Origin of the sequence: Paraburkholderia caledonica NBRC 102488, assembly GCF_000685095.1 — a bacterium.
Classification (GTDB): Bacteria; Pseudomonadota; Gammaproteobacteria; order Burkholderiales; family Burkholderiaceae; genus Paraburkholderia; species Paraburkholderia caledonica.
In genome coordinates this window covers 1-113401 of the sequence record NZ_BAYE01000014.1, presented here as the reverse complement: position 1 = coordinate 113401, position 113401 = coordinate 1, and the positions used below count along the sequence as shown (strand labels likewise).

Below are 113401 nucleotides of genomic sequence, written 5' to 3'. Positions count from 1 at the left end.
CACGCCCATCCCCGCCGCCGTTGAGACGATATAAATCTGTCCGCTCGTCACCGACCCGTACTTGCTTGCATCAATTGCTACCGCGTTGTTGCCGATCGCAGTCGCTGTATTGGCCGCCCCATTGGATGTCGTGCCATAGTTCGTACCCGACGCATCCGTGGTCGTTGGAGTTACGAGCTGATTGCCCGCAATAAGATTGATGCGTTGGTCGGCGCGTAACGGCGCATTCAGACTGATGGTCTGCGCGATTACATCGATGTTGCCAACGGTGCCCTCGATGCCTGCTCCAGGTCCGTTGACGCCTGCCGGCCCGCTGATAGAAACGTTGCCCGACCTGACATCGTAGGCCAAGGAACCCGCGTTGGCGAAGTCTGTCGGTGTCCCGCCAACGCCGGTCAAAAATTGCGGTGTCCCCGTGGTTAGGACGAGACCTGTCGCGTTGGTCAGGGAAAGTCCATTAACCGACACGCCATTTGGATTGCTGATAATGACCGACGCCGGACTCCCAAACACTTCGAGCGGACCGAGCAGGGTCGATGCGGGCCCTGTAGTCGTTACCTGATTGACAATCACACTCGCTGTACGACCAGCGAGATTCGGGTTGGCGGCAAGAGAACCGCCAAGAAGAGGTGTCCCCGACGTCAGGCTGTTGTTCAGCACCAGTCCGTTGCTATCTACATTGAACGACTGGTAACTGTTGACGCTAATGCCATTGGCATTGGGCGCAGCGATATTGACCGCCGGCACACCAGTTGTGGTCTGGGTGATCGTCGGTTGAAACGGAATCGGGGCGCGCGGATCGACAATCGGCGCAGCATGGGCGACCTCATCGAGGATGAGCACACCAGGCAGCAAGTAGGTCACCGCCGCCATGATGCAAGCGATGAATTTCATCCATAGCGGTCGAGTCTTCTCCGCTATGCCGCTTGCCGCCTTGAATGAATTTGCCTGCCGCGCCGCCTCTCTCTGGACGAGTCGCAGCATGCTCTTACGAGCACCCCGTAGCATGGGCTGTATATCCGAATATTATTTTCGGATCGAATATTACCGAAACTTCCGCGAGAACAATGTCATAAAATGATGCAATGTCTGATTAACGACACAGATTCGCGTATGTTAATTCGAGGCGCATAACCTTACCGTTAGATTCACGAGGCCACCATTTAGTACGGCGCTGACCACTCGGGCAATGGGGCAATGGGCTGTATTGCTCGATTACTGGATACCCCGAAGGAGGCGCAACCTTGCTCGAGGGCGTTGGCAGTCCCTTGGTTCCTCCTTTCTCAGGCTGCGGCATTTATTCAGTGCTTCAATCCGGCATTGCTTCTACTTTCGTAATCCGACCGCGTGGGTCAGCTTTTGCTTATTTAGAAGTGTTCTAGGGATATTTGGGACGACATCCTTTTGCGGGCGAAGTTCGGCTCGACGGAGCCGGCGCGAACGCGCCTCGTCCAGGATTGGGAGTTCGCCGAATGCCTGGCCATCGACTCCGGGTGCAAGGTTGGCCGCGTGCGCGCCATGCCGGCGTACATGCGCATCTAGTTTTTGATAGGCATGCGCCGCGACGACCTTCTTCGCCTGAACATGTCGAACCTGCAAGAGGACGGCTTCCAAATCACGCCGGGCAAGACTGAAGACACGACCGGGAAGATGCTGATTCATTTAGGGAACGACAAACTGCGCGGATACGTCGCTATGGCAGAGGCGGTTCGACCAGTGTCTATTTCGCCTTGGCTTTTTTGCAACCGCCGCGGCGAATGCTATTTCCGCGAGTAGACCGGCCGCGCCGGCGGTGGGACACGATGTGGCGCAATTTCATGACCTGTGTGCTGAAGGAAACCAAGGTGAAAGAGCCCTTCACCGAGCACGACATGTGAGCCAAATGTGTAAGCGATGCGGAGACACTCGAGCACGCGCTATTCGCGCATGCGGACAACAAGATCACGGAACAAGTTTATCGACGCAAACCGGGGCGTGTCATGCCGCTTCGATAGGTCCGCCAAGGGTACAAGTGGCTTTTAAGGGTACAGCGGCAGTTTCTGACCGGCCGCAAAGCCGTACTGAAATTCTGGCGGAGAGACGGGGATTCGAACCCCGGATAGGCTATTAACCTATACACGCTTTCCAGGCGTGCGACTTAAACCGCTCATCCATCTCTCCGGCGGGGAGCCGAATTATAGCAAACTTCGAGCCGTCCGCTACACCCTCGCGCAAACCGCTCTACGGATGACGGATATAGTCCACCAGCGCCGTCGTATACGCATCCGGTTTGCGGTCGAAAAGGCTCACGCCGATCGCCACCAGAAAGCCCGCCGGCACGCCGAACACGCCCGAGCTGATCGGTTCGATGCCGAACCACCGCGGCCCCGCAAAGCCCGTCATCTGCGCGAAGAAGGGATAGGTCGAAACAATGTAGTAGATGCACACGAGGAGTCCCGCCAGCATGCCGGCCACTGCGCCGAGGCGCGTCGTGCGCTTCCAGAACACACCCAGCACCAGCACCGGAAACAGGCTCGACGCCGCCAGTGAAAATGCCGCGCCGACCAGAAAGAGAATGTTGCCCGTGTTGAGCGAGGCCACATACGACGCAAACAGCGCCACTCCGAGCAGCAGAATCTTCGAAATCGTCACGCGACGCTGACTCGACGCGCCCGGGTCGACCATGTGGTAGTACACGTCGTGCGATAAAGCGTTCGCAATCGTGAGCAGCAAACCGTCGGCCGTCGAAAGCGCCGCGGCCAATGCGCCCGCCGCGATCAGGCCAGACATCACATACGGCAATCCCGCGATCTCCGGAGCGGCAAGCACCACCATGTCGGGCTGCATCTGAATCTCGCTCCATCGCACGATGCCGTCGCCATTGGTGTCCGCGAGAGTGATCAGGCTCGGCTCCACCTTGCGCCATTGCGTGAGCCATTGCGGCAGATCGGAAAAGTGATGACCGACGAGGTTCGTCAACATCTCGTACTTGATCAGTACCGCAAGCACCGGCACGGTCACATAAAACAGCGCGACGAAAAAGAGCGTCCAGCCAACCGAGCGTCGCGCGGACGCTACCGACGTCGTCGTGTTATAGCGCGTCAGAATATGCGGCAAACTCGCCGTGCCGAGCGACAGGCACAGCAGAAGCGAAAGAAAGTTGCGCTCGTGCATGCGCCGGTCGTCGTCGCTCGCCGCGGGGAACGGCTCGTGCATCGGCAGTGGCGCGGCGGCACGCATCAGCATCTCGTCTCGCTGCTGGCTCCAAACGATCTGCGCGGCGGCGGCATCGCGCGGAAACTGCTCGAGCGCCTTCTCGCGCTCCTTGATCTCGCGCAGCGGACCATTGCGGCGGCGCAGATCCGCCACCTCCTGTGTGAGTTTCAGCTTCTGCGCGACGAATGAATGCGGCAGCATGTCGAGCCGCTGCTGCATCAGCGCGGCCCGGCGGCGATAATCGTCGCGCACGGTCTGCTCGAGCGGCTCGTCGCGCACCTGCTTCTCGAGGCTCTCCATACGCTCCATCAAACGGCCGTAACTCAATTGCGGCACCCAGCCGAGCCCGTCCTTATGCGCGATCATCGACACAGGAATCAGGATCGCCGAAATCAGGATGATGTATTGCGCAACCTGTGTCCACGTCACCGCGCGCATGCCGCCGAGAAACGAACACACGAGAATCCCCGCGAGTCCGCAGAAAATGCCCACGGCAAAGTCGACACCAATGAAGCGTGTCGCAATCAGGCCGACGCCCTGAATCTGCGCGACCAGATAAACGAACGAACAAAGAATCGCCGACAACGCCGCGAGGCTGCGCACGGCGTTGCTCGAAAAACGCGTGCCGAGGAAATCGGGAATCGTGTAGCGGGCGAGCTTGCGCACGTACGGCGCGAGCAAAAACGCGACGAGACAATAGCCGCCGGTCCAGCCCATCAGATAGGCCAGGCCGTCATAGCCGGTCGCGTAGATCGAACCGGCGAGGCCGATGAACGAAGCCGCCGAAAGCCAGTCCGCCGCCGTCGCCATGCCGTTGAACGCGGACGGCACGCGCCGTCCCGCTACGTAGTATTCGACGAGATCCGACGTGCGCGACAGCAAGCCGATCACCGCGTACACGGCAATCGGCACGAACAGGAACACATAGCCGATCCACATGCCCGGCCCGGTCGTGCGCTCGATGCGCCACATCACATAGATGAACAGCAGGAAGCCAAGCGTGTAAAACGCATATGAGCGAACCAGCCTGTTCGTCAGCTTCATCGGATCAGGTTCCCGCGCATGCCGGCATCGGCGGCGGTCGGGCCTGAAGGCACACCTGCGCCTGAAGCGGCACCGGTGTCGGCAGCTGTATGAGCGTCGGCCTCGAACGCGCGCTGCAAGTGGCGGTCGGCGCGCTGCATGGACACGATGTACACCACGATCAGCGCGAGATACATCAGGATCGCGCCTTGTGCGCCGAAGTAAAACGGCAATCTGAAGCCGGCAAAACGCAGATGCGCGAGAGCGGGTGCCGCGAGCGGTAACAGGAACGATACGGCGAAGCCCACCGACATCAACGCCGCGATGAGCGCGAGATTGAAGCGCCAGTACTTCTGATGTGCGCGAGCAAGCGCCGCCGACACCGCCGGCGGTTCGGGCGCGGGGTTCTGCGTAGCGTGAGAGGAGTGGTGAGGCGCGGCCATGCGCCTATGTATCAAAAAGGCACCGCTCAGGCAATCGGGATTGTCCGCCCGAGGGCTGAATCTGGCGTTCGGCGAGGAGCGCATCGTCCGATACGCTCCTGCCTTTTCACCCGCAACGTGCAGGCAGACGCATGCTTTTTAAAGCGACTCGCCAAGTTGATCCAGGATCGCCGGGTTCTCCAGCGTCGATACGTCTTGCGTGATCTCCTCGCCCTTTGCAAGCGAACGCAACAGACGGCGCATGATCTTGCCTGAACGCGTCTTCGGCAAATTCTCGCCGAAGCGGATGTCCTTCGGCTTCGCGATCGGACCGATTTCCTTGCCGACCCAGTTGCGCAATTCGTTGGCGAGCTTGACCGCCTCCTCGCCTTCCGGACGCGCGCGCTTCAACACGACGAACGCGCATACCGCCTCGCCGGTCGTTGCGTCTGGCCGACCGACCACGGCGGCCTCCGCGACGATCGGATTCGACACCAGCGCCGATTCGATCTCCATCGTGCCGAGACGGTGACCCGACACATTGAGCACATCGTCGATACGGCCCATGATCGTGAAGTAGCCGGTGTCCTTGTCGCGCACCGCGCCGTCGCCGGCGAGATACAGTTTGCCGCCGAGTTCCTCGGGGAAATAGCTCTTCTTGTAACGGTCGGGATCGCCCCACACGTTACGCAACATGGAAGGCCAAGGCCGCTTCACCACCAGAATGCCGCCCTGCCCGTTCGGCACGTCCTGGCCGGTTTCGTCGACGACCGCCGCCATGATGCCCGGCAAAGGCAGCGTGCAGGAGCCCGGCACGAGCGGCGTTGCGCCCGGTAGCGGCGTGATCATGTGGCCACCGGTTTCCGTTTGCCACCACGTATCGACAATCGGGCAGCGTCCGCCGCCGACGTTCTCGTAATACCACACCCACGCTTCCGGATTGATCGGCTCGCCGACCGTACCGATGATGCGCAGCGTCGACAGGTCGTAGCTCTTGGGATGCACTTTCGCATCGGCTTCCGCGGCCTTGATCAGCGAGCGGATCGCGGTCGGCGCGGTATAGAACAGCGTGACCTTGTGCTTCGCGATCATGTCCCAGAAGCGGCCGGCGTTCGGATAGGTCGGCACACCTTCGAACACGACCTGGGTGCCGCCGAGCGTGAGCGGACCATAGGTGATGTAGCTGTGACCCGTGATCCAGCCGATGTCGGCGGTACACCAGAACACGTCGCTGGACTTCCAGTCGAAGGTCCACTTCATGGTCTGCGCGGCCCACAACAGATAGCCGCCCGTGCTGTGCTGAACGCCCTTCGGCTTGCCCGTCGAACCCGATGTATAGAGAATGAAAAGCGGATGCTCGGCACCGACCCACTCGGGCGCGCATTGATCCGACTCGGCTTGTGAGATTTCATGCATCCACAGATCGCGGCTTTCGTTCCACGCAATCTTGCCGCCGGTGCGCTGGTAGACGATCACGCTCTTGACGGCGTCGCAGCCGCCCATTGCAAGCGCTTCGTCGGCGATGTTCTTCAACGGCAGCGCCTTGCCGCCGCGCATCTGTTCGTCCGACGTGACGAGGGCGACCGCGCCCACGTCGACGAGCCGCTCATTCAGCGACTTCGACGAGAAGCCGCCGAACACCACCGAGTGCGTCGCACCGATCCGCGCGCATGCCTGCATCGCGACAATGCCTTCAATCGACATCGGCATATAGATCACCACGCGGTCGCCCTTCTTCACGCCGCGCGTTTTCAGCGCGTTCGCAAAGCGCGACACACGTTGCAGCAGATCCTGATACGTAACGTTGGCGACGGTGCCGTCGTCGGCTTCGAAAACGATCGCGACGCGCTCGCCGTTGCCCGCTTCCACGTGACGGTCGATGCTGTTGTACGACGCATTCAGCTGGCCGTCCTCGAACCACGTGTAGAACGGCGCTGTCGATTCGTCGAGCACCTTCGTGAAGGGCTTGTTCCAGCTTAGCGTCTCGCGAGCGAGGCGCCCCCAGAAGCCTTCGTAGTCTCGTTCCGCCTCGGCGGTCAGCGCATGGTAAGCGTCCATGCCGGAGATCGTGGCACCGGCCGCTGCTTCGGCGGAGGGCGGGAAAACACGGCGTTCCTGAAGAACCGATTCAATCGCAGACATCGACAACCCCTTGGTGAAGATGAAACGTAAAACCTGTGCCGGCGCACCGCTCGCGCGCCGTGTCATGTAGACGCCGCAATCAGACGCGATTGCTGGCGCGTGTCTCCCGCCTCACGCACCGACCGTGTGAGGTCGCTGCGCCGCGGACCGTTTCCGTCAGCCTGCGTCATGCCGCAACGCAACATAAACGCAGGCGGGACAACGTCCGCTCTCATGTTCAACCATAAGCGGTGCAACTTACCGGCCACTTACGCGAGCGGCATCGGCTTGCCCGCACAAACCCTAACGCGATTCGTACGACGCTTTCAACGAGCCTCGCATGCTGCGCCATTCGCGCACGCCATGCAGGTTACCTTCGTTAAGCCTGCTTCCCTTACGCTGCGTTGCGGGCCCTAATACAATGCTAACTGAACTAGCTGCCCGGATTCCAGTTTGAATCGCTACGCCCTGCTCCTTATCAGTTCGATGCTGCTCGTCGGCAGCAATGTCGGCATCGGTAAATCGATTGTCGAATTCGTCCCCGTTCCGCTGTTCGCGCTGCTGCGCTTCGTGATTGCTATGGCCGTGCTGTGGCCGCTTCTGCGCATCGCGAAACTGCGTCACGTGAAGCGCGACGAATGGCTCAATCTGTTCCTGCAGGCGCTCTTCGGCACCTTCGGGTTTACTCTACTCATGCTCAACGGCGTGCAGCGCACGAGTGCGGTGGCCGCGGGCGTCATCACGAGCACCATTCCGGCCGTCGTCGCGCTGCTGTCGTGGCTCATTCTCAAGGAGCGTCCCAATGGACGTGCGCTTGCGTCGATTGCATTGGCCATTGCGGGCGTGGTGGTCATCAATATCGCGCATGTCGATACGGGCGCGCACGGCGAGACTTCGTTCACGGGCAACCTGATGGTGCTCAGCGCAGTGTGTTGCGAGTCGCTCTACATCATCCTGTCGCGGCGCCTCACGCAAACGCTCGCACCTATCGACATCTGTGCATACACGCATCTGTTTGGCCTGCTGTTGATGCTGCCGCTGGGCGCGACAGCGCTCGTCGATTTCGACTATCGCGCGGTGCCGCCGGGCGTGTGGACGTTGGTGCTGTGGTACGGACTGTCCGCAAGCATCTTTTCCTTCTGGCTCTGGATGAAAGGCATCCGGCATGTGCCCGGCAGTCTTGCGGGTGTATTCAGCGCCGTTCTGCCGGTTGCCGCGGCCATCTACGGCATTGCGTTTCTCGGCGAGCGCCCGACGCTTGCGCACGGCGTCGCGCTTGCGTGCGTGATTGCGGGCATTGGACTCGCGAGTCTGAAAGTGAAGCGCGTACCGCCGGTTGCATCGTAAGCGTTGGGCCTCGACCATGCCCGCCGCGCCGCAGCAAATCCGCCCAACGCTGTACAATAGCGCGCGCTGATGCCAGCGTTGCCGGGCCGTTGCCGGGCCGTTGCCGGCCCAGAACGGGGTCGCCTCGCGCCTGTGCCGCGCCTTGCGCACTTCGCTTCGCGTGCCGATCCGCGCGCGTGATTCGCACGCTGTCCGGCGCATTTGCTCCACGTTCCGTCACCTGCGTTCGATCCGATTTCTGTCTATGTCCGCTTCGCGAATCAATTCCCCGCGCCAACGTCGTCCCATGCGCCCGCTGCCCGTCGTCATCTTCATGAGCCGCTGGCTGCAGGTGCCGCTGTATCTCGGGTTGATCGTCGCGCAGGCCGTATACGTCGTGCTGTTCCTGAAGGAAGTCTGGCATCTCGTCACAGCGTCGATGACGCTCGACGAAACCAACATCATGCTGGTCGTGCTCGGTCTGATCGACGTGGTCATGATCTCGAACCTGCTGATCATGGTGATCATCGGCGGATACGAAACGTTCGTGTCGCGCCTCGGGGTGGAAGGCCATCCCGACGAGCCGGAATGGCTCGACCACGTGAACGCCGGCGTGCTGAAAGTGAAGCTCGCCATGGCGCTCATCAGCATCTCGTCGATCCATCTGCTGAAAACGTTTATCAGCCCGGACCAGAACTCGACGCACACCATCATGTGGCAGGTCATCATCCACGTCGCGTTCCTCGTCTCGGCACTGATCATGGCCTTGGTCGACCGGCTGACCACGCACACGCATCCAACTCATTTTCAGGAACCCGCGGATCTGCAGCCGCTGGGTTCCAGCGGTTCCACTCCCCTGAAAGCGCACGACTGACCGCACAGCCTGCGAACAGAAAAAAGCGCAACCGTCCCCACCGAGCTTAGCCATGACCGTCATCAAACAGGAAGATCTGATTCAGAGCATTGCTGATTCGTTGCAATACATCAGCTATTACCATCCGCTCGACTACATCCAGGCCCTGGGCCGCGCGTACGAACTCGAACAGAGCCCGGCCGCGAAAGATGCGATTGCGCAGATTCTCACCAACAGCCGCATGTGCGCCGAAGGCAAGCGTCCGATCTGTCAGGACACGGGCATCGTTACAGTGTTCGTGAAGGTCGGCATGGACGTGCGTTGGGACGGTGCGACGATGGGCGTCACCGACATGATCAACGAAGGCGTGCGCCGCGGTTACCTGAACCCGGACAATGTGCTGCGCGCGTCGATCGTGAGCCCGCCCGAAGGTGCGCGCAAGAACACGAAAGACAACACGCCGGCCGTGATTCACTACGAGATCGTGCCGGGCGATAAGGTCGACGTGCAAGTTGCGGCCAAGGGCGGCGGCTCGGAAAACAAGTCGAAGTTCGCGATGCTGAATCCGTCGGACTCCATCGTCGACTGGATTCTGAAGACGGTGCCGACCATGGGCGCGGGTTGGTGCCCGCCGGGCATGCTCGGCATCGGCATCGGCGGCACGGCTGAGAAAGCGATGGTGATGGCGAAAGAATCGCTGATGGACCCGATCGACATTCAGGACGTGATCGCACGCGGCCCGAAAGACTGGATCGAGGAACTGCGCGTCGAACTGCACGAGAAGGTCAATGCGCTCGGCATCGGCGCCCAAGGCCTGGGCGGCCTTGCCACGGTGCTCGACGTGAAGATCATGGCCGCCCCGACGCACGCCGCGTCCAAGCCGGTTGCGATCATCCCGAACTGCGCGGCCACGCGTCACGCGCACTTCACGCTCGACGGCTCGGGCGTCGCCAAGCTCGAAGCGCCGTCGCTCGACGCATGGCCGAAGGTGCAATGGGAAGCGAACACGGAGACCAGCAAGCGTGTCGATCTGAACACCCTGACGCCGGAAGAAGTCGCTTCGTGGAAGCCGGGCCAGACGCTGCTGCTGTCGGGCAAGATGTTGACGGGCCGCGACGCCGCGCACAAGCGCATCGCGGACATGCTGGCCAAGGGGGAGAAGCTGCCGGTGGACTTCACGAACCGCGTGATCTACTACGTCGGCCCGGTCGATCCAGTGCGCGACGAAGCTGTCGGCCCCGCAGGCCCGACCACGGCAACCCGCATGGACAAGTTCACCGAGACCATGCTGTCACAAACGGGTCTCATCTCGATGATCGGCAAGGCCGAACGCGGACCGGTCGCGATCGAGGCAATCAGGAAGCACAAGGCCGCGTATCTGATGGCCGTGGGCGGCGCAGCTTACCTCGTGTCGAAGGCGATTCGCAGCGCAAAGGTGCTGGCATTCGAAGACCTCGGCATGGAAGCGATCTACGAGTTCGACGTGCAGGACATGCCGGTAACAGTGGCAGTCGATTCGAGCGGCACCTCGGTGCACCAGACCGGCCCGAAGGAATGGCAGGCAAAGATCGGCAAGATTCCGGTCGCGACCGTCTGATTCGCCGCCGACGCGCATAGCGTGTCTTGAGAAGCCGGGGCCACGGTCCCGGCTTTTTTCATGGATGGCACGCATTACGCGCATGCCGGAACCGACGTCGAAAGATGTTCTGTTCTCTTGGCTTTTTAAGGCATGGCGTTTATTGTTGTTGGAAAATTGAAGTTCCCCGAAAAAGGAAAGATCATGCAAGGCGACAAGAAAGTTATCGAGTATCTCAACGCGCAGTTGAAAAACGAGCTGACCGCGATCAACCAGTATTTCCTGCACGCGCGGATGTATAAGCATTGGGGCCTCGAGAAACTCGGCAAGCATGAATACGATGAATCGATCGGCGAAATGAAGCATGCCGACTGGCTGATCGAACGCGTTTTCATGCTCGACGGTCTGCCGAACTTGCAAGATCTGCACAAACTGCTGATCGGCGAGGAAACGAAAGAAATTCTCAAATGCGATTTGAAGCTCGAGCAGATCTCGCAGAGCACCTGCAAGGAAGCCATTGCCTATTGCGAATCGGTTCGCGATTTCATCTCGCGTGAAATCTTCGTGAAGATTCTCGACGACACAGAAGAGCACATCGACTGGCTCGAAACGCAACTCGACCTGATCGACAAGGTCGGCATTCAGAACTACCAGCAAACCGCCATGGGCTCGGTGGAGTCCTGAGCGGATCGCGCGGTTCCGCTGGGTACTACGCTCAAGCGCTGGCGCAGGTGCCGGCTCATTCGGGATAGCATGCGCCGCGTTGGCGATATACTTGCTCGCTTCGCTGTCCCCTGCTTTTCCTGAACGCCGCGCCGCCCGCCCCGATCGCTTATGCCCGAACAATCGTCGTCTCCGAACGCATCAATTGGCTCCCTGAGCGCGGATTCGCGGGCGCCCGTCGGCATTTTCGACTCGGGCCTCGGCGGGCTGTCGGTATTGCGAGCGGTTCGGACGCAGTTGCCTGACGAAACGTTGCTCTACGTTGCCGATTCGCTTTATGCGCCGTATGGCGAGCGCGACGACGACTTCATCGCCGACCGCACGCTCGCTATCGGCGAGTGGCTCGTCAAACGGGGCGCGAAAGCGCTTGTCGTGGCCTGCAATACGGCGACCGCGCAGTCCATCGCGTTGGTTCGCGAGAAACTGTCCATTCCGCTCGTCGGCGTCGAGCCGGGCATCAAGCCCGCCGCGCTGCAATCGAAAACGCGAGTCGCCGGCGTGCTCGCCACGCAAGTTACGCTACGCAGCGCGCGCTTTCAGGCGCTGCTGGAACGCTACGCCGCGGATTGCCGCTTTCTATGCCAGCCCGGCCACGGGCTCGTGCAGGCCGTCGAGCGCTGCGACGTCGGTTCAGCGGAGTTGCGCGCGCTGTTGCGCGACTATCTTCAGCCGATGCTGGACGCGGGCGCCGACACGCTGGTGCTTGGCTGCACGCACTATCCATTCTTCGACGCCGCCATTCGCGACATCGTCGGCGACCGGCTCGCCCTTATCGACACCAGCGTGGCTATTGCACGCCAGTTGGAGCGCGTGCTCGAACAACACGGCGTGCGCGCAGCGCCGCAAACGGCGGACGCCGTGCCGCCCCGCTTCTATTCCACCGGCGACGGCACCCATCTGCGGCAACTTGTCGCAACCCTGCTGCAAATCGACGCGCAGGTCGAGCGCGTGCTCATTCCTTCGCGCCGCACTGCGCCGTCCTCGCAGCCTGCCTGACAGTCTCCTCGGGCGCCCGTTCCAGGGACTTTCTGGCGCTTGTATGCGCAGCTTCGATGCGCGCTGGCGCGGCCGGACGCGCCTCAGCAGCAGCCGCTCGCATGGCCGAAACCCTTCTAAGAGTCTGGTTTTGTTACAAAAAACCGCGGAGGACGCTTGCCAAACGGCTCAAACATAATGATAATAATTCGCATTAACGTTAGCTATGACGCCCTGCCATGATTGTCTGTGTCTGCAAGTCTGTTTCTGACCGAAAGATCCGTGCCTCGATCGCGGAAGGCGTCGATTCGTTCGACGAGCTGCAATTCGAGCTTGGCGTTGCGTCCTGCTGCGGCAAGTGCGCGGATTCGGTGCGCGACGTGATGATGCAAAGCGGCGTGTGCGCAAGCCGCTGCGGCTTCGAGCATCAACCGCAAGCTGTGCCCATGATGTTTTACGAGCGCAAGGCGGCGTAACGTACCGTTCGAAACCTGGCACGAGGACGTGAGGCACGTATGAGTGCCTGCTCCGTATCGTTAGCCGATGCTCCCTGTTTCCTGGTGCCGATTCAGCGCTTTCAGCTAATCGCACTGCCGTCAGCAAGCCAGTATCCCTGCCAGCCAGCGACCCGCTCACCCATTAATGGAGTTCGAGATGGAATTGCTGATCGGTTTCGTGACCACAATGTGTATTTCGCTGGTGATCTTCCGAACATGACGATGTTTTGTCAGCCGCGCTCCCTCGACAGCGCGCCGCCACGCTAACATGCAGGCTTCGCATACCGCTTCAGCCGGTGCCGCGCCGGCTTCGTCCCCCCGAATGAATTCCCGTGTCCTGACGGCGACCGCCATGGTTGCGGCGGTTCACGTCGCGCTGCTGGCCGTCGTCCTGACGCTGCGTCACGAGCCGGTCGAGGCAACCATCGAGTCGCGCGTAATGACCGCGCAGTTGCTGCCGCCGGCGCCGGTTGCCGCGCCGGTCGCCATGCAATCCGTCGCGCCGCCCCCGCCCACGCCAGCGCCGTCGCTTCGCACCAGGCCGAAGGTGCAGCCCAAGCCGACGCCCGCCCCGAAGCCCACGCCAACGCCGCTGCACGAGTCGCCCGCGCCGTCGCCAACGCCCGTGGCGGCCGCCGAACCGACGCCGGCCGCGCCGCCCGCTCCGGTGGCGCCGCCGACACCGGCCGCGCCAGCAATCGGCCGTCAGACCATGGAAATCACCGCGCCGAAAAATGTCTCGCACCTCGACTGCAACATTGCCAAGCCGGACTACCCGGCCCTCTCGCGCCGTCGCGGCGAAAGCGGCACCGCGTATGTCAAGTTCGTGGTGGGCCTGACCGGCAAGCTCGAGAACATCGAGTTGAAGAAAAGCAGCGGCTTCAGCCGGCTCGACGACGCCGCTCTAGCGGCCGCGCATTCGAGCGCGTGCAAACCCTATCTCGAGGACGGCCAACCCGTTCGAGCCGCGTACACCCAGCCATACAACTTCAATCTCGAAGATTGAAGCGGATTTCAAAAAAAGGAATTGCAATGCAAAACTACGGATTGGCGCACGTGTGGGCGCAAGGGGATTTCGTCACGCGCGGCATCGCGCTCGCGCTGCTGGTGATGTCGGTGATGTCGTGGAGCGTGATCGTCATCAAAGGCTGGAACGTGATGCGGTTGAACCGCCTCACGAAGAACGCCGAGCAGGCGTTCTGGCATTCCGACGATCTCGCTGACGGCGTGAAAAAGCTCGGCGCCGGATCGTCGACGCCGCATGACAATCCGTTCCTCGCGCTCGCGCTGTCGGGCCAGGAAGCGGCCGATCATCATCACCAGACGCAGCCCCATCTGCACGACCGCATGGACGTGTCTGATTGGGTCACGCGCTGTTTGAAGGACACGATGGACGAAAGCGTTGCGCGCATGCAGAGCGGACTCGCAATTCTGGCGTCGATCGGCAGCACGGCGCCGTTCGTGGGTCTCTTCGGCACGGTGTGGGGCATTTATCATGCGCTGCTGGCCATCGGCGCAAGCGGCCAGTCGTCGATCGACCAGGTGGCGGGCCCGGTCGGCGAAGCGCTGATCATGACCGCATTCGGTCTCTTCGTTGCAATTCCGGCCGTGCTGGGCTACAACGCACTGACGCGTGCCAACAAGGCGATCGTCGCCAAGCTGAGCCGTTTCGCGCATGGCTTGCACGCATTCTTCGTGACGGGCGCACGCCTGTCGTCGTCCAAGCGCGGCGACGGCCTGCGTCTCGCGACTCGCGCCAACTGAAGCGCCAACTGAACGACGAGGCATACAGATGGCAATGAGCCCCTTCGCCGGCGACGATGACGACGGCCTGATGAACGAAATCAACATGACGCCGCTCGTCGACGTGATGTTGGTTCTCCTGATCGTTTTCATGGTCACGATTCCGGTGATCCGTCATGCGGTGAAAATCGATCTGCCGCATGCAAGCAGTCAGAAGGAAGACACCAAGCCTGCGCAGGTCACGGTCGCAGTCGACGCTGACGGTAACGTGTTGTGGAACGACAAGAAAGTGGACGAGGCCGAACTGAGCGCGAAAATTGCAGAGGCCGCGCAGGCGAATCCGCAACCCGAATTGCATCTCGATGCAGATCGTAAAGTGCCTTACGAAAAGGTCGCGCAGGTGATGTCCGCAGCGCAGGCCGGTGGCCTGACGAAAATCGGTTTTGTCACGCAGCCTAAAGGCAAGTGACCTTGCCGGGCCCGGTTGTGGGCAATACCCGGAAGCGAAGAAAAGCCCATGAAACAAGGGCTGAAAAGTAAAAGGCCTTCATCGTTTGATGAAGGCCTTTTTTTGTGCGCGCTCGGCGCCTTCGGGCGGCGGGATCATTTGCCATCAGTCGAAGACTGTTGACTCGAATCACCGCATGCGACAGCCGTGCTCGACACGGACAGCGCGGTCAGCCCTATCAGGCCGGCTATGATAGCGGCCATGAGTTTTCGCATAAGAGACTCCTTAGCGAAGGGATTTCAATATAGCCCCATGAGCTTGCGCACACAAGCAAACGGCCATTGAAAGTACTCATGACAGCCCGCGCTTCAATGCTAAAAGCGATGCCGCGAAGCTTGCGATCTGCTAGGACGCTACAGCGGCCGTCGCGCGCACGGGTACAGGCTGCTGGCGCGTTTCGGACGCCGGACATTCGCCCATGATGTGCCTGCCTTCATCGGGATCGAGCATCTCGACCAGATAGTCGACGAAAGCGCGTACGGCCGGCACCATTCCCTGGCGCGACAGGAAGACGGCGTACAACTGCGGCATCGGAAAAGTCCAGCCAGGCATCACCGGCGACAACTGGCCCGCGCGCAACGCGGCGCCGTACATCATCTCGGGCAACGCGGCGATACCCACACCGCGGAGCACGGCTTCGCGAATCGTCAACAGATCGGCGGTCACGAGACGCGGCTCGTGTTCATGTGCGTGACGCGTGCCGTCCGGCGCGATCAGGTTATAGACGTGTCGCCCGTCGCCCGTCGGTACGTCGAGCGTTTCGAAGCGCGACAGATCTCCCGGTTGCAGCGGCGGCGCGTTCTGCTGCAACAGACTCGGCGCGCCGACCAGCATCTGCTGCGTGCGCCACAGAGGACGCACGACGATATTGGCGTTTTCCGGAGGATCGGAACGCACGCGCAATGCGACGTCAATCGAATCTTCGAACAGATCGACCACGCGGTTGGTCACGCGCATGACCACGCGCACTTCCGGATAGCGATGCATGAATTCCGGCAGGATGGTCGACAGTATCGTCTGCGAAACGGTGACCGGCACGCTGACGCGCACCGTGCCGCGCGGCGACGAACGCAGTTGCTGCACGACGTTCACGGCCGCCTGCGCCTCGCTCAACATCGCCTGACAATGCTGGTAGAAAAGTTGGCCCGCCTCTGTGAGCGCGAGCTTGCGTGTCGAGCGCTGCAACAGCCTCACGCCGAGCGATGCTTCGAGTTCCGTCAAGCGGCGCGACAGCCGCGACTTGGAGATACCCAGCACGCGTTCGGCGGCGGAAAAACCGCCATGTTCGACGACCTGCGAGAAATACATCAGGTCATTCAGATTGTGTGAATCGATCTTCATCTCATCGTTCCAGTAATAGAACAATCCATTGCGTGACGGCGGCTGGCACCCGAAAAAACGGTCCCTATAATAGCTCCATGTTTCAAAAATCACGCTATTCCCCATTTTTCGAGGTGACATTGATGACCGCGACACGCACGATCGAACGCACGTATCCTGCCGTTCGCACGACCGAAGGTGGCGGTTTCGTCGTCCACCGCCCGTTTCCCACGCGCATGCTGATGGACTTCGATCCGTTCCTGCTGCTCGACGAAATGGGACCGGTCGATTACGCGCCCGGCGAGGCCAGGGGCGCGCCCGACCATCCACATCGCGGATTTGAAACGGTCACCTATGTGCTCGAAGGCCAGTTCGGCCACAAGGATTCGGCGGGCCACTCCGGCACCCTGCATGCCGGCGACGTGCAATGGATGACCGCGGGCGCGGGCGTCGTGCATAGCGAGATGCCCGACCCGTCGTTCGTGCGTACAGGCGGACGCGTGCATGGCTTGCAGCTGTGGGTGAATCTGCCGCGCCGCGACAAGATGATCGCGCCGCGCTATCAGGAGATGCCGTCGTCGGAAATTCCTGTGGCGACCTCGGCCGACGGCAAGGTCCGCGTGAAGGTGATCGCCGGCGAGGCGCTCGGCGTGAAAGCCGCAGTCGAAACACGCACGCCGATTCTGTACCAGCACTTTTCGTTGCAGCCAGGCGCGACGATCCGGCAGCCGGTGCCGGCTGACTATCGCGTATTTGCATACGGCCTGTCGGGCAAAGGCTTTTACGGCGAAGGCGACGCACGCCAGGAAGTCGATCCGCGCAAGATGGTCGTGTTCAAGAACGACGGCGACTCGGTGACGCTCACGGCCGGCGCCGAGCCGCTCGAGGTACTGCTGCTCGGCGGCGTGCCGTTGAAGGAACCCGTCGTGCGCTACGGTCCGTTCGTCATGAATACAGAAGACGAAATCCGCCAGGCGGTCGTCGATTATCAGGCCGGCCGCATGGGTTCGATCACCCACTGAGCAACTTGCCGAGCGCGCGGGCGTGGTGCCAGACAGCTGCTAACCCGCGCGCGATCCCAGCTTGCCGCCTCCCGCGAACCCGCGCGCACTCGCGGCGCAAATGCCGCCGACTTCGTTCACAATAGCAATTCCTGCCGCGCCCTCGTCTTGACGCCGTCGAGCCGCCGCGCGCGGCGATTTCCGTCCTGCTCAGGAGCCCGCATGGCAGAAGCCACCGTCACCGCGCATATCGGTTCGACAAATTACCAGGTCCGTCTCGACGACGGCAAGCACACGTGGCTCGCCGACGAACCCGAATCGCTCGGCGGCGGCGATCGCGGCCCCACTCCAGTTTCGCTGCTGCTGTCCAGCCTCGGCGCATGCACGTCGGTCACGCTCAAGATGTACGCGCAGCGCAAGGACTGGCCGCTCGAAGAGGTGCATGTGACCTTGGGTATCGAACAGGGCGACGAGGCCTCGACCATCGACCGCAAAATCACGCTGCTCGGCGAGTTGTCCGATGAACAGCGGGAACGGCTCTTGCAAATTGCTAATGCATGCCCAGTTCACAAGATCCTCACGCGCTCCATCACGATCCGCTCGGGTCTGACCGTCGCGTGACGCGGGGAACGGCCCGGCACGCGCGCGAAGCTGTCCGGGCCGCGTTACTGCAACGCTTGCAACGCTTTCATAGGATGCCGTCGTCTTGAATTTCGAACACCTTATCCAGATCAACGACCCGTTGAATCCGTTTGTCGACTCCATGACCCGCGAGCAGTTATGGGAAGGTCTCGTGCTGCGCGCCGAACAGCCGCAACTGTTCGTGATTGGACTGGACAGCTGCACGATCCTCTCGCGCGAAGGCAATACGATCGAGCGGGAATTGCACTATGGCCAAGCCACCGTGCGCGATCGCGTGACGCTTCACGAGAGCCAGGCCGTGCGCTACGACATCCTGCCGACAGCGGATTATGTCGGCGGCTCGCTGACGATGACCATCGAACAGCCGGATGAATTGCAACTGTTCCTGCGCTTCGAATACGCGACCACGCTGCCCGTTTCCGACGACCAGGACGCCGTGCAGACGCAGGAGATCGTCAAGTCGGCTTACCGCGAGAACGACATCGATACGGTGCGGCTGATTCGTCAATATGTGCAGGCTAAACAGGAGCCGGGCTCGTTGCATTGAGGAACCTGCCTCGGGTCTATCATTCCACCGCCCCGCCGCCGGGGTAATTCATTACCGGACGGCGCCGGAGGGCGCTGCGCAACACGCAGCGCCCTCCGCCACCCCTCGCTACGCGTGCCGCCTCGATTCCGCCTGCGCCTATCGAAAGTATCAATCGATGAATTTCTACCTCTTGTAAATAGGAATAGTTATCATTTAGAATTCATCCATCGAATCGAACAACAGCAAAGACGAATGACCGATACCACTCGCACCTCCACGCTCAGCCTGCGCCGCCCGGCCGCCGCGTTGACCAGCCGCCCGAAGCCTTCGGCAGCGACGGCATCGGCAACGGCCGCCGCCAAGCCTGCTGCCGAGCGTGCGAACGGCGCCGGCGAAACGGCCGAACGGGTGGTGCGCAGCGACGCTTTGCTACAAGGACATAGTCACATCAGCATTTTGCATAACGGGGAAACGTATCAACTGCGCGCCACCCGTTTGGGCAAGCTGATCCTGACCAAGTAACGACGAACGAGATTTCAGTACCGGGTATTGTGGGGACCACCTCCCAGAGAGGTGTTGGGCATTAGCCAGCCACGACGGCTTGCACGTGAGAACTAGACCCCTTCGTGCAGACACCAAGCCAGCCGTCGCAGCCAGCCAGGCCGCTTTTTTGGTTCCCGCCCATGCAGACACGAAATACTGTGTACCGTCATGCCAATGAAAAAGCCGTGTAGACGACGTCGTCTACACGGCTTCTGTTTTTGTGTCGGGCGGTTCGGGCACGCGAGTGCCCAGCAGAGTAGTCGCCCAATTCCAGCCTACTTCGAGGCCCAGCCCCAGAACATCAGCCACCAGGCGCTGTCGACGACGGCGAGCGCAGCGGCAAACCACAGCATGGCGAGGCCGCGTTGAACGAAGCGCTCGCTGTAGCGCCGCGTGACGAGCCACGCGAGCCATGCGCTCCAGAGATTGGCAATCGCCAGAATCGCGATGCGCAGGTCCGAAGCCCACCACAGCGGCACATGCTCGGCACGCAACAGCGACAGCGTGGTGGCCGACAAACCAAGGAACACGCCCGCGCCTGCAATCGGAATCAGCCCTTGCGTCAGGTGATGCAGACGCACGGCGCTAAAGCGCCCGAGCATGCGCGTCGCGCCCGTCATCAGAACGAGCAGCGCAGTGCCGTAGACGAGCGCCGTCGCGAGGATATAGCCGATCACCATCGTGCCGTCGAGCCACGAGAACACGTCGTTCTGTTCCGGGTAATGCGTGAACAGGAACCACGGCGCGTTCGTATCGAGCGGCCAGGTAATGTCGTGATCGACGAGCCACGTGGCGAAGAACATCTTCAGGTCGATGAACCAGCGCGAAGCCGTCCAGTGGAATGCGCCAATTGCGATACCGAGCAGGCCGTACAGGATCAGCGCGGTGTCCCACACATTCGCCTGCTTGTCGCCGAGCTGCACGACTTCGGACGACGGCACGCGCCACGTGAGCGCAATGGCGTCGCGGTGGCCGCTGCAACGGCCGCACATATGGCAGTCGGACGCGCCCTTCATATTGCGCAACGGCACGAGCGGTGCGCAATTGATCGGAATTACCCGATGCCCGTGTTCGCCGTTCTTGTACGAGCGGCGCCATGCGTCTTCATCGACCTTGTAGTGGAACGGCGCGAGGCGCGCCAGAAGCGAAAAGACCCCGTTGACCGGGCACAGGTATTTGCACCAGACGCGCTTCTCTCGCCCGTACAGCAGGCCGATGACAATAGCCGCCAACGTCGAGCCGCCGAGCACCAGCAGCACCGCTTTCGGGTACTGGTAGACGCTCACCATCTGACCGTAGATGGTCGTGATGCCGAACGCGACGAAAGGCCAGCCGCCCCAGCGCATCCAGTGCGGAATCGCTTTGCCGCGACCATGCTTGCTGGCGAATTCCGCGAGCGCGCCTTCGGGACACAGCACGCCGCACCAGACGCGGCCGAGCATGACCATCGACAGCAGAACGAACGGCCACCAGATACCCCAGAACACGAATTGGGCCGCAAGCGTCAGGTTGTTCCACAAATGCGCGCTGTCGTCCGGCAATGGCATCACAGCCGGAACGAGGATCAGCAACGCGTACACCGTCACCACGACCCACTGGATGCCGCGAATTGCGGAACCGTGACGCTGCATCCACTGCCCGGCCGCGGCGAGACGCCCCGGGCGGGTCATGACCGTACTCATGCTGCACGCCCTGCCGTTTGTTGCGCCGGCTTGCGGTTGGCACGGCGCAGCAGCAGATAGACGACCGCCCAGTACACCGCGTACGCAATCAGATTCATCAGCGCGGGATGCGCGCGATAACCGGTGAGCGTCGCGACGAGCGAGCCGAAGGTGCTCGAATCATCGAGCACAGCCGACGTGTTCCACATCTGGTCGACGATGGTCGGCAGGAATTCCTTGTCGATCAGCTTATCGACGCCCGTTTGAAAGAGCCCCGCGCCGAGGAACAGCAGCATGATTTCCGTCACGCGGAAAAAGAGCCGCCACGAGAAGAACTTGCCGCCCAGTTGCAAAACGTAGAACGTGAGCAATGCGAGAGCGAGGCCGATCACGACCGCGAGCATCTGGTTGGTATCCACGTGACCGGACTGACCGAAGCCGAGGCCGTACAGGAAAATCACGGTCTCGCTGCCTTCGCGGGCGATCGCGAGCGCCACGAGCACCGCCACGCCCCACCAGTTGGAGTCGCGCTGGCTCTGTTGCAGCGAGCGTTCCATGTCGCGTTTCAGCGAGCGGCCATGCTGCTTCATCCACAGAACCATTTGCACGATCAGCACGCAGGCAACCAGCACCATCGCGGTCTGGAAATAGTCCTGCGCGTCGCCGGAGAGCACCTCGGTGAAGCCGACGAGCGCCGCGCCGAGCGCCACCGCTGCAATCAGGCCCGCCACGACGCCGCCCCACAGGTACGGCAGACCGCGGCGCGCATCGTCGTCGCCATTTTTCAGCCACGCGTACAGGATGCCGACGACCAGCAATGCCTCGACACTTTCCCGCCACACGATGAATAGAATCTGACCCATCAAGGACTCCCTTCTGCTCTGCAACTGCTCTTGCGAGCGCGAGCGGCCCGAGGCCTTCGCGCCCGCCTCAAAAACCACTGCTACTTCGCGACGATCACGCCCTGCGCCTGCTGGTGGAAATCGTCGAAAAACTTGTACTCGCCGGGTTCCAGCGGAGCGATCACGACGAAAGAGTCCGCGCCCGGCGCGAGGACTTTTTCCTTGCGCAACTGGACGCTTTCGAACTCAGCGGCGCCCTTGCCGGTATTGCGCACCTCGATCTTGATACGCTGCCCCGCCGGCACTTCGATGCGGGCCGGATTCAGCTTGCCGTCGTTCATTTCGAGCTTGAACGTGAGCAGATCGGCTGCATGGGCCGCGCCCGCCAGCAAAATCGACGAGGCAAGCACAGCGATCTTTCGGTTGATTCTCATTGGCGTTTCCAGAAAACGCGGCGCGAGGCGTGGAGTCCGCGCGCCGCCTGCTGCATTCATTCACCTGTCACAGCTTGCTCGCATACTGCCAGGTGACGAGTTGCGACGATCGTGGAGATCAGTACCCGCCCTTCTTGCCGATGCCGGCGAACGTAAAGTCGTATTCAAGCGTGATCGGCTTGAACCACGGACCCACGCCGGTTTCCTTGTCGACGTGGCGACCAAACGCCATGTGGCCGGTTTGCATCGGCGCTTCGACGATCATCTTCAGGTGATACTTGCCAGGGCCTTGCAGCTTCACATTGTCGCCGTAGTGCGGGCCGTCGTTGGCGACCATCGCCATCATGTCGCCCTTCTGCGTCTCTTTTGAACCGGCTTTCGTCAGTTCGTAGCGCACCTGCAGATACGGCATCCAGTCGCCTTCCGCGAAGCCTGTCGGATTGTTCTTGACTGCGTGGATGTCCGCTTCGAGGTGGATGTCCGAGTCCGACGCCTTGCGCATCATGCCTTCCGGCTCCATCGTGATCGGCTGCAGATACACTGCGCCAATTTCCATGCCGCCCTGAATCTGCTGCTTGCCGATCGGATATTCGGCGGCCGTTGCCGAAAGAGCCGCCACCGCTGCGGCCGTGGCAACGCCGCCACGCACAAATGAAGAAATCCGCATTGAAACTCCTTGTTTTTATCAGACTCGATTTGATCTCATTGGAACAGTGCGTCGGGCGAAGAACCGAAGCAGATCGCATAGATGAACGTTAATGCGAACCATTCTCACTATTGGTCGAGTTTATCATCTCTCGCTTGCTGGAACAAATACGGACGCACGCCGAGCCTTGTGACAGCAGGGGCTTAAGGATGTCTTAAGAAAGAGGGTGTGGGCTTGAAGCGGCGGGCGCCTGCGGGCAATTCCCTTTATGGTCTTGTGCGCGCATCGGCAAAAAGAAGCGCGGCACATTGCCGCGCCCTTTGCGCTGGAACCTCACTGCTTCTTCGCTGCATGGTCCTGCCGATTAATCGACGCCTGATACGTGGTCGCCGACATTCGCCCCGAACACGCGCTGACGCAGCAACGCGAGCTGATCGCGCGTTTGCGCGGCCTTCTCGAACTCGAGGTTTTTCGCGTGCTCCATCATCTGTTTTTCGAGGCGCTTGAGTTCCTTGGCCAGCTGCTTCTCGGACATGTCCTCGAATTTGGCGCGCGTCTGCTGTTCCTTCAGCTCGGCGCGGGCGTCGTCGACGTTGTACACGCCGTCGATAATGTCGCGGATACGCTTCACCACGCCGCGCGGCGTAATACCGCGTTCGAGGTTGAACGCAATCTGCTTGGCGCGCCGCCGCTCGGTCTCGTCAATGGCGCGGCGCATTGAATCCGTCACCTTGTCCGCGTACAGAATGGCCTTGCCGTTCACGTTGCGCGCCGCCCGGCCGATGGTCTGAATCAGCGAGCGCTCGGCGCGCAGAAAGCCTTCCTTGTCCGCGTCGAGAATCGCGACGAGCGACACTTCGGGAATATCCAGACCTTCACGCAGCAGGTTGATACCGACTAGCACGTCGAAAGTGCCGAGCCGCAGGTCGCGGATGATCTCGACGCGCTCCACGGTGTCGATGTCGCTATGCAGATAGCGCACCTTGACGCCATGGTCGCTGAGAAACTCCGTCAATTGTTCGGCCATACGCTTGGTCAGTACGGTCACCAGCACGCGATCGCCCGCCTTGACGCGCTCGTTGATCTCGGCGAGCACGTCGTCGACCTGGCTGCGCGCGGGGCGCACCTCTATTTCCGGATCGACGAGTCCGGTTGGACGCACGAGCTGCTCCGCAACCTGGCCGGAGGTCTTTTTTTCGTAATCTGCCGGCGTGGCCGACACGAACACGACCTGGCGCATCTTGCGCTCGAACTCGTTGAATTTCAGCGGCCGGTTGTCGAGCGCGGAAGGCAGACGGAAACCGTAATCCACCAGGTTTTCCTTGCGCGCCCGGTCGCCGTTGTACATGCCGTTCAGCTGGCCGATCAGCACGTGCGATTCGTCGAGCAGCATGATTGCGTCCGACGGCAGGTAATCGACCAGAGTGGGCGGCGGCTCGCCGGGCGCCGCGCCCGAAAAGTGTCGCGAATAATTTTCGATGCCCTTGCAGAAACCGAGCTCCTGCAGCATCTCCAGGTCGAAGCGGGTGCGCTGTTCGAGCCGTTGTGCTTCGACCAGCTTGCCTTCGCTATAGAAGAATTCCAGCCGCTCGCGCAGCTCGGCCTTGATCGTTTCGACCGCGCGCACGACGGTGTCGCGCGGCGTCACGTAATGCGACGACGGATAGACGGTGAAACGCGGAATTTTCTGACGCACCCGTCCGGTGAGCGGGTCGAAGAGTTGTAGCGTTTCGACTTCGTCGTCGAACAATTCCACGCGCACCGCCATTTCCGCATGTTCGGCCGGGAAGATGTCGATGGTATCGCCTCGGACGCGGAACGAGCCGCGCTGGAAGTCCGCCTCGTTGCGGTTGTACTGCATCGCGATGAGCCGCGCGATGATGTCGCGCTGGCCGAGCTTGTCGCCCGTGCGCAGCGTAAGAATCATCTGGTGGTATTCGGACGGATTACCAATGCCGTAAATGGCCGACACGGTCGCGACAATCACCACATCGCGCCGCTCCATCAGGCTTTTCGTGGCCGACAGGCGCATCTGCTCGATGTGTTCGTTGATCGACGAGTCTTTCTCGATGAACAGGTCGCGCTGCGGCACGTAGGCTTCCGGCTGATAGTAGTCGTAGTACGAAACGAAGTACTCGACCGCATTGCGCGGAAAGAACTCGCGGAACTCCGAGTAAAGCTGCGCGGCGAGCGTCTTGTTCGGCGCGAACACGATGGCCGGACGGCCGAGCCGCGCGATCGTGTTGGCCATTGTGAAGGTCTTGCCCGACCCCGTCACGCCGAGCAGCGTCTGGAACGAGAGGCCGTCCTCGACGCCTTCGACGAGCGTCTCGATCGCCGTTGGCTGGTCGCCGGCGGGCGGATAGGGCTGATAAAGCTGGAACGGCGAGCCTTCGAAGCGGACGAATCGGGATTCGTCGAGCGCGTCGTCGACTTCGGTCAAATGTTGTTCGGACATGGGGGCGGCAGCGGCCTTGGGCAAAAAACTATTCTAACGGGTTGCATCGAGATGGACCGGCGACGGACCAAGCGGATCTGCGTAGGCTGGCAGCGCTGAGTGATGCGGTCGGTTTTAGACATTTAGCGACGGCCTGCCCGTTTTTCAAGCGAATAAGTCCGCCAAGGGGCGTTCTCGTCCGAAAAACGTTCGTAGATTCGTTACAATGCGAAGTTGCGCTCGCTTGCGGCTGTCCGCGTTCTGCATCATCCGGCGTTTGCGTTTTGCATGAAACGCAGTCGGCACGGTCGCGCATGCTCGTAGCTGCCCTCTTTTCACTACTGCTGCCCACCCACCATGTCTCTGTTCTCCGCCGTCGAACTTGCTCCCCGCGACCCGATTCTGGGCCTGAACGAAGCCTTCAACGCCGACACGCGTCCCACCAAAGTCAACCTCGGCGTTGGCGTGTATTTCAACGAAGAAGGCAAGATCCCGCTGCTGCGCGCCGTGCGCGAAGCGGAAAAGGCACGTGTCGAAGCCGCGTTGCCGCGCGGCTATCTGCCTATCGAAGGCATTGCCGCCTATGACGCAGCCGTGCAAAAGCTGCTGCTCGGCAACGATTCGCCGCTGATCGCCGCGGGCCGCGTCGTGACGGCGCAAGCACTGGGCGGCACGGGCGCGCTGAAGATCGGCGCGGACTTCCTGAAGCGCCTGAATCCGGGCGCCAAGGTCGCGATCAGCGACCCGAGCTGGGAAAACCACCGCGCATTGTTCGAAGCCGCGGGCTTCGAAGTCGTGTCGTATCCGTATTACGACGCGCACACTCACGGCGTCAATTTCGACGGCATGCTGAGCGCGCTGAACAGCTACGCAGCGGGCACCGTCGTCGTGTTGCACGCCTGCTGCCATAACCCGACGGGCGTGGATCTGACCGTCGATCAATGGAAACAGATCGTCGAGGTCGTCAAGGCGCGCAATCTGGTGCCGTTCCTCGACATCGCCTATCAGGGCTTTGGCGACAACATCGAAGCCGACGCAGCGGCCGTGCGACTCTTCGCGGCCTCCGAACTGAACGTGTTCGTCTCGTCGTCGTTCTCCAAGTCGTTCTCGCTGTACGGGGAGCGTATCGGCGCGCTGTCCATCATCACCGGCAGCAAGGAAGAAGCTACTCGCGTGTTGTCGCAACTCAAGCGCGTGATTCGAACGAACTACTCGAACCCGCCGACGCATGGCGGTTCGGTGGTCGCCGCGGTGCTCGCGTCGCCGGAACTGCGCGCCACGTGGGAAACGGAACTGGCGGGGATGCGTGATCGGATTCGCGCAATGCGCAATGGCCTCGTCGAACGCCTGAAGGCAAGCGGCGTGGATCGCGACTTCAGCTTCGTGAATGCGCAGCGCGGCATGTTCTCGTACTCAGGCCTGACCGCGCCGCAAGTGGACCGTCTGCGCGAGGAGTTCGGCATTTACGCCGTCAGCACGGGCCGCATTTGCGTCGCTGCATTGAATACGCGCAACCTCGACGTGGTGGCCAACGCGATTGCTCACGTGTTGAAGTAAAGCCTTTTCCAAGGCGCGCGATGCCGCGCGCTCTGGTTGATTCGGTTGAAGCCGAATGTGAGAACGGCGCCCCTTTGAGGGTGCCGTTCTCGTTTGTGGACTCCGTGTTGGCGGATGATGTCAGCGCGAGTCGCGATGAATGTCGTGCGTGACGAAGCCCGCGTCGTTATCCGGCATGGCGAGCCAATCCGGCTGCGAAAGCGAATGGCGGATGTCTGCCAGTCCGCTTTCCCAGTGCTCCCGCATGGTCGAGAGGCCAAACTGGAAGTCCTTGTAGTGCCCTTCGTATTCCTTCTGCCGGTAGATGAGATGAATCACGTTGTAGCGCTTCGAGCACGACAGGTCTTCAGCCAGCTTGCACCATGGATCGTCGCGCTGGTCCGGCGAGACCCGGTCCAGCACCTCACGCAGCACGTGCCGGAAACGCTGTGAGCGTTGCAGCATGTCGGTCACAAGACGCGTGCGGCTCGAATACTGAATATCTTTCATGCGCCCTTGCACGTCGGTGATGTTGTCGGGCACAGGCCCGATCGCGCTCCACAGATCGACCTGGAACGCCAGCGTGTCGCGCCGCGGCGTGGTTTGAATCACCTCATAGAGCGGCGTGTTCGACATCAAGCCACCGTCCCAGTAATACTGGCCGTCGATTTCCACAGCAGCGAAGCCGGGCGGCAAAGCACCGGATGCCATGAAGTGCTCAGCCCTCAGCGTGGTCTGCGTGTTGTCGAAGTAGGCAAAATTCCCCGTGCCGCAATTGACGGCGCCCACGGACACACGCATTTCCCGTGAGTTGATGCGGTCGAAGTCGCACAGACTTTCCAACGTCGCCTTGAGCGGCGCGGTGTCGTAGTAGCTGGCCGCTTGAGGCGGTCCCGACACCGTCGGCAAAGGCGGCGGGAAGCGCGGCACAAAGAAGCCCTTCTGCCCTTCCACGAGCGCGCCAATGGCCTGCGTTGCCGTGAAAGCCTTACGCACCGCGTCGCTCGAATTGAAAAACGCGTGCTCAATGAACGCGGGCAGCGGCAAACCGAATGCCGGCTGGCAGATGGTTTCCCAGAATTGCAGCAGCCGTTCGACCCGCTTTTCCGGCGGATTGCCGGCGATGATCGCCGTATTCAACGCGCCGATAGAAATGCCTGCCAGCCAGTTCGGCTCGACGCCTGCTTCATGAAGCCCCTGAAAAACGCCGGCCTGATATGCGCCCAGCGCGCCGCCACCTTGCAGTGTGAGCGCAACGGTTTCATAGGGCGGCAATTGGACGCGCTTGCCGCGGGCCGACGCGGACGCCGCGCTGGCGCCTGCGCCTTCCTCATTACCGGCCGCGCCGAGGCGCGCCCGTTTGAGATTGCGTTGCGCCATGCGCACCTCCTTATTGCATGTACCAGCCGTGACTTACGATAAACGATTGGCCCGTCAGTGCAGCCGTGGGGAAAGTGGACAGGAACAGGACGGTTTGCGCGACGTCTTCCACCGTGGTGAAAATGCCGTCGACCGTACCGCCCAGCATGACGCGCTTGACCACTTCTTCTTCGCTGATGTTCAGTTCCTTGGCCTGCTCCGGAATCTGCTTGTCGACGAGCGGCGTACGCACGAAACCCGGACACACGACATGCGAGCGTACATTGTGTTTTGCGCCTTCCTTGGCGAGCACGCGAGCGAGACCGAGCAGCGCATGCTTGGCCGTCACGTAAGCGGACTTGAGCGGCGACGCCTCATGCGAGTGAACCGAACCCATGTAGATCACGATGCCGCCGCGATCGTCCTTGTACATGTGCTTGAGAGCCGCCTTGGTGGTGAGGAACGCCCCGTCCACGTGAATGGCTTGCATCTTCTTCCAGTCGGAAAACGAGTAGTTTTCGATCGGATTGACGATCTGAATGCCGGCATTGGAAATGAGGATGTCGACCGAACCCAGCTCTGCCGCCACTTTGTCGATGCCCTGGTTCACCGCGTCTTCGTTAGTGACATCCATTGCGATGCCGATTGCCTTGCCCCCGCCCTTCGTGATTTCTTCAGCAACGGCATTCGCGCCGTCCTGGTTGAGGTCGGCAATTGCGACAGCCGCGCCCGCAGCCGAAAGGGTCAACGCAATCTGCTTGCCGATGCCGCTCGCCGCGCCAGTGACGACCGCGACCTTGCCATTCAGATTTGTGTTCAGTGACGACATCCAGAACCTCCATGCAGTTGATGAGCAATGAGACCACGAGCCGCGCGCAGCGAGAAGTAGACCGAATGGCATAGGCGCGCATAGGCGCTGTCCTATACCGTTCGGCCGATGTTGCACTGCGGCCAATGCTGCTATTGTGCATGAACCGTGTGGAATCGATCGGTAAAAAGCACGCCCCGGCTTATCTATTTAAACTAGGCGTTCTGGCAGGATTCCGGTCGCTTCACTATCGAGGAGAATTGCATGAATTATCGGCGTCTAGGCCGCTCGGGGCTGCAGGTCAGCGAGTTGTCCATCGGCTCGTGGGTTACGTACGGCAATCAGGTCGACCATCGCGCGGCACGTGAATCGCTCGCTGCCGCGCGCGATGCGGGGGTCAATTTCTTCGACAACGCGGAGGTGTACGCGGGCGGCAAGTCGGAAGAAATCATGGGCCAGGCGCTCAAGGAACTGGCATGGCCACGTGTTAGCTACGTCGTGTCGACGAAATTCTTCTGGGGCCTGGAAGAAGCGCCTAATCAGTACCACACGCTGAACCGCAAATATCTGCTGAACGCAATCGACTCGTCGCTCAAGCGTCTGCAACTCGACTATGTCGATCTGGTCTTCTGCCATCGGCCGGACCCGAACACGCCGGTCGAGGAAACCGTATGGGCAATGAGCGACATGATCACGCGCGGCAAAGCCTTGTACTGGGGCACCTCCGAGTGGAGCGCCGACGAAATCCGCGCCGCTTATGACATCGCGGAGCGGCACCATCTGCACAAGCCGGTCATGGAACAGCCGCAGTACAACCTGTTTCACCGCAAGCGCGTCGAACAGGAATACAAGCGTCTCTACGAAGATATCGGTCTGGGGCTGACTACCTGGAGCCCGCTCGCGTCAGGCCTCCTCACCGGCAAGTATCGCAACGGCGTGCCGGCGGACAGCCGCGCGCAGTTGCAGGGCTACGACTGGCTGCGCAAACAGGTTACCGACGCAGGCAAAAACAATGTGGTCGGCAAGCTGGGCGAAGTGGCCGACGAACTGGGCTGCACCGTCGGCCAGCTTGCGATTGCATGGATTCTCAAGAATCCGCATGTCAGCACCGTGATTACAGGCGCATCGCGCGTCGAGCAGATTAGCGAGAATATGAAATCGGCTGAGGTCGCCCAGCAGATCACGCCGGAGATCAAAGAGAGAATCGAAGGTATTTTCGGAGACGTGCACGACTAACGCCGCTCTGTCGGACGTCTGGGTACGGCCGCGGCAAGGTCGCGGTCGCGGTCGCGGTCGTGGTCGCGATCGTGGTTGCGGTCGTGGTTGTGCACGGAACAGCGCAATCCGACAACGCGCACGGTAACGCCGCCGCAACTCACTGCGACGCGCGCGGCGTCGCGTACAATACGCGACCGCGCGGCACATCGGCGTTCTGTGCCGGCGTGCCGCCGCAATGCATCCGCATCGCCGACTCCAGCCGGGAACGGCGCGCCCTCTTTCTGCATCTCCTCATCATGCTCAGCTATCGCCACGCCTTTCATGCAGGCAACCACGCCGACGTTCTCAAACACGCGGTCTTGTTGCAGCTATTGCGCTATCTCGGTCAGAAGGACAAAGCCTACTGGTATATCGACACGCATGCCGGCGCGGGCGTCTATTCGCTGCAGGAAGGCTATGCGGTCAAGACCGGCGAGTTTCAGACAGGCATCGCCAGGCTGTGGGAGCGCAACGATCTCCCGTCGCTCTTCTCCGACTATGTCGATGAAGTCGCCGCGCTCAATCCCGACGGCCAGCTGCGCTTCTACCCCGGCTCGCCGTATATCGCCTGGCGCCAGATGCGCGAGCAGGACCGTATGCGTTTATTCGAGTTGCACACCACTGAGATCGACGTGCTGCGTCACAATTTCCGCGATGCGGGCCGGCGCGCGATGCTATACGCGGGCGACGGCTTCGACGGCATTCTCGCGCTGCTGCCCCCGGCCCCGCGCCGTGCGCTAATACTGCTCGATCCTTCCTATGAGGACAAGCGCGACTACACGCGCACGCTGCGGTGCGTGGAAGAGAGCCTGAAGCGCTTCCCCACCGGCACCTACGCTGTCTGGTATCCGCAAGTGAAGCGCCCCGAATCGCAACGCTTTCCCGACCAGCTGAAAAAGCTGCAGGAGCGCAACTGGCTGCACGTCAGCCTCACGGTGAGCAATCCGCCCACGGACGGATTCGGGCTTTTCGGCAGCGGCATGTTTATCCTGAATCCGCCGTACACGCTGCCGAAGATGCTGAAGGATCAGATGCCCTGGCTGGTGAAAACGCTCGGTGAGGACAAGGCCGCGCAGTTCAAGGTCGAATACCGCGGCGATTGACGCCAGGCGAGGTTGCGCATAGTCGAATGGCGCGCCCTCGCCACGCTGTTACTTGAGTTGTGCCGCGGCCCTGCGGGCGAAGTCGTTGGTATAGGTCGCGTTCAGGTCGATCTTTTTCGGATCGAGCCGGTTATCGAACGACGCCAGTGCGCGCAACGAAGTCTCCGGGCCGTCGGCGGGCATCAGGCCGTCTGGCGAATAAGCGTCCCGCACATTGTGGAACGCCTCGACATAGAGCGAGGAATCGTTTAACAGATAGGCCGGCGGCACCATCTTCAGCAGATCGGCATCGCTCGCGGTCTGCAGCCAGTGATCCGCGCGCACGATGGCATTGGCGAGCGCCTGCGTCGTCTTTGGGTATTTCTGAATGAAACTCTCCGGCGCATACAGTGTGGCCGCCGGCATCGTTCCGCCGAACACCTCCTGCGTTCCTTTCACGGTGCGCGTATCCACCAGCACCTTGATTGCGCCGCTGCGTGTGAGCTTCGTCATCATCGGATCGACGTTGGATAGCGCGTCGATCTGACCGTTGCTCACCGCCGCGAGCACGGTTGCGCCGCTGCCTACACCGATCGCCGCAATGTCGCTCCTCTGCACGCCGGCCTTGCGCAAGGCGACAGTCAGCACGAGATCGGTCGATGACCCCGGCGCGCTCACGCCGACCTTTGCGCCTTTGAAATCGGCAAGCGTCTTGATCTTGTCTGCCTTCGACGTCAATACGGCAACGACGATCTGCGGCGCGCGGCCCATCAACGCAAAGGCCCGGTAGCGTTGGCCCTTCGCCTGCATGAATAGTGTGTGCTCGAATGCCCCGGCGCCGATATCCGCGCTGCCGCCCACCACCGCTTCGAGTGCTTTGGAGCCGCCCGCGAAATCTTCGAGCGTGACCTCGAGACCCTCGTCCTTGAAAAAGCCCAACTGCTGGGCCGTGAGCACCGGCAAGTAGTAAAGACCCGGCAGACCGCCAACGGCCATTGTCAGTGCCGGCTTTTCGGGGACGTCTTTCGCGGACGCCACGCCGTGCAGTGCGGCAAGGGCGAACAACGTGGCGCAAACGGCGGCGCGCCGCATCCAGTGATTGGGCATTTGACGTCTCCTTTTTGTATGTTCTCGTTCAATCTGGTTGCCGGGCCGCCCCTGTGGGACTGTCGGCGCGACTTTGCGGCAGAGACCGCTTGAGGATTGTCGTCGCCCGACTGGTGGCGCGCCATGCGCCCAAACCCCAATGGCCAGGCGCGGGCGCACGAATTCGCGGCGCCGCGTTTCGCGCGGACTTCCGGGCAGCAAGCTACGGGCAGGATCGGCGCGACTCAGCTATTGCGGACGCGGAGCGGGCCGAGGCACGGGATACGGTTGAGGATACGGCTGAGGTTGCGGTGCGACACCACCGCCGCCGACGGGCAACTGGATATACGGCGCGACGACGATCGGCATGGATGAATTCGGCGCCAGTTCGGTAGGCGTAGCGATAGGTTGTGCTTCGACGATGGGTTGCCGCGATAGCGGCGCTGTCTGCAGGACGGTTCCGCTCTGCCCGTCGCTGATTCCATTCTGCGAGTCGAGGATCACAGGCTTGCGGCTATTGCTCGACGCAGCAGACGCGCTCGACACGGCGCAAGCCGTGGCAAACAAAACTGCAATGGCGGTCAGAGAGAATTTGAACGAATGGGTCGAAGACATGGGGCGGACCGATTGAGCCGGGAAGGCCGGATTGCGCTGAAAAACGCTTTACCTTACCGCGACGCGGGCTTCCCCGCTAGTCGATATTCGCCACCTCGAGTTTTGCGACGCCTTGAGGACAACGTGGCGCCCAGATGTGACAAAGCCCCGCAAAAGACGGGGCTCACACTTAACAGCTACTTCTGAACTACTGTGGCGGCAAAAGACGCTCGCCTAAAAAGCTTACAGCGAATAACCGTTGGCTTCGAGCGAGCGGATGCGCTGTTCGAGCTGAACGATATCCGACGACGAAGCCAGATACGCTTCACGGCGGTCGCGCTCTGCAGTTTCAAACCAGGTGCTCAGTTTTTCAAGGACGTATGCAAACATGATGTTCTCCAAGGATCAGATTGAATCCCCGGTGGATCGGGCATCAGGGATTTCCCGTAAAAGGGTTAACCCGGATTATAGGCTGATGGTGCAACCGCGCCAGTGAAATGCTCGCATGATGTGCATTCCAAATTGGAATGCTGCACATGGGTAGTGCATAAAGCACGTTGATTTGATTAGGTCACGCGGAAGCCAGTAGACCACAAAGTACGAAGGAGACTAACTTCATGCACACATTAGGTGCATAAACCAACGCATCGCCGCCTCATGCCACTACACGTTGACTTCGGCCTTCGAGAACCCCTTGCAAGCGTTCCCGCTCTCCGCCGAAACCATGCCGACGTCCGCAAGCCCCTCGATGATCGGACATTCCGGACGGTCGTCGCCGTGACAATGGTTGGCAAGATGCGCCAGCGTGTCGCGCATATCGGTGAGTTCGGCAATGCGTCGATCGAGTTCGGCCACGTGGTCCAGCGCGATTGCCTTCACTTCGGCACTCGCACGCGTGCGGTCGTGCCACAGCGCGAGCAGTCGCCGGATGTCTTCCACAAGAAAGCCCAGTCGACGCGCCCGGCGAATGAAGCGCAGTGAATGCACCTCCTGCGGACCGTAGACACGATAGCCGGCGGTCGTACGGGATTTCGCCGCGAGCAAGCCGACGCTTTCGTAGTAGCGAATCATTTTCGCCGTGACGCCCGACGCGCGGGCCGCTTCACCAATGTTCATCACTGTTTCCCCACTCAATGCGTCGATCGTACACCTTCCCATGATGGGAAGGTCAGCCACCTAAATCTGGTCAGGAAGGCATAATTCAATCATCGCAACCGACATTTCCCCGAGGCAATTCCGATGAAAACCGAATTCCAGGTTGAAGGCATGAGCTGCCAGCATTGTGTTGCGGCAGTCACCAACGCTATTCGCGAGCACGACGAAGCCGCGCAAGTGCAGGTAGATCTCGCGGCGGGCCGGGTCGCGGTCGAGTCGACGCAATCGGTCGACGCATTGAAGGCCGCCATCGACGAGGCCGGCTACACGGTCAAAGGCGTGTCGCCCGGCGCAGCGAGCTAAGGGGAACGCGGATCATGTTCAAGGTCGCTGTCATAGGAGCTTCTGGCCTGCTTGGTCGCGCTGTCGTCGACGAACTGGCGGCTCAGCCGGCCTGGCAAGTCGTCGGCACTGCCTTCAGCCGGCCAGCGCCGAATACCGTCACGCTCGATGTCCGGGATCCGCGGGCAGTCGAGCAGTTTGTCGAGCGCGAAGCGCCGGATGCGCTCGTGATTGCCGCCGCCGAGCGTCGGCCGGATGTGTGCGAGCGTCAGCCGGAAGTGGCCCGCGCGCTCAATGTGGATGCCGTGCGCGCGCTCGCCGCCGCCGCGCACCGGCGAGGCGCATGGACGCTGTCCATTTCCACCGACTACGTTTTCGACGGCACGCATCCGCCCTATCGGCCGGATTCCGCACCGGCGCCGCTCAATGCATATGGGCGCAGCAAGCTGGACGGCGAGCAGGCGTTGACCGACACGACCGACCTGGGCTGCGTGCTGCGCTTGCCGCTGCTGTACGGGCCGATTGTCGATTGGGCGGAATCCGCCGTGACGAGTCTCGTGCCGGCCATTGCCGCGTCGGCATCGGCGCAGGGCAAAGCGGCCAGCATGGACGCATGGGCGATCCGCTATCCAACCTTCACGCCGGACGTCGCGTTCGTGATACGGCAGATGCTCGAGCGTCACGCAGCGGGTGACGCGATTCGCGGCATCGTGCAATGGTCGGGCGACGAACCGATGACCAAGTACGAGATCGCCATGCGCCTCGCGCGAGCGCTGCAACTCGACGCGCGGCTCGTGCCGCAACACACGCCGACCGATGCGACGCCGCGTCCGCATAATTGCCACCTGGCGTCGGACCGGCTGGAGCAACTCGGGATCGGCCGCCGCACGCCGTTCGATACGGCGATACGCGAGGTGTTGGCCGCGTTCCCGTGGCGCGGCGATACATCCACCTGAACCGGATACCCCGATTTTGTGCTCTGCAGGCATGCGCTCAATGTCGAACGCCTTTCGAAGCGCACAAACGTCTTAGCAAAAATTCCTGCTAACGGAATGCAGCCCGCCCAGCAGATGCGACATATCGACGAGCCGTTGTGCCACCAGATGCCGGACCTCGCCCTGACATTGCCATACTCCATAGACAGCCAGCAACGACGCACTGAGCGCTTCCTTGCGTTGCTTCTCGAGCAGGCTTGGCCACACGATGACGTTCACGTTGCCCGTTTCGTCTTCGATTGTCACGAACACCACGCCTTTCGCGGTGCCGGGACGCTGCCGCACGGTGACGAGACCGCAGCCTCGCGCAAGCCGGCCGTCGCGATAAGTGCGCAGCGTCGCAGCCGGCATTAACCGGTTTGCCAGCAACTGCGGGCGCAAAAGTTCCAGCGGATGGCGGCCGAGCGTCAGGCCCACTGAGCGGTAATCCGCCACGATGTCGTGTGCTTCGGAGGGCGCGCCGAGTTCGGGCGTTTCGTCCTCGACGGCCGCGACTGCAAGCATGTCTTTGTCCGGCACGGCAGCGACCGACTGCCATAGCGCCTCGCGCCGGTTGCCGGCAAGCGAGGTCAGCGCATTGGCGTCCGCCAGGATATGCAGGTCCCGGCGATCGAGCGCTGCGCGACGCGCGAGGTCTTTCGCGCTTGCAAACGGGCGCACCGCACGCGCATTCTCAATCCGCTCGGCCGTGCCTTCCTTCATGCCACGTAGCAGCGACAGACCCAGACGCACCGCAGGCCGTGCGGCATCCGCAATACGCTCAAGAGACGAGTTCCACCCACTGATAGTCACATCGACTGGCAGTACGCTGACACCATGCCGTTGCGCATCCTGCACGAGTTGCGATGGCGAGTAGAAGCCCATGGGCTGGCTGTTGAGCATGGCGGCCAGAAATGCCTCGGGCTCATGGCATTTGAGCCAGCTGCTCGCATACACGAGCAGCGCGAAACTCGCGGCATGACTCTCCGGGAAACCATATTCGCCAAAACCTTTTATCTGTTCGAAGATGGCTTCCGCAAACGCAAGGTCATAGCCCCGCTCCTGCATGCCGAGCACAATGCGGTCATAGTATTTGCCGAGACCACCCTTGCGTTTCCACGCCGCCATTGCGCGCCGCAACTGGTCGGCTTCGCCCGCCGTAAAGCCCGCGGCGAGAATCGCGACCTGCATCACCTGCTCCTGGAAAATCGGCACGCCGAGCGTGCGGCCCAGTGCGGTCTCCAAATCCTTGCTCGGATAGGTGACCGGCTCAAAGCCCTGGCGACGGCGCAGATACGGATGAACCGCACCACCCTGAATCGGACCCGGCCGCACGATGGCCACTTCGATCACCAGGTCGTAGAACGTTCGAGGCCGCATGCGCGGCAGCATCGACATCTGTGCGCGCGACTCGATCTGGAAGACGCCCACCGTGTCGGCGGCGGAAATCATGTCGTAGGTTGCATCGTCTTCTGAGGGAATGTCCTGCATCTCGAAGCGCTCGCCGCGCTGCTCCGACACGAGGTCGAGCGTGCGCCGAATGGCCGACAGCATGCCGAGCGCAAGCACGTCGATCTTGAGCAGCCCCAGCGATTCGAGGTCGTCCTTGTCCCATTGGATGACGCTGCGCTCTGCCATCGCGGCGTTCTCAACGGGAACGAGGCGCGTGAGCTTGCCACGGCTAATGACGAACCCGCCCGAGTGCTGCGACAGATGCCGCGGAAAGCCATACAGTTGCGCGGCGAGCGTGGCCCACGCGCGGATGAGCGGCGTTTGCGGGTTCAGCCCGCATTCCTCGAAGCGCTTCAGCAGGTCCGCACTGTTATCGAACCAGTGATGCGACTTGGCGACCGCATCGACTATCTGCATATCGACGCCGAGCGCCTTACCCGTTTCGCGCAAGACGCCACGCGCACGATACGTCGAGACCGCAGCGGCAATCGCCGCGCGGTCGCGACCGTACTTGCGATAGATGTACTGAATCACTTCTTCGCGCCGCTGATGCTCGAAGTCGACGTCGATGTCAGGCGGCTCCCCGCGCTCTTTCGAGATAAAACGCTCGAAAAGCATGTTGCCGCGCGCAGGGTCCACTTCCGTCACGCCGAGGCAATAGCAGACAGCCGAATTGGCCGCCGATCCGCGTCCCTGACACAGGATGTGCTGACTGCGCGCAAAGCGGACCAGGTCGTAGACCGTCAGGAAGTACGGTTCATATTGCAGGTCGGCAATCAGTTCAAGTTCGTGCTCAATCTGCTCCTGCACGTGGTGCGGAATACCCGACGGAAAGCGCCGTTGCGCGCCGATGTACGTCTCCTGCCGGAGATAGGCGGTCGGCGTGAAGCCGGGCGGTATCAGTTCGTCGGGATACTCGTAGCGCAGTTCGTCGAGCGAGAAGGTACAGCGCGCGGCAATGTCGACGGTCGCGGCAAGTGCCTCCGGCGGATACAGATTGGCCAGCCGCAGCCGCGAGCGCAGGTGCTGCTCCGCATTCGGCGCAAGCTCGTATCCGCATTCATGAACCGGCTTGCCGACGCGAATGGCGGTTATCGTGTCCTGCAGCGGTTTTCTTGAACGCACGTGCATGACCACTTCGCCGAGTGCGACCACCGGCACGTCCCGGTTGCGCGCGACGAATTCGACCGCGCCGCGGTGAATGTCGTCCATCGCCCGCTGATGGAGCACCAGGCCAACCCACGCGCGTGCGGGAAATGTCTCGTCCAGCCATTCGACCTGGGCATTGAGCACATCCTCTTTTGCCGGGAAGGTCGGCACGAGAATGGCCAGGCAGTCCGGCAGGCCCAGCAGGTGCCGGTATTCCTTCTCCGGTCGCGACAGGTCCTGCGGCGTGAGCCGGTATTCGCCCTTCGGCGCGCGTGTACGCGCCAGCGTGATGAGTTCGGACAGATTGCCGTAGCCCTCGCGATTTTTCGCCAGCAGGATGAGTCCGAATGCCGGCGAGCCGTCGGCGTTCACCAGACGAAAGTAGGATCCGACGATAAACGGCAGCTTCGCTTCTTTCGCCGCGACGTGCGCGCGCACCACACCGGCAAGCGAGCACTCGTCGGTAATCGCAAGTGCCGAGTAGCCCAGTTGCGCGGCGCGCTCAGCGAGTTCCTCGGCGTGCGACGCGCCACGCAGAAACGAAAAATTGGAGAGGCAGAAAAGCTCGGCATACGCCGGCAGCATGCTGAAGGTGGTGTCCATGGCGCGTCATCCGAAAAGGCCATGAAGGAACCACCGCTGGTCTTCTTCGGCGTCGCGACTGCTGACACGTTCGCGGTAAATCCAGTAGCAGCTCTGGTCGTCGGCCTGAGCGACGAAGTAGTCGCGCGTCACGAGTTCACCGTCGAACCAGCCCGCTTCGATACGCTCGCCCGGCGACACCATGCGCAGCGGCGAGCCATAGAACGGACGATGCTGGCGCATGATTAAGCGCACCGGCGTATCGAGCATCCACGTGGGCCTCGGCAAGCCTTCCGGTATGACTGCGGGCTTCACCGGTTGCGTCACCGGCACCCAGCAGTTGGCGACTTCCGGCCGATGGTCGGGGCTCGGCGCGGGCCGCAGCACGTTCTCGTCGCCTAGCCGGGCGACCAGCAGTTCGAGTAGCCGTGCATGATCTTCCTTCGAGCCGCCGGGCTCGGGAAAAAGCGTATCGGAAGCCGGCGCAGCGGACTCCACTTTCGAGGCATCCAGACGCAATGCGATAACCGGCGCAGTGAGCTCGATGCGATGCAAGCGCTCCTTCAGCAGCCTCACCAGGTGTTCTTCACGCCACGTTGGTTCGCCGAGGGCAATGTCGATGGTGGTGGGTTCAATGGCGTCGCGCCCCCGCTCGTGCTCCAGCAACAAACGTATTGCGGTGAGCGCCAACTGCTTTGCGCAGAGCCAGCCGCACAACTGCACGATCAGCCGATGCGCGCCGAACACGGCGCCGTCCGCATGTTCGAGCCGGTCGGGCATTTCGATGCGCGCGGAAAACGTGGGCGGCAGTTCGAGCCAGTCGAAGAGTTCCGGCGCGGTGCCAAATGCGCGGTCGAGCGAATCGAGCAGGTGCTCGCCGCAGCGCCGCTGCAACCCGGCGCGCGGCAGCCGGCGGATGTCGGCGATGGTTTCGCAGCCGAGCCCGGCGAACCAGTCGGCGAACTCGCGCACTTCGGGGACCGCGACCATGGGCAGCGCGGCGAGACGCTGCTCGAGCGTGGACAGCTTCAGCACGCGCCTCGCGCCCCGCCCCTTCGCATATCGCGCCAGCAGCCACGCGCCCTGGCCGGTCGGCGCGGCGCTCACACGCGCGGTGAGACCGAGCGTGGCAAGCAGCGCCTTCGCCTCGCGGCACAGCGCAAGCAGTCCGCCAAAGAGGCGCAGGCTCGCGCCTATTTCCACGACGACAGTCGCTTCATCGAGCAGCGCGACTTCGGGCGAAAAGCGCATTAGCGCGATGCCGACCTCGCGTTGTGCGGACTGCTCGCGGGCGAAGTCGCGTTCGTGCATGTCTGTCTCGGGCGACAGCGTGAGCACGCCCCCGCGTTTCATGCCAAGCCTCACTCCGGCCGCGCGCGCGACGCTGTCCGCAATCACGACCTTGTCCTTCTCGAGCACGACACTGCCGTGAGCGGGCTCAGGCGACCACTTCGGCCTGAAAACTTCGAGCGGCAACTTCGGCAGGTGAACGGCGAGGAAGACGCGCATGTCGTGACAGCAGAACAGGAGTGGGTTGAAGGGGAATCGACAGGGGCTCCGCGCGCGAGGGCCCTCGTCGTTTCACGATGTCGACGGTCAGGCCGTCGGCAGATGGTTTGAGCGCCAGCCGCAATAGCGCCGGCGAGGCGTCCTGAGCGCTCGCGAGCGGCCGCACCATGACGAAAAGCGTCTCCGACGACTGCGCCGCCAGATGCAGGCGCCGAAGCGACGAAGCCTGCGCATACTGCGCCCAGAAAATCAGCGCACCGCAACTGCCGGCACGCAGAATCTGTTCTGCCGACCACAGCGCGTCCGCCGTTTTCTGCGCCTTGACGCGCAGCACCTGCTCAAGCGACAGGCCGATGTAGCTGAGCCCGAGGCCGTCCGGTGTATGCGGGGGCTGGACGAACGCGATGGGCCGGTTGCCGGCTGCACTGAGTGCGGGTCGTAGCAACCGCAGCTCGCCTACACCCGGCTGCTGCACGAGCAGGTCGACCAGTGCGCCCACTGGCCAGCCGCCACCGGGCAGTTCAGCCGATAGCGCCGGGTAGCCGGTGTCGACCACCTGCCCCCGGCCGCGCGCAAGCTGGGACGCCCGCCACAGGGACGGGTGTATCGCTTCGGGCGGTGGAGAAGAGGCAGTCATGGACGAAAAAACCTGTATGGATGTACAGTATCCTACACGGATTTTCGCGACGGGGAACAGGCACTTTTTTTGGGAACGAATGGAAGGACAGGTGCGTGCCCAAGCTCGTGGGCCATCCATTCCAGAGAAAACGCCATACAGCAGGCACTTCCCGACGCACACCGCCATTGCGGCGGTGTGCGGTCTGAATCTCAATGAACGGGCTGAAGCGCTGGAATCAAACCCGATCCAGATTCGCCGAAGCAAACGCCCAGTTCAAATGACGCGACACGGTCGCGACCAGGTAATCCGGCCGGCGATTCTGATAATCGAGGTAATAGGCGTGCTCCCACACATCCACCGTCAGCAGCGGCGCCTGACCGCGCGTGAACGGGGTTTCCGCATTGCTCGTCTTCACCACCGCGAGTTCGCCTCGATCGACCACCAGCCATCCCCAGCCGCTGCCGAATTGCGACGCTGAAGTGGCCACCAATGCTTTGGTCAAAGCTTCCGTGGAGCCGAACTTGCGCTGGATCGCCGCCTGCAGCTTCTCGCTCGGCGCGCTCGCATCCGGACTGAGCGAGTTCCAGTAAAAATTGTGATTCCACGCCTGCGCTGCGTTGTTGAACACGTCGACGAGCGCCGGCTGATCGTGCGACTGCATGATCAGCTCTTCGAGCGACGCATTGGCGAGCGGCGTGCCGGCCAGCAGCTTGTGCAGATTGTCGAAGTACGCACGATGATGTTTGCCGTAGTGAATCCCGATCGTACGCGCCGAGATAACCGGTTCGAGCGCGTTGTCCGCCCACGGCAACGGCGGCAAAGTTTGCGGCGACGCGCCGAGATACGCCGGCACCCCACGCGAGCTTGCAGCCTTCGCAGCGGCCTGCGTGCTCGCGCCGAATGACATCTTCGAAAGCAGCACACCGACTGACGCCAGCGATCCGGTTGCCATCAGACGACGGCGCGACAAAGACGATTTGAGCATGTTTGAAATCCCCAGTAATGTGGCGCGGCGCTCATGATGTCCGCCGCACTCACACAACATTCCACGCTATCTGGCTATTCCATCGTGGCGGGGAATTATTTGCCCGCTTCTAACGGGACGATTGGGACGCTTCGGAGCCTTGCGGCGCGTCGCTCTGCCGCTTCGCGTCGGTCTTCTGCTTCGTGTCGTTCTGCTGCTTCATGACGCGCTTCTGCTTCGCGTTGTTCTTCTGCTTCGTGTCATTCTTCTGTTTCGCAGCGAGCATCGCTGTTATCAGGCCGCGCCGGGAAGATTCAAATCGTCCTTGTGATCGTCGTACTCGGTTCCGGCGACTTCCTTCGCGCCGTCCTTGGCGATCTGCTTACCCGCTTCCTTCGCGGCCGTTTTGTTGATCACACCTTTGTTGGCCTGATACGCCGCGTTCAGTGCCGCCGACTCCGCGCCCTTGAGCGCCGTGCCCGCACCCGGCACGGTCAGCGCGCCGAGGGCCGCGCCGCCCACATCGAAGCCGGCCTTGATGCCGGCCTGCTTCATGTCGCCGCCTTCGAGCGCGGTGTCGGCAAGTTCGTAGCCGCTCGAAAGCGCCTGCGCGCCAACCGAGCCCGCTGCCGCCAGCTGGCTGATAAGCGGAATCTTGAGATCGGCGATCACGCCGAGCACCTTCGACACAACACCCTCGATCTTCGAGGCGATCGTGAGGAGCCCGTGCAGGAAGTCCTGGAACTGGCCGCCCTTCTTCGCCTTCGTGTCCGGCTGGTCGGCTTCGCCGTCCTGCATCGCGGCGACCGCGCTCGCGTCCTCCGCGCTCGACGGCGCCTGGGTCGCGTAGGTCGGCGCGGGCGTTTTGTTCATCGTCGAGGTAAATTTGTCGAAGTCCTTTTTCGAAATCTTGCCGTCGTCGGCGGCGTGGAAAAACGAGCCGCTATTGCCGTGCAGCGCGTTGTCCATCATGCCGAACAACATCGGATCGTTGAGCAGTTGCTTCGCTGCTTTCGCGACGTCGGGGTTCGGATCGTTCGACAAGGTCTTGAGCTTGTCGCGCGTCAGGTTGCCGTCCTTGAAGAACGCGTCGGAATTCGCCTGCATCGTTTTAACGGTGGCGGTTTCGTCTGCATTCAATTCGACGTTCGATGAAATCGCGTCCTCCAGCTTGCCGCGTTTGACCTTGCCGTCGGCGTTGCCTGCGAGCTTCTGCCAGTCGTCCGGATGATCGAGGTAATACTGCGCCGCCGCGATCACTTGAGGCGGGCGCTTGCCCTCGCTGCCCGTTCCGTCGACGATCTGCTGCAACGAGTCCTTCGTCACCGGGTCGGGCAGGTTGTCGGAATAGCGATACAGCTCGCGCTCGGCGTCGTTCGCCGTCATGGGGCGGCCCTGCTTCGCGCCGCTGGTGTCGTCCGACGGAATGTAGTTCTTCTCGAACGAACTGGCCTGCTTCTGGTTCATCGCGATCAACGTGGGGGAGTTCGAAAGCGCTTTCACGTCGCCGCCACTGAACTTGCCGTCCGTCTTGCCGTTCTTGCCCGAGTCCAGCATCTGCTGCAAGCCGGGATCGTTCTTTACCGTTTGCAATGCCGCCTTCAGATCGGGCGGCGTTTTCGGATCATTGATCTTCTTGTCGAGATCCGAGAACTTGAGCGTGCCAAGTTCGCCTTCGTGACGCTGCAACACGTTGATCGCGTTTGCACGATCCGGCGACGCGGCCAGTTGCTGGTCCGCGAGCGTGCGCTTTATGTCGCCTGCGATGAACTTGCCGTCCGACTTGCCGTTCAATGCGCCGTCGAGTTGCTTCTGCAAGTCGGGATCGTTCTTCAGCGATTGCAGCGCCTGCTTGAGATCGGGCGGCGTCTTCGGATCGTCGATCTTCTTGTCGAGATCGGAGAAGCTCATCGTGCCCAGTTCCTTCGCGTGCGCGTCGAGCACGCTCAACGTGTTCGAGCGCTGTTGGGCGAGTTGCTGGGCCTGCTGTTCTTCCGGCGTGGGTGCGGGCGATGCCGGGGACGCGCTCGCGTCAGGGTCGGCCGCCGTTGTATTGGCAGGCTCGGGCTGCGCGGCGACGGGCGCGGCCGCGCCGCTGTCTTCGCCTGCATCATCGGCGCGCTGGCCGTCCGCCGGTTGCATCGTATTGCGCAACATGGGTCCGCTCGCATTCGGCTGAGCGCCGCCCGTTTGGGCGAGATTGCGCAGCACGAGTCCGCGCGGCACGGTCTGGCCGTCAGGAGTGCCCGGCGCCTTGCCTCCAGCTGACGACGCATGCTTCAAACCCGTCAGCATCGCGCTAAACAATGCTTGCATTTCCGCCGAACCGGCGTCCTGCGTGTCGGCCGGCGCGCCGTTTCTCAGCGCCGCCGCTTCGGGCGTGCCGACATCGCTCGCGGTGTTGGCCTGCAGCGGCGTGGTTTGCGTCAGTACGCGCATATTCATTGTTAGCTTCCTTGATGATTTCGGGTTATTGGCCGGACTTGCCCGCACCGCGAACAAGCAATTCGATTCGCCGCGCGACGCTCGCGGACATTGGCGGCAGATGCTGGCGTGCAAAAGCCGCCTGCAACGCTTCATACTGTCTTCGCAGCGCCGCCGCCCGCGCCTGAAGCGCGGGGCGCAGTTGCAGCGTGATTTCGAACGCGTACGAAGCGTCCGCGGACAATTGGCCGTCAAGATAAGACATCAGCAGCAACTCACTTGCATACATAGCGCCGTTCCAGGTCGGACCGAAATAGCGGGATTGGCAAGCGCCGGCCGTTCAGCCCCGCTGCCGTCCCGACTGCGTTGCCGCGCGGCGAGACCGTTACGCCAGAATCGTCGACAGATTCGCAAGCCGCGACGCCATCTGCGGATCGCTTGGATGCTCGAACGCGTCGGAAAACGCCTGCGTCGCGGCTTGCGGCGTCTTCGCGTTCTTCACCGCGTCGATCGCGCCGCGTTGTGTCGTTTCCAGTTCCTGCTTGAGGAAGCCGTAGTTGGCGGCCTGGCTCGACGGATCGAGCGGCGGCTTCTGGCTTGCCGCGAAGTCGAGTAGACCTTGCTTGCGCGAGCCGCCCCACTGCGCGATTCCGTAGCCGTTGGCGTTGTCGTCGGCCATGTTGCCGCTCGGCTTGCCGATTGCTCCGCCCTGGTTGATGCCGGAGTTCATGCCCCCGCTCTCATGCCACAGATTCGCGACGACGCCGGCCGCCTGGTCCTTCGTCAGGCCGAAGTCTTTTTGCAAATTGGCCATGTAGGCGTCAGCAACCTGCTTGCTTTGTGCAGGCGTGTTCGCGGTAGTTTGCGGCGCAGTGCTGAGACCGGTGCTGCCGTTATTCGACGATGCACCCGCTGCACCTGCTGCGCTCGCGGCGGAATCAGCGGCAGGCGCAGCAGACGACGCACCGCCGGAAGCCGCTGGCGCTGAAGCCCCAGCCGGGCCTGCGGCGCCTCCATGCGCACCGCCGAGCCCCGCCAATACATGATGCCCGCCGTGATGCGCGCCGGACCCTGGCATGCCCGAACCCTGATCCTGAGCGTCGTCGCCTTGCTTGAGCAATGCGAGCAGATCCTGCATGAACTTCGCGACGTCGTTGACCTGGCCATCCTGGCCCGCGCCGTTGCTGGCCGCACCGCTCGCGGAATTGCCGCCGTCGAGCAGGTTCGCGATATCGCGCAGCAGATTGCTGACGTCCGAGCCGTGCGAACGATCGTTGTCGGCATTGGGCAATCTGTTTGTCGAAGTGCCGACGAAGTAATTACCGCTCGCTGTAGATATGGGATTCATGGCGTTCTCTTCTCTCGATGAGTGACAGACGCGTGACGCTCGACAGCGCCGCGTTTGCATCAAGATAGATTTCCCTCGCACGCTGTTGCGTAGCGCGTGCGAAGCCGCATGCAGTGCGCCGAACCTGCGCGCCCGCAATCTGAAAGTCGCCTGCTTCGAGACGACCCGAGGCGACCCCAGGCGACTTGCGACGCGCGCTTCGCGCCGCCGTGGTGCCGCTTCGCGTTACGTCATGCGCAAACGCTGGCAACAGGTATGGTGAAGTTCTCCATGTGAATCGCTCATCTTGAGCAACGCTGTCATGTTCATTCGCCGACCTTGTGCCGTGTATTGCGCTTCGTTGTTCACCGGCGCCGCCCTGTTGATGACGTTTACCGTTTCGACGCGAGCAGCCACCGGGTTCGTGCGTGTCGATGCACATTACGACGCCGTGGCGGAACGGCATCGCGAGGAGCGGTTGTGGGAAAAACGTCAGCAGGACGCGCGCCGTCAGCAGGCAATTCACGACGACTATCGTCAACGCAGTGAACGCGCGCAACGCGCTCACGCCGCGAGCGAACGCGGGCAACTGTATTGACGCCGCCCATGTGCCTTGTAAAACCGCGCATTGCCGGCGCCGCCGTTTGTTCGCTCGTTATGTTTGCAGCAGCGCCCGCGTATGCCGATTGTTTCGACGACGCCGCCGCGTATCAGCACGTCAATCCGACTATCCTGCGTGCAATCGCATGGCAGGAATCACACTATCGTGCGGACGCGGTTCACAAGAACGCAAACGGCTCGATCGACTACGGTCTCATGCAGATCAATTCGATTCATCTGAGCGCGCTAGCGCGCTACGGAATCGGTCAGGACGCGTTGATGACGCCGTGCAAGAACGTCTACATCGCCGCATGGCAATTGCGCCGGCAGGTCGTCAAATACGGCAATACGTGGGCCGCCGTTGGTGCTTATCACTCGGCGACGCCCGCATTACGCGACGACTACGCGCGTCGTATCGCCGCTATCGTCGAGCGCTGGAGCATGGGATCGGCGTCGGCATCGACATTGGGAATGCCGGCGCCTTGACGTGCCGCCATGCGTCGAGCATGCGTCAAAGCCGCGGTGGCACGCGGCCCACTTCGTGGCAAAGCACGACGCTTCGCGCGATCCGCTTGTTGCGGCGGGCCGCGTCGCACAATGCAAATGGACGCACCACGCGAATCGTTTGTTCCTTCTTCTCTGTGAAACCAGCATGCCGACCATTCAATGCAGCGCCACCGTACTCGACGCTTTCCTATCCGTATTCTCGGGCGGCATGCGCATCGGAGCGCAGGCCGATCTCGACGACATGTTGCTTGCGTTGCGAACATGGCAGCCCGATTCGCCGCTCGCCGACGTACTCGAAGCGCGTCTGCATATCAGCCGGACCGACTGGCGCGAGGCGGCGCAACTGCTGCGTCAGGTGAGTGACCGGTACGCGGGTTTGCCGATCGTATCGGCGTTGCACGGCTTGTGTCTCTTCATGCTGCGCGACGACGAATGGCGGCGTCTCGGCGCGCAGGTTCTGGAGAGCGGCAATCAGACAGCAATCGCTATCGTCGGGCGGTTTCTCGGCGTGACGATCGAGCCGGGCGCGCACCCGTCGCTGCTCGCCGAGCGTGTGACCGAAGCCGTGCACGCCTGAAGCACCGCAAAAAAAAGCCGGTGTGACGCATATCGCGCACAACCGGCATTCAGCGTTTCGTTCCTGCATCCGTTACCAGGACTCGATCAGAACTCGATCAGAACTCGATCACGCGCGGCGAAAGCAATACCAACCGTTCCATATGGCTATTCTGTTTCTGCCGATAGCGAAACAGTCCGCCCAGAAACGGTATCTTCGACAGGACCGGCACGCCCGATTCGCCGTTGGTCTGGTTATCGATCCGATATCCGGCAATCAGCAGACTCTGCCCTTCCGTCACGACGGCTTCCGTGTTGATTTCGCTCGTGGCGATCTGAGGAATCTGGTCGGTCGTTTGTCCGGGCACGATCTGTCCGTCCTCGACATGCACCTGCAACTTGATTTGCGTCTTGCCTTCGTCGTCGGTGACCATTGGCAGCACCCGCAGCGTATTGCCGACCGACACGCTGAACAGATCGCTCGACGTGAACCCCGCTACCTTCACAAAGAAGCGCGTTTTGTTGTCCATGACCGCCTCGACGTTATCCAGCGTCGCGACCTTCGGGCTTGCGTCGACGCGCGCGAGATCGTCCTGTTCGAGCGCATTGACGCGCGCGAGCAGATAACGCCCCGCATCGCCCACCACCGCCGTCAACGACAAGCCCGCCGGCGTCACGTTGGCAATCGTGTTGCCGTTCGCGTCGGTTCCCGTGAACGTCGGATTCAACTGGCCGTTGAAGCTGTTCGCACTCGTCACGCCGTTGCCCGTCTGAAAGTCGACGTGGCTGTTGTGAGCGCGCCAGTCCACGCCGATCTGCTTGAGCGCGTTGTCGTTGATCTGAATGATGTTCGCCTCGATCTCGATCATGCGGCGCTTTACGTCGAGCCGGTCGATGAGCGGCTTGTATTGATCGACACGTTGCGGCAGATCCCGCACCAGCACCGAGTTCGTGCGCGGGTCCGCAATGATGACCGGCAACGAGCCCGCGCCGTCGGGTAGCGCGGCCGTGGACGGCGCGCCTCGTCCGCTCGCGTCGTTGCCGTTGTGCGCGCCTTGCGCAGGCGCGCCGACGGGCCCCGCCGCGTTCGGCAACGGCGCGCCGAACAGACCCGGCAACGGCGGATTGACGCCCGCGTTGTCGGGATACGGCGAGCCGCCGGAGGTCCCGCCCCGCACGTCCGCCATCGCGTCGACAGGTCGCACCGAAGGCGTCACATCCGGCGTCGCACCGCGCGAGTTGCCATTTTTGTCGCTATCGTTTTGCGGGTGATACAGGCTCGACAGCACGCTCGCCACGCCAGGCACGATCACTGTCTTGCCGTCGATCACCACTTTATGATCGTCGGCCCAACCGTTTTTCAGCGGATACACGCGGACCTCGCTGCCGGTGCGTCGATTCGCGTTCTGATCGATGCGCGCCGCCACGTCGCTCACGAGTGACAAAAGCCGGCTCGGTCCGGTTACCAGTGCAACGCCCTGAACCGGGTCGTACACGATCGGAAAGCGGTCGGTTTCGAGGCCGATCTGCTTGAGCGTCTGACGCAGATTTTCCGTTCCGGCGAAGTCGAGGTTGATGACTCGTGTGGAGACGTCGTTGGCCGCGCTGATCGACAGCACGCTGCCGTCGTAGAACCACACAAAACCGAAGGTCGCGGCCATCGTGTCGATGAACTTGCGCGGCGGCAGGTCGAAGCGGCCCGACACCGTGCCCTGGATATTTGGCGCAATGGAAATGATGATGCCCTGGCTCGCCGCGAAATCGCTCAGTACATCCTTCACGTCCTTGCTTTCCACCGAGATCTGCACGAGCCCCGGCCGCCATTTGATTGGCGCAGCGTGAGCGGTAGTGAGACAGAGAAGCAAAGCCGCGCCGATTGCACAGCGACCTAGTTTTGATTTCATGATGTTGTGGAAAGTCGGTGATTGAGATGACGTGCAGGCGTGATGCACAATTTCAGCGATTGAGCGTGTCGGAAGGTGCTTCGTTGAATTGACGCCGATATCCGTTGACGAGGGTCGAGCGGTTACTCACACCCCACTTGCTGGCGGCTTCCAGAATGCCCCGCTCGCTGCCGCTCGCGGCTTGCAGTTCCGCGCGAATGCGCTGCATGCGTAACTGCCGGATGATTTCGCTCGGCGTCGAGCCGAGGCTGTTCTTGAAGGTGCTTTGCAACGCCCGATCGGTGACACCGATCTCCAGCGCGATCTCGCGTATCGACAGATCCTTGCGTTCGAGATTCGCGACGAGAAAGCGGTACGCGCGCCGGTATTTCGCCGGCAGGCGAGCCGCGATGTCGTCCAGTTGTTCCGGCGGACGCGCGGTGCGCTGCGTGTATTGCGCGAGCGCGCCGGCCTCGTCGCGCACGCAACGCAGCGCGTTGACCGCATAACGCGCGTAGAGCGTCAGCGACTCGCCGTTGCGGCCTTGCAAATGCCGCAGCTTTGCCAGCCCGTACAGATATTCCAGCTGACGATGCCCTTGCCAGCCGCGGCTCTCCGCACTGAGCAGATTGATGATCGACTCCGCGAGTTGCGGCACGCCGCCTGCGAGACTCGCGAGCATCATCTCGAGACGCGCTGCGCGCTGATACGCCGTCAATCCTTGCGTCGCGGCCCAGTTCAGATGCTCGTTGAGCGTGCGTTCCGCGTCGCGGCCGCCCTCGGCCAACGCATGCAATTGCTCGAGAAACTCAATGCGTCCGCGCAGCAGCGGCCCTTTAACGCCCGCTGCGGCACGACGCATCAGCGCGGCGGGCACCGACACCACCGAGCATTGCGCGTCGCCCGCGAACCCCGGTTGCCAGTAGCCGTGATCGGCAAGTTCGGCGTGCGAGCGCAGTTCGCTTTGCGTCGTCAGATCGAAACGCACGGTGTCGATCAGATCGTGCCAGCCGGCCACGTTGTGAAACTGCGCGGCGTCGCTGGTGAGGAGGTTCTCGAGCTCGTCGAGCGCGAGACCCGCTTCGCGCAAACGGCCGAGATCGAACAATACGCAGAAGGTGCCGAACAAACCTTCGAGACGCAGCGCAGCGTCGCCGCCAGTATCTTCGACTACGCGTGTGAAGCACGCCATCGCCGTACCGAGCCGATGACGGAACAACGCCTGCCAGCCCGCATTACGGCACGACGCTGCTCGCATCTGCGAGCGCGATGCGCGCATTTTCTTCTGTGCCTGACGAAACGATTCATCGGCGTCGAGTTCCATGCCGAACGTCATGTTCAGGTCGCCTTGCAATTGCAGCCATGCGGGCAGAATGTCTTCGTCGCACGATTCGACGTGGCGCGAGATCTGTGTCGATGCCGCCAGAATCCGGCCCCCGGCGATCATGTCGTAGAGACCCGCCGGCGCCGCCGACGACGCGAGAACGGATACGAGAGGAAAGTAAAAGGTTGAAAACATGGCTTGCTCCGTAACAGGTCTTCGAGCGGACGTCGCGGCATGAAATGCTTAGGCGTCTTGATTTTCTGCGCGCCGAACTTCGGCGGTATCGTCAGCGCCTTGCGACAACGGAGGTCAATTTAACAAAGCTGGATCCGCCAATTCTCAATAATCAGAGGGAAACGGTGATTATTAAAAATAGTTGAGAATTGGCATGTCGCCGCGAGCGCGGCTTTACCGCAGCGGCCGTGAAGGTACGGTGGCGGGCGCATCCGCAGATGCTTTCGTCTCGCCCCGAGCGAGCGCTTCGAGGCTGGTTTTCAACAGACGCAGGTCGAGCTGGTCGCGCACTTGCGTAACGAAGATGCCGGCGAACACGGCCATCATCAGCACCGCCACCGCGCCTTTTATCGGCTGGCTGAGCGCGCTGAGTTCGAGTTTCTGCGCCGATTTCGACGCGAGGTTCACGCCCATGTCGATCAGCAGCAGCACGAGCAGCATCGGCGCCGCAAGTTTGGCGACTGTTTGCATCAGCGTGTCGGTCTGGTGCATCACGAATGCATCGAGCACATTGACGGACGCTGGAATGGACGCCGTAACCGGCCACCACTTATACGACGCATACAACGCTTCCAGCAGAAACTGCATGCCGCCGAGCGACCAGAACGCGACCGTCGCGACCTGGCCAAGCAGCGTCGCTGAAGGCGTGGATTGCTGCGATAGCATCGGGTTCTGCAACTGCGCGCTGTTAAAGCCGGTGAGATTGTCCAGATAGCTGCCCGCGCCTTCCGCGACCCAGAATACCGTCGACGCCGCAAAGCCCATCACGATGCCGATAAAGGTTTCGCGCAGACCGATTGTCAGCAGAGTCAGGCCGGTGAGCGACGCGCCAAACGAATCCGGCTGCCCCGCCGCGATGAACATGCTGAAACTGAGAGCGACGCCGTTGCGCACGACGCCTTGCAGCACGCCGTCGGAGGTGGGCGGAAACAGTGTCATCAGGGCGAACAGTCGCAGCGAGCACACGCCCCACACCGCCAGATACTGCGAGAATTGCAAACCGTGTTCAAGCAGATACGCGTTCATTTGCGGCCCAGTCGCGCGAGCGCCATTTCTTCGGTTTCTTCGTCCTCGGCGTCGGCGGCAATGCCATCCAGCACCGCTTCAAGCTTTTTCACGCGCTGCTCGCACATGTCGATGCGACCGCGATTCTGCGCGATGTCACGACGCGCGGCGGCGATCTCTTCATCTTTCGCGGCGATTGCGGCGCGCGCTTCGTTCAACTCCGACTTCGCGTGCGCGAGCCGTTCCTCGACCGTCTCCGTATAACGGCGGATCGACGTGAAGTTGTCGATCGAGAACGGCTCGGCGCCGGTCATCGTCGCCGCGATGCGCTGACGATACATGCGCACCACGGCGTCGAGCTCCGCGTGCCGTTGCGCGGCCGCATCGGCTTGCGCGCAACACGCGGCGCGCTCGTTCTGGCGCTGGGCGAGCGCGCCACGCAAGGCTTCGTCCAACCGTTCGCGCCGCGCGCCTGACCGCTTGAGTGCCGTGATCTGCCGCTGCGCGCTCATACCGCCTGGCCTTGCGCGAGTTCGTGCAGCGCCGCTTCCGTTGCGGCGGGATCGGCGTAGGAGTCCGTCGCTTGCGAGAGAAACGCTTTCAGTGCGTCGATCTTTTCGATCGCTTCGTCCGCGAGCGCATTCGTGCCGGGCTGGTATTCGCCGATCTGCAACAGCATCTCCACCTCGCGGTGTTTCGCCAGCAGCTTGCGGAGCCGCGACGACGACGCCATGAATTCGCGGGAGACGACCTGCGGCATCACACGCGACAAACTACCGAGCACGTCGATGGCCGGATAGCGATTCTGCGCGGCGATCTCGCGCGACAGAATCAGATGGCCGTCGAGCACGCCGCGCACTTCCTCGGCAATCGGGTCGCTGCCGGAATCGTCCTCGGCGAGCACCGTGTAGAGCGCCGTGATCGAGCCCGTCTCGCCCATACCCGCGCGCTCCAGCAAGCGCGGCAGCTCGGCGAAGATCGACGGCGGAAAGCCGCGTCGCGCGGGGGGCTCGCCGGCCGCGAGCCCGATTTCCCGGCCGGCTCGCGCGAAACGCGTGAGCGAGTCCATCATCAGCAGCACCCGCTTGCCTTCGTCGCGAAAGTGTTCGGCGATGGCGGTCGCCACGTAAGCCGCCTTCGATCTCTCGATCGACGAACGGTCGGACGTCGCGCACACCACGACCGAGCGCGCCATGCCTTCGGGGCCGAGAATCAACTCGACGAATTCGCGCACCTCGCGGCCACGTTCGCCGATCAGCGCGATCACGTTGATGTCGCATTGCGCGCCGCGCGCGAGCATGCCGAGCAAAGTGCTTTTGCCGACGCCGGCCGGCGCGAAAATGCCCATGCGCTGACCTTCGGCGAGCGTCGTCATGGCGTCGATCACGCGCACGCCGGTTGCCATCGACGCCTCGATCATGCGGCGATTCATCGGGCTCGGCGGGTCCGCGAAAATGGGCCGGTAACGGTCGATGTCGATCGGCCCGAGTCCGTCGATCGGCTCGCCGAGCGCGTCGATCACGCGGCCGAGCAGTTTGTCGCCCACCTTGATCGACAGCGGCCGGCCGAGGCCGACCACCTGCGTCGAGCGCGACACATCGGACAGGCGCGAGAACGGCGAGACAAGCGCGTAGTCGCGCGTGAAGCCGATCACTTCACCGTGCTGCATCAGGCGGCCGCCGGGCACGCGCAATTCGCACAGTTCACCGAGCTTCAGATCGATGCCCGCGACCTTGATCAGCGTGCCGATCACTTCCACGACCTTGCCGACCTGGCGGACCGACACGCTCGCGAGAATTTCCCGTTCGATCGCGTCGCTCAGTTGCCGCAAACCCGCGCCGCCCAGCAGGCCGTCGTGCGTGGCCGCGGCTTTGTCGCCCGCATGTGTTTCGAGTTCGATCATGCGCTGTAACCCTCTTCAACCGGTAAGGCTTGTGCGGGCGCCGCAACGGATTCATCCACCGACGCCCGTAACGCGCGTTCGACCGCCGCGCGCAGCGTGCCCAGTTGCGTCGACAAACCGGCATCGACAATGCCGACATCGGACTCGCATGTGCAGCTGCCGGGCGCGAGCCGCTTGTCGCCGAGTACGCTCAACGCGACGGGACGGCCCAGTTCGCGCCAACGGCGCTCCAGATCGCCGAACGCCGCGCGCGCGGCGTCGAGATCGCCAGGATGCACGCTCACGCGCAGATAGGTCGAGCCTTCGACAATCCGGTCCACTGCACCCAGCGCCTGCGCGAACAACGCCTGTGCACCCTGCCCGCCGACAATCTGCTCGACCGCCAGCATCACGATTTCGGCCATGCGCTTGCTGAGTTGACGCTGTAGACGGTGAGCGTCGTTGCTGACATTCGCGACCTGCTCGAGCCAGTCGGCGAGTCCTTGCGCCATGCCGTCGCGATAACCCGCCTCGGCCGCGTCGGCGCGTTCCCGCGCCGCTTCGGCCACGAGCGCGGCGGCTTCCTCGCGTGCGGCCTGTAATAGCTGCTCGCGCTCAACGTGCGCGGCGGCGAGAATCGCCTGGCGCTCCGCTTCGGCGCGCCCATAGACATCGTCGACGCTCGCCAGCATGCCGAACGTCTCACGCGCGACGATGTCCTCGTTCACGCCATAACGTGTCTCGCCGAGCGCGTCGGCCGCATGCGCGATACGTGGATGACTCAGCCAGATAACCATCGATACTCCGGCATAAACTCCGCAAGCCGCGCGTGCAGGACACCCGTTCCGCTTTCGTCGAGCGCGGCGGGCACGGCGCCCAGCCACGCAGCGTGCCGGGCGTCGTACGGCAATGCGAAGCGCAGCAGCGCACAGGGCACGTCGCCGGCTTGCGGCTCGCGCGCAAGCAATGTGTAGCCCTCCAGGGCGAGTTGCGCATGTTCGAGCGACTCCAGCGACGGCACCGCCGCCGCGCCCAGCACGCGCGTCAGATCGGGCGCGGCAAGCGTGTCCGCAGCGGTCGAGCCGGTAATGCGGTCGAGCGGACATCCGGCCCATTGCGCGAGCCGCACACGCGTGTTTCTATCGATCAGACGACGCACCTGCGCGCGCCGCAGCAGCAGCGCGCGGATGCACAGCGCGGCAAGACCTTGCTCGATCGGCAGTGCATCGAGCCGCGCCGCCGGCACGCCGATAAGCCGTTCGAGCGAGGGCGGCGCGAACGGCAACGCGCGCATCAGCGCAAGCGAAACGCCTTCGCACGGACCGTGTCGCAGACGTTCACGCAACGCAAGCGCGGCGGCTTCGCCAAGACCCGATGCGCGCGCCAGCCAGGAACCGTGGACCCAGCGAATCGCCGTGCGGACGTTGTGCTCATAGCTCGCAAACATGCTCGCCAGATGATCGGCATTCGGCCCGAGGCGGACGTGCCCGCGATGGCCGCCATGCAATAAGCCAGCGCGGGGCGCGAGATGGGAGGCGACGTGGGAAGCGACATAGGAAGCCGGCATGTTCATGCGGAGCGCCGATCCTTGCGGCCGAGTCGCTGCGACAAAGCACCGGCCAAATTCGACAGCGGCCCGAAGCGCCGCTGCAACGCGTCGCGGAACGCGAAGCCGAGCGCGAGGCCCACCAGCACGACTACGAGCAGCCCCGTAGCAACCCACGGCCACACCGAACCATGCGCGTCGCTGCGGCGGCTCAGATCGACCTGATCGGCTGCCACGCCGGTCACGCTGACCTGTTCGTACGACAAGCCTTCCACACTATGCACGACCAGATTCTTGATCTGCGGCACAAGCGAGTTGAGCGCGAGACCCGGCCGGTACTTGATGAACACCGACGCCGACGACGGCTTCACTTGCTGCGCGAGCGGATCGTTGTTCGGAATCACGATCTGCACGCGCGCCACCAGTACGCCGTCGATCCGGGACAAGGTGCCCGACAGTTCCTGCGATAAGCCGTAAATGAACCGCACGCGCTCTTCGGTCGGCGTGGAAACCAGACCGTCCTTCTTGAACAGATTGCCCAGATCGTCGAACTTGCTGTGCGGCAAGCCGTTGTCGCGCAGTACTTCCATTGCGCGAACCATGTCGTCGTCGCTTACCTGCAGTGAGTAGGTCTTGCCGCCGTCCGCCGTGGTCTTCTCCGCGCTCACGCCGCGCTCCAGAAGCGCGACCGTCATTTCGTTCACGTCCTGCTCGCTCAGATTGCCGTACAACTCCTTCTTGCAACCCGCGAGCAACGCACATGCAACGCACACTACGACCATCGCCGCGCGGCGCCAGCGCGCGTGCTGCCATGGTCCGAATGCTTCAGCCGTGAACATGGTCATTGGTTCTTCATCAAGGTTTCCGCCGACGACTTGGACGACGTCACCACGGCCATCTTCGCCTGAAAGTCGAACTGCACCATCGACAGATTCAGCGCGACTTCGGATGCTTTAGCGATTGCCTCCGTTGGCGCCATTGAACTGGATTGCTGGCCGAACTGCGCGACTTCCTTGAGCGCGGCTTCCATCTGGCCGTCCTCGTGCGAGATCGCTTCGACGAGCTTGTCGTTTGCGGCATGCGCGCCGCCTCGATCCGGCGCGACGCGCTCCTGCTGCATCAACGCCTGGAATTTCGCGGCCGAGTCGGCGCCGGGCGTCTCGGCGCCATTGCCGGTCTTGAACGCTTCCGAAATCGCCTTGGCAACCGAGTCGTTGGTGATGGACAGGCTCATGTGAATACTCCCGGCGTGACTGTGAACGAAGTGAAACGACGCGCGCGCCGCAATCAGGCGCGCAGAAAACCCATCTGCTGGAATTGCGCGGCATTCTCGCGCGCAGGCTGCGCGGCCGACCCGGCGTGTTCGGCGGCGGCTTTGGCTTCCTGCTCCTCGGCCAGCTCGCGATACGACTGCGGCAACACAAACTCACCGCCGCGATAGCTCGCGCGCGCGGCCAGCAGGTCTGCGCGCACTTCCAGCGCGCGAATCAGCGAACGCGTTTCGGGCGTCGTGTCGCCGGCAAGCGCTTCATCGGCCCATTGACGCCAGTTCGGATCGCCCTTCGACGCGAGGCAGTAAGCGAACATCGCCTTCGCGTACGAAAAGGACGGCGCCGCGTGAATCACCTCGCGCAGCACCTGAACTGCGTCGTCCCAACGGCCATGCACGATGTACAGCACGCCTTGCAACGACTCGATCTCGCTCACTTTCGGACGCAGCGCGCGCAACGCATCCAGCACGAGTTCGATGTCGGTCGTATCGCCGCGCACCGTCGGGAAATGGCTGAAGAGCCCGACCGACACCGTTTCGATGAGCGCGGAAATCACGTCCTGACTGCACTTCAGATAGTCGGCCTGGCTGACCGACTGAGAGAGCTGGGCCGACTTGGGCTGGTTTGCGAGCATGGTGTTTGACTCCGTGTGTTCGGTGATGCTTCCAGTGAGCGAAAGGTAGCAGCGCAAAACGCGGCGGCTCACGCCGCGAGCGAAGCGATCAGCAGCATTGCGAAACGGCGCTCGATACAGGCACAACGCGGGCGCAACGCGGGCGCAACACCGGGCACGACAAGGGCCGCTCACACGGCGGTCGCTTCGCGCGCCGATGTCCTGCTTCGTATCGCGCCAATAGCGCGAGACATGTGCTGCATAGAATCGAGCCGCGCTATGGCTGCATGAACACGCCGTACGTTCGGGCTCGCCCCGCCTCCCCTCCACTGGACCTCTGCGATGAGCGACGACAAGACCGAAGAGCCAACCGAAAAGAAGCTGCGCAAGGCGCGAGAGGAAGGCGACGTCGCGAAAAGCGCCGACGTCGCGGACGGCGTGATTCTCGCGGCCGGCGTACTGATGCTCGCGGCAGCAGGCGATTCGATGGTCGACGCAATGCGCGCGGGCCTGCAAGACGCGCTCCGCTTCGTGAGCGGGCCGCGCGACATGGATACGCTGTACGTGACGTTGCACGTCATCGGCTCACACGTGACCGGCGCGATTTTGCCGAGCATCGGCGCGGCGGTGCTCGCCGCGATCGTCGCAGTAGGCGCGCAGGTGGGCGTGGTGATTTCGATGAAGGCCGTGTCGTTCAAGTTCGACGCAATCAGTCCCGCCGCCGGCGTGAAAAAGATCTTCTCGCTGAAATCGCTGCTCGAATTGCTGAAGATGGTCGTCAAGGGCGCGGTACTCATGATCGTCATGTGGAAAACGATCGAAGGTTTGCTGCCGCTCGTGATCGGCTCGCTGTTTCAGTCGGTGCCGCAACTGTCGCGGCTCGCGAGCGGGCTGATGCTCAAGATTCTCGGCACCGCCGCTGCGCTGTTCGTGATGTTCGGCGGCGTCGACTTCAAGCTGCAAAAGTTTCTCTACATTCGCGGCAAGAAAATGAGCAAGGACGAGATCAAGCGCGAATTCAAGCAGGACGAAGGCGACCCTGTGATCAAAGGCGAACGCAAGCGGCTCGCGCGCGAACTCGCAACCTCCGCGCCGCCGCGCAAGGTGTCTGCCGCCAGCATCATGGTGGTGAATCCAACGCACTACGCCGTCGCAGTGCGCTACGCGCCCGACGAATTTCCGCTGCCGGTCGTGATCGCGAAGGGTATGGACGAAGCCGCGGCGCAATTGCGCCGCGAGGCGCAGATTTACAACGTGCCGATTATCGGCAATCCACCGGTTGCGCGCGCGCTTTACAAGGTTGAGATCGACGAGCCGATTCCCGACGAACTGTTCGAAGCCGTCGCGGCGATCCTGCGTTGGGTTGACTCGATCGGTCTCGCGAAGCAAAACCAGAGTATGCAGACACCCGCCGCGTAAGCACTGTTCGCGGCTCTTGCTGGACTCACCACATTCACCATGCTCAAGACGCTAAAATTTCCTGTGGGCGGCGAGATCGGGATGCTGTTCCTGATCATTGCAATCCTCTCGCTGATGATTCTGCCGCTGCCGACCTTCATGATCGACATTCTGGTCGGACTCAATATCGCGGCGAGCGTAACGCTGCTGATGATCACGCTCTACGTGCCGAGCGTGGTGTCGCTGTCCGCGTTCCCGTCGCTGCTTCTTTTCACCACGTTGTACCGCCTTTCGTTGAGCATTGCATCGACCAAATCCATACTGCTGCACGCGGAGGCGGGCGAAATCATCGACAGCTTCGGCAAGCTCGTGGTGGGCGGCAACCTGGTGGTGGGCATGGTCGTGTTCATCATCATCACGCTGGTGCAGTTCATCGTGATCGCCAAGGGCTCGGAACGCGTCGCCGAAGTGGGCGCGCGGTTCACTCTCGACGCGATGCCCGGCAAGCAGATGAGCATCGACGCCGATCTGCGCGCCAATCTGCTGACCTCCGACGAAGCGCGCCACAAGCGCGCGACGCTCGCGCTCGAAAGTGCGCTGCACGGCGGCATGGACGGCGCGATGAAGTTCGTCAAGGGCGACGCCGTGGCAGGACTCATCATCACTGTCATCAACATCGTGGCGGGACTCGCGGTGGGCGTCGCGTATCACGGCATGACGGCGGCGGAAGCGGCGAACCGCTTCTCGATTCTGTCGGTCGGCGACGCGATGGTCGCGCAGGTGCCGGCGCTGCTGCTCTCCGTCGCGGCCGGCGTGATGATCACGCGCGTCGCCGACGATCGCGATGAAACGCAACGCTCGCTCGGCGCTGACATTGGCCGGCAGTTGATCACGAGCCCGCCCGCACTGTTTTTCGCGGCGGTGCTGTTGCTCGCATTCGCTGCGGTGCCGGGCTTGCCGTGGCTGCTGTTCATCCTGTTGTCCGGCGTGCTGGCGTTCGCCGCATACCGGTTGCAAAAGAGCAAGCCGTCGCGCCAGTTGCACGACGGCGAATCCGTGCGCTCCATGCAGCGTGTCGGCGCGAAAATCGAAACGCCCGCCATCGCGATGCATCCGCCCGCGTTCACCTGCGCGCTCGGCGTGCGGATCGCGCCGGATCTGGTCGCGCGTCTGAGTCTCGCGGGACTCAACACGTCGTTCGAAGCGGAGCGTGAGGTATTGCAGGAAGAGTTGGGATTGCCGTTTCCCGGCATCACGATGTGGACGTCCGATCGCCTCGCCGCGTCCACGTGCGAGTTCCTGATGCACGATGTGCCTTATCTGACCGTAGAGATTCCGCCTGGAAAAGTGGTGTTGCCGACGCTGCCGCTCGCGCTCGCGCGTGAGGCGAGCGGCATTGGCGAAGACCGGCCGGGCGACGCCGAATTGCGCGCGCTTGCACCCAATTGCGAGCAACGAGCGCCGCTCGACGGCAGCAGTCAGCCGAGTTACTGGCACGACGAAAAGGGCTTGCCCGCAAAGACCGAAGCGTGGCGCGCGGAACAGGTGATCGCGCATGTTTCGGTGCGGCTCTTGCGGCGGCACGCGTCGCTGTTTCTCGGCGTGCAGGAAGTGCAGTGGATTCAGGAGCAACTCGGCATCGACTATCCGGGTCTGCTCGCGGAAGTGCAAAAGGTGCTGCCGCCGCAGCGTATCGCCGACGTGCTGCGCCGTCTACTCGAAGAACAGATTCCGATCCGCAACGTTCGCAACATCATGGAAAGCCTGATCGCGTGGGGGCCGAAAGAGAAGGACATGCTGATGCTGACCGAGTATGTGCGCGGCGACCTCGCGCGCTTTCTCGCTCATCGCGCGACCCAGGGCGCGAAGGTGCTGCCCGCCGTGCTGCTCGACGGGCCGGTCGAGCAGCATATCCGCCAGGCAATCAAGCAGACTCCGACCGGCAACTACCTCGCGCTGCCGCCCGACGAAGTGACCTTTCTGCTCGACAGCATCGAAGCGTACGCAGGAACGATTGCGCGCGACGACATCGCGCTCGTCACGTCGATGGATATTCGCCGCTATGTGAGGCGCATGCTCGAAGGCAAGCTCGACTGGCTCAACGTGTATTCGTACCAGGAGCTTGGCGGGCTCGTAGAATTGCAGCCGATCGGCCGCGTGACGGCATGACGGCGTGATGGCTGGACGCTGTTACGCCGTCACGGTATGAGGGCATCCTGAATGTCGACATTATCACGCTCCATGCGACGCCCCGCGCGCATCATCGCACCGGATTCGACGGAATCGAGCGGCGCGTCCGGCCCGGGTTTCGCGCCGGGGTCCGCTACCTCGGGCGAGCGCGCACGGCGCGCGCGCGGCTTCGACTATGCGGCGCTGGTTCGACGCGAGAGCGATCCGGAACACGGCACGCTTGCCGACAGTAACGCGAATCCGTTCGCACTCGAAGACGAAGAACGCGACGCCGATCAGCACCGCGCACCGGATCGGACGACCGTCGCGGGCCGCGTTGGCGCCGGCAGCGCCCCCGTGATCGAAGCGGTCTACATGCAGCAGCAAGGCTTTATCGAACTGGCGGCTTCGATCGCGCGCGAGGTCGCGCGGCTCTCCGCAAATCGCTTCGTCGCCGAATCGGGCAGTTGGGATCTGACGATGCGGCTCGATCCCAACCTGCTCGCCGACACCGTGCTCAACCTGACGCTTTCGCCCGCCGGCCTGTCGCTTCGCTTCGACGTGCAGGACGCCCAGGCAAAGCAATTACTCTTATTACATAGCGGCATGCTCGAACGGCAACTGAAGGCGCTGCTCGACAGCTGGAGCGAACCGCGTTCGCTGACGCTGACCATCTGGTAATTCCCGCCCTCCCTACTCATGGCTCGACGCTGACCTCCGCAATGCTCGAAACCCGGCCTCGCTCTCTCGCCGGCCTACTGCCGGCCATCCAGCCCGCCGACGCCTGCGCCGCGCGCCTGCTGTGCGACGCGCGCAACGTCGACGCATTGCGCCGGCTCGGCCGGCTCGATGCCGTGCATGTCTCGCACGTGGATGCGCACGACGCCGCGAGCGCCGAGCCGTTAGAGGATGCCGGCCGTATCGTCCTTGCACATCTGTCGGGGCAACTTTCGCTTCATGTCGATCTCGCGCGTTACCCGTCGCTGCAGATACTTGCCACACCCGCCGAGGTGGACCACAGCGGCGCGCAGCAGAGCCTGCGCAATGCGATTGCGAACGCGGTGCTTGCGCCGCTCGTCGACAGCTTCAATGCGAGCGGCGCGGGCACGTGGCGCGTGGCGTCCGTGCAGCGCGCGAAGGAATCGGCCACGTTCGAGTCCGACAACACAGCGCGTCTGCGCATCGCGCTGATGCGCGAGGGTGCCGCGTACGAAACGCTATTCGATATCGCACTGCCCACGCTCCGGCTGATCGAAACGCGGCTTGCTTCGTTCGACGGGCAGCAGCGGCGCTGCGATCCGGACGCCTTCGCGACGCTCGGCGTACCGGGGCGCATCGCGCTCGGCGCGCGGCGTGTGTCGATCCGCGCGCTTCAAAAACTACGTCCCGGCGACGTGCTGTTACGCACGTTCAGCCGCGCGACCGTGCCTGGCTTGCGCGGCCACGGCCCCTTGCACCTGCGCGCCGCGTGGGGCACGCCGGGCCTACGCTGCATGCTGGCCACGGTCGCGCTCGACGGCGCCCTTCTCACCCTCAACGACGACCCCATCATGAGTGACGAAAACCTGCAGGTCGAAGGCGACGAGTTGCCGCGAATCGACTACGGCGACCCTCCGCTAGACGATGTTGCGCACGAAGCGGCCATCGTGACAGGCATCGAGGCGCCGACGAAGTCTGAAACGGAAGAGGAAGCGGAAGCGGAGGCCGAAGCCGAAGCGGAAGCCGCACCGTTCACCCCAACTTCGCCTCTGGACATCGGCGAACTCGATCTGCCGGTGCAGTTCGAGATCGACACGCTGGCGTTGCCGCTGTCGCAAGTCGCAGCGCTGCGGCGCGGTTACGTGATCGAGCTCGGCACGCCCGTGACCGACGCCCGGATCAAACTCGTCGCGCACGGTCAGACGATCGGCCACGGCGAACTGGTAAGCGTGGGCGAACACTTTGGAATCCGCATCACGGGGATGGCCTATGCCAGCGACACAGACCGGTGACATCACCGGATTGCTGATCGTCGTTCTGGCGATCAGCATCATTCCGTTCGTGGCGATGGTCGTCACCTCGTACATGAAGATCGTCGTCGTGCTCGGGCTCTTGCGCAACGCGCTCGGCGTCCAGCAGGTGCCGCCGAACATGGTGCTGAACGGCATCGCGATCATCGTCTCGGTCTACATCATGGCGCCGATCGCGTTCACCGCCGCCGGCGCGATGCAAGGCAGCAGCGGAGCGAACACGAGCGGCAGTACGGTCACGCAGACGGTGACGCAAGGCATCGCCGCCGCGCGCGAACCGTTTCGCAATTTTCTGAAGGCTCATGCGCAACCGCGCGAGCGGCAGTTCTTCCTGCGCTCGGCGAGCGCGATCTGGCCGAAGGAACAGGCGAAGGCGCTCAAAGACACCGACATCATCGTGCTCGCGCCCGCCTTCACGCTGACCGAACTCACGGATGCCTTCAAGATCGGCTTCCTGCTGTACATCGCGTTCATCGTGGTGGACCTGATCATCGCCAACGTGCTGATGGCAATGGGCCTGAGCCAGGTGCAACCGACCAGTGTCGCGATTCCGTTCAAGCTGCTGCTGTTCGTCGCGATGGACGGCTGGTCGACGCTCATTCACGGCCTTATTCTCGGCTATCGCTAGGAGTTCTCATGAACATCGACGCGTTGATCGGCCTCGCGACGCAGGGGCTTCTGCTGTGTCTTTACGTGTCGCTGCCGATCGTGGTGATCGCAGCCGGCGTCGGCCTCGTCGTTTCATTCCTGCAGGCCGTCACTTCGCTGCAGGATCAGACGCTGTCATTCGGCGTCAAACTGGTGGCAGTCGTCGTGGCGCTCGTCGTGGCCGCGCCCATTTCGGCCGCCGCCGTGCTGCGCTTCGCCAACCAGGTGTTGCAGGCCGCGACCTCGCAATGACGACGGTCTCCGCCCAGACGCGCGCGGCGCAAGCCGGCGCGTCCACCGAAACGTCAGCAGCGAACCGCGCGAACCACGACGCATCGCATACACAGGCCGTGCGCTTTTCTGCCGTCTACAAGAACAACGTGACGTTTGCACACGCGCATCACTCGCATCATCTTGCGCAAGCGAACAGCGCGAAGGCGCGCCAACTTGCTGCCGCGTTGCGCAAGCGTCAGGCGGCCGCGCGAGCCGCAGGCAAACGCTTCGCGCCGTCGCAACGCGCTGCGTCGACTGCACACGGTGCGCCCAAAGGCGCTCACGCAACCAGCGCAAAAACGGCGCGGAGCAAGGTGCAAGCCGATCGCGTCACACGCGACGGCGGCCGGCAAGGCGGCGGCGGTGGCGGCGGCCAGCCGCAGCAGGAAAGCGGCCAACAGAACGGCAAGCAACGCGACAATCAGCACGATCATGATCATGATCAGGACAGCACGCCTGGCGGCGTCTTTGCAGCCACTGCCGTTGGAGGCGTCAGCGCGGTCGCACCGCCGCGCTCGGGTGCCGCGCGCGGCGGCGAAATACGCGCGGCCATCGGCGAAGCGCTGCTGAAGTTGCGCGACGGCATCGCGGCCGGAAACGTGCCGTCAGCCGATCGCGCGTTGCAGTCGCTGATGCAGCGCATCCACATGTTGCGCGCCGCCGAAGGCGCGCTTGCGCCGAGCACGTCGGCGGCGAGGCGCGAACTGCTCACTACAGTTTCACAGCGTCTCGCGCAAACGGCACTGGACGCAACGGGCGCGGCCGGCTCAGCGCAACAGCTCGATGCGCGAGCCGCGCTGCGCACCGCCAGATCGACCGGAGGTCTTGCGCAGCGCGTGAATCTGCTGGCGAATCTCGTCCTGCTCGTGCTTGAACGCCCGAACACCCCGGATCAGGCCGAGCGCGGGCGTCATCTGAACGCGGCCCTGCTCGGTGCGATCGAAGCGCGGCTGCGCGCCGCGTCGCGTGCCTGAGTGGCGTTTCGTGCGGCCGTGGACGGCTTCGCAAACACGGGCACGCTGCACGCGGATATCGCTAATCTGGATTGCGTGGTGTGTCGATCCGATGCGCCGAACGATCTTCGCGTAAGTCTGAAACCATGAAACTGCTGCGCATCCTGACAGGTAACCATGCCGGCGCGGAAGCCCGCCTCAGCACGGGCGCTCACCGGGTCCACTCCGACGACGATGCCGACATCCGCATCACCGACTGGAGCGGCGCGGCAGTCGTGCTGAACGTCGACGAAACCGATGTAGTGACGGTTACGCGTATCGAGCCCGCGCCAGTCAAGGCAGTAGCCGCAAGCAACTCAGCCGACTCCGCCGCCGCTCACACCGACGAAGCCGCGCACCCGGATGCGCTCGACCCCGGCGTCGTGCTGATGACCGACTTCGTGCCGATGCAGTTCGACCAGACGGTTCTATGCATCGGCCCCGACGACGCCGTGTGGCCGAGCGATCTCGCCCTCCTCTCGACGCTGCTGGTCAAGCCCGAAAGCGCCGACGATCCCGCAAACGAAACCGCCGCCGGAAGCGGTCAATGGATCATCAAGCGCAAGCTCGTGACAGCCGTGGGCGCCGCGTGCGTGATGCTGGCGATTGTGTCGGGCGTGGCGTCGATGGCATTGAGCACGCGGGCCAAGGCATCGTTGCCGCCGCCCGATGTCGCCGCCGCCGAACAGGCCAATCGCGATCTCGCGGGCGCGCGTCTGACCGACCTGCACGCGACGCTCGACGGTCACGGCGGCGTGCTCGTGACCGGGCTTGTCTCCAGTGCCGGCGACGATCTGGTCGCGCAGCGTCTGCTCGAACACATCCAGGGCGCGCGCGTGACCCGCCAATACGGCAACGCCGAGGACACGGCGCGCGGCATCAAGGAAGCGATCGGCATGGCGAACGTCGACGTGCATTACGCGGGCAAAGGCGTGTTCGCGATCACGGGTACGGGTGTCGACATCGACGGCGTGCAGCAGGCCGTACAGCGCGTACGGGCGGATCTCGACGCCAACGTGAAGGAACTGCGCATCGACGCGACGGGCAGCGACGCGAGTCCCACCGCCGAGGCCGACGGCCAGTACACGACCGTGGTGTCGTCCGATCGCGTGCGCTATGCGCAGACACCGGATGGCGTGAAGCACATCTTCATCCTCGCCGACGACCCCGCCGCCCCACCCATGTCCGCGAGCGACGCCGCGGCGAACGGCGATGGCGATGGCGAACGAAGTCACGGACTGAGCGGCGCGGCGCCCGAAGCGGCCACGCAAGCAGGCACACAAGCGACCGCACAAGCCGCCTCGCAACCACCTCAATTGGCAGCCGTCCCGGCAGCCGGACCTACTGTCACGGAGAAATCTCATGTATCAGGCAATTGAACGTCATGCGGCGAAGTTCAACGATCTGCAAGGGCTCGTGCGCGCGCCCGATGCCGATGCGCAAGTCGCCGTGTTGCGCCGCGCGCTCGAAGAAAGCGCGGAGGAACTGAATAGCCGCACCGACGGCTCGCCGGAAGACCGCAATGCACGCGCAAAGATCTATCGCGGGTTGCTCGCGGCGAGCCGGATCATCGCTCAACTGCGCGAAGACGCGCTCAATGGCTGAGTTTCGACGTAGCTGCGTCGAAACGTTTATCCCCGCACTACGCGGGATTCCGATGCCGCGGCCACTCCGGTCCGGCCGTTCATTTCAAGGAGTGTCAATCATGGGTTCAATCACGAGTGCAGCGAGTTCCCTCGGAGCAGGCGCAGGCACTGCGGCGCAAGCCACGGCGGCCGGCAAGGCTGAAGATCTGTCGTCGTCCGCCGGCACTGATTCCGCCGTCAACCAGATCAACGCCAACGCACAGGATCAACTGAAGATCGCGCAGGCTCAGTCGAACGCGAGCGTGCTGCAAGCCGTCGGCGAAGCGCTGAAGTCGGGCGCGTCGAGCCTGACGAAGGCCGCGCAGGCAAGCTGACGCCTGGCTGCGGACGCGCTTCACGCGCGTTGCAGCAAGCGGTTTCTGGCGCGTTCGCCCCGGCGACACGCGCCTTTTCAATTCCGGCGTCGAGCACGCCGGGTTTCAACATCAACCGGAGTCGGACACGCCGTGGACCTTGATTACTACACGCCGCTGATCGAAGATCTATGCACGACGGTCGGCCTTCCCGATGCCGGTCATGTGCTCGACACACGCTCGATCGAGGTCGAAGGTTTCGACGTCCGGCTCGATCATTTCGATAACGACACCGGTCTTTACATCGTGTTCGAGTTCGGAACAGTCGCGCCGGAACGCGTGCTCGGTGTTTACCGGCTGATGCTGGAAGCCAACCTGCTCGTCTATGCGCAGGACCAGGCGCAACTGGGTGTAGACAGCGACACCGGCAGCTCCGTGCTGGTCGTGCGTGCGGAACTGTCCCAACTGAACGGCGAAACGCTCGCCGACCTGCTCGCTCACTATGCGGAACACGGCCGCTACTGGCAGCAGAACATACTTCAAGCCACCGACGAGCAGTATCAGGCCGTCGCGTCAGGCGCCTTCATGTGGATTCGCGCTTAATGCGCATAGTTGCGCGCACGGAAGCCGCCACCCCACCGGCGTTTCGGCGATCGAAAAACAAAATGGAATAGGACTCGACTATCGCGTGTTGTGTGATCAGGAGCGTGAGACGAAAGCCGCGCCGCCAGAACGAAAAACACGTTTGGCGCGCGCCTCGGTCAGACATTCTCATCTTGGAACGATCATGCAAATCGCCTTGCTAACGCGCAACGACTCGACCTTTCGACGGATCAAGAATGCTTTCGAAGCGGACGGCATGCCCGACTGCGTTCGCTATACGGATGAACTCGGCCTGATTCGCTCACTCGAGCGCAGTCCGCCGGATCTCGTCATCATCGAATCGGAGACTGAGTTCTCCACTAGCAATCTCGTGCTCGCATGGCGGGCGTGTCATTTCAGACAGGACTTGCCGGTCATGATGATCGGCCAATGGTGGGACTCGGTAAGCATGACGAGCGCACTGCACGCGGGCGTCGACGAAATCGTCGTGGGCGAGTTTCGCCTCGAGGAAATAGTGGCGCGCGGCCGTCACGCGGTGGCGCGCCGGCGCGGCGAGCCCACGGCGCAGAGCATTATCACGCTCGGCTCTTCGACGCTGTACCGGGCGACACGCGAGTTCGTCACACTCGACAAACGCGTGCGGCTCACGGCGCGAGAATTCAGCATAGCGTGGCTGTTCTTTTCGCATCCGGGTGCGCTCATCACGCGCAAGGAACTGGCGCACGCGGTGTGGGGAAAGGAGCTCGATATTGCTGGGCGTTCGCTCGAACAGCACATCTACAAACTGCGCGCCAAACTGGAACTGGACGAACACAGCGGCCTCAAACTGCGCACCGTGTATTCGCTCGGCTACATGCTCGAACAGATAGAAGCGCCGCATCACCGCGATATCTGCACCACACGTGCGCCCCGCGCGCGAATGGCCGAAGCAGTGTCGTGACACTTGCCGGCCATTGCGTGTAACGCAGCAGAGAATACGGCCTTTTCGCGACCCGCAGCGCGGGTCGCCATCTCGACGTTCAGCGTCAGTTGGCCAGATCGATACGGCCATACACGCCCGCAACTTTCTTGTTCGGACCTGCAGCATAGAACAGCGTCGTTTTGGGCTGACTCAATACGCCGTTACCGAACGAGAGGCCCCACAGCCCGGTCTGCTGGAACGCCGTGCCGTCTTGCAGCGTGAGCTTGCCGAGCGGCTTGAGCGAGACTGGATCGAACGCGTTGATGTTGCCGTCGCCGAAATTGCCAATCAGAATGTCGTTGCTCAGCGTGCCGAAACCTGCGGGCGCCTGTGCGACCGCCCACGGCGCGTTGAGCACGCCACCCGCTGGAATCTGTTGCAGCAGGTTGCCGTTCAGATCGAATACGTCGACCACGCCGAGGCCCGCGCCCGTCACCTGAACCTTGCGGTCCGCGTCCTGCTGCGCATATGTCACGAAGATTTTCGAGCCGACCGCCTGAATGCCGAACGGAGCAAAACCCGCCGGTACAGATGGGTCCTTGAACGTGCCAGGCAGCGCGATTTTGTTGAACGCCGCATCGAACACATCGACCTTTGCGTTGTGAAAGTCGGTTGCGTACAGCAGATTGCGGCCGCCGTTGCTGGCGAGCGTCAGGCCTTTGTAGATGGCGCCTCCGGCGGCGTCGTCGAACGCGGTGACGGCTGCGGTCGGCAACACTTTCGGTGACCACGCGGCAATCGTGCCCGCTTCCGTCGCAAACATGAAGACGGCGTTGCTCTTCGCAGAGCCGTCCGGCGTCGCGATCATGAAGTCCGTGGCCGTGCCGTTGAAGACGATGCCGGTCGGCCCCGCCACGCCGTTGGTGCCCGGAGGAATCGTCACGATCAGCGATTGCGGCACGCCGTTGCCGTCGAACAGCACGGACTTTTGCGAGCCGTTGCCCGAGACCCATGCGGCGCCGGCCGGATTGAACGCGATGCCCCAGCCGTTCTTCAGATCGGGCGCAGTGTTGGGCGCGGCGATGCTGCCGTCGGACACTAGCACCATGGACTTGAATACGCTTGCGCTGGCCGTCTTGCCGTTGTCGACATGATCGCCGCCGCCACAGGCGGTGAGCGTCAATGCGGTAAGTAGAGCGGCTGCTGTCTCGAGTAACGCGGGTTTATATTTCATTTGAATCTACCGTCTGCAAGGTTGAGGGATGGGTTGCGACGAGGGCGGCCGGCCAGGAATCGTCGCATTGAAGAATAGAGTTCGAGTGAGCCGCGTTTGGCGGCGATGCCGAAGGTCTGCGCGGTTTGGCGAAGGAGTGCATTGCATCCGGGCGGGCCGCGCGCAGGTAGTTCGCTCGCGCACTTATGACTTCGCGCGACGGAGGGGCACTCATACGTTAGCGGCTACCGTTGTCTGCGTGAATGCGACCGGAGAGCCTCCAGATGATGCGTGTCAACGGAATGCCCGCAGCACCTGATTCAGCGACGCCAGCCGCGCAGGACGACAAGTCCGCGAGCGGCCCGACGCCGAACGCTTCGGCGCGCGCGCCGATTCCGGCGCAACTTGCTCCATACAAACCAAAGCGCGAACCCGTGCAGCCCGGTGCCTATCGCGATCAACTTCTGAAGGGGCCAATGGGCGTGATCGGCAAGCTCGCGTCGCCGCCCAAACCGCAGCCCGCAGTCGACGACATTCACAATTTCGTGCCGCCGAAGGGCAGCGCCGGCAAGGGCATGTTCAATGCGATCAGGCAAGCTTTGGGCAGTGGGCAGAAAGGCTTCACGCCGCTCAACCTGGCTTCCAGAAAACCGCTCACCGGCGTGCTCGGCGCGAATTCCCGCGCGGCTGGCGGCAGCTTCGTGTACGACGCCCACACCGCACACGAGATCCCCGGCATGATCGCGAGCGGCGCATCGGCCGTGGTCGCGCATCAAACCACCAAACGCTATGAGCAGAAGCTAGCGGCGATGCTGCGCGAAGATGTGCTTGCCTTCGACGCCTTGCCCCAACCCGCGCCGAAGGGCATTCCGACGAACGGTATTTCGTCGTCCCAGCAAGGCGGGGGCGCCGCGACCCACAATGAAACGCAAGCCCAAACGCAAGCGCCGACGGACGACTTTATCGCTACGACCGAACCTGTCCGCACGAACGCACCCGAATCAGCCGTACACAGAACCAACAGATATCTGCCGACCACACCGGAGAACATGATCGTCACGCGCCAGCACGGCGAATGGCAATACGACAAACCGAAATTGCTGCGTGCTGCGAACGATCCGGCTCATCCGCAGCATCAACGGGCGCGCGATGTGCTCACGACCATGTCCATCGCGGAAAATCAGGGCAAACGGCGCAGAGGCGCGCTATACGAGAGCGCGACGTCGGCCACGGCGGCGGCGGCCGGCGCGGTGCTCGCCGCAGGCACACATGGCGCGGCCACGCCGCTGATCGTCGCTGGGCAATCGCTCAATGCGGTGAAGGACGCGTTGGACATAAGGAAATTCGCGCTGGAAACGCGGCAGAACCTGCGCGACGAGAAAGCCGACGACGTACAGCGTCATGTCACGCAATTAGCCAGCAAGAGCGAGGCCTTCGACCACGCGCCGCTCGAAGCGCAAGCCGGCGTCTACGCGAATATGTACGACAACGCCCGCCGCAAAACGGCACAGCAGCACAATTTCGGTTACCGGCTGCCCGGCTCGTTGATCGACGATCGCAAGGCTGGCGTTTATAAAACGGCGGCAACCGATGTTGTGGGCGCGCACATCGCGGAGATCGCGCAGAAGGCAATGCGCCGTGCGCAGCCCGAGAAGCTCGGTCAGTTGCACGAGACCAGCAGCGAGCCGAACCTCACGCGGTCGGCGCGCGAAAAAGCTGCACTGGAAAAGATCGAAGACGATCCGCAATTGCGGGCCACGCTCACGCTGCTCACCGACGCCGGCATGCCGCGAGCCGACGCGGTCAAAGCGATGATGCGCCTCGCCGCCGACGCGTTGAAACCCGCCGGAGAGAAAGCGGCTGAAGCACAAGCGCAAGACCCGAGTGTGATGTCCAATGATGAAAAGCTCGAGAAGATCGCGGGCATGATCGGCGAGCCGGGTCTTAAACCGGCTGACGCCGCGAAGGAGTCGAAGGATGCGATCAAGGGCGCGTTGCGGCTGCGCTCATAGGGCGTCGGCGGGAACGGATGTGAGGGTGTTCGGGCATCTTTGAGAACTCTGGGCGTGCTCACACACGACATAGACCACTGCACATGAAGCCCCAGCTACAACACGCGAGACCGCTCGCTTATTCCACGAGTTCGCGTTGAGCTTTTCTATCGAGCGCTGTTTGATGCTCACGCTACCGCGAGAGGCAGCGTCAATCTTGCTTCGAGTCCGCCGTTACGGCGGTTCTCCAGTTGCAGTTCGCCGCGCATCGCGAGCGTAAGACGTCGCGCGAGCGTGAGGCCCAAGCCGCATTCCGGCGCGCGCGCTGTCGTGCGGGGCGCGCGATACCAGGGCGCGAATACGGTCTCCATTTCGGCCGGCACGATACCCGGTCCGGAGTCGACCACGGCCAGCACCACGCGCCGTGCATCGACGCGCACGCACAACCGCACGGCGCTGTCATAGCGCAACGCGTTGTCGATCAGATTGACGAGCACACAGCGCAGCGCATGGGGGCACGTCACGACTGGACGCCCGACCTCGCCTTCGAGTTCGACCGAGCGGCCGGCGTCCCGGTAGTTATCGACGAGCGCGCCGATCAGTCCGTCCGCATCGAAGCACCGCAACGGTTGCCCGGCCCAGCATTGCATTCGCGCACAGGCGAGGCTTGCCTCGACCAGTTCGCCCATCTCGGCGAGATCGCGCTCGATCGCGTCACGCACTTCGCCGTCGTCGAGCCGCTCACAGCGCAAAGCCATACGTGTCAGCGGCGTGCGCAGGTCGTGCGCATACGCTGCGAGCACGTCGAGCACCTGGGCGACGCGTTCGGCGTCGTAGCGCTGCGCGCTGTTGATCGCGCGTACCAGGCGCGCGACCGTGGGCGGCCCGAACTCGGCCAACGCTTGCGGCAACGTGTCCGTGCTGCTGCGCTGCTCGATCGCGGCGGCGAGGCGCGCGATGCTCGAACGCTGCTCGTACGCATATACCCACAGCGTCACCGCGAGCAGTCCGAAGCCGATCGCGACGAGCCAGGCGATCGGCAGCAGGTTGCTGTCGGCGCGGCACGGCCGCGTGTAGAGCATCGCCGCGTTGGCAGCAGGTGCGCTTATCGTGACGAGTAGCGCAACGAGCAGCACGAAGATCGCGGTCGCACTGATACGCTGCGATTGCACGCCGGTGCGAACGGTGCGAATGGCGCCCCTCGTGCGAATGGTGCGAATGGCTTGAGCGGTCCTCGCCGCCGGACTGGACGGATTCGCGCGAGCAATCCGGAACGAGGAGTGTCTTGCCGCGCGAGTGCAGATGCGCAGCACGGATTCCTGCAAGGCCTCGCGCGACACGGTCGAATGGATGAAGGTCATCGTCGTTCTCCTGGCGCCGCCACGTCGGACGGCATAGGAGACATGAGAGCATGCCGCGTGGCGTTCGCACCATCAAACGAGTGGTCGCCCACCCCCTACGAAGGTTTGCCCTCGCCATGCACTGGTGTCGCTTTTGCTAGCCGTGTCCCAGCGCGCGGCGAATCCACGACTCGAGTTCGCTCGCGTCGATGGGTTTCTCGATCACGCATAACGCGGAGCTGGCCCCTACCCGCGCGCGCGTGCGCGCGGAGGCCAGGGCCGTGATGAATAGCGTGGGAATGCGCATGCCGTCGGCTTCGAGCTTGTCGAGGAGTTCTATCCCGCCCATGCCGGTCATCTGGATATCGCAGATCAGGCAATCGGTTCGCGAGAGTACATCCGACGCGAGAAACGCTGCCGCGCTCGCGAACTCGCGCGCCTCCCAGCCGAACGAACGCACGAGGCTGCTGGCGGCGGCGAGCACGAAGGGGTCATCGTCGACAATGACGACGAGTTCGGTGGACGAAAGCGACAAAGCGATACCTGCCTGAGGCCAGGCAAACGGATGGGCCCATCCCACCGCTCACCGGTAGCCCAGCATAACGCCACGCATGGGTACCGCCATCATATGTAGGTATGGGTACACCTGCGCCGCTTGCCGGAACACGGTGGGTACAGCTTGGTGCGCGCGAACGGTACGGTATAAAGCGTACGCTTACTGCTGCGCGGCGCCTATTCCGCCGAGTTTGGCGATACCAAGCGCTTGCATCTTGCGCACCAGTTCCGCCACCGAGCGCGTGTTCATCTTGCGCATCGCCTGCCCGCGATGGATCTTGGCCGTGATCTCCGCGATTCCCATGTTGGCCGCGATCTGCTTGTTCATCAGCCCCGCGGCCACGTGCTCGAGCACCTCGCGTTCGCGCGGCGTCAGCGATTCCCAGCAGGCGCGCACGTCGTGCAGCGAGCGGTCGGCCTCCAGCCGCTTCGCGTCGCTGTCGAGCGCGGCGACCACCGCATCGATCATGTCCTGATCGCGAAACGGCTTGGAGAGGAAATCCATCGCACCGGCCTTCATCGCCTTCACGGTCATCGCTATATCGCCGTGGCCCGTCATGAAGACGATGGGCATGTGCGGTTGGCCGGTCTCCGACAGCGATTTCTGGAACGCAATGCCGCTCTGCCCGCGCAGCCGCACGTCGAGCACGAGGCACGACGGATTCGCGCTTTTGGGCGCGGCGAGAAATTCCTCGGTCGAGGCGAACGCGTGCACTTCGAGGTCGATCGAGCGCAACAGACCGACCAGCGCGCCACGCACGAGGTCGTCGTCATCGACGATGTAGACGACGCGGGACTCGCGGCCCGTGGATGAAGCGGCTGTACGGAAGGTTCGGGAATCGGACATTGCGGCGTTCGCAGAGCTCTCGTTAAAGGGCCGCGAGGCGGCCCGGTGGTTGACGAATTCGAAGCGCCGGCGCCGGCTCGCACATGCTTCGTGCGAACCGCACGGCGGCGCGCTGCTTAGGTGCCTTCCGCGTCGAGCCGCGGCAGCACGAAGCGGGCGCGCGTGCCCGTCACCTCGCGCGGCGCGAGAGTCAGCGTGCCGCCGTGGGCGTCGACGATTGAATGGGAAATGGCGAGGCCCATGCCCATGCCGTTGTCTTTCGTGGTGAAGAGCGGTTCGAGCAGCCGGTCCGCAACTTCGGGCGCGATGCCGCTGCCCAGATCGTCCACCGTCACCTGCACCGTGCCGTCCGCGCCCATCGTGCACGCGAGCACGAGCAGCCGCCCGGTGTCGAGCGCAGCCATCGACTCGGCGCCGTTCGTCAGCAGATTGATCGCCACCTGCTGCAACTGAACGCGGTCGCCATGCACGTAGACGGGTTCGTTCAGGCCGCGCAATTCCAGCGTGACGTTCAGCGCGTCCAGTTGCGCGGCCACGAGAGCCGCAGCCTCGCGCAGCGCTTCGGACAGGTCGAGCCTCGTGAACTGCGGCTCGGCCTTGCGCGCCTTTGCGCGGAGCGCCTCGATGATGCTTTTCGCGCGCGTCGCGCTGCGGCTGATGTGCGTGAGCATCTGCTGCGCCTCGCCGATTTCCGGTGGACTGCGGCTCAACCAGCGCAACGCGGCGCTCGCGGAGGTGTCCACGGCGGCGAGCGGCTGCCCGACTTCGTGCACGATCGAAGCGACCAGCTCGCCCATCGCCTTCAGCCGCGTTGCGCGTGCGAGGTCGGTGAGCGCGGCGCGCAACTGTTCCTCAGCCCGCGCGCGCTGCTCGTTCTGCTCGACGAGATCGTCGTAGAGCCGCGCGTTTTCCAGCGCGAAGGCCGCCTGCGACGCGATCACTTCGAGCACCGCCGCCTTGGCCGCCGTGAACACCTTTGCGGCCAGATCGTTCTCTAGATACAGCACGCCCACCAGCGTCGAATAACGCATCAACGGCACGCACAGCACCGAGCGCGGACGCTTGCGGCGGATATAGACGTCCTGCGCGTAGACCGGCGAGTCGTGCGGGTCGTCGGCTACCACGCCTTCCTGGGTGCGCGCGACGGCCTGCACGAGCGAGACCGGCAGCACGTCGGACGTGAACGGCACCGCGTCCTGCGTGACGGCAATCGCGCCGTTGACCACCTGCGCGCGCGCCGGCACCTGCCACACGCCGCGGCGCAGCAAAACGAGTGCGCCCTGCCCGGCGCCGGCGCTTTCGAGCGCCGTGCGCAACAGCGTTTCGACGAGCCGCGCCGGGACGATGTCGCTTGCGAGCGCATTCGAAATGCGCAGCACCGCTTGCACGTCGAGTTCCTGAAGACGGCTCGCCGCGGGTGCATCCGTGTCGGCGTCGAACAGTTCGGGGTGGCCGGTCTGCAACTGCCGCGCCTTCGCCACCGCGCCCCAGCGTTGCCACGCCCCGCGCGCGTGACGCAGGTACGCCTGGGCGGTCACCTCTTCGCCGCGCGCGGCGTGGAACGACGCCGCAAGCTCGGCAGCAAGCGCTTCGATCTGCGTGAAGCCGTGACGACGCGCGTGCGCGACAGCCTTCGCATACGCTTCCAGCGCGTCGAGCGCGCGGCCTTCGACACGCGCCATCTCAGCATGCACCAGTTCGCATCGTCCGACGAAATTCTCCGGGCAGGCTCGCGCCCAGACCGCGAGTTGCCCGGCATGGCGCTGCAACGCAGCCTCTTGCGCCGGATCGCGCCGCGGCAATGCGAGCAGCGCGAGCGCCCCGTAGAAAGGCAACTCGCCGCTCTCGGCGAAGGAACGCGATGCGTTCGCGCTGGCTTCGGCACGTCGACGCGATTCGAGCGCATCCGCGAGGTCGCCGAACAGCAGCGAACGCTGCAAGCGGTACACCCAGTAAGAGAAGTCCACCAGCGTGGTCGGCCTGCCGTCCACGGGCACCGGCGGCATCTCGACGCGGCCGTCGGGCTTGCCTTCCTGCAAGTGCGTGAGCAGCGCCCATTGCGACAGCAGCGCGTCGATCACCAGCTGGAAGTTGGCGTCGCGCGCGCTAGCCAGTGCGCGCGCCACCGTCTCGCGCACGTCGGCCAGCAACTCGCCGGCGAACAGCATGCCGGTGGCTTCGTTGCGGCCGCAATACAGCGCGAAGGTGTGGTCGCTGCTTTCTATGGCGACGTTGTAGGCGCGGCGCACATAATCGCGCGCGCTTCGCGCCGGCAAGGTCCAAGGCACGACGAAGGTGCCGAACACCATGTAGACGCGCGCCCGATACCGTACGAGCCCGCGTTCGTCGACCAGGTGCAGCGCGAGCTGGCCGAACGGAAGCGAAAAACTGTAGTCGCCGTAACGCACGCCGAAGATCTGGTTCATGCACGTGTACACGTTCGCGGCCGCGTCCGAATGACCGTGCTCGATCGCGAGGTTGACCGAGCGCAGCAGCATGAAGTCGACAAGGTTCTGGTCGGTGTAGAGCGCGGGCGGGATGAGGTCCGAGATGATGTCGGTGATGGCGCGGCGCAGCGGGTCCGCGATGATAGGCAACTCGCGCAGCCCGGCAATGCCGTGCTGGTCCAGCCAACTGCGCAGACGCGCGTATTCGCGGTCCACGTCGGCATCGACGGGATGCATGGGCACCTCGATACCCGCGCGATGCAAAAACGCGAGACCCACGCCGAGCGCGAGATCATAGCGGCCGAGCGTCGTGTAGAGCGCGGCGCGCAGCCGCGCGAGATCGGCGCCGAAGATGCCGTCGCCCGCCTCGGCTTCCAGCGCCGACAGGCGCGCTTCGGCAACCTCCAGCGCGCCGGTCATGAACTCGGCCTCGCCGCACAGCTTGCGGGCGAGCAGGCCGTCTTCGCTCGCCGCCTGGTCGCCCAGCAAGTCGAGCGCCGCGCGGAAGAAGCCCAGTGACGAATCATGCGCCGTTGCGGCTTTCGCCTCGCGCCCGGCGTCCAGATTGAGGCGCGCGAAGACGCGCCGTTCGTCGGGATCGTCGAGCGCCGGGCGCGCGAGGTTGGCTTGTGCCGCGAGCGCGAACACATCGAACTCGCCGCCCCGGTTCGCCAACTGGCGACGGGCGATCTGCAAATGCAGCGCGGCGCGCTCGGCTGCCGACATCGACGCGTAAGTCGCCTCGCGAATCCGGTCGTGCCAGAACACCCAGTCGCCGTTCTCGCGATACACCGTGCCGGCTTCGAGCGCGGGTTGCAGATGCCGGGTCGCGTCGAGTTCAGACAACCCGGCCGCCACCGCGAGCGTTGGGGTGGACGCGCGCTGCCCGAGGCAAGCCAGCACCCGCAGCATGAATTGCGCGGCGGCGGGCAATTGGCCGAGCTTTCGCGCGAGCAGTTCGACGACGTTTTCGACGCCGCGCTGTGCCGTCATCTGTTCGAGACTCCAGCGCCACGCGGACGACTCCACGTCGTATTCGAGGAGGCCGTCGTCCGCGAGCAGACGCAGCAGATGTTGCGCGAAAAACGGATTGCGCCCGGTCTTGCGGCCGATCATCTCCACGAGCGGCCCGAGCGAGTCCGCGTCCTGATGTAGCGCGCGCGCAATCAACTCACGCAGCGCGCCCTCGTTCAGCGGCCCCAACTGCACATGCCGCGCCGCGGCCACGTCGGCCAGTTTGCCGGCGCGCAGCGGGTGATCCGCGGCTACTTCATTGTCGCGGAACGCGCCGATCAGCAGCAGCGCCGCATCGCTATGCTGATGCAGAAGCCGCTCCAGCACCTGCAAGGTGCCGGTGTCCACCCACTGGAGATCATCGAGCACGAGAACGAGCGGACGCGCGCCGTTCGCAAAGCACGCGATCAACCGCGCGATCCCCTGAAGCACGCGCTCGCGTTCAAGCGCCGGCGCGGCGTCCGGCGGGTCGAGCGCTTCGGGCTGCGGCCCGAGCACGGCGCCGAGCGCGGGCAGAAATGCGCTCAGCGTGCGGCCGACGGGCGCTGTGGCCGTGGCGATCCGCTCACGCCAGATCGCAAACTCGCCGTCGGGGCAGCCGAGCACGAAGCGCAGCAGTTGATCGAGCGCCTGGCCGAGAATCGCGTACGGCTTGCCGCGATGACCTTCCTCGCTCTTGCTGACGGCGAGAAGCGGCGGGCTCAGACGCTGCATCCGCGCAACGGCTTCTTGCAGCAGCGTCGACTTGCCGATCCCGGAACTGCCCGACACCCACGCGACGCGCGCTTGCCGGCCGTCCACGACCGCACGGAACTGCGCGAGCAGCGCCTCGATTTCGTCGTCGCGGCCGAGCACCCGGTCGGCCTGCTGAAGGCGCTGCAGCGCCGCATGGGTGTCGAGCGTAAAAGGCGCGATCTCGCCGTGACGCCGTTGCAGCTCCTCACATCGATGCAGGTCCGCAAGCAGCCCCGCTGCATCGGCGTAACGTTGTTCGGGCGCTTTCTCGAGCAGCTTCATCACGACCCGCGAGATTTGCGGCTGCACGTCTGCGGCGAGTTCGTGCGGCGGACGCGGCCGGTGCGTCGCGTGCGCATGCACACGCGCGGCGGTGTCGGCGGCCTCGAACGGCGGCATGCCTGTCAGCAACTGATAGAAGATGCAGCCAAGCGAATAGAGATCGGCGCGTTCGTCAACCGGCACGTTCATACGCGCGCCGAGTTCGGGCGCCATGTAGATGAAGCTGCCGTCGTTCCATTCGAGGTCGGCGTCGGGCGAAGCAATGTTGTCGCCGGGACGGGTGGCGGAGCCAAAGCCGGTGAGAAACGCCTGGCCTTCGTCGTTCACGAGAAAGCGGGCCGGCGACAGCGCACGATGCACGATGCCCGCCGCGTGCATCGCGCCGACGGCCCGCGCAAGGCCGATGGCGACCTTCAGGAAGGCTGCGGTGCCGGCCTGGCGTGAGCCGCTGCAGCAGCGCAACGGCTCGCCGCCCGGATCGGCGAGCAGGAGCAGCGCGCCGTCACCGTGCGGCACGAGCGCCTGGGGAACCGCCGACCAGGTTTCATGCAGCACGGCGCGCAACGCGTATTCGCGCTGCAGCGCCGCCAGCACGGCCGGCGCGCCGCTCCCTCGACCGGCGACGAGCACCGACGACGAGCCATGAGCAACGGCTCGTTGCAGACGCGGTGAACCATTGCCCAGTTCGATAAAGCTTCGGTTCGACAGTTCGATCATGCGAAGACGGTATGGACGCAGCGACGCGCGAGCAGTTCAGGGAAGGTGCGCACAGCACCCATGCGGACGATTGCACACTCCTTCACCCTCCAGTTCTACGGGCAGCTAAATGGCCTCTACCTGAGGTGTGCGCCGAAAATAATACCCACTCCCAGTTCATTTCGGGTCAGGCAGTCAAAACAAAATAGACATTGCAGAATCTGTACGATCGTACGTATCAAAGCACGACAACTGTACCCTCTCGATAACTAGAACTGTCCTGATTACGAAGCAGTACTGTTCACGTTATAACGGCCTGAAACAGGCCGTTGCGGACTTGCCTTCGGAAAAAGCACGCCCTATTATGGACCAACTGATCCATAATTAACAATCGTCCGCTGCAGCCGGTCAGTCGCAGCCAACTTCGGGGAAAACAATGACCATCGATTTTTCGAAAGTGAATAGCGTCGCCGGTACATCTGCGAATTCGGGCTCGACGTCGGTCGGCGCGAGCAGCAGCAATAAGCCGTCGTTCCAGTCGCTATTGGCCGAACTCACCGATTATGTGAACGGCACGCCCGGCGAGCGCATGGAAAAAATGATCCTCGCGAAGCTGGGAGTCACAGAAGAAGAACTGAAGAAGATGTCGCCGGAAGAGCGCGAGAAGGTTATGGCGAAAGTCCGGGAAATGCTGAAGAAGGAGATGGAGGCACAGCAAGAGATGCAACAACAGAAAGCGTCTGGACAACAGATTAACGTGTCGGTTTGAACAAAAGTTTATTCGCCCGCTCACGTGGTAAGCGGGCGAATAACTGATGAAGCTCGCAGCGAGTTTGCTGCTGTTTTGCCGCTTATTGCCGCTTATTGCGCGGCGTTCGCTGCGGCGATGATCGTGTCGGCGACAAGCTTCGGCTGGCTGACCATCGCGACGTGGCTTGCATTCGCCAACGTGACGTGCGCGCCGATGTTCTTCGCCATCGTCTTTTGCAGGCCAGGATCGATCATGCGGTCGCGTTCGGTCACCACAAAGTACGACGGCTTGTCATGCCACGCTGCTTTCGTGACCTTCTCGCCGATACATGCCGAAGCCCACGGACCTTGCGTTGCGGCGATCACACGGCGCTGCGGCAAAGGCACGTCTTGCGCGAAATCTTCGAGCACCGCTTTGGTCGACAGCGTCAGATAGCCGGCCGAGTCTTTTTGCAATTCGCTCGCCCACACGGGCGCCGGCTTGCCTTTCGTGATGTCTTCGATCGATTGACCGCTATCAGGCGCGAACGCCGCCACGTAGACCAGGTTTTTCACCTTGTCTTCGTTGCCCGCCTCGCTGATTACCACGCCTGCCCACGAATGGCCGACCAGAACCACAGGTCCGTTTTGCTGCTCGATCACGCGTTTCGTCGCGGCAACGTCGTCGGCCAGCGAGCTCAGTGGATTTTGCACTGCGACCACGTGCGCCCCGCGCGCTTCGAGCAGCGGAATCACTTTCTCCCAACTTGAACCGTCGGCGAATGCGCCGTGCACCAGCACGATGTTCTTGCCCTTCAGGTCCTGCGGCGGCACCGCGTGCGATGCTTGCAGCGCGAACAGTCCGCCGAGCAGCAGCGCGGAACCGACGAATTTCTTGAGAAGCCTGGTCATTGATTTTTCTTCCGGCAGAAAGGAGTTGACGTTGATTGAACTATTGCGCAGACGACGCGCGGCGAACGCGCGCCGCCGCGTAAATCACGAGTGCGCGTAGATCCGGCCGAGACCGACCACGCCCTGCTGCGGCGCCGATGCGCCGGTCGTCTGTGCGCGCGACCCCGCAGCCGAACGGCTTTGCACGACGCCGCCATATGCCGCGGCGGCCGAAGCGTTCTGCGCGGCAACGCGCGCTTCAGCGGCTTCGATGTTCTTCGGATATTGCGTGCTGTCGCTGGCCGGGTTGTAGCCCGCCTTCTGCAACTGGACGAGTTCCGCGCGCACCTCGGCGCGCGTCACCGCGTGACTCGACTGGGCGAACGAAACAGCGGGGACGGCAACGAGTGCTGCAACGAGAAGGGATTGAACGAATTTCATGAGCTTTCTCCAGAAAACGACGGCATTCAAAGGTCAGAAGTTCGGTTGAAACACTCTGCAGCCCATATCTGCGAGCTAGCGTGTCACCCGAATCGGGCGCAGTGTTGCGAATCAACCTTGCGTGACGACATTTGAACCCGCCGACGTATCTGGAATGTTTTCGCGAACCCGTTTAATGCAAGCGTGTTTATCGGGGCACGGCCTGGATACACTGCGATACAAAGACGCAGTGAAGCGAATCAGCCGGCTACCGTATTGAAATCACTGAACGACGGACCGAGTGGCCGCACCCGCATTTCCGGATCGAGATGCGTCCACGGCAGATCCGCCGGATCGGCGGCCATCGGGCCCGGCGCTTTGGCGACGAGAATCGCCTCTGCGATCGCTTCGAAATCTGCGCGGAAATGGACAGAACTCTTGTTGACCAGAATCTTCATTCGCTCGGGTTCAATGCCCGCCACGCGGAACAGATTGCGGTCGAAGACCTGCATTTTCACGGAGCTCACCGCGATCCGCACGCCTTCAATTCGCAGGCACGCGACCGGACCCAGCTCGCCTTCCATGCCGTTGAGCATCGGCCCGTCGAAACGGAAGCGTCCGTCCGACAGGTGCTCGACTTCGAACTCGGCTTCGAGCGGCGCATCGCCCTCCACGCCGGCACCGCCGCCGAGCCGCAGCGCAATGCGCGCCCCGACGCCCGCGCGATGTGCCGCGGCCGCCGCCTGTGCGTCCCAGATCACGCCGACCGCCGCATCCTTCGCGCCGTTACGCAACAGCGCGCGCACCATGCCCATCGTGTTCGAGTCGCCGCCCACGCCCGGGTTGTCCTGCGTGTCGGCGATGATGACCGGGCGCGATGCGGATGCGCTCACGCGAATCGCTTCGAGCGCGGCTTCGTCAGGTGAGAGAAACGGCACGTCCCAGCGCGCTTCCTCGCCGACGATCCTGGCAAACAATGCGTCGGCGGCCTGCGTTGCCGCGTCTTCGTCGAACGAATAGGCCCAGATAGTCGGACCGCATTCAGGGAAATCCGCCGCCGGGAAGCCGGGTGCGAACGATACCGATACGACCGGGCGCTTCTCGAGATCGGCGAGCATGCGGTACATGTCGTTCGCCGGCTCGACGAGCGTGCACATGCCGTTCACCGGAATCAGAAAAGGAACCCGGCGTACCGCGCAATGCAACGGGCGCTGCTCCCACATCAGATCTTCGAGAATCCGCGCGGCGCGCTCGCCGGTTTCCGCCATGTCGACGTGCGGATACGTGCGGTACGCGACGAGCGCACTCGCATGAGCGAACATGCGGGCCGTGACGTTGGCATGCAGATCGAGCGATACGACCACGGGCATGCGATCGCCGACGATCCGCCGGACGCGTTCGAGCAACTCGCCCTCGCCGTCGTCGTGCTGCTCGGTCACCATTGCGCCGTGCAGGTCCAGATAGATCGCGTCGAAGCCGCATTGCTCGACGGCCGCGATGATCTCGCCGCCGATCCGCTCGAACGCATCCGTGGTGACATGTGCCGACGCGCTCGCGCCCGCCCAGATCACCGGCTTCAGTTCGCGGCCGTTCGCTTCCATGACCTTGATGAAGCCGCCGATCGGCACGTTGACGTCGCGCAGGTTAAACACGTCCGCGCCGCGAACCATCGGCGGGAAGCCTTCGCCCTGGACGAAGCTCTCATAAGACGCCTTGGTCGGCGCGAACGTATTGGTTTCATGCTGGAAACCGGCAATCAGGATTTTCATGTGGTTCACCTTGATGTGTTTCACTGCTGCGCCACAGCACGACGCAGCACTTACCAATTAATTCGGATACCTATCTGTGATGTCGCGATATATATCTGCGAAGCCCGCTGTGAAGCGGCTATTGCTGTTTCATCGTCAACTTGCCCTTCAGGATCAGAATGGCGGCCAGCGCGGCGGCGCACGCCATGACGAGAAGCCCCGCATGCATGCCGCCGGTCCCCGCCTTGGTCCAGCCGACCACCGCCGGCCCCCAGAAGCCGCCCGACAGTCCAACGGTATTGATGAGCGCGATGCCGCCCGCCGCCGCCGTCCCTTCGACGAGCTGCGACGGAATAGCCCAGAACACCGTGTAAGCCATCCACAAGCACGCGGTGCCCAGCGTCAGTGCGAGAAGCGTGAGCGGGAGATTGCCGTCGGCAAAGACCGTGGAGATCAGGCAAACCGCGGCGCCCAGTGCGGGAATCGCGCAGTGATAGCGGCGCTCGCCGAAACGGTCGGAACTGCGGCCTGCGAGATACATGCAGACGGCAGCCGCCACGTAGGGAATGGCCGTGTACCAGCCAAGGCGCACCGTATCCGTCACGCCTTGCTCCTTGAGCAACGTGGGCAGCCAGAAACTGATCGCGTAGATCGGAAAGATGACGCTGAAGTACGCGAGCGCGAGCACATAAACTCGCGGGCTTTTCAGCACCGCCTTGAACGAATCCGCGCGATGCTGGGTCGGCGCCGTTTCGCCGTTGAGCAGTGCTTTTTCGCCGTCATCGAGCCAGCGCGCATCGGCGGGCCGATCGGATATCACGCGCAGCGTCAGCAGGCCCAGCACGATGCACGGCAGACCCTCCACGAGGAACATCCATTGCCAGCCGGCGAGCCCGCCGACGCCGGCGAGGCTCGTCATCAGCCACGCCGACACCGGTCCGCCGACAATGCCGCCCAGCGGGCCCGCAACGAACACCAACGCAATGGCGCGCGCCATGCGCGCCGGACCGTACCAGCACGACAGGTAATAGATCATGCCCGGCGCGAAGCCCGCTTCGAAGACGCCCAGCAAAAAGCGCATCGCGTAAAACGCCGGCACGCTTCGCACGAACAGCATGCACGCCGACGTGATACCCCACAGCACCAGAATGCGGCTGAACGTCTTGCGAGCGCCGACTTTCGGCAGCATCAGATTGCTCGGCAATTCGAACAACACATAGCCGATGAAGAAAATGCCCGCGCCCACGCCATATGCGGCGTCGGAGAAACCGAGGTCGGACTGCATCTGCAATTTCGCGAAGCCGACGTTGACGCGGTCGAGATAGGCGAACATGTAGCAGGCCACAAGGAACGGCAGCAGCCGCCAGTTAAGCTTGCTGTAGAGCGCGGCGGCGGGATCGCCGGCGGCCGAGGGATGGATTGCGGACATGGTTGTCTCCGTATGCCTTGCTGGCCAGTTGCAGGGGTTGAGTCGATGGTGGCAGCGCAAAAACGGACTAGCAAGAGCAACTAAGTTCACATATCGTTGTCTTATGGGCAACACTCACCAAACCTGCGGTGAGCGAAAGGTCCGGCGGTCGGAGCGATCAAATGCGAGAAATCAACCAGCAGCGGCTACGCTATTTCCACGAGGTGCTCAGTCACGGCACGATTCGCGGAGCCGCCGAACACATCAACACGTCGCCGTCGGTCATCACGCGGCAGATCAAGCTGCTCGAAGACGAACTGGGTGCCGTACTGTTCGAGCGCCAGGCGCGCGGCGTCAAGCCGACCGAAGCCGCCATGCATCTGCTCGAGTTCTGGCGCGGCTACCGCTCGCAACAGGAGAAGCTCGAAGACCAGCTGCACGCGCTGAGGGGTCTGCGCACCGGGCAAATTCAACTGGCCGTCAGCGAAGGTTTCGTCGATACCTTCGTCGACGACGTGCTGGCGCCGTTCTGCACGTGCTATCCCGGTCTGGAAGTCAGCATGACGATGCTGGCGGTAGACGCGATCCTCGACGAGGTCGCGGAGAATCGCGCCCACATCGGTCTCGCCTATAATCCACCGCCGCACGCGCGCATCGCGTATCGGGCGAGTTCCGCGCAGCCGGTTGTGCTGCTGCTGAGAAAAGACCATCCTCTGGTCAAACGTGGCGGCCCGGCGCGTCTCGAGGATCTGCAGGCCTATCCGCTCGCGCTCATGCCGTCTACGTTCGGCATCGGTCATGTCGTGTCGATGGCGCAGGTGGCCGCGAACGTGTCGATCCGCCCCACTTTGACCACCAACTCGTTGAGCGCCCTCAAGCGCTTCGTCACGGCGGAGAATTTCATGACGTTGATCGGAGCATTCGCCGCATACCGCGAACTCGCCAGCGACGAGTTCACCACCGTTCCGGTCGCCCATCCGCTCTTTGAAAGCGCACAGGCTAGAGTGCTGGTCAAAGCCGACCGGCCGCTCGCCGCCGGCCCGCTCGAACTGTTGAAATGGATCGAGGAACGCATGCCGATGTTCGCACGCGGAAACGCACAGAGACACAAACCGCAAAAACGGGCATCCAGCCGCGCAAGCGGCGGCTAGCCGCAGCACATACGGCGAAACTTTTTTATTGATTGCTCAGTCCACAACTACCAGGCTGAAGATATGGTGAGACCACGTGAATTCGATCGGGACGAAGCGCTGGATCGCGCCATGCGCGTGTTCTGGTCCAAGGGTTACTCGGCGACGTCCACGGACGACCTGCTCGCGGCCATGGAAATTGGCCGGCAAAGTCTGTACAACGCATTCGGCGACAAGCGCAAGCTCTACCTGGAAGCGCTCGACCGTTATCAGCAGCACAGCATCTCGGCCCACGTCGAGCGGCTCACACGCGGCGCGTCGGCACTAGCCGGCATCAAGGCGATGTTGCTTGGCGCGATTGCGGCCGACGCCGCCGAGCGCGCAAACGGTTGCATGGGCGTGAACAGCGCCGCCGAGTTCGGCGCAAGCGATGCCGATCTCGTTGCGATCCGCGCAGCAGGTGCGAAGCGCCTGAAGCAGCACTTGCTCGCTCGCATCGAACAGGCGCAGCGCGACGGCGAGATCGATCCGCAAATGAACACGGAAGAAGTGGCGCTGTTCATCGGCAGCACCATGCAAAGCATTCAGTTGAATGCACGCGCAGGCATGACGCCGGCTGCGCTGCGACGCCTTGCGAAATTCGCGGTCGAGCGGCTCGCCGTGCGCTCATAGCGGAGCGAAGAACGCCGTAACGTTCGAACGGGCCGCAGCGATGTTTTCGCATCGCTGCGGCCCGCCCTTCTGAAACACTCAGACGCATCCACTGCGCGCGCCGCCTCGGCTACGGCGCAAATCGCGTGAACACATAATCGCGATCCTTGACCTTCGCCGCGTGACACGCGAAGCAAGTCTCGTGCTGCGCGGCGTCAACCGGCTGTCCGTTGACGAAACGCCCGAAACCCCAGCCTCCTGTTGACGCATAACGGCGCGAGTCCTTGACCATCACCTGCACGGTAGTGGGCTCTCCGGGGATGGTCGCCGTCGCGAACTCGGGCGACTGCTTGCGCTTGTACGCAAGCTTGACCAGGATGGTACCGTCGGGATACGGCAACGTCGACTTCTCGATTGCCTTGATCGCGGCGGGATTACCAAGCACCACGCGCAGTTCGTCGAGCGGCGCGGCCTCTTCCGCAGGCGCAATCATCTGCCACTTGCGGTAGCCATCGGGAATCGTCACCCCGTAGATTGGCGAGGGCGCTGACTTCGCAGGCTCCGCCAGCGCATGATTTCCCACCGTGCCAAGCAGGAGCGCCGCATTTAGCGCAACCTGTGCAAGCCGGATCTTTCGCATTGCGTGTCTCCCGTTCGTCCGCTCAGAAACGGGCGACGTCGATGACGGCGTCGGCGAAAGCTTTCGGCGCTTCCTGCGGCAGGTTATGCCCCACGCCGCCGCCGATGTTGCGATGCGCGTACTTGCCTGTGAACTTCTTCGCGTAGGCCGACGGCTCCGGATGCGGCGCGCCGTTGGCGTCGCCTTCCATCGTGATGGTCGGCACGGAGATGGTCGGACCCATCGCGAGGCGCTTCTCCAGGTCGTCGTATTTCGGTTCGCCGGACGCGAGGCCGAGACGCCAGCGGTAGTTGTGAATCACGATCGCGACGTGATCGGGATTGACGAACGATGCCGCCGTGCGTTCGTACGTCGCGTCGTCGAAATTCCATTTCGGCGAGGCCGTATGCCAGATCAGCTTGTTGAACTCGTGACGGTTTGCGTCGTAGCCGGCTACGCCGCGCTCGGTCGCGAAGTAGAACTGATACCACCAGGCAAGTTCCGCTTTCGGCGGCAGCGGCGCTTTATTGGCTTCCTGACTGCCAATCAGATAACCGCTCACCGACACCATCGCCTTGCAGCGCTCCGGCCACAGTGCCGCGATGATGTTCACGGTGCGCGCGCCCCAGTCGAAGCCGCCGAAAATGGCCTTGTCGATCTTCAGCGCGTCCATCAGGTTGATGATGTCGACCGCGATAACCGCCTGCTGGCCGTTGCGCGGCGTATCCGCCGAGAGAATGCGCGTCGAGCCGTAGCCGCGCAGGTACGGCACGATCACGCGGTAGCCGGCCGCGGCCAGTAACGGCGCGACTTCCACGTAGCTATAGATGTCGTACGGCCAACCGTGCACCAGAATGACGACGGGGCCGTTTTGCGGGCCTGTTTCCGCGTATCCGATGTTCAGCGTGCCGGCGTTGATCTGCCGTAAGTTCTCGAACGACGTGGCGCCCGTTCCGGATTTCGTGCCGCTCGTCTGCGCGTGCGCGAGTCCGCTCAAACCGAGTTCCATCAGGCTGATGCCTGCGACCGTCGTGCCGAGCAGACGGCGCCGCCGCGTATTGACCTGTTCAGACATGGCTATTTCCTTTTCTTGTACGAAAGCTTGGTAGGACCTGCATACACTCGCGGAAAGAACTTCTAACGGGTCCGCACGCGATCAACGGCGTACGAACAGGTCAATCGTCGAAATGAATACAGGCAGTTGGATAAATGAACGGTGTGTTTCGTTACGGCTTGGCGTAGATCGGGCCGAGGCCGATGACATCCGACTCGGACGAATGCGGCGATCCGGAAGCCGAGCTGCCGTAAGTAGACGATCCATACGATGACGCGAGCACATTCTTCTGTGCGTCGACACGCGCCTCTGCGGCCTGGATGTTCTTCGGATACTGCGTTTGATCGCTCGCGGGGTTATAGCCGGCGTTCTGCAATTCGACCAGTTGCGCACGGACTTCCGCGCGGGTCAGCGGCTGGTTCGACTGCGCGAACGATACAGATGGCAGCGCAACGGCGGCGGCAACGGAAGCGACGACAATCAGCGATTGAATGACTTTCATGATATCCACCTCAAGAGAATGTCTTTCGACGCAAACGCCCGTTTGCGTTTTCGGGTTCTGCAAGCGCCAGTCCGGCTGGCATGGAATCATTAGACACTCTCCAGGTATCTGGCGTATGTCGGCGCTCCGCGCCGGTGCAACGTTATGTAACGCCCCGGCATGCAGACACATTGGGATACAAAACGATGACGGCTCACATTGACCTTCCTCCGCTTGGACACAATTCGCTGTGGCGGGTGGAATAAGACAGGCCTGCCGGGTGTTATCGGTTGCAACCGGCGTAGCCGTCCGTCCACCGACTTACTGGAACACCCCGCACGATGAATTTCGCGACTTTCTCGTCTCCCGCCTTCTTTACCGATCCCTATCCGATGTACGAAAAGCTGCGGGAGGCAGGTCCGCTGCTGCCTGTCGGGCCTAATGCGCTGGTCACGGGCCGCTTCGAGATCATCGACGCGCTGTTGCGCGACCGGCGCATGGGCAAGACTTATCTGCAAAGTGTACGCGCACGTTACGGCGACGCGGCCACTGAACAACCGGTATTTCAGGCACTCAGCCGCACCTTTCTGATGATGAACCCGCCGGTGCACACCAAGCTCCGGACGCTGCTGATGAAAGCGTTCAACGCGCGACAAGTCGAAAAGCAGAGAGAGATAGTCGAAGCAACCAGTCGCGAACTTCTGGATCGCATTGGCTCCGCGGCCCAATTCGACCTGGTGAGCGAGTATGCGTTGCCATTGCCGGTCGAGATCATCTGCCGGCTGCTCGATATCCCCTCTTCTGATGGCACTCAACTCGGTGTGGCCGCGAGCCGCCTCGTCGCCGCATTCGATCTCGCGCCGCTCGATGAGGCCGCGCTCGCCGATGCGAATGAAGCCGCGCTCACGCTAGAACGCTATTTCCGCACGGTCATCGAGCAGCGCCGCGCACGGCCCGGCGACGACATCGTTTCGTCGCTGGTTCATGTCGAGGACGAAGGCGCGACCTTAAGCGACGACGAAATCGTCTCGAACATCATACTGTTGTTCATTGCTGGCCATGAAACCACGTCGAACATGATCGGCAACGCAATGGTCGCTCTGTTTCGGCATCCGGCGCGACTAGAAGTGCTCAGGCGCGAGCCGGCAGCGATCGCAAAGGCGGTTGCCGAGTGCATGCGCTTCGACAGTTCAGTACAAATGGTGGTACGCACCGCGTTGGAGGAAGTGGTGATTCACGACGTGACGCTCAAGCCCGGCACGATCGTCTTCATGCTGACCGGCGCAGCGAATCGGGACCCCGCGGTGTTCCCGCATCCCGACCAACTCGATTTCGACCGTGGTTCAAAAGTCCCTTCGCTCGCATTCGGCGGCGGCATTCACTATTGCCTCGGCGCAAGGCTCGCATTGCTCGAAATGGAAGTGGCGCTGCGAGATCTTCTCGCGCGCTTTCCGCAGATGCAGCCCGAAGATCTCGACCAGCTGAACTGGCACCGCCGCAATAATCTGCGCGGCGTGCAATCGTTGCGGATACATACCTGAGCGATTGCATACGACGCGGCGCGTCGGCTTCTTCTAATTGCGTTTGTCGCGCTATTTATTCGCGCCGTTGACGTTGCAGTTGATAGAACGCGGTATAGCCAACCGCTACTTTCCTGCAACGTCTTTCCCCGCTGATATTCGCGATTCAATCAAAGCGCTATTGCAAATGAACAGACAGTTTTGTTTCTCAATGTGTATGAGATTCGAACTGATACACGGCATTGCAATAGCCAGCTTCCGTGACACACACCAGATACCTCGTCTGGCTTTAATGCACTCCAACGACGGAATCTGAACAACGCGACGCGGCGGACCTCACTGTTCACGGCCGACTTTCAGATGCCCGTACGGATGGCTTCCACTCGATCTGTTTCAGGAGCACGACATGAAAGTTTCGATCATGGGTTTCGCCCTTGCTGCTTTAGCCGCTTCCGCACTGAGTGCTTCCGCTTTTGCGGCGACTTCCGCCGGCGCTAACGCCAACGCCAGCACCACCATCAGCACCTTTGACGCTCAGCAAGCTCTATCAAAGCAGCTAGGTTAGTCGCATCGACAGGTTCGGCTGTGAAGCGCTCTCTTCGTGAACATTCCGGCTCGCCGGCTTCTTATAGCGTCAGGAAATCAAACATGTCTTCAACACCGTTTTCTCCCGCTCGACGTCACGTTCTCGCCGCCTCTGTCGCAGTCGGCGCCATGGGGCTGATTCCCGGCTCGGTGTTCGCCGCCGCCGGCGGCAGCAAGATTCGTCCGTTCAAGGTCAACGTGCCCGAAGCCGATATTGCCGATCTACGCCGACGCATCGCGGCCACGCGCTGGCCAGGCAAGGAAACCGTCGCTGATGAATCGCAAGGCGTGCGGCTCGTCAGAATGCAGGCGCTAGCGCAGTATTGGGGCACTGATTACGACTGGCGTAAAGGCGAAGCGAAACTGAATGCGCTGCCCATGTTCATGACCGAAATAGACGGACTCGACATCCAGTTCATCCACGTACGTTCGCGCCACAAGAATGCTTTGCCGCTCATCATGACGCACGGCTGGCCGGGTTCGATTTTCGAACTCATCAAGGTCATCGGGCCGCTCACCGACCCCACCGCTTACGGCGGAAGCGCCGACGACGCGTTTCACATCGTCGTGCCGTCACTGCCGGGCTTCGGCTTCTCCGGACAACCGAAGACAACCGGCTGGGGCTCGGACCACATCGCTCGCGCGTGGGGCGAGTTGATGGCGCGTCTCGGCTATACGCGTTTCGTTTCGCAAGGCGGCGATTGCGGATCGGTCATCTCGCACCGCATGGCGATGCAAAAAGTGAAAGGATTGATCGGCATTCACGTCAACATGCCCGCAACCGTGCCGCCGGATATCGCTACTTTGCTCCTGCTTGGAGAACCGGCGCCGGCCGATCTGTCGCCGAAAGAGAAAGCGGCCTATAACTCGCTGAATGTTTTCTATCGTGACAATTGCGGTTATGCGTCGATGATGGTGACCCGCCCGCAAACCGTAGGTTATGCACTCGCGGATTCGCCCGTGGGCCAGGCCGCCTGGATGTACGACAAGATTTCGCAATGGACATATAGCGGCGGCGTGCCGGAACGCTCGCTCACGCGCGACGAAATTCTCGACGACATCTCGCTCTACTGGCTGACGGACAGCGCGACTTCCGCCGCGCAGATCTATTGGGAAGACCATTCCAACAACTTCAATGCCGTGGATATCTCGTTGCCCGCCGCGGTGACGGTCTTTCCCGGGGAGATCTATCAGGCGCCGCGTAGCTGGACCGAGCGCGCCTATCACAACCTGATCTATTTCAACGAAGTCGACAAAGGCGGCCACTTCGCTGCGTGGGAGCAGCCGCAACTGTTCGCAACCGAAGTTCGCGCCGCGTTCCGCACGCTGCGTTAAGAAGAGCCGTAAGTCACGGCGAGCGCCTCGCGCTGTCGCCGTGACGTTGCGCATGCCAACGTCGGCCGCGAGTGCCACAACGCCGGGAATTTCATGCCTGAATCCACGAATACAAAGAAAGCGGCAGCGGCCATTGCCCTTCTGATACTCTCGGTCGCGCTGCGTCCGCCAATCGTTTCGATCGGCCCGGTACTCGATTCGATACAGAGGAGTTTCAGCCTGAGCTACACGCAGGCTTCGTTGCTCACTGCGATTCCCGACATCTGCATGGGTGTGTTCGCGCTGGTCGCGCCGGGCGTCGCGCGCAGATTCGGCACGGACAACGCGGTGGTCGCCGCGCTCGTTCTGCTTTGCGTTGCGATGATCGCCCGCGCGCTCGCAGGCTCGGCGGCCGTGCTGCTCGTTTGCACCGTTTTCGCGGGAATGCTCGACAACACCCACACGCCGGCCGAAACCAATGCATGGAGCGTATTCATGCTCTTCGTCGGCTATCTCGTGGCGGCGCTCGGGCCGTTGAGCTTCGGCTTTCTGCGAGATCGCACGGACAGCTATTTCGCGTCGTATCTGATGCTCTTCCTGGTAGCTGTCGCGATTACGTCGATGGTGCCGCTATTGAGACCCTTGTCGCAATCGGGAAGCAACTCAATGCCTGCGATGTCCGGGCCGCGTTGATCGACACCTGCCCGCGCGCTTTCAACGACGCATCTGGCGATAACGACCCGTCTTGCCAAAAACACCGAGCTACTGGAATAAAGCCGGACGCCCAGGTGTTCTCGACTGTTACAACGCTCGAAATACGCGTCAGCAGGCATCTCTGCGCCATTGCTTTGCCGTGCATAGCGTCTTCATCCACCAGCCCCATAGTCATGAAAAGATCAGAAATCCTCGAATCCAACGACCAGTACGTGTCGATGTGGAAAGTACTGGCCGGCGACCGCAAGGGCGCCGATCTGCGTGATAAAGCGGGGCTCTCCGTGTGCTGGGCGGACAGCCCGTTCCCATTCTGGAACGCGCTATTCATCAACGAGAACATTTCGGATCGCGATCTGCTGCGAGTTCGCCTGAGAATGTCGCGTACTTATATGCTGGCGAAACAGCACAGCGGCCTCGTATACGTTTGCGAAGATCTGCTGAGCGGTGCGGCGCGTGAGGAACTCGACGCAATCGCTGCGAGCGAGAATCTGACTTTCGCGCTCGATATCACCGGTATGGCCGGCGATATCCTGCCGCTCGAAGCGGGCTTGCCGCATCCGGTGCTGGACTTTGCGCGCGTCGACAGCGAAACGGCATTGCAGGCCTATGCCGACATCAACAGCGAAGGATACGGTTTTCCGCTCGAAGCAGGACGCGCGGGCCTTGCGGGATCGACGTTCTGGAAGAAAACTGCTTTCGCTTACATCGGTTATCTGAACGGTCAACCGGTCTCGACCGCGGCGGCAATCGTCAACGAGGGCGCCATCTATCTCGCGCTCGTGGCGACGCGGCCCGACGCGCAACGCAACGGGTTCGGCGAGGCCACCGTCCGCTATGCGCTCAATGCCGCGTACCATGCAACGGCGATCAGGCGGACCATCCTGCACGCTACCGACGCGGGCCTGCCCGTTTACATGAGAGTCGGCTACCATCGCACAACGGTCTTCAAGACTTATCGGCCGGCCTGAAGCGTGAGCTGACTCGGTGCTAATTCGGCTGCATGTCCGCGCTGGTAATTGCGCTGTGAATGCGCTGCGAATGCGCGGTGCAAAGCAAACAATAGCCTTTAAATATTTCCGGAAGTTCTAATGGCCGCATTGCCATGGATTGCCATCTTCATCGCCGCCGCTACGGCGATTTTCCGAGCGCCCCGCCGACTGACATTAGTCCTTCTCGCTATCGGCTACGGGCTCGCGTTCGCACTTGGACAATTGCATGTACTCGCGATAGTTCCAATTGCCTTACTGCTGTGCACCGGCATTCTGTTGCAGTGGAACCCTTCGCCGCTCGGCAAACTGCTGTGCAATGTCGTTTTCGCGATCCTCGCGCTCGGCCTCTTTCAGCACTGGCTACCGGGCTTTCAGAATCTGAAGGTGATCGATGCCGCGCGTTTCACGCCCGACGCCGCGCCTTATACGATGTATCTGAACTTCGATAAGCCGTTAATCGGCTTTTGGCTGCTGCTCACCTATCCGTGGGTTCAGCCGAAGAAATCATTCCCGGTCGTGGCCGTTTCCGCGCTCGGCGCTTGTGCGCTCACGTCGGCGGTCTGCCTTTTTATTGCGTTTGAAGCCGGCTCGATTGCATGGGCGCCGAAGTGGCCGCATCTCGCGTGGCTCTGGATGCTCAACAATTTCCTGCTGGTTGCGTTCGCCGAAGAAGCGTTTTTCCGCGGCTATATTCAAGCAGGAATAGCGCGGCTGATGAACGCGCGGCCGCAAGCCTGGTGGTTCGGACTTATCGTCGCGGCCGTTCTCTTCGGTCTCGCGCACTATCAGTCTGGCACGGCTCTGGTTGTGCTGGCGGGACTATCGGGGCTCGGCTACGGCCTGGCGTATCGCGCCGGCGGACTGCAGGCCGCGATGCTGACGCACTTCGGACTCAATCTGGTGCAATTCGGCTTGTTTACCTATCCATTCATCGCCCGGTCATAACAAGCCCCAATGCGCCGGGTAAGTGCGATACGGCAATTTGCGTTATGTTTCAGCCCTGATGGAATAATAATTCGATCGGGTTGTTTACGTGTTGATGGATTGCCTGCCCAATTTCGCCTGAACCCATGGATACTCGCCAGATACCGCAACCGGTCCTCAAGCGTCGACGTTCGCGTCAGACGCGGACCCTGCCGCACGAATCAACCCCACAGCGGTGCTCCTGTCATATCAGAGAGCACTTATTCGCCGAGCCGGTGCACGCCGGCAGTGCCGTATCGGACGAGGACTCGTGCCAATGACCGCCGCCGACCTGTCCGCCATGCTTCCGCCGCTGCTGCCGCGTTTGTGGGCATTCGCGCTGCGTATTTCGGGAGATCAGCACGATGCCGAAGATCTCGTGCAGCGTGCCTGCGTGCGCGCGCTGGAACGCGCGCACCAGTTGCAACCGGGCACCGCGCCGCTCAGCTGGATGTTTTCGATCGTGCAATCCACGTGGATCAACGAACTGCGCGCGCGCAGCGTGCGCGGGCGCTCGGGCATGGATTGGGACGACGACTTCCTGGAAACCGTCGCCGACCCGGCCGCGCGCACGCCGGAACAGAACGTCATGGATGGCCAGATCGTCAAGGCGGTGCAGCGGTTGCCCGAATCACAGCGCGTCGTTATGCTGCTGGTAGGCGTGGAGGGCCTTTCCTACAAGGAAGCGGCCGAGGCGCTGGGCGTGCCGATCGGCACGATAATGAGCCGGCTTTCGCGGGCTCGCCAGGCCATCGGCGCCCTCTTTAGTGACCTAAAAGAAGAACGCGTACACAGCGCGGCGATTAGTAAGGACCAAGGGGCATGAAAATGGACGACATCCTGCTCATGGCGTATGTGGATGGCGAACTAACGCCGCACGAGCGCGAGGAAGTCGAGAAGGCAATTCGCACCTCGGCCGATGTCGCCGAACGCGTTGCGTTACTCGAAGCGTCGGTGCTGCCGTATCGGCGCGCGTTCCAGCAACAGGCATTGCCGCCGGTTCCGGAAAGCCTCACTCGTAAGATCGCCGAGCTTGCGCACGCGTACGCGACACCCGCGGCCGCGTCGCCAGTGGGCGGCAACCATCGCGCGGCCGCCCCCGAGTCGCAGCCCGACCCTCTCGCAGGCCCTTCCCTGCCGGTACGCTCGCGCTTACGCACTGCCGCACCGTGGCTCGCGGTCGCGTTCGTCGCCGGCGCGTTCTGCTGCGGCGTGGTGCTGCGCTTCGCGCCTGGCGCTGCGCAAGGCGGCTTCGCGCAATCGACCGCTCAGGTGGCAGGGCAGAACGGCATGCACGATGGCACACAGGCCGGCGCGTCGCCCTGGGTCATGGCGGCAGTCAGTTATCAGCGCCTGTACACGCGTGATACCGTCGCGTTGGATTCGTCCAATATGGCCGCAGCCGCGCACGTTGTCGATAACATCCGTCACGACGACGGACTGCCTATTCGCGTGCCCGACCTTCGTTCGGCCGGACTGACATTCAAACGCATACAGCGGCTGCGTTATAACAACAAGCCGCTGGTGCAGATCGTTTATCTACCCGAAAAAGGCTTGCCTGTTGCACTGTGCGTGATGAAGGACGAAAAGGCTGATTCGGCACTTGCGCAACAACAGGTGGACAGCATGGACGTCGTCACGTGGCGGCGCGCCAAACTGAGCTATGCGCTGATCGCCACGCCCGGCGATACCGATCTCGGTGCGCTCGGAAAACGGATTTCCGAAAGCAATGTCGAGGAACTCATCGGCCAGTTGTCCAAAGCCGAACGCCCGTTCGCGAGTTGAGCAAACGTCTTTCAACAACTGCCCACGCGTCGCAACACGGGCAGCTTTGAGTACTTGCGTCAGCACTGCGTACACGAACATCGGCAATCCGAAGGCGACTCGCTGCAGCGCCGCCTGAAGATTGCGTTATAGCTATCACGCCGGCATACGCGCGGCATCCGCCCTTCCTTCTCGCGATCTCCAGGTGAGCGGCACTGGGATGATTGCCGCTGTAACGCGTCGCCTGGTCAGTCAGCACCACCCATGCCGAACGCGTTTCATGAGTACGCCCGCGATGACGCGCGCCTGTACGCGCGGAAGCACCTCCTTCACATCTTGCAGCGACGCTTCCTTGTTGCAGCGCTATTCATTCTTCTTAGCGTGGCGTGTTTAACGGGCAGCAGTCCCGAGACATACGTTCCAGTTTCGCCCTCCATTCTTTTGCAATGTATCCATTTGCGCGACAGCTACACAACATTGCAAAACTCCACTTCGCCGACATACGCCAGATACCTTGAGGCGTTCCAATCGTCGTACGGCTTCGTTATTCGAGTTGCTAATGCGCGTCGCAGAGAAGGGATAGTCGTCGCCTCGACAACATGTCCGATGCATCGCGAGAGGTGTAAGGACTTCTTCAGAAGAACTCTCTGTAACGCGCGGTCCGCCTGCGTCAGTTGATGAATGCGTTCGACCGGTTGAGAGCACTTCGACCGGCCACGCGACATACACGGCATACAAGGCAGAGGGGTGGCATTTCTTTTCAGCGTTACATGGGCAATGAAGCAAACCGATCTCTCACTTCTGCTCCCCGACATGCTCCCACGGCTCTGGTCGTTCGCATTCCGGCTTTCACGGAATCGCTACGACGCGGAAGAGCTGGTGCAAAGAGCATGCGTAAGGGGTTTGGAGCGAGCGCATCAAATGCGCCCCGGTACTTCGGCATTGAACTGGATGTTTTCGATTGTCCATTCAACATGGCTCAACGATCTGAAGCAGCGCGATCAGCGCAGCCAGTTGCAGGCCGAATGGAGCGACACGCTGTCGGAGACAGTCGCCGATCCGGGCTCCGCGTCGGAAGCGGGTGCGCTGGCTCATCAGATCATCGCGGCAGTCGAGCGTCTGCCTGAAACGCAGCGTGTCGTCCTGTTGCTGGTGAGCGTAGAAGGCTTCGGCTATCAGGAGGCGGCCGACGCGTTGCAGATACCTGTGGGCACCGTGATGAGCCGACTGTCGCGTGCGCGCCGAACCATCGGCGCGCTGTTCGACGACGACTGCAAAACCGCGCGATAGCGCCGCACCATCGTCAAGCGGGAATAAACGCGCGGGGCGGCGTGTTTTTGTGTCAGCACCGCCCCTCATGCCCTAACTTGCGATAGACATACATGTCATCTCTTTTCAGAATGCTGCTCGTGTACGACGGCACAGCCGAGTCCCAAGCCGCGTTGTCGCGTTGTTCGCAACTCTCACTGGCGTTGTCGGCCGCAGTCGATGTGGTGTCAGTCGTCGACCCGGCCGGCGCAAACGCGCACTCTGCGGGCATGCTGAGCGATCTCGCCTACAGCCGCCTCGAAGAATTCGCGCGCCATACGTTGCAAACGGCCATTGGCAAACTCGCGGACAGCGGCGTCACCGCGCACGGCTACCTTACTTTCGGACGCACGGCGGACGCCGTCTCGCGACACGCGGTCAACTTCAATTCGGATATCGTGGTGGTCGGCCACCGAACGCAGAAAGGGTTCTTGCGCTGGCTGGGCGAGCGGCCGGTTCATCTGGATCTGGCCGAACGCCTGCGCGGATCGACTATTGTCACCGTCACGCTGCCATCGGTATAGCGTGGGGTAGTCTGCACTGTGAAGTTGCGTTACGCGCTGCACGTAACGCGCACGACAGGTGGCTCGCGCCCCCATGTGCTTCACAGTGCGGGCCTTCACATACTCAGTAATCCGGATCGACAGGCGACGCCGGTGCACCACGCGCTTCGATCGCTTCGCCGGCGAGCAGGCACAGGTCTTCACGAAAGTGCGCCGCGACGATCTGAACGCCGACCGGCACGCCGTCGACAAGTTGCGTCGTTACCGCCAGACCCGGCAAACCCATCGCAGGCAAAGCGCGCATCGTCAATTGTGCTTCCCACACGCGGTCGAAGCCCGCTGCGCCCTGCATGTCGAGGTCGTCGGGGAACGGGAGCTCCGACGAAACCGGCATCAGCACAACCGCGTACTGGTCGAGAAACAGCCGCCATTGACGCAGCAACGTCGTGCGCCTCACGAGCGAACGGCTGATCACATCGGCAGGCAGGTCTTTCACTTTGAGACGCGCGGCAGCGACCACGGCGTGCGCACCAGGATCGCCGTCGCTCGCCACCATGTCGGCGAGCGACGCGAAGCCGTCGCCGAGCCACAGCCTCTCCTGCAATTGCGCGGCTTCGCGAATCGCCGGCACGTCGTCGATTTCCTCGACGGTCCAACCGGCGTCGACCAAACGGCGCGCGGCGTCGAGCAAGGCGTCCTCTACTTCCTTCGCGATCTGCAAGCCGCCCGGCCGCAGACAGATGGCCGCGTGCAGCGGCACCGCGCGTCCTTCGAGCGGCATCGGCATATACCAGGGATCGCGCAGGTCAGCCGCGGCGAGCGCGGCGAGACCGAGGCGCAGGTCCTGCACAGTGCGCGCGATGGGCCCGGTCGCGGACATGAGTTGCGCACCGATTGCGCGTTCAGGCGACGAAGCGTTGAAGGCCGGCACGCGACCGAAGGTCGGCCGCAACCCGTGTACGCCGCATGCGTAGGCGGGATAGCGCAACGAGCCGCCGATGTCGGTGCCGAGCGCAAGCTGGCCGATGCCCGCCGTGACCGCTGCCGCGCCACCGCCGGTCGAGCCGCCCGGCGTCAGTTTCGCGTTGCGCGGATTAAGCGTGCGGCCGTGCACCTGATTCGAGGTGAACCAGCGCAGCGCGAAGGTCGGCGAATTGCTCCGGCCAAGCAGCACCGCACCAGCCTTCGCGAGATTGTCGACGGCGGGACTATTGGTGTGCGCCACGAGGTTCTCCTGCAACCGCGTACCGTTGGTGGTCGCGAAACCGGCGTGGTCAGTATTGATCTTCGTCGTGACCGGCACGCCGGCGAGCGGCCCCGGATCTTCGCCGCGCGCTATCGCGCGGTCCACGTTATCCGCTTGCTCGAGTACCAGCTCAGGCCGATGCGCAACCACTGCATTGACTTTCGGATTCACCGCATCGAGCCGCTCCAGCGCGGATAGCGCCGCTTCGCGCGCAGATACGTTGCGGGTCTTGACCAGCCCGGCAAGCTCGGCCGCGGACAAACGCCATAGTTCACTCATGTTGCCTCCAATAAGAATTCTTATTTGAACGGCTCAACGTATCCGCCGTATTTCCAACTGATGCCGCTTTGCAAGCCACTTTTTCCAGAAGCGCCGCAAATACACTGCGCTACGAAAGTCCGCACGTGCTATGCACGTGAACGGTGATGCAGCAACGGCAAGAATGAATCGCACGGCGTCGCCTGGTTCACCCGACGATCAACGGCAACGTGAGCCGCGCTTCGAGGCCTCCCGTCAGGCGGTTTTCCAGACAAAGCTCGCCGTGCATCGCATGGGTGAGTCGCCGCGCGATTGCGAGACCGAGGCCCGAACCGGGCGCGCGTGCGGCAGTGCGCGGCGCGCGATACCACGGCGCGAATACTGCTTCCATCTGCGACGGTTCGATGCCCGGTCCGTCATCCAGCACGGCGAACACGACGGCTTGCGCCTCGACTCGCAAGCGCAAACGCACGTCGCTGCCGTAACGCAATGCGTTGTCGATCAGATTGACGAGGACGCGACGAAGCGCATGCGGGCATGTCTCGATCGAATAACCCACCTCGCTTTCGAGTTCGATGCAATGTCCGGCATCGCGATAGTCGTCGATCAGGCCGGTTAGCAGTGCGTCGACGGACACATGAGTTGGCGGCTCTTCCACGTTGCACTGCATTCTCGCGCAAGCCATGCTCGCCTCGACTAGCTGCTTCATTTCGGCGAGGTCGCGCGTCAGCGAACGCCGCAACGCGAGATCGTCGAGCGTCTCGCAGCGAACGCCCATGCGTTCAAGCGGTACTTGCAGGTCGTGTGCGTAAGCGGCCTGACTATCGAGCAATCCCGCGAGGCGGGCCGCATTACGGTCGCGTGTGAAATCGATTGCGCGCGTCAACCGCAACACCGCAGACGGACCGCGCTCGGGGAGCGGCGCATGCCCGTCGCTTGCACTGTGCAACTCGATCGCCTTTGTCAGATGCTCGATACTCACACGCAGATACCGCACGTACATCCACAATGCGGCGGCGAGCAGCGACAGCGAGACGGCCACGTCTGTGGCAATCGCCACTGGACCGGTTGTAGCGAAACAGCGAGTCACGAACAGCATGATCGCGCGGTCGCCCAGGTCGAAGAGCGGCACGAGCAACGCGCACGCAGCGATTGCCAATGCGTTGCGGGCTCGACCAGTTTCAAACAGGCGACGAATTCCAACGGCCGGCTGCAACGCAGAATCTTCGGCATCTGCTCGAACCGGTGCAGGCGATCGGCGAGTGGAATCGGACGGCATCAACGCAATCATCGTCATGGAGATTCTCCTATCGCCGCCGCGATGGACGCACATCGATACTCGCGTTCAAATCGCACGAGCGTTTCGACATTCTTCGCAGCAGGCATCTGGTCGCCGTGTGAAGGCGGCTTGTTCATTCGGGCATGCCGGATGAAAGGAAGTCGCTCGCCGTCATCGCCCGTGATAGAAGCATATCTTTCGAAGCGCGGAGTGCCATCATATGTAGGTATGAGCCAAGGCCGCCCAAGATGGTCAGTCGAGCTTAGGAACCGCGCCCGAAGACCTTCTGCCGGTGGACGGTCCATGTGTGTGCGGGCATACCTTCGTTTGTCTTGACCGTCGTTGTGACCGGCGGCATGATTGCCTGCCGCCCAATCCGCGCCGCGCGCCAGGCGACGCGCGGTCCGCGTGCAAGGAAAGGTATCCGATGAACCACGATCGAAGCAGCAAACACACATCGGCGCCGCGCCTTCCCGCATCGCTCGGTGCGCCGCGCGATCACCTCTATCCGCGTTTCAGCGAAACCGACATCGGCAAGATGCTGCGCTTCGGCACGCTCGTGCCGAGGCGCTGAAGTCGTGCTGATAGGCGGCGGCAATTCGGCGGGTCAAGCGGCGGTATTCCTCGCTTCGCATGCGAGCCGCGTCCATATGTTGATTCGCGGCGACGATCTTGCGAAAAGCATGTCGCGTTACCTGATCGATCGCATCGCGTCGCTTGGCAATATCGTGCTGCATACGAACACGGTCGTATCGGCGGTCACGAGCGATCAGTGGGGACTCGAATCGGTCGTCTGCGATACGCCTGACGGGCCGCATTGTGTCGCCACGCGCCACCTGTTCCTGTTCACCGGCGCCGATCCCAATACACGCTGGCTGCGCGATTGCAGCGTCGAGATCGACGAACGCGGTTTCGTCAAAACGGGCTATACCGCCGGAGTGCGGCCGGAGACGGCCTGTTTCGCTTTGCAGACGAACGTGCCGGGCGTGTTCGCGATCGGCGATGCGCGGGCGGCTTCGGCCAAACGCGTTGCCGCCGCAGTGGGCGACGGCGCGGCGGTTGTCTCTGAAATTCACCAGTTCCTGAACTCTGTTTCGCCTACCGCTTGATGCGCGCCCGGCGCGGCTGACCTGCTGGCGATTCGAAGTCATCGCAGCAGGCGCGCAGCGCGTGTCGTGTTAGAAGAGTTTGATGATTGCGGGCACGCTCAGCACGGCGGCGTAATAGCCCATGAACTGGACGCCCGCATTGAACGCAAACAGACGCGACAGCAGTCCGCCAAACAGCCCGACCGTGAGGATCACGGCAAGCCCCAGCAACTGCCCTTCCCAAAGACCGATCACGACGATCAGCCCGGAGAACGTCGCGATAATCGCCTCGTGACTCAGCTTGCGCGCGACGAAAGAAGCGGCGCGGTGTGCATAGTTCATCGCGAGCGGATAAGCGATCAGCGCGGCCAGCACAATGGACAACAGGCCGAAGACGAGAAACTGCCACGTCGTCATCAGCGTATGAAGGTTGTCGATGTGGCCGGTCGCCGTGTTCACGGTGAAGCGCGGCGGCGCATTGAAGAGCGGCGCAGCAGGACCCGCGGCCACCGGACTGAGCGGCAGTCCGAACGCGATCAGCGGGATCAGCGCTTCCGCAATATAAGTGGCTTCGGTCACGCCGTTACGCACGGCAATGACCGTCGTCAAACGATGGTACGCATGACGGATTCGCGCGCCGACTATCTCTCCCATCAGTACAGTCATCGCGACGGGACTGAACACGAAGGTCGCGCTCGATACCGCCGCCGTCGCGACCGTGTATGCCGTCTGTTGCCGGTCGAGTACTTTCAGCGGATTCGGAAAGTAACCGCTCCAGCCTTTGAGGTCCGGCGCGAGCGCAAAGTTCGACACGTGGTCGCGACGCATGCGTCGCCGTTCGACCGGTGAGAGTATCGAGAACAGATCCGCGATCAGCGGGCCAATGGCAATGCCTAGAAAATAGCTGACACTCAGAGTGACGCCGTGACTGCGCGTGAGCGTTTGCAATCCGACTATCAGCAACACGAACGGAATCAATAGAAGCACCGAGGCCCACCGTCCCGCCGAAAAGTACGCGATGCAAACCGCCGCGAACAGAAACACCCACGGCGCGGCGCGCGTGATCAAACTGCCGAACGGCGCGAGCATGACGGCGAACAGCACGGCGAAAGGCAATGCAACGAATGCTGCCACGATCGCGCCAGAAATCATCTTGCGCAACGCGATATGAGGCACACCAAGCGAGCGCAGCATCGCGGCTTGCTGGAGAAGCGGTGCGGCCATCGTGTCGCCCGGAATGCCCAGCAATGCGGTGGGAATGGCGTGGGTCATGTGCTTGGCAACCGCGCCCGCCATGAAGAAAGTGAACACGCCAGCCGGCGGCACGCCGAGCAATGCGACCAGCAAGGTCAACGGTGCGATCGTGGTCGTTTCGTCGGTGCCGGAAACAAGGCCGATCGCCGCGAATACGACAGCGCCGAGCAGTCCCATCGCCAAGGCCATCGGAAACTGTTGGAGCAGCGAGTCCATCAGCGTTCTCCCTTTACTTGCGCGGCTTGCTCGGATAACTCATATGCGGCGAACAGATCGTAGAGTCCCAACTCTTTTAATTCGGCTGCAGCGTTTGGCGGAAGATCGGCGAGCGATCCGATGCCGCCTCCTTCTTCAGCGAGTTGCTTCAACACATGTTGGCGGTCCGATTCGCCAACCGTGTGGTGGATCACCACGCGCTTTGGCTTGAAGAAGAACGCACTGAGCGCGCCCGCCGCGAGGCATCCGCCCAAGCCGATCAGCATTGCGTAGGCACGCACGATGGCCGCGTCGCTGACAGCGGACGACAGCACAGCCTTGCCCGCCTCGAACGCAGCGACGCTAACTGCCACGCCTAACGCCACCGACCACGCCAGATGGCGGAGATCGACGGTATCGCCCCACACTTCGGCAAGCCTGAAGGCGGACGCGTCGACGTGCGCGCGAATGCCCGACCCGTCGCCGGCGGCCGGCGCTGCACTGGCACTGGATGATTTCAATGTCTGTCTCCTGACCAAGATGTTTTATTCTGGGCGTGCGCCTCGCGACGCCTCATGCACGGCGAGAACCTCGCCGTGGGCCTTCGAGTTGCGGTTGGGTTCCGTCTAATTTAATCAGCGAAGATGTCACGCACGATGAGCGCTGCTCAAGCAAGCGCGGCTCACACGCAACAGTGAAGCTCAGTCATATAGCGGGAAAGTACTCCGCCTGGTTGCGAATCGGCGCACGTTTGCGCGCTCACTATTGGCGCGATGTTCGCGGCGCGCCAGTACAACGGAATAGCCGGTGCCGGCAGAGCGCCGTCTCGCTTTGGGAGGACCTTCGATTGCGGCCCCGGCAAAATCGTATCCGCGCAAATGTCATGCATCTCGCGGACGCTGTAGAACTTCTAATGCGAAGTCGGTGCGGAAGTCCGCCGAACTTATCATTTGCTTGACTACCCAGTCAACATCGTCACCCGTTGCGCCCGCACCCAAAGCGATGTTGCGTGCATGCAAGGTCATATGACCGCGTTGAATGCCCTCTGTTGCGAGCGCGCGCAAAGCACCCATGTTCTGCGCAAGGCCAACGGCGACTGCAATCTCACCGAGTTCCTGTGCCGACTTCACGTCCATGATCTTGAGTGCGAGACGCGCGAGCGGATGCGTTTTCGTTGCGCCGCCGACAAGTCCGACCGGCATCGGCATTTCGATCGTGCCGACGAGGTCGCCGTTTTGCGCCTTTTCCCACGTTGTGAGCGACGTATAACGGCCGCCGCGCGTCGCATACGCATGCGCACCCGCTTCCACTGCGCGCCAGTCATTGCCGGTCGCGACGATCACCGGATCGATGCCGTTCATGATGCCCTTGTTATGCGTCGCCGCGCGATACGGGTCGATCGCGGCGAAGAGATACGCATCGATCACACCGTCGATCACTTCCTCACCGGAATAGTCTTTGGTAGCGAGCGTGTCCGCCGAGTAGCGTACGGAAGCACGCGCGAGCCGCAAGTCGGCGAGATTAGACAGAATGCGCAGACGAACCTTTCCGCCGGATATCTGTTCCACCCGTTCCGCGATGGACTCGGCCATCGTATTGACGGTGTTCGCGCCCATCGCATCGCGCACGTCGACGATCAGATGCGCGACTATCATCGGACCGCGCGGCGTGTCCGGAAACACGTGCACTTCGATGTCGCGACAACCGCCGCCCAAGCCAATGAGTACTTTGTCGCGGCTATTCGCAAGGCCGATCAATTCGTCCTTGTGTTTGAGGATCGCCAATCTCGCGCCATAGGGATCGCTCACGCCGACCACCTGTACCTGTGCGCGCATCAGCGGTCCGGTGCTCGACGTCTGAAAACCGCCGCTTACTCGCGCGAGTTTCGCCATGAACGAAGCCGCCGCGACGATAGACGGCTCTTCTACTGCCATGGGCACGATGACGTCTTTGCCGTTGATCTGGAAGTAGCCAGCCACCGCCATTGGCAATTCGAAAGTACCGATCGCGTTCTCGATCATTCCATTCGCCGTTTCGAGCGGCAACGCGCCGGGCTTTGCCAATTGCGAATATTGCGCGTCATCCAGACCGACCTCTTTGCAGATGTGAGCGAGACGCTCCTGCGGGCTGAGTGAACGGAAATTCGGCAGCGTCGAATCAATAGCCATGTACTGTCCTTGGGGTTACGGTCGCCGCGTTCATTCGTGCTTGCGGCTATGAACTAAAGGATCAATAATAGGCGCACCGTACCCCTTTAAAAGGTACAGTTGGTGCTTACAGTTGCACCGCTGTACCAGTGACACTTTTATATCCCGCCGGAGTCGCGTTAATGAGCTTGCGTAGAAGTGCGAGTCTGTCGAGTTCCATGGCAGACAATCTCGCCAAACAGATTGAAGAAGGCGTGATTCCGGCAGGCGCAAAACTTCCTTCGATCAGGGAATATGCTGATGCGTCCGGTTGTTCGAAGAACACGGTGATCAGCGCATTCGAAATGCTTACCGCAAGCGGACTGATCGAGCCTAGGCGAGGCTCCGGTTTTTATGTCGCGCAAAGAGCAAGAGCCGCTACTGAAACAGAAGAAAGCGGCGTGCTCGATCGCGCGATGGATACCGTCTGGTTAATGCGGGAGCAATTGCAGGTCAAGCCCGACGTTCTCAATCTGGGCGAAGGCTTTCCGCCTATCGAATGGCTCGAAGCGACTCGACTCGATCAGTACCATCAGCGGGTTGTTCGCACTGGTGTCGCGTCGCTGTTTCGCTACGGCAGCCGCTACGGTTATCTGCCGCTGCGCCAATCGCTGCAACAGAAGCTGTCTGGCTATGAGATCGAGGCCGCGCCTTCACAGATTGTTCTCACGCATGGCGCCAACCAGGCCATGGATCTCGTATTGCGTTATTTCGTGCGGTCGGGCGACACCGTACTCGTAGACGACCCTGGCTACTATCCGTTGTTCGGCAAACTGAAATTGAGCGGCGCGAATATCATCGGCGTGCCGCGCGAAGTAGACGGACCGAATCTCGCCGAACTCGAGCGCTGCATGATCGAGCACCGGCCGAAGCTGTTCTTCACGCAATCGGTAGGACATAATCCCACGGCCACCGATACGAGCGCCGCCAAGGCGTATCGCATTCTGCAACTTGCCGAAACACACGACACGGTGATCGTTGAAGACGACGCGTTCGCCGACCTGCGGCCGCGATCATTGACACGTATCGCCACACTCGATCAACTGCGCCGCACCATTTATGTGGGCAGCTTTTCGAAGTCGGTCTCGGCTGCTTTGCGCGTCGGCTTTCTCGCGTGCAACGCGGCGCTCGCGAGCGATCTCGCCGATGTAAAAATGCTCATTCACGTAAGCAGTTCGGAATACAGCGAGCGGACGCTCGCGGCCATTGTCAGCGACGGCCATTTCCTTCGGCATACGAATCAACTTCAGGAAAAATTGAAGCGCGCAACCGCGACGGCAAAAACCGCGCTCAAAAAACTGGGCGCGGAGATCTTCAAGGAAAGCGAGCAAAGCATGTACTTGTGGGCGTCATTGCCCGAATGGAACGACTCGATGAAACTCGCGAAGGCAATGCTGGAGCGCGGCGTGATTCTCGCGCCCGGCGCCGTTTTCTCGCCCGCGTCTGAGCGCGTCTCGGCATACTCGCGGTTCAACGTCGCTTATCTCGCCGACGAGCGGTTCGCCAATGCATTGCGCGCGCTCGCGCCGTAAGCCGGCGCATTCATCGCGCGGCTATTCAAGCCCCAGCAAGCGGCCCAATGCTGAGCCTGTCGTGCTTGTCACGCATGATCGCGAGCATGAGCGCCGCGAGGCCACATGTCGCGATCAGCGCAATCAAAGCGATCTTGCCCAGATGAACCAGCACCCAGCCGCCGATCGCCGGAAAGCCGAACGTGCCGACAAAGTACGCGACGACGAACCAGGTCAACGCGGCCGGGCGGTGCATCGCGGCGGAATCGTTGACCGCCTGCGCCTGAATGGTCGGATAGACGAGACCGTAACCGGCCCCGAGCAACACGGCGCTCGCGGAATGGAACCCCGTGTAGTACGGCACCGCGGACATCGCGGCGATGCCGAGCACCATGATGCCAAGCAACAGTTTCGTCGCGACTGCGCGATTTAGCCGGATCACGACGCGTGTAAGCAGCCAGCGAGCGGCCACGACGGTCACCGCATACAGGCTGAAAAAGGTACCCGCCTGCGCATGCGTGCCTTGCACGAAAGACATCTGAAACGTCATCAAGCCTGAGAAAACGCAGGCGCACAGCGAAATCATCACAATCGGATAAGCCGCACGCGTTCGGCTAATTGCGCCGATCTGGCGCAGCCAGCGCTCCTGCACGGGCGACGCCGACGAATGCGGCGAGATCCGGCCGAATACTTCGAGCATCAGCGCGGCGAGCGCGCACAGACCGCCGACGATATAGAGCACGCTCGTAAGCGGCCAATGCCATGAACGAATGGCGAACGCGGCCGCGGCGGGACATCCTCCGATGCCGGCCATCTGGATCGTGCCGAAACGCATGAACCAGAAACCGCGGTCCGTATCGCTCGTGCGTTCCGCGAGCGCCATCGGCGCAGCAAGACAGAACGCGCCCCAGCCGAATCCCACGAGAAAGCCAGGAAATACGCTGAGACCGCTCATGCGGTCGATCAACGCAAAACCCGCCACGCCCGAACCGATGCACAACGCCGCGAGAGCGGTCGTGCGAGCGGCGCCGATGCGCTGAGCGAACCAGCCCACCAGCGGCACGCCGACGAGCGTGCCAACTGTCGCTTCCGCGAGCGCCAGTCCGGTGTCGAGGTCGTTCCCTCCCATCGAGCGGAAATGCATCGAGAGGAAAAACGTTGCTCCGTACCCGCTCGCTGCGAGCAAGGTGCCGATGAGCACGAAAAAGGCGCTGAATGGGCGCATTGAGAGAATCCGCATGACTGGTTGAACCGAAGCTCGCTTTGCTGCGCTCACGAAGACGCGAGCCGCGAGCCTCGAACCGCGAGCCTCGGCAACCAGTAGTGTCACGTTCCCGCGATTGCCAGGTCGGCGCGATGACCGATCGTCGCGGCAAGAATCATCTGATGGCGGTTCGGCGGCACACGCACTTCGCGTGTGCGCGGACGAAACACCTGGTCGCCGCGGCGGATCGCGCGGCCCGTCAGCGCGCAGACGGCGGCGACGTGAGCGAGACCGCTGCACCAGATCTGTTCGGTGTAGCGGCCGGAGCACGCGTCGCTCCACGAGACGCTGATCGTGCACGCCGACAAGCGCTCGACCACTACGATGCTGGCCGGCCGTCCCACCACGCGGCGATGGTCGTCGGCGGCGGGCGCACATGCGTTGACGCCGCGCTTCTTGAGCTTCACGAACGGTTTTTTCGCGCACGCGTCGAGCTGCTCCGCGGACGGATCGAGCACGTTCAGCAGCGCGCGAACCACGATATGGTCTTTGGAAGGTACGGTCATCGATCCATCTCCATTAGCGTGCGTGGACATAGTGCGAAACGGCCCGAGGCTTGCCGGTGACGACACGTGCGGCGCAGTTGTCCGTTCAGACGCTGCGCCATGTGCCGGTCGGTGTATCAGCCTCCGCCTTGCTCGCGCAGCGTCAGCTTGCTGCTGACCGAGGTCACGCCCGGCACCTTCTTTGCAGCGTTGACGGCGATACCTTCCTGATCCTCGCTTTCGATCTGACCGGACAGCGTTACATGCCCCGTCTTTGCATCGCCGAAAACGGCGATTGTCGACTGTTCAAGACCTTTGGTCTTGAAGATCGCCTTATGGACCGTCTTGGAGAAAGCACGATTAGCTGCTCGAACCGACTTCTTCGTCGGCGCCGGTTTGCTGGTCGCTGCGGTGCTGTCCGACGCGGCCGCCGCCGCGTCCGCCGCGAAGGCCGGCGTGTACGCGAATGCGGCGGCGGCAATCGCGAGGCCGCTGCTCACGACGAGATGTCGAAGTTTCATGATTTGATCCTTTGAAGTATGAGAGAAAATCGTTTGAGTTATCGAACTGTCACTGCAAGAACCATCACTGCAACTACGATGTGCCTGGGCACGTATTGCGTCGAGTGCTTTCTCGACTTTGCTAACCTCGCGCCATGTATCCATTAGAAGCGCGAAATGTATCCCGGATGTGTCGGCCCGGTATCGGAAAGTATCCGGTGACGCACCGTTGGAACGCGTCTCCGAAGAACGTGAGATGTGCGTGTGCGAACCGGGGTTCGCGGTGTACCTGTTCCGGGTGTCGATTAAGTATGCAAGCCCTGCCTGCAGAAACGAAGGGGCGATTTTTATGCCAGGTTATTCAGGCGGTCGCGAGTGGCAAGGTGAGCCGCGCTTCGAGGCCGCCTGCGCAGCGGTTTTCCAGTTGCAGTTCGCCGCGCATTGCGAGCGTTAGACGCCGTGCGATCGCGAGCCCCAGTCCCGAACCCGGCGCACGCGCGGATGTCTCTGGAGACCTGTACCAAGGAGCAAACACCGCGTCCATTTGCGCAGGCAGAATGCCGGGCCCGGAGTCCACTACGGCCAGGACAAGATGGCGAGCTTCGACGCGGACACATAAGCGCGCGTCGCCACCGTACCGGAGCGCATTGTCGATGAGGTTCATCAGCACACGGCGCAGCGCATGCGGACAGGTGACGAGCGGACGCCCCACGCTCCCCTCCAATGCCACAGTGCGCCCGGCTTCGCGGTAATCGCCGACCAGTGTGCCCAGCAAATTGTCCGCATCGACCCGCTGTGTCCGCTCGCCGGCGCTGCATTGCAGCTTCGCGCAAGACACGCTGGCTTCGACCAGTTGGGCCATCTCCGCGAGATCGCGCTGCAATGCGTCGCGTACCGCTGCGTCTTCGAGCAGTTCGCAGCGCATACCCATGCGTGTCAACGGCGTGCGCTGATCGTGCGCATAGGCAGCGAGCACCTGCAGCAGCTCGGCCTGACGACCGGCGCGATGGCGGGCGGCCGCGTTGATCGCACGAGCCAGTCTGGCGAGCGCCGGCGGTCCGTCCTCGGACAACACGGGTTCTGTACCTTCACCGGTGTCTGCTTCGATCGCGGCAGTGAGCTGCCGCAGTCTGCCCCACAGTTCGGCCGCCTTGAGAGTCGCCGCGACGGCAAGGCTTATTCCGACGACGGCCGCTGCGACGAGCGGCAAGCTGGCACCTTTCAGCGATGACCACGCGACCGCTTCCCCCAGATGCGCGCAATAGACACTGAGGCTCGCCAACAGAAGCACCGCGCCCACGCGCCCTGCCCGGCCTCTCAAACGCCGCGGATGTCGAACCGAAGGAGTACGATCCCGCGTCGGCCGTTCGAGCAGCGCGTTACCTGAATGAGTCGGATACGCAATCATCTTCGTTCTCCAGTTGCTCTCGTCCTGTTTGGAAGCGGATGCGCGAATGATAGGTGTTTTGTACCCTTTTAAAAGGCACAGTTACCGACTACAGACAGCTAACTGTACCTGCTACAGTTTGGAAGTTTGCGATGCAGCAGAGATGAACCTGGATGCTGGGAAAATGCCTGTCCGTGAGGCTCGGGCTGTGCTTGCGGACAGGCGTGAGGTAGATATGCAGTGCCGAATGCAGCGCTTTAGCGCGCTCGTTTGTTGCACTGTGTTTCAGAAAGGTTGCGCGACGGCGCGCAGCTGTTCGAGAAGCGGCGACTCCCACACACCGTAACTGCGGAGGCGCCGCGAGGACATGCGGTGTGACCGCAGCTGTTCTGCCTCACTACGCCGAGACGATGGACTTCGGCTCCAGAAATGCCTCCAGGCCAAAGACGCCAAACTCCCGCCCCACTCCGGACTGCTTCAGCCCACCGAACGGCGCGAGAAGTTCGGGCTTGATGCGGTCGATCAGCACCGTGCCTGCTTCCAGTTGCGAAGCGACGCGCTCGGCTCTCCCGGTCTGCGATGAGAACACGTACGCCTGAAGACCGTAGACCGAGTCGTTCGCGATCCGGATGGCGTCGTCCTCGTTTTCGTACTCCAGAATCGACAACACTGGACCGAAGATTTCTTCACGCGCGATGTCCATGTCGTTGCGTACGCCCGCGAACACCGTCGGGTTTACGAAATAGCCCTTGTCGAGTCCTGCGGGCCGGCCCTCGCCTCCCGTCACCAGCAGAGCGCCTTGCTCGATCCCTCGGCGGATGAAATGCCGCACGCGATCGTACTGAGCACGGTTGACGAGCGGCCCCACGGCGGTGGATGGATCGCGCGGATCGCCTACGCGCATGGTTGCGACCGCTGCCTTCACCTTTTCGATTGCCTCGTCGAGGCGCGATCGCGGAACCAGAAGCCGTGTACCGGCCACGCACGCCTGGCCGTTGTTCATGAAGGCGGCGTTCAACGCGAGCGGAATTGCACTGTTGAGGTCTGCGTCGTCCAGTAAGACGGAGGCGGATTTGCCGGTTAGCGACAGACTGACTCGCTTCATCGTCTCGAGCCCGGCGCGGGCGATGAGCTTGCCGGTCGGCGTCGAGCCGGTGAACGAAATCTTCGCTACGCCGGGATTGGTGCAGATTTCGTCGCCGACGTCCGCGCCCCGCCCAAGCAGAATATTGAAGACACCCGGGGGCAAGCCGGCGTCGTGCAGCGCTTCGGCGACCACCATAGTCTGGATGGGACTCAACTCACTAGGCTTGATGACCGAGGCGCAGCCGGCCGCGATCGCCGACGCCAGCTTGCTGCAAATCGTGCCGGCCGTGCTGTTCCAGGGCGCGATAAGGCCCGCCACGCCCACCGGCGCCATGAACACGGTGGCGTCTCCCACACGGCGTGTCAGCGGGTAATCGTCGAGCGCTTTCGCTGTATTGGCGAAGCACTGCGACGCGTATTCACTGACCCATTGAGCGCGCGCGACAGGACCGCCGTATTCGTCGATCGTGGCGTCACGGATCCGCTCGGTACTTGCAAGAACCGCGGTCTGCAATCTCATCAGCATGTCGATGCGCTCGGCCTTGCTGGTGCGAGCGAGCGTCTGCTGAGCGCGTTGAGCGGCTGCGATTGCGCGCCTGGCGTCGTCACGGTTAGCCAGCGTTGCGACGCCGATGACCTGCTCCGTCGATGGGTTGGTCGTCTCAATGACTTCGCCACCGTGCACGGGGACGAACATTCCGTCTATGTATGCCTTGTCGATGTTCCACATATTGATTCCCCAAAAGCGCCGGCGGTTGCCGGGATACAGACAGTCTGGGGGCGACTCATTGATTTGATAATATGGTGAGTCAGGGATGACTTATCGCGGAAACCAGAACAATGAACAGAAGCGGTTTGACCGAACTCGAGGTTGTGCTGGCGGTGGCGAGACGGCGAGGCTTCCGATCGGCCGCAGTTGATCTGGACATGTCCACATCGGCCGTGAGTAACGCCGTGGCGGGCCTGGAGGCAAGGCTGGGCGTGCGTCTGTTTCACCGTACTACGCGAAGCGTCTCCCTGACAGAGGCCGGTCAGCGCTTCGTGGATCAGATCAGACCTGCGGTGACCCACATCCAGGATGCAATGGCAGCGGTGAGCGAGAGCGAGGGCAAGCTGACGGGAACCATTCGGATCAACAGTTCTCTTGGCGCGGCGCTCATGACGTTCCAGCCCGTTATGGTCGGATTTCTGCACCGCCATCCTGGCATCACCATCGATCTCGTTACCGAAGGACGGATGGTGGACATCATCGCGGAAGGGTTCGACGCCGGGCTGCGCTCGAGTTCGCGCGTTCCGGGCGACATGATCCGTGTGCCTATAACAGCCGATACGCCTGTGGCCATAGTGGGATCGGCTGATTATTTCGTCAGGCATCCTAAGCCTATGACGCCGGCTGATCTACTGCAGCATTCGTGCATTCGCGCCCGGCTGCCAAGCGGGGTGCCCTCGCCTTGGGAATTCGACCGGGGAACCGAGAAGTTCAACATGGACGTGCCGGGCACATTGGTACTCGATGCGCCCATTCTGATGCGCGAGGCCGTACGACAAGGCGTGGGGCTGGCGCAGCTTGCCGAGTGGTATGTGGCGGACGACCTGGCCGAAGGCCGTCTTGAGCGCGTGCTTGATGAATGGGTGAGACCCGTGCCGGGCTTATGCCTCTACTATTCCGGTCACCGGCATCTGCCACCGGCGCTGCGTGCGCTTATTGACTTTATTCATGAGGTTAGCGATTTCAAATAGGTTGCGAACCACTTGTTTTGGGAGGATGGGTGGGGTTTTTGTGGGCCTTGGTGCAGCGTGATCGCTTCTCTTTGGTCGCTTGCCAATGCCGCGCGTAATTTCCCCCGAAGTATCGAGGTAAAAATCCCCACCCTATGCAATCGGTGATCAACCGGAATCGCGATCCGCAGAACTCCGTTCTGGACGGCCGGGCCGTCGACGAATGGGTTCGGCAGGAACCTGGTTAAGCGAACCTGGACGGTTACGTAAATGCTCCGGCAGCAGGTCGGTCGGCGTGCTCGCGCAGTCGATATGACGAACCCTCGATGTGCACTCCGACCGCGTGATGCAGCAGGCGGTCGAGCAGCGCGGCAGCTACCGCGGTGTCGCCGAACACCTCGCCCCATTCACCGAAGCTGCGGTTTGACGTCAGGATGATTGCGCATCGCTCATAGCAGGCGTTGATGAGCAGGAAGAACAGGTTGCCGCCGTTCAGGCCAACAG

Annotated in this window: 108 protein-coding genes, 1 tRNA gene and 1 pseudogene (1 of these 110 cut by a window edge); 51 read left to right on the top strand and 59 right to left on the bottom strand. The window is 62.4% G+C overall.

Annotated features, from left to right (window positions below; all coding sequences use genetic code 11):
* The 6 genes from BCA01S_RS35270 to acs form a co-directional block, all read right to left on the bottom strand.
* Nucleotides 1-894 carry the start of a two-partner secretion domain-containing protein gene (locus BCA01S_RS35270; RefSeq protein ID WP_042319340.1) on the bottom strand. The gene continues 7422 nt to the left of window position 1, outside the view, so 894 of the gene's 8316 nt are visible here — the first part of the coding sequence; it begins with the start codon at nt 892-894; the stop codon falls past the left edge of the window.
* A gap of 432 nt (nt 895-1326) precedes the next feature.
* Nucleotides 1327-1662, bottom strand: a complete 336-nt coding sequence (locus tag BCA01S_RS38090; RefSeq protein WP_156955084.1) for a hypothetical protein — start codon at nt 1660-1662, stop codon at nt 1327-1329.
* A 407-nt stretch (nt 1663-2069) separates the two neighbouring features.
* Nucleotides 2070-2160, bottom strand: a tRNA-Ser gene (locus tag BCA01S_RS24980).
* A 60-nt stretch (nt 2161-2220) separates the two neighbouring features.
* Nucleotides 2221-4239 (bottom strand): sodium:solute symporter family protein, encoded by a 2019-nt coding sequence (locus BCA01S_RS24975; protein WP_027779259.1) that lies wholly within the window; start codon nt 4237-4239, stop codon nt 2221-2223.
* A complete protein-coding gene (locus BCA01S_RS24970) occupies nt 4236-4661 on the bottom strand; it encodes a DUF4212 domain-containing protein (RefSeq protein WP_027779258.1) in 426 nt (141 codons plus the stop codon). Before BCA01S_RS24970 ends, BCA01S_RS24975 begins: the two co-directional genes overlap by 4 nt.
* 138 nt (nt 4662-4799) lie before the next feature.
* Nucleotides 4800-6782, bottom strand: coding sequence for an acetate--CoA ligase (gene acs, locus BCA01S_RS24965; RefSeq protein ID WP_027779257.1), 1983 nt, complete (start codon nt 6780-6782; stop codon nt 4800-4802).
* Nucleotides 6783-7214: 432 nt separating this feature from the next.
* Between acs and BCA01S_RS24960 the strand changes: the two genes are divergently transcribed.
* The 9 genes from BCA01S_RS24960 to BCA01S_RS24920 all read left to right on the top strand — a co-directional run bounded on the left by BCA01S_RS24960 (nt 7215) and on the right by BCA01S_RS24920 (nt 14923).
* Nucleotides 7215-8108 carry a DMT family transporter gene (locus BCA01S_RS24960; protein ID WP_027779256.1) on the top strand — a complete coding sequence of 298 codons (894 nt, stop codon included), beginning with the start codon at nt 7215-7217 and terminating at the stop codon, nt 8106-8108.
* Nucleotides 8109-8394: 286 nt separating this feature from the next.
* On the top strand, nt 8395-8961 hold the full coding sequence (locus tag BCA01S_RS24955) for a TIGR00645 family protein (RefSeq protein WP_020069967.1): 567 nt from the start codon (nt 8395-8397) through the stop codon (nt 8959-8961).
* Nucleotides 8962-9013: 52 nt separating this feature from the next.
* Nucleotides 9014-10537 (top strand): fumarate hydratase, encoded by a 1524-nt coding sequence (locus BCA01S_RS24950; RefSeq protein WP_027779255.1) that lies wholly within the window; start codon nt 9014-9016, stop codon nt 10535-10537.
* A 183-nt stretch (nt 10538-10720) separates the two neighbouring features.
* Nucleotides 10721-11200 carry a bacterioferritin gene (gene bfr, locus BCA01S_RS24945; RefSeq protein WP_027779254.1) on the top strand — a complete coding sequence of 160 codons (480 nt, stop codon included), beginning with the start codon at nt 10721-10723 and terminating at the stop codon, nt 11198-11200.
* Nucleotides 11201-11350: 150 nt separating this feature from the next.
* Entirely contained in the window at nt 11351-12235 is an 885-nt protein-coding gene (gene murI / locus BCA01S_RS24940) for a glutamate racemase (RefSeq protein ID WP_027779253.1), read from the top strand.
* A gap of 218 nt (nt 12236-12453) precedes the next feature.
* Nucleotides 12454-12690 (top strand): (2Fe-2S)-binding protein, encoded by a 237-nt coding sequence (locus tag BCA01S_RS24935; protein ID WP_020069971.1) that lies wholly within the window; start codon nt 12454-12456, stop codon nt 12688-12690.
* A 289-nt stretch (nt 12691-12979) separates the two neighbouring features.
* Nucleotides 12980-13717, top strand: a complete 738-nt coding sequence (locus BCA01S_RS24930; protein ID WP_027779252.1) for an energy transducer TonB — start codon at nt 12980-12982, stop codon at nt 13715-13717.
* Nucleotides 13718-13743: 26 nt separating this feature from the next.
* Nucleotides 13744-14475 carry a MotA/TolQ/ExbB proton channel family protein gene (locus BCA01S_RS24925; RefSeq protein ID WP_027779251.1) on the top strand — a complete coding sequence of 244 codons (732 nt, stop codon included), beginning with the start codon at nt 13744-13746 and terminating at the stop codon, nt 14473-14475.
* Nucleotides 14476-14503: 28 nt separating this feature from the next.
* Complete coding sequence (locus BCA01S_RS24920) at nt 14504-14923, top strand: ExbD/TolR family protein (RefSeq protein WP_020069974.1); 420 nt, start codon at nt 14504-14506, stop codon at nt 14921-14923.
* 384 nt (nt 14924-15307) lie between these two features.
* Here BCA01S_RS24920 and BCA01S_RS24910 read toward each other — a convergent pair whose 3' ends face one another.
* A complete protein-coding gene (locus BCA01S_RS24910; protein WP_027779250.1) occupies nt 15308-16303 on the bottom strand; it encodes a LysR family transcriptional regulator in 996 nt (331 codons plus the stop codon).
* A 122-nt stretch (nt 16304-16425) separates the two neighbouring features.
* On the opposite strand from BCA01S_RS24910, the gene BCA01S_RS24905 reads away from it, so the two are divergent.
* From BCA01S_RS24905 to hemP, 4 genes are all read left to right on the top strand, one after another.
* Nucleotides 16426-17304 carry a pirin family protein gene (locus BCA01S_RS24905; RefSeq protein WP_027779249.1) on the top strand — a complete coding sequence of 293 codons (879 nt, stop codon included), beginning with the start codon at nt 16426-16428 and terminating at the stop codon, nt 17302-17304.
* Nucleotides 17305-17505: 201 nt separating this feature from the next.
* Nucleotides 17506-17904 (top strand): OsmC family protein, encoded by a 399-nt coding sequence (locus BCA01S_RS24895; RefSeq protein WP_027779248.1) that lies wholly within the window; start codon nt 17506-17508, stop codon nt 17902-17904.
* Between the two features lie 85 nt (nt 17905-17989).
* Entirely contained in the window at nt 17990-18472 is a 483-nt protein-coding gene (locus tag BCA01S_RS24890) for an SRPBCC family protein (protein WP_020069979.1), read from the top strand.
* A 234-nt stretch (nt 18473-18706) separates the two neighbouring features.
* Nucleotides 18707-18976 carry a hemin uptake protein HemP gene (gene hemP, locus BCA01S_RS24885; protein ID WP_027779247.1) on the top strand — a complete coding sequence of 90 codons (270 nt, stop codon included), beginning with the start codon at nt 18707-18709 and terminating at the stop codon, nt 18974-18976.
* A gap of 296 nt (nt 18977-19272) precedes the next feature.
* On the opposite strand, the gene BCA01S_RS24880 is transcribed toward hemP, so the two are convergent.
* The 5 genes from BCA01S_RS24880 to uvrB form a co-directional block, all read right to left on the bottom strand.
* A complete protein-coding gene (locus BCA01S_RS24880) occupies nt 19273-20679 on the bottom strand; it encodes a 4Fe-4S binding protein (protein WP_027779246.1) in 1407 nt (468 codons plus the stop codon).
* Nucleotides 20676-21521 carry an FTR1 family iron permease gene (locus BCA01S_RS24875; protein WP_027779245.1) on the bottom strand — a complete coding sequence of 282 codons (846 nt, stop codon included), beginning with the start codon at nt 21519-21521 and terminating at the stop codon, nt 20676-20678. Before BCA01S_RS24875 ends, BCA01S_RS24880 begins: the two co-directional genes overlap by 4 nt.
* 80 nt (nt 21522-21601) lie before the next feature.
* Complete coding sequence (locus BCA01S_RS24870) at nt 21602-21934, bottom strand: cupredoxin domain-containing protein (RefSeq protein ID WP_027779244.1); 333 nt, start codon at nt 21932-21934, stop codon at nt 21602-21604.
* A gap of 118 nt (nt 21935-22052) precedes the next feature.
* Nucleotides 22053-22601, bottom strand: a complete 549-nt coding sequence (locus tag BCA01S_RS24865; RefSeq protein WP_027779243.1) for an iron transporter — start codon at nt 22599-22601, stop codon at nt 22053-22055.
* Between the two features lie 343 nt (nt 22602-22944).
* Nucleotides 22945-25038, bottom strand: a complete 2094-nt coding sequence (uvrB, locus tag BCA01S_RS24860) for an excinuclease ABC subunit UvrB (RefSeq protein ID WP_020069985.1) — start codon at nt 25036-25038, stop codon at nt 22945-22947.
* A gap of 336 nt (nt 25039-25374) precedes the next feature.
* Between uvrB and BCA01S_RS24855 the strand changes: the two genes are divergently transcribed.
* Entirely contained in the window at nt 25375-26574 is a 1200-nt protein-coding gene (locus BCA01S_RS24855) for an amino acid aminotransferase (RefSeq protein ID WP_027779242.1), read from the top strand.
* Between the two features lie 120 nt (nt 26575-26694).
* On the opposite strand, the gene BCA01S_RS24850 is transcribed toward BCA01S_RS24855, so the two are convergent.
* Both BCA01S_RS24850 and BCA01S_RS24845 read right to left on the bottom strand, forming a co-directional pair.
* Nucleotides 26695-27933 carry a DUF3734 domain-containing protein gene (locus tag BCA01S_RS24850; protein WP_027779241.1) on the bottom strand — a complete coding sequence of 413 codons (1239 nt, stop codon included), beginning with the start codon at nt 27931-27933 and terminating at the stop codon, nt 26695-26697.
* A gap of 10 nt (nt 27934-27943) precedes the next feature.
* Nucleotides 27944-28741: a 3-hydroxybutyrate dehydrogenase gene (locus BCA01S_RS24845; protein ID WP_013587820.1), complete on the bottom strand. Its 798-nt coding sequence runs from the start codon at nt 28739-28741 to the stop codon at nt 27944-27946.
* 243 nt (nt 28742-28984) lie between these two features.
* Between BCA01S_RS24845 and BCA01S_RS24840 the strand changes: the two genes are divergently transcribed.
* Both BCA01S_RS24840 and BCA01S_RS24835 read left to right on the top strand, forming a co-directional pair.
* Nucleotides 28985-29956, top strand: coding sequence for a potassium channel beta subunit family protein (locus BCA01S_RS24840; RefSeq protein ID WP_027779240.1), 972 nt, complete (start codon nt 28985-28987; stop codon nt 29954-29956).
* Nucleotides 29957-30234: 278 nt separating this feature from the next.
* Nucleotides 30235-31080 (top strand): 23S rRNA (adenine(2030)-N(6))-methyltransferase RlmJ, encoded by an 846-nt coding sequence (locus BCA01S_RS24835; protein WP_027779239.1) that lies wholly within the window; start codon nt 30235-30237, stop codon nt 31078-31080.
* 48 nt (nt 31081-31128) lie between these two features.
* Here BCA01S_RS24835 and BCA01S_RS24830 read toward each other — a convergent pair whose 3' ends face one another.
* From BCA01S_RS24830 to cueR, 4 genes are all read right to left on the bottom strand, one after another.
* Entirely contained in the window at nt 31129-32166 is a 1038-nt protein-coding gene (locus tag BCA01S_RS24830; RefSeq protein WP_027779238.1) for an ABC transporter substrate-binding protein, read from the bottom strand.
* Nucleotides 32167-32394: 228 nt separating this feature from the next.
* The gene (locus tag BCA01S_RS24825) at nt 32395-32760 is read right to left on the bottom strand and encodes a hypothetical protein (RefSeq protein ID WP_027779237.1); all 366 of its coding nucleotides are present in this window, start codon (nt 32758-32760) and stop codon (nt 32395-32397) included.
* Between the two features lie 222 nt (nt 32761-32982).
* The gene (locus BCA01S_RS37330) at nt 32983-33129 is read right to left on the bottom strand and encodes a DUF3563 family protein (protein WP_020069992.1); all 147 of its coding nucleotides are present in this window, start codon (nt 33127-33129) and stop codon (nt 32983-32985) included.
* A gap of 273 nt (nt 33130-33402) precedes the next feature.
* On the bottom strand, nt 33403-33855 hold the full coding sequence (gene cueR / locus BCA01S_RS35260; RefSeq protein ID WP_042319334.1) for a Cu(I)-responsive transcriptional regulator: 453 nt from the start codon (nt 33853-33855) through the stop codon (nt 33403-33405).
* Between the two features lie 123 nt (nt 33856-33978).
* Here cueR and BCA01S_RS24810 point away from each other — a divergent pair, with 123 nt between their 5' ends.
* Complete coding sequence (locus tag BCA01S_RS24810; RefSeq protein ID WP_027779236.1) at nt 33979-34197, top strand: heavy-metal-associated domain-containing protein; 219 nt, start codon at nt 33979-33981, stop codon at nt 34195-34197.
* Between the two features lie 14 nt (nt 34198-34211).
* On the top strand, nt 34212-35132 hold the full coding sequence (locus BCA01S_RS24805) for a dTDP-4-dehydrorhamnose reductase family protein (protein WP_027779235.1): 921 nt from the start codon (nt 34212-34214) through the stop codon (nt 35130-35132).
* Nucleotides 35133-35204: 72 nt separating this feature from the next.
* Here BCA01S_RS24805 and BCA01S_RS24800 read toward each other — a convergent pair whose 3' ends face one another.
* The 8 genes from BCA01S_RS24800 to BCA01S_RS24765 form a co-directional block, all read right to left on the bottom strand.
* Entirely contained in the window at nt 35205-38354 is a 3150-nt protein-coding gene (locus BCA01S_RS24800; RefSeq protein WP_027779234.1) for an error-prone DNA polymerase, read from the bottom strand.
* Between the two features lie 6 nt (nt 38355-38360).
* Nucleotides 38361-39842 (bottom strand): Y-family DNA polymerase, encoded by a 1482-nt coding sequence (locus BCA01S_RS24795; RefSeq protein WP_244145941.1) that lies wholly within the window; start codon nt 39840-39842, stop codon nt 38361-38363.
* A complete protein-coding gene (gene imuA / locus BCA01S_RS24790) occupies nt 39772-40479 on the bottom strand; it encodes a translesion DNA synthesis-associated protein ImuA (protein ID WP_027779232.1) in 708 nt (235 codons plus the stop codon). Before imuA ends, BCA01S_RS24795 begins: the two co-directional genes overlap by 71 nt.
* A gap of 217 nt (nt 40480-40696) precedes the next feature.
* Nucleotides 40697-41368, bottom strand: a complete 672-nt coding sequence (locus tag BCA01S_RS24785; RefSeq protein WP_425176066.1) for a superoxide dismutase — start codon at nt 41366-41368, stop codon at nt 40697-40699.
* Nucleotides 41369-41555: 187 nt separating this feature from the next.
* Nucleotides 41556-41711 (bottom strand): hypothetical protein, encoded by a 156-nt coding sequence (locus tag BCA01S_RS38085; RefSeq protein WP_156955083.1) that lies wholly within the window; start codon nt 41709-41711, stop codon nt 41556-41558.
* 8 nt (nt 41712-41719) lie between these two features.
* Nucleotides 41720-43870 (bottom strand): HrpF/NolX family T3SS translocon protein, encoded by a 2151-nt coding sequence (locus tag BCA01S_RS35255; protein WP_052369499.1) that lies wholly within the window; start codon nt 43868-43870, stop codon nt 41720-41722.
* Nucleotides 43871-43895: 25 nt separating this feature from the next.
* The gene (locus tag BCA01S_RS38615; protein WP_027779230.1) at nt 43896-44138 is read right to left on the bottom strand and encodes a hypothetical protein; all 243 of its coding nucleotides are present in this window, start codon (nt 44136-44138) and stop codon (nt 43896-43898) included.
* A 96-nt stretch (nt 44139-44234) separates the two neighbouring features.
* Nucleotides 44235-45197, bottom strand: a complete 963-nt coding sequence (locus tag BCA01S_RS24765; protein WP_244145942.1) for a phage tail tip lysozyme — start codon at nt 45195-45197, stop codon at nt 44235-44237.
* Nucleotides 45198-45561: 364 nt separating this feature from the next.
* Between BCA01S_RS24765 and BCA01S_RS24755 the strand changes: the two genes are divergently transcribed.
* The 3 genes from BCA01S_RS24755 to BCA01S_RS24745 all read left to right on the top strand — a co-directional run bounded on the left by BCA01S_RS24755 (nt 45562) and on the right by BCA01S_RS24745 (nt 46860).
* Nucleotides 45562-45774: a hypothetical protein gene (locus tag BCA01S_RS24755; RefSeq protein ID WP_156955082.1), complete on the top strand. Its 213-nt coding sequence runs from the start codon at nt 45562-45564 to the stop codon at nt 45772-45774.
* 8 nt (nt 45775-45782) lie between these two features.
* The gene (locus BCA01S_RS24750; protein WP_042319327.1) at nt 45783-46262 is read left to right on the top strand and encodes a lytic transglycosylase domain-containing protein; all 480 of its coding nucleotides are present in this window, start codon (nt 45783-45785) and stop codon (nt 46260-46262) included.
* Between the two features lie 166 nt (nt 46263-46428).
* Nucleotides 46429-46860: an HrpB1 family type III secretion system apparatus protein gene (locus tag BCA01S_RS24745; RefSeq protein WP_027779225.1), complete on the top strand. Its 432-nt coding sequence runs from the start codon at nt 46429-46431 to the stop codon at nt 46858-46860.
* 97 nt (nt 46861-46957) lie between these two features.
* Here the strand turns inward: BCA01S_RS24745 and sctC are convergent, their stop codons facing one another.
* The 10 genes from sctC to BCA01S_RS35245 all read right to left on the bottom strand — a co-directional run bounded on the left by sctC (nt 46958) and on the right by BCA01S_RS35245 (nt 56617).
* A complete protein-coding gene (sctC, locus tag BCA01S_RS24740; protein WP_042319325.1) occupies nt 46958-48742 on the bottom strand; it encodes a type III secretion system outer membrane ring subunit SctC in 1785 nt (594 codons plus the stop codon).
* A 52-nt stretch (nt 48743-48794) separates the two neighbouring features.
* Complete coding sequence (locus tag BCA01S_RS24735) at nt 48795-50240, bottom strand: helix-turn-helix transcriptional regulator (protein ID WP_027779223.1); 1446 nt, start codon at nt 50238-50240, stop codon at nt 48795-48797.
* 213 nt (nt 50241-50453) lie between these two features.
* Complete coding sequence (gene sctT, locus BCA01S_RS24730; RefSeq protein ID WP_027779222.1) at nt 50454-51305, bottom strand: type III secretion system export apparatus subunit SctT; 852 nt, start codon at nt 51303-51305, stop codon at nt 50454-50456.
* The gene (locus tag BCA01S_RS24725) at nt 51302-51796 is read right to left on the bottom strand and encodes a hypothetical protein (RefSeq protein ID WP_027779221.1); all 495 of its coding nucleotides are present in this window, start codon (nt 51794-51796) and stop codon (nt 51302-51304) included. The genes sctT and BCA01S_RS24725 overlap by 4 nt, the downstream gene beginning before the upstream one ends.
* Nucleotides 51793-53187, bottom strand: a complete 1395-nt coding sequence (gene sctN / locus BCA01S_RS24720) for a type III secretion system ATPase SctN (protein ID WP_027779220.1) — start codon at nt 53185-53187, stop codon at nt 51793-51795. The genes BCA01S_RS24725 and sctN overlap by 4 nt, the downstream gene beginning before the upstream one ends.
* Nucleotides 53184-53963, bottom strand: a complete 780-nt coding sequence (gene sctL, locus BCA01S_RS24715; RefSeq protein WP_027779219.1) for a type III secretion system stator protein SctL — start codon at nt 53961-53963, stop codon at nt 53184-53186. Before sctL ends, sctN begins: the two co-directional genes overlap by 4 nt.
* The gene (locus BCA01S_RS35250; RefSeq protein WP_052369498.1) at nt 53948-54739 is read right to left on the bottom strand and encodes a type III secretion protein HrpB4; all 792 of its coding nucleotides are present in this window, start codon (nt 54737-54739) and stop codon (nt 53948-53950) included. Before BCA01S_RS35250 ends, sctL begins: the two co-directional genes overlap by 16 nt.
* Nucleotides 54736-55494, bottom strand: coding sequence for a type III secretion system inner membrane ring lipoprotein SctJ (gene sctJ / locus BCA01S_RS24705; protein ID WP_110405879.1), 759 nt, complete (start codon nt 55492-55494; stop codon nt 54736-54738). Before sctJ ends, BCA01S_RS35250 begins: the two co-directional genes overlap by 4 nt.
* 59 nt (nt 55495-55553) lie before the next feature.
* Nucleotides 55554-55946, bottom strand: coding sequence for a hypothetical protein (locus tag BCA01S_RS24700; RefSeq protein WP_027779217.1), 393 nt, complete (start codon nt 55944-55946; stop codon nt 55554-55556).
* Nucleotides 55947-55999: 53 nt separating this feature from the next.
* Complete coding sequence (locus BCA01S_RS35245; RefSeq protein WP_042319365.1) at nt 56000-56617, bottom strand: HrpB1 family type III secretion system apparatus protein; 618 nt, start codon at nt 56615-56617, stop codon at nt 56000-56002.
* A gap of 321 nt (nt 56618-56938) precedes the next feature.
* Here BCA01S_RS35245 and sctU point away from each other — a divergent pair, with 321 nt between their 5' ends.
* The 12 genes from sctU (at nt 56939) to BCA01S_RS35230 (ending at nt 67567) form a co-directional block, all read left to right on the top strand.
* Nucleotides 56939-58015: a type III secretion system export apparatus subunit SctU gene (sctU, locus tag BCA01S_RS24690; RefSeq protein WP_027779216.1), complete on the top strand. Its 1077-nt coding sequence runs from the start codon at nt 56939-56941 to the stop codon at nt 58013-58015.
* Between the two features lie 39 nt (nt 58016-58054).
* Nucleotides 58055-60163, top strand: coding sequence for a type III secretion system export apparatus subunit SctV (sctV, locus tag BCA01S_RS24685; protein ID WP_027779215.1), 2109 nt, complete (start codon nt 58055-58057; stop codon nt 60161-60163).
* 51 nt (nt 60164-60214) lie between these two features.
* Entirely contained in the window at nt 60215-60844 is a 630-nt protein-coding gene (sctP, locus tag BCA01S_RS35240; protein WP_084166915.1) for a type III secretion system protein SctP, read from the top strand.
* Between the two features lie 41 nt (nt 60845-60885).
* Nucleotides 60886-62154 carry a type III secretion system cytoplasmic ring protein SctQ gene (gene sctQ, locus BCA01S_RS24675; RefSeq protein ID WP_042319320.1) on the top strand — a complete coding sequence of 423 codons (1269 nt, stop codon included), beginning with the start codon at nt 60886-60888 and terminating at the stop codon, nt 62152-62154.
* Complete coding sequence (gene sctR / locus BCA01S_RS24670; RefSeq protein WP_027779213.1) at nt 62132-62800, top strand: type III secretion system export apparatus subunit SctR; 669 nt, start codon at nt 62132-62134, stop codon at nt 62798-62800. Before sctQ ends, sctR begins: the two co-directional genes overlap by 23 nt.
* Nucleotides 62801-62808: 8 nt before the next feature.
* The gene (sctS, locus tag BCA01S_RS24665; protein WP_020070023.1) at nt 62809-63072 is read left to right on the top strand and encodes a type III secretion system export apparatus subunit SctS; all 264 of its coding nucleotides are present in this window, start codon (nt 62809-62811) and stop codon (nt 63070-63072) included.
* Nucleotides 63069-64067 (top strand): hypothetical protein, encoded by a 999-nt coding sequence (locus BCA01S_RS24660; RefSeq protein ID WP_027779212.1) that lies wholly within the window; start codon nt 63069-63071, stop codon nt 64065-64067. The genes sctS and BCA01S_RS24660 overlap by 4 nt, the downstream gene beginning before the upstream one ends.
* Nucleotides 64068-64192: 125 nt before the next feature.
* Nucleotides 64193-65464 (top strand): hypothetical protein, encoded by a 1272-nt coding sequence (locus BCA01S_RS35235; protein WP_042319316.1) that lies wholly within the window; start codon nt 64193-64195, stop codon nt 65462-65464.
* The gene (locus BCA01S_RS24645; protein WP_020070027.1) at nt 65448-65690 is read left to right on the top strand and encodes a hypothetical protein; all 243 of its coding nucleotides are present in this window, start codon (nt 65448-65450) and stop codon (nt 65688-65690) included. Before BCA01S_RS35235 ends, BCA01S_RS24645 begins: the two co-directional genes overlap by 17 nt.
* 100 nt (nt 65691-65790) lie before the next feature.
* Nucleotides 65791-66045, top strand: coding sequence for a hypothetical protein (locus BCA01S_RS24640; RefSeq protein ID WP_020070028.1), 255 nt, complete (start codon nt 65791-65793; stop codon nt 66043-66045).
* A gap of 132 nt (nt 66046-66177) precedes the next feature.
* A complete protein-coding gene (locus tag BCA01S_RS24635) occupies nt 66178-66627 on the top strand; it encodes a CesT family type III secretion system chaperone (protein ID WP_027779211.1) in 450 nt (149 codons plus the stop codon).
* 184 nt (nt 66628-66811) lie between these two features.
* Entirely contained in the window at nt 66812-67567 is a 756-nt protein-coding gene (locus tag BCA01S_RS35230; RefSeq protein ID WP_063831978.1) for a response regulator transcription factor, read from the top strand.
* Nucleotides 67568-67652: 85 nt separating this feature from the next.
* On the opposite strand, the gene BCA01S_RS24625 is transcribed toward BCA01S_RS35230, so the two are convergent.
* Nucleotides 67653-68762: a TIGR03118 family protein gene (locus BCA01S_RS24625; RefSeq protein WP_027779210.1), complete on the bottom strand. Its 1110-nt coding sequence runs from the start codon at nt 68760-68762 to the stop codon at nt 67653-67655.
* 263 nt (nt 68763-69025) lie between these two features.
* Between BCA01S_RS24625 and BCA01S_RS36540 the strand changes: the two genes are divergently transcribed.
* Entirely contained in the window at nt 69026-70753 is a 1728-nt protein-coding gene (locus BCA01S_RS36540) for a hypothetical protein (protein ID WP_027779209.1), read from the top strand.
* Between the two features lie 167 nt (nt 70754-70920).
* Here the strand turns inward: BCA01S_RS36540 and BCA01S_RS24615 are convergent, their stop codons facing one another.
* The 4 genes from BCA01S_RS24615 to BCA01S_RS24600 form a co-directional block, all read right to left on the bottom strand.
* Nucleotides 70921-72093 (bottom strand): sensor histidine kinase, encoded by a 1173-nt coding sequence (locus tag BCA01S_RS24615; protein ID WP_027779208.1) that lies wholly within the window; start codon nt 72091-72093, stop codon nt 70921-70923.
* A gap of 136 nt (nt 72094-72229) precedes the next feature.
* Nucleotides 72230-72607, bottom strand: a complete 378-nt coding sequence (locus BCA01S_RS24610; protein ID WP_020070034.1) for a response regulator — start codon at nt 72605-72607, stop codon at nt 72230-72232.
* A 180-nt stretch (nt 72608-72787) separates the two neighbouring features.
* Nucleotides 72788-73474 carry a response regulator transcription factor gene (locus tag BCA01S_RS24605; RefSeq protein WP_027779207.1) on the bottom strand — a complete coding sequence of 229 codons (687 nt, stop codon included), beginning with the start codon at nt 73472-73474 and terminating at the stop codon, nt 72788-72790.
* A 116-nt stretch (nt 73475-73590) separates the two neighbouring features.
* A complete protein-coding gene (locus tag BCA01S_RS24600) occupies nt 73591-78669 on the bottom strand; it encodes a trifunctional serine/threonine-protein kinase/ATP-binding protein/sensor histidine kinase (RefSeq protein WP_027779206.1) in 5079 nt (1692 codons plus the stop codon).
* Nucleotides 78670-79084: 415 nt separating this feature from the next.
* Between BCA01S_RS24600 and BCA01S_RS24595 the strand changes: the two genes are divergently transcribed.
* On the top strand, nt 79085-79417 hold the full coding sequence (locus tag BCA01S_RS24595) for a hypothetical protein (protein WP_027779205.1): 333 nt from the start codon (nt 79085-79087) through the stop codon (nt 79415-79417).
* 92 nt (nt 79418-79509) lie between these two features.
* Here BCA01S_RS24595 and BCA01S_RS24590 read toward each other — a convergent pair whose 3' ends face one another.
* From BCA01S_RS24590 to BCA01S_RS24575, 4 genes are all read right to left on the bottom strand, one after another.
* Nucleotides 79510-80289: an alpha/beta fold hydrolase gene (locus BCA01S_RS24590; RefSeq protein WP_027779204.1), complete on the bottom strand. Its 780-nt coding sequence runs from the start codon at nt 80287-80289 to the stop codon at nt 79510-79512.
* An 84-nt stretch (nt 80290-80373) separates the two neighbouring features.
* On the bottom strand, nt 80374-80709 hold the full coding sequence (locus BCA01S_RS24585; protein WP_027779203.1) for a DUF4148 domain-containing protein: 336 nt from the start codon (nt 80707-80709) through the stop codon (nt 80374-80376).
* A 239-nt stretch (nt 80710-80948) separates the two neighbouring features.
* Entirely contained in the window at nt 80949-82457 is a 1509-nt protein-coding gene (locus tag BCA01S_RS24580; RefSeq protein WP_027779202.1) for a M81 family metallopeptidase, read from the bottom strand.
* A gap of 118 nt (nt 82458-82575) precedes the next feature.
* Entirely contained in the window at nt 82576-83865 is a 1290-nt protein-coding gene (locus BCA01S_RS24575; protein ID WP_027779201.1) for an MFS transporter, read from the bottom strand.
* A gap of 161 nt (nt 83866-84026) precedes the next feature.
* On the opposite strand from BCA01S_RS24575, the gene BCA01S_RS24570 reads away from it, so the two are divergent.
* A complete protein-coding gene (locus tag BCA01S_RS24570; protein WP_027779200.1) occupies nt 84027-84995 on the top strand; it encodes a LysR family transcriptional regulator in 969 nt (322 codons plus the stop codon).
* 63 nt (nt 84996-85058) lie between these two features.
* Nucleotides 85059-85646, top strand: coding sequence for a TetR/AcrR family transcriptional regulator (locus BCA01S_RS24565; protein WP_027779199.1), 588 nt, complete (start codon nt 85059-85061; stop codon nt 85644-85646).
* A 109-nt stretch (nt 85647-85755) separates the two neighbouring features.
* On the opposite strand, the gene BCA01S_RS24560 is transcribed toward BCA01S_RS24565, so the two are convergent.
* From BCA01S_RS24560 to BCA01S_RS24550, 3 genes are all read right to left on the bottom strand, one after another.
* Entirely contained in the window at nt 85756-86265 is a 510-nt protein-coding gene (locus BCA01S_RS24560; protein ID WP_027779198.1) for a cytochrome P460 family protein, read from the bottom strand.
* A 22-nt stretch (nt 86266-86287) separates the two neighbouring features.
* Entirely contained in the window at nt 86288-87319 is a 1032-nt protein-coding gene (locus tag BCA01S_RS24555; RefSeq protein WP_027779197.1) for an alpha/beta fold hydrolase, read from the bottom strand.
* A gap of 151 nt (nt 87320-87470) precedes the next feature.
* On the bottom strand, nt 87471-87800 hold the full coding sequence (locus tag BCA01S_RS24550) for a DUF4148 domain-containing protein (protein ID WP_027779196.1): 330 nt from the start codon (nt 87798-87800) through the stop codon (nt 87471-87473).
* A gap of 320 nt (nt 87801-88120) precedes the next feature.
* Here BCA01S_RS24550 and BCA01S_RS24545 point away from each other — a divergent pair, with 320 nt between their 5' ends.
* The 10 genes from BCA01S_RS24545 (at nt 88121) to BCA01S_RS24500 (ending at nt 97460) form a co-directional block, all read left to right on the top strand.
* Nucleotides 88121-89320: a cytochrome P450 gene (locus BCA01S_RS24545; RefSeq protein WP_027779195.1), complete on the top strand. Its 1200-nt coding sequence runs from the start codon at nt 88121-88123 to the stop codon at nt 89318-89320.
* A gap of 385 nt (nt 89321-89705) precedes the next feature.
* A complete protein-coding gene (locus tag BCA01S_RS36760; RefSeq protein WP_174447082.1) occupies nt 89706-89864 on the top strand; it encodes a hypothetical protein in 159 nt (52 codons plus the stop codon).
* 83 nt (nt 89865-89947) lie between these two features.
* On the top strand, nt 89948-91219 hold the full coding sequence (locus tag BCA01S_RS24535) for an epoxide hydrolase family protein (RefSeq protein ID WP_027779194.1): 1272 nt from the start codon (nt 89948-89950) through the stop codon (nt 91217-91219).
* 93 nt (nt 91220-91312) lie between these two features.
* Nucleotides 91313-91891, top strand: a complete 579-nt coding sequence (locus BCA01S_RS24530) for an MFS transporter (protein WP_027779193.1) — start codon at nt 91313-91315, stop codon at nt 91889-91891.
* 194 nt (nt 91892-92085) lie between these two features.
* Nucleotides 92086-92880 (top strand): GNAT family N-acetyltransferase, encoded by a 795-nt coding sequence (locus tag BCA01S_RS35215; RefSeq protein WP_042319305.1) that lies wholly within the window; start codon nt 92086-92088, stop codon nt 92878-92880.
* Between the two features lie 120 nt (nt 92881-93000).
* Nucleotides 93001-93846, top strand: a complete 846-nt coding sequence (locus BCA01S_RS24520) for a CPBP family intramembrane glutamic endopeptidase (RefSeq protein ID WP_027779192.1) — start codon at nt 93001-93003, stop codon at nt 93844-93846.
* Nucleotides 93847-94141: 295 nt separating this feature from the next.
* Nucleotides 94142-94690: an RNA polymerase sigma factor gene (locus BCA01S_RS24515; RefSeq protein WP_027779191.1), complete on the top strand. Its 549-nt coding sequence runs from the start codon at nt 94142-94144 to the stop codon at nt 94688-94690.
* Complete coding sequence (locus tag BCA01S_RS24510) at nt 94687-95649, top strand: anti-sigma factor (protein WP_027779190.1); 963 nt, start codon at nt 94687-94689, stop codon at nt 95647-95649. The genes BCA01S_RS24515 and BCA01S_RS24510 overlap by 4 nt, the downstream gene beginning before the upstream one ends.
* Before the next feature lie 756 nt (nt 95650-96405).
* Entirely contained in the window at nt 96406-96918 is a 513-nt protein-coding gene (locus tag BCA01S_RS24505; RefSeq protein ID WP_027779189.1) for an RNA polymerase sigma factor, read from the top strand.
* Nucleotides 96919-97010: 92 nt separating this feature from the next.
* Nucleotides 97011-97460, top strand: a complete 450-nt coding sequence (locus BCA01S_RS24500) for a universal stress protein (RefSeq protein WP_244145943.1) — start codon at nt 97011-97013, stop codon at nt 97458-97460.
* 103 nt (nt 97461-97563) lie between these two features.
* Here BCA01S_RS24500 and BCA01S_RS24495 read toward each other — a convergent pair whose 3' ends face one another.
* Together BCA01S_RS24495 and BCA01S_RS24490 are read right to left on the bottom strand one after the other, a co-directional pair.
* On the bottom strand, nt 97564-98964 hold the full coding sequence (locus BCA01S_RS24495; RefSeq protein WP_027779187.1) for an amidase family protein: 1401 nt from the start codon (nt 98962-98964) through the stop codon (nt 97564-97566).
* 187 nt (nt 98965-99151) lie between these two features.
* Entirely contained in the window at nt 99152-100240 is a 1089-nt protein-coding gene (locus BCA01S_RS24490; protein WP_027779186.1) for an ATP-binding protein, read from the bottom strand.
* Between the two features lie 409 nt (nt 100241-100649).
* Here BCA01S_RS24490 and BCA01S_RS38610 point away from each other — a divergent pair, with 409 nt between their 5' ends.
* Nucleotides 100650-100796 carry a hypothetical protein gene (locus BCA01S_RS38610; RefSeq protein ID WP_169740543.1) on the top strand — a complete coding sequence of 49 codons (147 nt, stop codon included), beginning with the start codon at nt 100650-100652 and terminating at the stop codon, nt 100794-100796.
* 4 nt (nt 100797-100800) lie between these two features.
* Nucleotides 100801-101331, top strand: coding sequence for an NAD(P)/FAD-dependent oxidoreductase (locus BCA01S_RS24480; RefSeq protein WP_027779185.1), 531 nt, complete (start codon nt 100801-100803; stop codon nt 101329-101331).
* Nucleotides 101332-101400: 69 nt separating this feature from the next.
* Here the strand turns inward: BCA01S_RS24480 and BCA01S_RS24475 are convergent, their stop codons facing one another.
* From BCA01S_RS24475 to BCA01S_RS24465, 3 genes are all read right to left on the bottom strand, one after another.
* The gene (locus BCA01S_RS24475) at nt 101401-102780 is read right to left on the bottom strand and encodes a tripartite tricarboxylate transporter permease (protein WP_027779184.1); all 1380 of its coding nucleotides are present in this window, start codon (nt 102778-102780) and stop codon (nt 101401-101403) included.
* A complete protein-coding gene (locus BCA01S_RS24470; protein ID WP_027779183.1) occupies nt 102780-103280 on the bottom strand; it encodes a hypothetical protein in 501 nt (166 codons plus the stop codon). The genes BCA01S_RS24475 and BCA01S_RS24470 overlap by 1 nt, the downstream gene beginning before the upstream one ends.
* Before the next feature lie 360 nt (nt 103281-103640).
* Nucleotides 103641-104927 carry a hydroxymethylglutaryl-CoA reductase, degradative gene (locus tag BCA01S_RS24465; RefSeq protein ID WP_027779182.1) on the bottom strand — a complete coding sequence of 429 codons (1287 nt, stop codon included), beginning with the start codon at nt 104925-104927 and terminating at the stop codon, nt 103641-103643.
* A 161-nt stretch (nt 104928-105088) separates the two neighbouring features.
* Between BCA01S_RS24465 and BCA01S_RS24460 the strand changes: the two genes are divergently transcribed.
* Nucleotides 105089-106477, top strand: a complete 1389-nt coding sequence (locus BCA01S_RS24460) for an aminotransferase-like domain-containing protein (RefSeq protein ID WP_027779181.1) — start codon at nt 105089-105091, stop codon at nt 106475-106477.
* A gap of 25 nt (nt 106478-106502) precedes the next feature.
* Here BCA01S_RS24460 and BCA01S_RS24455 read toward each other — a convergent pair whose 3' ends face one another.
* From BCA01S_RS24455 to BCA01S_RS24435, 5 genes are all read right to left on the bottom strand, one after another.
* Nucleotides 106503-107696: an MFS transporter gene (locus tag BCA01S_RS24455; RefSeq protein ID WP_255218481.1), complete on the bottom strand. Its 1194-nt coding sequence runs from the start codon at nt 107694-107696 to the stop codon at nt 106503-106505.
* Between the two features lie 86 nt (nt 107697-107782).
* Nucleotides 107783-108226 (bottom strand): DUF3331 domain-containing protein, encoded by a 444-nt coding sequence (locus BCA01S_RS24450; protein ID WP_027779179.1) that lies wholly within the window; start codon nt 108224-108226, stop codon nt 107783-107785.
* A gap of 116 nt (nt 108227-108342) precedes the next feature.
* The gene (locus BCA01S_RS24445) at nt 108343-108726 is read right to left on the bottom strand and encodes a BON domain-containing protein (protein ID WP_027779178.1); all 384 of its coding nucleotides are present in this window, start codon (nt 108724-108726) and stop codon (nt 108343-108345) included.
* A gap of 340 nt (nt 108727-109066) precedes the next feature.
* Nucleotides 109067-110113 (bottom strand): sensor histidine kinase, encoded by a 1047-nt coding sequence (locus BCA01S_RS24440; protein WP_027779177.1) that lies wholly within the window; start codon nt 110111-110113, stop codon nt 109067-109069.
* A 376-nt stretch (nt 110114-110489) separates the two neighbouring features.
* Nucleotides 110490-111908 (bottom strand): aldehyde dehydrogenase family protein, encoded by a 1419-nt coding sequence (locus BCA01S_RS24435; RefSeq protein WP_027779176.1) that lies wholly within the window; start codon nt 111906-111908, stop codon nt 110490-110492.
* 110 nt (nt 111909-112018) lie between these two features.
* Here BCA01S_RS24435 and BCA01S_RS24430 point away from each other — a divergent pair, with 110 nt between their 5' ends.
* Entirely contained in the window at nt 112019-112918 is a 900-nt protein-coding gene (locus BCA01S_RS24430) for a LysR family transcriptional regulator (protein WP_027779175.1), read from the top strand.
* A gap of 147 nt (nt 112919-113065) precedes the next feature.
* On the opposite strand, the pseudogene BCA01S_RS35210 reads toward BCA01S_RS24430, so the two are convergent.
* Nucleotides 113066-113401, bottom strand: a pseudogene (locus tag BCA01S_RS35210) (ATP-binding protein); the annotation flags it as partial.

Bases quoted from the DNA above. Each gene is read 5' to 3' on its own strand.
- BCA01S_RS24725 (WP_027779221.1), bottom strand. From the start codon at position 51,796: ATGAGCGCGCAGCGGCAGATCACGGCACTCAAGCGGTCAGGCGCGCGG.
- BCA01S_RS35215 (WP_042319305.1), top strand. From the start codon at position 92,086: ATGAAAAGATCAGAAATCCTCGAATCCAACGACCAGTACGTGTCGATG.
- acs (WP_027779257.1), bottom strand. From the start codon at position 6,782: ATGTCTGCGATTGAATCGGTTCTTCAGGAACGCCGTGTTTTCCCGCCC.
- BCA01S_RS24875 (WP_027779245.1), bottom strand. From the start codon at position 21,521: ATGGGTCAGATTCTATTCATCGTGTGGCGGGAAAGTGTCGAGGCATTG.
- sctC (WP_042319325.1), bottom strand. From the start codon at position 48,742: ATGAAATCAAAACTAGGTCGCTGTGCAATCGGCGCGGCTTTGCTTCTC.
- BCA01S_RS24475 (WP_027779184.1), bottom strand. From the start codon at position 102,780: ATGGACTCGCTGCTCCAACAGTTTCCGATGGCCTTGGCGATGGGACTG.
- BCA01S_RS24700 (WP_027779217.1), bottom strand. From the start codon at position 55,946: ATGAGCCTGTCCATCACCAACGACTCGGTTGCCAAGGCGATTTCGGAA.
- BCA01S_RS24660 (WP_027779212.1), top strand. From the start codon at position 63,069: ATGACGACGGTCTCCGCCCAGACGCGCGCGGCGCAAGCCGGCGCGTCC.
- BCA01S_RS24880 (WP_027779246.1), bottom strand. From the start codon at position 20,679: ATGAGTACGGTCATGACCCGCCCGGGGCGTCTCGCCGCGGCCGGGCAG.
- BCA01S_RS24490 (WP_027779186.1), bottom strand. From the start codon at position 100,240: ATGACGATGATTGCGTTGATGCCGTCCGATTCCACTCGCCGATCGCCT.
- BCA01S_RS24535 (WP_027779194.1), top strand. From the start codon at position 89,948: ATGTCTTCAACACCGTTTTCTCCCGCTCGACGTCACGTTCTCGCCGCC.
- BCA01S_RS24895 (WP_027779248.1), top strand. From the start codon at position 17,506: ATGGCAGAAGCCACCGTCACCGCGCATATCGGTTCGACAAATTACCAG.
- BCA01S_RS24595 (WP_027779205.1), top strand. From the start codon at position 79,085: ATGACCATCGATTTTTCGAAAGTGAATAGCGTCGCCGGTACATCTGCG.
- BCA01S_RS35250 (WP_052369498.1), bottom strand. From the start codon at position 54,739: ATGAACATGCCGGCTTCCTATGTCGCTTCCCACGTCGCCTCCCATCTC.
- BCA01S_RS24865 (WP_027779243.1), bottom strand. From the start codon at position 22,601: ATGCGGATTTCTTCATTTGTGCGTGGCGGCGTTGCCACGGCCGCAGCG.
- BCA01S_RS24500 (WP_244145943.1), top strand. From the start codon at position 97,011: ATGTCATCTCTTTTCAGAATGCTGCTCGTGTACGACGGCACAGCCGAG.
- BCA01S_RS24745 (WP_027779225.1), top strand. From the start codon at position 46,429: ATGCCGACCATTCAATGCAGCGCCACCGTACTCGACGCTTTCCTATCC.
- BCA01S_RS24905 (WP_027779249.1), top strand. From the start codon at position 16,426: ATGACCGCGACACGCACGATCGAACGCACGTATCCTGCCGTTCGCACG.
- sctJ (WP_110405879.1), bottom strand. From the start codon at position 55,494: ATGGTCGTAGTGTGCGTTGCATGTGCGTTGCTCGCGGGTTGCAAGAAG.
- BCA01S_RS24460 (WP_027779181.1), top strand. From the start codon at position 105,089: ATGAGCTTGCGTAGAAGTGCGAGTCTGTCGAGTTCCATGGCAGACAAT.
- BCA01S_RS24430 (WP_027779175.1), top strand. From the start codon at position 112,019: ATGAACAGAAGCGGTTTGACCGAACTCGAGGTTGTGCTGGCGGTGGCG.
- BCA01S_RS24955 (WP_020069967.1), top strand. From the start codon at position 8,395: ATGCGCCCGCTGCCCGTCGTCATCTTCATGAGCCGCTGGCTGCAGGTG.
- BCA01S_RS24465 (WP_027779182.1), bottom strand. From the start codon at position 104,927: ATGGCTATTGATTCGACGCTGCCGAATTTCCGTTCACTCAGCCCGCAG.
- BCA01S_RS24615 (WP_027779208.1), bottom strand. From the start codon at position 72,093: ATGACCTTCATCCATTCGACCGTGTCGCGCGAGGCCTTGCAGGAATCC.
- BCA01S_RS24520 (WP_027779192.1), top strand. From the start codon at position 93,001: ATGGCCGCATTGCCATGGATTGCCATCTTCATCGCCGCCGCTACGGCG.
- BCA01S_RS24435 (WP_027779176.1), bottom strand. From the start codon at position 111,908: ATGTGGAACATCGACAAGGCATACATAGACGGAATGTTCGTCCCCGTG.
- cueR (WP_042319334.1), bottom strand. From the start codon at position 33,855: ATGAACATTGGTGAAGCGGCCCGCGCGTCGGGCGTCACGGCGAAAATG.
- BCA01S_RS24925 (WP_027779251.1), top strand. From the start codon at position 13,744: ATGCAAAACTACGGATTGGCGCACGTGTGGGCGCAAGGGGATTTCGTC.
- BCA01S_RS24555 (WP_027779197.1), bottom strand. From the start codon at position 87,319: ATGTCTGAACAGGTCAATACGCGGCGGCGCCGTCTGCTCGGCACGACG.
- BCA01S_RS24505 (WP_027779189.1), top strand. From the start codon at position 96,406: ATGAAGCAAACCGATCTCTCACTTCTGCTCCCCGACATGCTCCCACGG.
- BCA01S_RS24840 (WP_027779240.1), top strand. From the start codon at position 28,985: ATGAATTATCGGCGTCTAGGCCGCTCGGGGCTGCAGGTCAGCGAGTTG.
- sctS (WP_020070023.1), top strand. From the start codon at position 62,809: ATGAACATCGACGCGTTGATCGGCCTCGCGACGCAGGGGCTTCTGCTG.
- BCA01S_RS24855 (WP_027779242.1), top strand. From the start codon at position 25,375: ATGTCTCTGTTCTCCGCCGTCGAACTTGCTCCCCGCGACCCGATTCTG.
- BCA01S_RS24515 (WP_027779191.1), top strand. From the start codon at position 94,142: ATGACCGCCGCCGACCTGTCCGCCATGCTTCCGCCGCTGCTGCCGCGT.
- sctP (WP_084166915.1), top strand. From the start codon at position 60,215: ATGTCGACATTATCACGCTCCATGCGACGCCCCGCGCGCATCATCGCA.
- BCA01S_RS24785 (WP_425176066.1), bottom strand. From the start codon at position 41,368: ATGTCATTCGGCGCGAGCACGCAGGCCGCTGCGAAGGCTGCAAGCTCG.
- BCA01S_RS24765 (WP_244145942.1), bottom strand. From the start codon at position 45,197: ATGAATCCCATATCTACAGCGAGCGGTAATTACTTCGTCGGCACTTCG.
- BCA01S_RS24625 (WP_027779210.1), bottom strand. From the start codon at position 68,762: ATGAAATATAAACCCGCGTTACTCGAGACAGCAGCCGCTCTACTTACC.
- BCA01S_RS24560 (WP_027779198.1), bottom strand. From the start codon at position 86,265: ATGCGAAAGATCCGGCTTGCACAGGTTGCGCTAAATGCGGCGCTCCTG.
- BCA01S_RS35235 (WP_042319316.1), top strand. From the start codon at position 64,193: ATGAAACTGCTGCGCATCCTGACAGGTAACCATGCCGGCGCGGAAGCC.
- BCA01S_RS37330 (WP_020069992.1), bottom strand. From the start codon at position 33,129: ATGTTTGCATACGTCCTTGAAAAACTGAGCACCTGGTTTGAAACTGCA.
- BCA01S_RS35230 (WP_063831978.1), top strand. From the start codon at position 66,812: ATGCAAATCGCCTTGCTAACGCGCAACGACTCGACCTTTCGACGGATC.
- BCA01S_RS38615 (WP_027779230.1), bottom strand. From the start codon at position 44,138: ATGTATGCAAGTGAGTTGCTGCTGATGTCTTATCTTGACGGCCAATTG.
- BCA01S_RS36760 (WP_174447082.1), top strand. From the start codon at position 89,706: ATGAAAGTTTCGATCATGGGTTTCGCCCTTGCTGCTTTAGCCGCTTCC.
- BCA01S_RS24530 (WP_027779193.1), top strand. From the start codon at position 91,313: ATGCCTGAATCCACGAATACAAAGAAAGCGGCAGCGGCCATTGCCCTT.
- BCA01S_RS24580 (WP_027779202.1), bottom strand. From the start codon at position 82,457: ATGAAAATCCTGATTGCCGGTTTCCAGCATGAAACCAATACGTTCGCG.
- BCA01S_RS24565 (WP_027779199.1), top strand. From the start codon at position 85,059: ATGGTGAGACCACGTGAATTCGATCGGGACGAAGCGCTGGATCGCGCC.
- BCA01S_RS24445 (WP_027779178.1), bottom strand. From the start codon at position 108,726: ATGAAACTTCGACATCTCGTCGTGAGCAGCGGCCTCGCGATTGCCGCC.
- BCA01S_RS24510 (WP_027779190.1), top strand. From the start codon at position 94,687: ATGAAAATGGACGACATCCTGCTCATGGCGTATGTGGATGGCGAACTA.
- sctN (WP_027779220.1), bottom strand. From the start codon at position 53,187: ATGATCGAACTCGAAACACATGCGGGCGACAAAGCCGCGGCCACGCAC.
- BCA01S_RS24575 (WP_027779201.1), bottom strand. From the start codon at position 83,865: ATGTCCGCAATCCATCCCTCGGCCGCCGGCGATCCCGCCGCCGCGCTC.
- sctL (WP_027779219.1), bottom strand. From the start codon at position 53,963: ATGGTTATCTGGCTGAGTCATCCACGTATCGCGCATGCGGCCGACGCG.
- BCA01S_RS36540 (WP_027779209.1), top strand. From the start codon at position 69,026: ATGATGCGTGTCAACGGAATGCCCGCAGCACCTGATTCAGCGACGCCA.
- BCA01S_RS24585 (WP_027779203.1), bottom strand. From the start codon at position 80,709: ATGAAATTCGTTCAATCCCTTCTCGTTGCAGCACTCGTTGCCGTCCCC.
- BCA01S_RS35255 (WP_052369499.1), bottom strand. From the start codon at position 43,870: ATGAATATGCGCGTACTGACGCAAACCACGCCGCTGCAGGCCAACACC.
- BCA01S_RS24950 (WP_027779255.1), top strand. From the start codon at position 9,014: ATGACCGTCATCAAACAGGAAGATCTGATTCAGAGCATTGCTGATTCG.
- BCA01S_RS24970 (WP_027779258.1), bottom strand. From the start codon at position 4,661: ATGGCCGCGCCTCACCACTCCTCTCACGCTACGCAGAACCCCGCGCCC.
- BCA01S_RS24550 (WP_027779196.1), bottom strand. From the start codon at position 87,800: ATGAAAGTCATTCAATCGCTGATTGTCGTCGCTTCCGTTGCCGCCGCC.
- sctU (WP_027779216.1), top strand. From the start codon at position 56,939: ATGAGCGACGACAAGACCGAAGAGCCAACCGAAAAGAAGCTGCGCAAG.
- BCA01S_RS24975 (WP_027779259.1), bottom strand. From the start codon at position 4,239: ATGAAGCTGACGAACAGGCTGGTTCGCTCATATGCGTTTTACACGCTT.
- hemP (WP_027779247.1), top strand. From the start codon at position 18,707: ATGACCGATACCACTCGCACCTCCACGCTCAGCCTGCGCCGCCCGGCC.
- BCA01S_RS35245 (WP_042319365.1), bottom strand. From the start codon at position 56,617: ATGCTCGCAAACCAGCCCAAGTCGGCCCAGCTCTCTCAGTCGGTCAGC.
- BCA01S_RS24645 (WP_020070027.1), top strand. From the start codon at position 65,448: ATGTATCAGGCAATTGAACGTCATGCGGCGAAGTTCAACGATCTGCAA.
- BCA01S_RS24920 (WP_020069974.1), top strand. From the start codon at position 14,504: ATGGCAATGAGCCCCTTCGCCGGCGACGATGACGACGGCCTGATGAAC.
- BCA01S_RS24455 (WP_255218481.1), bottom strand. From the start codon at position 107,696: ATGCGGATTCTCTCAATGCGCCCATTCAGCGCCTTTTTCGTGCTCATC.
- sctV (WP_027779215.1), top strand. From the start codon at position 58,055: ATGCTCAAGACGCTAAAATTTCCTGTGGGCGGCGAGATCGGGATGCTG.
- BCA01S_RS24870 (WP_027779244.1), bottom strand. From the start codon at position 21,934: ATGAGAATCAACCGAAAGATCGCTGTGCTTGCCTCGTCGATTTTGCTG.
- BCA01S_RS24450 (WP_027779179.1), bottom strand. From the start codon at position 108,226: ATGACCGTACCTTCCAAAGACCATATCGTGGTTCGCGCGCTGCTGAAC.
- sctT (WP_027779222.1), bottom strand. From the start codon at position 51,305: ATGAACGCGTATCTGCTTGAACACGGTTTGCAATTCTCGCAGTATCTG.
- BCA01S_RS24805 (WP_027779235.1), top strand. From the start codon at position 34,212: ATGTTCAAGGTCGCTGTCATAGGAGCTTCTGGCCTGCTTGGTCGCGCT.
- sctQ (WP_042319320.1), top strand. From the start codon at position 60,886: ATGCTCGAAACCCGGCCTCGCTCTCTCGCCGGCCTACTGCCGGCCATC.
- BCA01S_RS24835 (WP_027779239.1), top strand. From the start codon at position 30,235: ATGCTCAGCTATCGCCACGCCTTTCATGCAGGCAACCACGCCGACGTT.
- BCA01S_RS24570 (WP_027779200.1), top strand. From the start codon at position 84,027: ATGCGAGAAATCAACCAGCAGCGGCTACGCTATTTCCACGAGGTGCTC.
- BCA01S_RS24800 (WP_027779234.1), bottom strand. From the start codon at position 38,354: ATGGACACCACCTTCAGCATGCTGCCGGCGTATGCCGAGCTTTTCTGC.
- BCA01S_RS24825 (WP_027779237.1), bottom strand. From the start codon at position 32,760: ATGTCTTCGACCCATTCGTTCAAATTCTCTCTGACCGCCATTGCAGTT.
- BCA01S_RS38085 (WP_156955083.1), bottom strand. From the start codon at position 41,711: ATGCTCGCTGCGAAACAGAAGAATGACACGAAGCAGAAGAACAACGCG.
- BCA01S_RS24910 (WP_027779250.1), bottom strand. From the start codon at position 16,303: ATGAAGATCGATTCACACAATCTGAATGACCTGATGTATTTCTCGCAG.
- BCA01S_RS24795 (WP_244145941.1), bottom strand. From the start codon at position 39,842: ATGCGCGTCTTCCTCGCCGTTCACCTGCCGAAGTTGCCGCTCGAAGTT.
- BCA01S_RS24600 (WP_027779206.1), bottom strand. From the start codon at position 78,669: ATGATCGAACTGTCGAACCGAAGCTTTATCGAACTGGGCAATGGTTCA.
- BCA01S_RS24735 (WP_027779223.1), bottom strand. From the start codon at position 50,240: ATGTTTTCAACCTTTTACTTTCCTCTCGTATCCGTTCTCGCGTCGTCG.
- BCA01S_RS24640 (WP_020070028.1), top strand. From the start codon at position 65,791: ATGGGTTCAATCACGAGTGCAGCGAGTTCCCTCGGAGCAGGCGCAGGC.
- BCA01S_RS24845 (WP_013587820.1), bottom strand. From the start codon at position 28,741: ATGTCGTCACTGAACACAAATCTGAATGGCAAGGTCGCGGTCGTCACT.
- murI (WP_027779253.1), top strand. From the start codon at position 11,351: ATGCCCGAACAATCGTCGTCTCCGAACGCATCAATTGGCTCCCTGAGC.
- BCA01S_RS24935 (WP_020069971.1), top strand. From the start codon at position 12,454: ATGATTGTCTGTGTCTGCAAGTCTGTTTCTGACCGAAAGATCCGTGCC.
- BCA01S_RS24850 (WP_027779241.1), bottom strand. From the start codon at position 27,933: ATGGCGCAACGCAATCTCAAACGGGCGCGCCTCGGCGCGGCCGGTAAT.
- BCA01S_RS24830 (WP_027779238.1), bottom strand. From the start codon at position 32,166: ATGCCCAATCACTGGATGCGGCGCGCCGCCGTTTGCGCCACGTTGTTC.
- BCA01S_RS24750 (WP_042319327.1), top strand. From the start codon at position 45,783: ATGTGCCTTGTAAAACCGCGCATTGCCGGCGCCGCCGTTTGTTCGCTC.
- BCA01S_RS24930 (WP_027779252.1), top strand. From the start codon at position 12,980: ATGCAGGCTTCGCATACCGCTTCAGCCGGTGCCGCGCCGGCTTCGTCC.
- bfr (WP_027779254.1), top strand. From the start codon at position 10,721: ATGCAAGGCGACAAGAAAGTTATCGAGTATCTCAACGCGCAGTTGAAA.
- uvrB (WP_020069985.1), bottom strand. From the start codon at position 25,038: ATGTCCGAACAACATTTGACCGAAGTCGACGACGCGCTCGACGAATCC.
- sctR (WP_027779213.1), top strand. From the start codon at position 62,132: ATGCCAGCGACACAGACCGGTGACATCACCGGATTGCTGATCGTCGTT.
- BCA01S_RS38090 (WP_156955084.1), bottom strand. From the start codon at position 1,662: ATGAATCAGCATCTTCCCGGTCGTGTCTTCAGTCTTGCCCGGCGTGAT.
- BCA01S_RS24495 (WP_027779187.1), bottom strand. From the start codon at position 98,964: ATGAGTGAACTATGGCGTTTGTCCGCGGCCGAGCTTGCCGGGCTGGTC.
- imuA (WP_027779232.1), bottom strand. From the start codon at position 40,479: ATGACTGCCTCTTCTCCACCGCCCGAAGCGATACACCCGTCCCTGTGG.
- BCA01S_RS24545 (WP_027779195.1), top strand. From the start codon at position 88,121: ATGAATTTCGCGACTTTCTCGTCTCCCGCCTTCTTTACCGATCCCTAT.
- BCA01S_RS38610 (WP_169740543.1), top strand. From the start codon at position 100,650: ATGAACCACGATCGAAGCAGCAAACACACATCGGCGCCGCGCCTTCCC.
- BCA01S_RS24810 (WP_027779236.1), top strand. From the start codon at position 33,979: ATGAAAACCGAATTCCAGGTTGAAGGCATGAGCTGCCAGCATTGTGTT.
- BCA01S_RS24440 (WP_027779177.1), bottom strand. From the start codon at position 110,113: ATGATTGCGTATCCGACTCATTCAGGTAACGCGCTGCTCGAACGGCCG.
- BCA01S_RS24755 (WP_156955082.1), top strand. From the start codon at position 45,562: ATGACGTTTACCGTTTCGACGCGAGCAGCCACCGGGTTCGTGCGTGTC.
- BCA01S_RS24590 (WP_027779204.1), bottom strand. From the start codon at position 80,289: ATGACCAGGCTTCTCAAGAAATTCGTCGGTTCCGCGCTGCTGCTCGGC.
- BCA01S_RS24605 (WP_027779207.1), bottom strand. From the start codon at position 73,474: ATGTCCGATTCCCGAACCTTCCGTACAGCCGCTTCATCCACGGGCCGC.